This is a genomic window from Parasedimentitalea denitrificans (genome assembly GCF_011813015.1).
Taxonomy (GTDB): Bacteria; Pseudomonadota; Alphaproteobacteria; order Rhodobacterales; family Rhodobacteraceae; genus Parasedimentitalea; species Parasedimentitalea denitrificans.
Map to the genome: position 1 here is coordinate 1 of NZ_QHLQ01000005.1, position 113043 is coordinate 113043.

General features: G+C 55.2%; 110 protein-coding genes, 1 tRNA gene and 1 pseudogene (1 of these 112 only partly in view). 54 read left to right on the plus strand and 58 right to left on the minus strand.

Annotation, left to right across the window (positions count from 1 at the left end; translation table 11 throughout):
• Window positions 1-77 precede the first annotated feature (77 nt).
• Window positions 78-392, minus strand: coding sequence for a hypothetical protein (locus DL239_RS06860; RefSeq protein WP_167683270.1), 315 nt, complete (start codon window positions 390-392; stop codon window positions 78-80).
• A gap of 162 nt (window positions 393-554) precedes the next feature.
• Between DL239_RS06860 and dusA the strand changes: the two genes are divergently transcribed.
• Together dusA and DL239_RS06870 are read left to right on the plus strand one after the other, a co-directional pair.
• Window positions 555-1544: a tRNA dihydrouridine(20/20a) synthase DusA gene (dusA, locus tag DL239_RS06865; RefSeq protein WP_167683272.1), complete on the plus strand. Its 990-nt coding sequence runs from the start codon at window positions 555-557 to the stop codon at window positions 1542-1544.
• An 81-nt stretch (window positions 1545-1625) separates the two neighbouring features.
• Window positions 1626-2450: a sulfite exporter TauE/SafE family protein gene (locus DL239_RS06870; protein ID WP_369410548.1), complete on the plus strand. Its 825-nt coding sequence runs from the start codon at window positions 1626-1628 to the stop codon at window positions 2448-2450.
• 138 nt (window positions 2451-2588) lie between these two features.
• Here the strand turns inward: DL239_RS06870 and DL239_RS06875 are convergent, their stop codons facing one another.
• Genes DL239_RS06875 through ccmI form a run of 3 tightly spaced genes read right to left on the minus strand, consistent with a single transcriptional unit; the run spans window position 2589 to window position 4531 of the window.
• Window positions 2589-2819, minus strand: coding sequence for a DUF1289 domain-containing protein (locus DL239_RS06875; RefSeq protein ID WP_167683274.1), 231 nt, complete (start codon window positions 2817-2819; stop codon window positions 2589-2591).
• Between the two features lie 3 nt (window positions 2820-2822).
• Window positions 2823-3296 carry a Holliday junction resolvase RuvX gene (gene ruvX, locus DL239_RS06880; RefSeq protein WP_167683276.1) on the minus strand — a complete coding sequence of 158 codons (474 nt, stop codon included), beginning with the start codon at window positions 3294-3296 and terminating at the stop codon, window positions 2823-2825.
• Window positions 3293-4531 (minus strand): c-type cytochrome biogenesis protein CcmI, encoded by a 1239-nt coding sequence (ccmI, locus tag DL239_RS06885; RefSeq protein WP_167683277.1) that lies wholly within the window; start codon window positions 4529-4531, stop codon window positions 3293-3295. Before ccmI ends, ruvX begins: the two co-directional genes overlap by 4 nt.
• 186 nt (window positions 4532-4717) lie before the next feature.
• On the opposite strand from ccmI, the gene DL239_RS06890 reads away from it, so the two are divergent.
• A complete protein-coding gene (locus tag DL239_RS06890) occupies window positions 4718-5962 on the plus strand; it encodes a sarcosine oxidase subunit beta family protein (protein WP_167683278.1) in 1245 nt (414 codons plus the stop codon).
• 2 nt (window positions 5963-5964) lie between these two features.
• Here the strand turns inward: DL239_RS06890 and DL239_RS06895 are convergent, their stop codons facing one another.
• Window positions 5965-6165 carry a hypothetical protein gene (locus DL239_RS06895; protein ID WP_167683279.1) on the minus strand — a complete coding sequence of 67 codons (201 nt, stop codon included), beginning with the start codon at window positions 6163-6165 and terminating at the stop codon, window positions 5965-5967.
• A 29-nt stretch (window positions 6166-6194) separates the two neighbouring features.
• On the opposite strand from DL239_RS06895, the gene DL239_RS06900 reads away from it, so the two are divergent.
• The 4 genes from DL239_RS06900 to DL239_RS06915 all read left to right on the plus strand — a co-directional run bounded on the left by DL239_RS06900 (window position 6195) and on the right by DL239_RS06915 (window position 11054).
• Window positions 6195-6524, plus strand: coding sequence for a sarcosine oxidase subunit delta (locus DL239_RS06900; RefSeq protein WP_167683280.1), 330 nt, complete (start codon window positions 6195-6197; stop codon window positions 6522-6524).
• A 61-nt stretch (window positions 6525-6585) separates the two neighbouring features.
• Window positions 6586-9618 carry a sarcosine oxidase subunit alpha family protein gene (locus DL239_RS06905; protein WP_167683281.1) on the plus strand — a complete coding sequence of 1011 codons (3033 nt, stop codon included), beginning with the start codon at window positions 6586-6588 and terminating at the stop codon, window positions 9616-9618.
• Window positions 9611-10177 carry a sarcosine oxidase subunit gamma gene (locus DL239_RS06910; protein WP_167683283.1) on the plus strand — a complete coding sequence of 189 codons (567 nt, stop codon included), beginning with the start codon at window positions 9611-9613 and terminating at the stop codon, window positions 10175-10177. The genes DL239_RS06905 and DL239_RS06910 overlap by 8 nt, the downstream gene beginning before the upstream one ends.
• 274 nt (window positions 10178-10451) lie before the next feature.
• Window positions 10452-11054 (plus strand): superoxide dismutase, encoded by a 603-nt coding sequence (locus tag DL239_RS06915; RefSeq protein WP_167683284.1) that lies wholly within the window; start codon window positions 10452-10454, stop codon window positions 11052-11054.
• A 110-nt stretch (window positions 11055-11164) separates the two neighbouring features.
• On the opposite strand, the gene DL239_RS06920 is transcribed toward DL239_RS06915, so the two are convergent.
• The 8 genes from DL239_RS06920 to DL239_RS06955 form a co-directional block, all read right to left on the minus strand.
• Complete coding sequence (locus tag DL239_RS06920) at window positions 11165-12238, minus strand: 2'-deoxycytidine 5'-triphosphate deaminase (protein WP_167683285.1); 1074 nt, start codon at window positions 12236-12238, stop codon at window positions 11165-11167.
• A 146-nt stretch (window positions 12239-12384) separates the two neighbouring features.
• Window positions 12385-12461: transfer RNA gene (locus DL239_RS06925), tRNA-Pro, on the minus strand.
• Between the two features lie 59 nt (window positions 12462-12520).
• Entirely contained in the window at window positions 12521-13420 is a 900-nt protein-coding gene (locus tag DL239_RS21650) for a MerR family transcriptional regulator (RefSeq protein WP_240931783.1), read from the minus strand.
• Window positions 13421-13434: 14 nt separating this feature from the next.
• The gene (gene ihfA / locus DL239_RS06935; protein WP_167683286.1) at window positions 13435-13737 is read right to left on the minus strand and encodes an integration host factor subunit alpha; all 303 of its coding nucleotides are present in this window, start codon (window positions 13735-13737) and stop codon (window positions 13435-13437) included.
• Window positions 13738-13827: 90 nt separating this feature from the next.
• Window positions 13828-14799, minus strand: a complete 972-nt coding sequence (locus tag DL239_RS06940) for a beta-ketoacyl-ACP synthase III (RefSeq protein WP_167683287.1) — start codon at window positions 14797-14799, stop codon at window positions 13828-13830.
• A 20-nt stretch (window positions 14800-14819) separates the two neighbouring features.
• Complete coding sequence (gene plsX, locus DL239_RS06945) at window positions 14820-15926, minus strand: phosphate acyltransferase PlsX (RefSeq protein ID WP_167683288.1); 1107 nt, start codon at window positions 15924-15926, stop codon at window positions 14820-14822.
• Window positions 15927-15961: 35 nt separating this feature from the next.
• A complete protein-coding gene (gene rpmF, locus DL239_RS06950; RefSeq protein ID WP_167683289.1) occupies window positions 15962-16162 on the minus strand; it encodes a 50S ribosomal protein L32 in 201 nt (66 codons plus the stop codon).
• A 225-nt stretch (window positions 16163-16387) separates the two neighbouring features.
• Window positions 16388-16924 carry a YceD family protein gene (locus tag DL239_RS06955; protein ID WP_167683290.1) on the minus strand — a complete coding sequence of 179 codons (537 nt, stop codon included), beginning with the start codon at window positions 16922-16924 and terminating at the stop codon, window positions 16388-16390.
• Between the two features lie 124 nt (window positions 16925-17048).
• Between DL239_RS06955 and DL239_RS06960 the strand changes: the two genes are divergently transcribed.
• The 3 genes from DL239_RS06960 (at window position 17049) to DL239_RS06970 (ending at window position 20156) form a co-directional block, all read left to right on the plus strand.
• Complete coding sequence (locus DL239_RS06960) at window positions 17049-17477, plus strand: outer membrane protein assembly factor BamE (RefSeq protein WP_240931786.1); 429 nt, start codon at window positions 17049-17051, stop codon at window positions 17475-17477.
• A gap of 47 nt (window positions 17478-17524) precedes the next feature.
• A complete protein-coding gene (locus DL239_RS06965; protein ID WP_167683292.1) occupies window positions 17525-18265 on the plus strand; it encodes a GNAT family N-acetyltransferase in 741 nt (246 codons plus the stop codon).
• Between the two features lie 85 nt (window positions 18266-18350).
• On the plus strand, window positions 18351-20156 hold the full coding sequence (locus DL239_RS06970; protein WP_167683293.1) for an ABC-F family ATP-binding cassette domain-containing protein: 1806 nt from the start codon (window positions 18351-18353) through the stop codon (window positions 20154-20156).
• 215 nt (window positions 20157-20371) lie between these two features.
• Here the strand turns inward: DL239_RS06970 and DL239_RS06975 are convergent, their stop codons facing one another.
• Both DL239_RS06975 and DL239_RS06980 read right to left on the minus strand, forming a co-directional pair.
• Window positions 20372-21127, minus strand: coding sequence for an SDR family NAD(P)-dependent oxidoreductase (locus tag DL239_RS06975; protein ID WP_167683294.1), 756 nt, complete (start codon window positions 21125-21127; stop codon window positions 20372-20374).
• A gap of 51 nt (window positions 21128-21178) precedes the next feature.
• Complete coding sequence (locus tag DL239_RS06980; RefSeq protein ID WP_167683295.1) at window positions 21179-22123, minus strand: GNAT family N-acetyltransferase; 945 nt, start codon at window positions 22121-22123, stop codon at window positions 21179-21181.
• A gap of 27 nt (window positions 22124-22150) precedes the next feature.
• On the opposite strand from DL239_RS06980, the gene DL239_RS06985 reads away from it, so the two are divergent.
• Both DL239_RS06985 and DL239_RS06990 read left to right on the plus strand, forming a co-directional pair.
• Window positions 22151-22306: a hypothetical protein gene (locus DL239_RS06985; protein WP_167683269.1), complete on the plus strand. Its 156-nt coding sequence runs from the start codon at window positions 22151-22153 to the stop codon at window positions 22304-22306.
• An 80-nt stretch (window positions 22307-22386) separates the two neighbouring features.
• Window positions 22387-23349, plus strand: a complete 963-nt coding sequence (locus DL239_RS06990) for a phytanoyl-CoA dioxygenase family protein (RefSeq protein WP_167683296.1) — start codon at window positions 22387-22389, stop codon at window positions 23347-23349.
• Between the two features lie 47 nt (window positions 23350-23396).
• On the opposite strand, the gene tyrS is transcribed toward DL239_RS06990, so the two are convergent.
• A complete protein-coding gene (tyrS, locus tag DL239_RS06995; protein ID WP_167683297.1) occupies window positions 23397-24650 on the minus strand; it encodes a tyrosine--tRNA ligase in 1254 nt (417 codons plus the stop codon).
• 140 nt (window positions 24651-24790) lie between these two features.
• Between tyrS and DL239_RS07000 the strand changes: the two genes are divergently transcribed.
• Window positions 24791-25906 carry an anhydro-N-acetylmuramic acid kinase gene (locus DL239_RS07000; RefSeq protein ID WP_167683298.1) on the plus strand — a complete coding sequence of 372 codons (1116 nt, stop codon included), beginning with the start codon at window positions 24791-24793 and terminating at the stop codon, window positions 25904-25906.
• Between the two features lie 3 nt (window positions 25907-25909).
• Window positions 25910-26368, plus strand: a complete 459-nt coding sequence (locus DL239_RS07005; protein WP_167683299.1) for an NUDIX hydrolase — start codon at window positions 25910-25912, stop codon at window positions 26366-26368.
• A 135-nt stretch (window positions 26369-26503) separates the two neighbouring features.
• Here the strand turns inward: DL239_RS07005 and DL239_RS07010 are convergent, their stop codons facing one another.
• A complete protein-coding gene (locus DL239_RS07010; RefSeq protein WP_167683300.1) occupies window positions 26504-26923 on the minus strand; it encodes a cupin domain-containing protein in 420 nt (139 codons plus the stop codon).
• Between the two features lie 56 nt (window positions 26924-26979).
• On the opposite strand from DL239_RS07010, the gene DL239_RS07015 reads away from it, so the two are divergent.
• Together DL239_RS07015 and DL239_RS07020 are read left to right on the plus strand one after the other, a co-directional pair.
• Window positions 26980-28398: a protein adenylyltransferase SelO gene (locus DL239_RS07015; RefSeq protein ID WP_167683301.1), complete on the plus strand. Its 1419-nt coding sequence runs from the start codon at window positions 26980-26982 to the stop codon at window positions 28396-28398.
• A gap of 156 nt (window positions 28399-28554) precedes the next feature.
• The gene (locus DL239_RS07020; protein ID WP_167683302.1) at window positions 28555-29253 is read left to right on the plus strand and encodes an endonuclease/exonuclease/phosphatase family protein; all 699 of its coding nucleotides are present in this window, start codon (window positions 28555-28557) and stop codon (window positions 29251-29253) included.
• Between the two features lie 59 nt (window positions 29254-29312).
• Here the strand turns inward: DL239_RS07020 and DL239_RS07025 are convergent, their stop codons facing one another.
• On the minus strand, window positions 29313-30647 hold the full coding sequence (locus DL239_RS07025) for a DEAD/DEAH box helicase (RefSeq protein WP_240931787.1): 1335 nt from the start codon (window positions 30645-30647) through the stop codon (window positions 29313-29315).
• A 343-nt stretch (window positions 30648-30990) separates the two neighbouring features.
• Between DL239_RS07025 and DL239_RS07030 the strand changes: the two genes are divergently transcribed.
• The 5 genes from DL239_RS07030 to DL239_RS07050 all read left to right on the plus strand — a co-directional run bounded on the left by DL239_RS07030 (window position 30991) and on the right by DL239_RS07050 (window position 35100).
• Window positions 30991-31404 carry a Fur family transcriptional regulator gene (locus DL239_RS07030; protein ID WP_167683303.1) on the plus strand — a complete coding sequence of 138 codons (414 nt, stop codon included), beginning with the start codon at window positions 30991-30993 and terminating at the stop codon, window positions 31402-31404.
• 477 nt (window positions 31405-31881) lie between these two features.
• Window positions 31882-32766 (plus strand): DMT family transporter, encoded by an 885-nt coding sequence (locus DL239_RS07035; RefSeq protein WP_167683304.1) that lies wholly within the window; start codon window positions 31882-31884, stop codon window positions 32764-32766.
• Between the two features lie 152 nt (window positions 32767-32918).
• Complete coding sequence (eno, locus tag DL239_RS07040) at window positions 32919-34193, plus strand: phosphopyruvate hydratase (RefSeq protein WP_167683305.1); 1275 nt, start codon at window positions 32919-32921, stop codon at window positions 34191-34193.
• A 202-nt stretch (window positions 34194-34395) separates the two neighbouring features.
• Entirely contained in the window at window positions 34396-34563 is a 168-nt protein-coding gene (locus DL239_RS07045) for a hypothetical protein (RefSeq protein WP_167683306.1), read from the plus strand.
• Between the two features lie 87 nt (window positions 34564-34650).
• Window positions 34651-35100: a GNAT family N-acetyltransferase gene (locus tag DL239_RS07050; RefSeq protein ID WP_167683307.1), complete on the plus strand. Its 450-nt coding sequence runs from the start codon at window positions 34651-34653 to the stop codon at window positions 35098-35100.
• 9 nt (window positions 35101-35109) lie between these two features.
• Here DL239_RS07050 and DL239_RS07055 read toward each other — a convergent pair whose 3' ends face one another.
• The 3 genes from DL239_RS07055 to mazG all read right to left on the minus strand — a co-directional run bounded on the left by DL239_RS07055 (window position 35110) and on the right by mazG (window position 37451).
• Entirely contained in the window at window positions 35110-35559 is a 450-nt protein-coding gene (locus tag DL239_RS07055; RefSeq protein ID WP_167683308.1) for a GNAT family N-acetyltransferase, read from the minus strand.
• Window positions 35556-36497, minus strand: a complete 942-nt coding sequence (locus DL239_RS07060; RefSeq protein ID WP_167683309.1) for a nucleoside hydrolase — start codon at window positions 36495-36497, stop codon at window positions 35556-35558. Before DL239_RS07060 ends, DL239_RS07055 begins: the two co-directional genes overlap by 4 nt.
• A 120-nt stretch (window positions 36498-36617) precedes the next feature.
• A complete protein-coding gene (gene mazG, locus DL239_RS07065; RefSeq protein WP_167683310.1) occupies window positions 36618-37451 on the minus strand; it encodes a nucleoside triphosphate pyrophosphohydrolase in 834 nt (277 codons plus the stop codon).
• Window positions 37452-37514: 63 nt separating this feature from the next.
• Here mazG and DL239_RS07070 point away from each other — a divergent pair, with 63 nt between their 5' ends.
• From DL239_RS07070 to DL239_RS07085, 4 genes are all read left to right on the plus strand, one after another.
• On the plus strand, window positions 37515-38678 hold the full coding sequence (locus DL239_RS07070) for a M20 aminoacylase family protein (RefSeq protein WP_167683311.1): 1164 nt from the start codon (window positions 37515-37517) through the stop codon (window positions 38676-38678).
• Between the two features lie 82 nt (window positions 38679-38760).
• The gene (gene speB, locus DL239_RS07075) at window positions 38761-39729 is read left to right on the plus strand and encodes an agmatinase (protein WP_167683312.1); all 969 of its coding nucleotides are present in this window, start codon (window positions 38761-38763) and stop codon (window positions 39727-39729) included.
• On the plus strand, window positions 39722-40669 hold the full coding sequence (speB, locus tag DL239_RS07080) for an agmatinase (protein WP_167683313.1): 948 nt from the start codon (window positions 39722-39724) through the stop codon (window positions 40667-40669). Before speB (DL239_RS07075) ends, speB (DL239_RS07080) begins: the two co-directional genes overlap by 8 nt.
• A gap of 54 nt (window positions 40670-40723) precedes the next feature.
• A complete protein-coding gene (locus DL239_RS07085) occupies window positions 40724-41167 on the plus strand; it encodes a DUF1499 domain-containing protein (RefSeq protein WP_167683314.1) in 444 nt (147 codons plus the stop codon).
• Window positions 41168-41177: 10 nt separating this feature from the next.
• Here DL239_RS07085 and DL239_RS07090 read toward each other — a convergent pair whose 3' ends face one another.
• A complete protein-coding gene (locus DL239_RS07090) occupies window positions 41178-41477 on the minus strand; it encodes a hypothetical protein (RefSeq protein WP_167683315.1) in 300 nt (99 codons plus the stop codon).
• A gap of 62 nt (window positions 41478-41539) precedes the next feature.
• Here DL239_RS07090 and prfA point away from each other — a divergent pair, with 62 nt between their 5' ends.
• From prfA to DL239_RS07105, 3 genes are all read left to right on the plus strand, one after another.
• Complete coding sequence (gene prfA / locus DL239_RS07095; RefSeq protein ID WP_167683316.1) at window positions 41540-42595, plus strand: peptide chain release factor 1; 1056 nt, start codon at window positions 41540-41542, stop codon at window positions 42593-42595.
• Window positions 42592-43434 carry a peptide chain release factor N(5)-glutamine methyltransferase gene (prmC, locus tag DL239_RS07100; RefSeq protein ID WP_167683317.1) on the plus strand — a complete coding sequence of 281 codons (843 nt, stop codon included), beginning with the start codon at window positions 42592-42594 and terminating at the stop codon, window positions 43432-43434. Before prfA ends, prmC begins: the two co-directional genes overlap by 4 nt.
• A 228-nt stretch (window positions 43435-43662) precedes the next feature.
• On the plus strand, window positions 43663-44340 hold the full coding sequence (locus DL239_RS07105; RefSeq protein WP_167683318.1) for a DUF4167 domain-containing protein: 678 nt from the start codon (window positions 43663-43665) through the stop codon (window positions 44338-44340).
• 134 nt (window positions 44341-44474) lie between these two features.
• Here the strand turns inward: DL239_RS07105 and rsmA are convergent, their stop codons facing one another.
• The 6 genes from rsmA to lptF all read right to left on the minus strand — a co-directional run bounded on the left by rsmA (window position 44475) and on the right by lptF (window position 52008).
• The gene (gene rsmA, locus DL239_RS07110; RefSeq protein ID WP_167683319.1) at window positions 44475-45320 is read right to left on the minus strand and encodes a 16S rRNA (adenine(1518)-N(6)/adenine(1519)-N(6))-dimethyltransferase RsmA; all 846 of its coding nucleotides are present in this window, start codon (window positions 45318-45320) and stop codon (window positions 44475-44477) included.
• Between the two features lie 81 nt (window positions 45321-45401).
• Window positions 45402-46373 (minus strand): 4-hydroxythreonine-4-phosphate dehydrogenase PdxA, encoded by a 972-nt coding sequence (gene pdxA / locus DL239_RS07115; RefSeq protein ID WP_167683320.1) that lies wholly within the window; start codon window positions 46371-46373, stop codon window positions 45402-45404.
• A complete protein-coding gene (locus DL239_RS07120) occupies window positions 46370-47491 on the minus strand; it encodes a peptidylprolyl isomerase (RefSeq protein WP_369410549.1) in 1122 nt (373 codons plus the stop codon). The genes pdxA and DL239_RS07120 overlap by 4 nt, the downstream gene beginning before the upstream one ends.
• 125 nt (window positions 47492-47616) lie before the next feature.
• Window positions 47617-49764, minus strand: coding sequence for an LPS-assembly protein LptD (locus DL239_RS07125; RefSeq protein ID WP_167683322.1), 2148 nt, complete (start codon window positions 49762-49764; stop codon window positions 47617-47619).
• Between the two features lies 1 nt (window position 49765).
• The gene (lptG, locus tag DL239_RS07130; protein WP_167683323.1) at window positions 49766-50869 is read right to left on the minus strand and encodes an LPS export ABC transporter permease LptG; all 1104 of its coding nucleotides are present in this window, start codon (window positions 50867-50869) and stop codon (window positions 49766-49768) included.
• Entirely contained in the window at window positions 50866-52008 is a 1143-nt protein-coding gene (lptF, locus tag DL239_RS07135) for an LPS export ABC transporter permease LptF (RefSeq protein ID WP_167683324.1), read from the minus strand. Before lptF ends, lptG begins: the two co-directional genes overlap by 4 nt.
• A 177-nt stretch (window positions 52009-52185) precedes the next feature.
• On the opposite strand from lptF, the gene DL239_RS07140 reads away from it, so the two are divergent.
• Complete coding sequence (locus DL239_RS07140) at window positions 52186-53673, plus strand: leucyl aminopeptidase (protein ID WP_167683325.1); 1488 nt, start codon at window positions 52186-52188, stop codon at window positions 53671-53673.
• Between the two features lie 7 nt (window positions 53674-53680).
• Window positions 53681-54136 carry a DNA polymerase III subunit chi gene (locus DL239_RS07145; protein WP_167683326.1) on the plus strand — a complete coding sequence of 152 codons (456 nt, stop codon included), beginning with the start codon at window positions 53681-53683 and terminating at the stop codon, window positions 54134-54136.
• Window positions 54137-54233: 97 nt separating this feature from the next.
• Here the strand turns inward: DL239_RS07145 and DL239_RS07150 are convergent, their stop codons facing one another.
• The 4 genes from DL239_RS07150 to DL239_RS07165 are packed head-to-tail and all read right to left on the minus strand — an operon-like array spanning window position 54234 to window position 58350.
• A complete protein-coding gene (locus DL239_RS07150) occupies window positions 54234-54815 on the minus strand; it encodes a retropepsin-like aspartic protease family protein (protein ID WP_167683327.1) in 582 nt (193 codons plus the stop codon).
• 45 nt (window positions 54816-54860) lie between these two features.
• Window positions 54861-55481, minus strand: coding sequence for a MarC family protein (locus tag DL239_RS07155; RefSeq protein WP_167683328.1), 621 nt, complete (start codon window positions 55479-55481; stop codon window positions 54861-54863).
• Window positions 55478-57331 carry an ABC-F family ATP-binding cassette domain-containing protein gene (locus tag DL239_RS07160; RefSeq protein ID WP_167683329.1) on the minus strand — a complete coding sequence of 618 codons (1854 nt, stop codon included), beginning with the start codon at window positions 57329-57331 and terminating at the stop codon, window positions 55478-55480. Before DL239_RS07160 ends, DL239_RS07155 begins: the two co-directional genes overlap by 4 nt.
• A 41-nt stretch (window positions 57332-57372) precedes the next feature.
• Window positions 57373-58350 carry a DUF1906 domain-containing protein gene (locus tag DL239_RS07165; protein ID WP_206188380.1) on the minus strand — a complete coding sequence of 326 codons (978 nt, stop codon included), beginning with the start codon at window positions 58348-58350 and terminating at the stop codon, window positions 57373-57375.
• 276 nt (window positions 58351-58626) lie between these two features.
• On the opposite strand from DL239_RS07165, the gene ndk reads away from it, so the two are divergent.
• Entirely contained in the window at window positions 58627-59049 is a 423-nt protein-coding gene (gene ndk / locus DL239_RS07170; protein WP_167683331.1) for a nucleoside-diphosphate kinase, read from the plus strand.
• A 65-nt stretch (window positions 59050-59114) separates the two neighbouring features.
• On the opposite strand, the gene DL239_RS07175 is transcribed toward ndk, so the two are convergent.
• Window positions 59115-59447, minus strand: a complete 333-nt coding sequence (locus DL239_RS07175) for a TfoX/Sxy family protein (RefSeq protein WP_167683332.1) — start codon at window positions 59445-59447, stop codon at window positions 59115-59117.
• 126 nt (window positions 59448-59573) lie between these two features.
• Here DL239_RS07175 and DL239_RS07180 point away from each other — a divergent pair, with 126 nt between their 5' ends.
• The gene (locus DL239_RS07180) at window positions 59574-60806 is read left to right on the plus strand and encodes a cytochrome P450 (protein ID WP_167683333.1); all 1233 of its coding nucleotides are present in this window, start codon (window positions 59574-59576) and stop codon (window positions 60804-60806) included.
• Between the two features lie 30 nt (window positions 60807-60836).
• Here DL239_RS07180 and DL239_RS07185 read toward each other — a convergent pair whose 3' ends face one another.
• Window positions 60837-61451, minus strand: a complete 615-nt coding sequence (locus tag DL239_RS07185) for a response regulator (protein WP_167683334.1) — start codon at window positions 61449-61451, stop codon at window positions 60837-60839.
• A 345-nt stretch (window positions 61452-61796) separates the two neighbouring features.
• Between DL239_RS07185 and DL239_RS07190 the strand changes: the two genes are divergently transcribed.
• Window positions 61797-62153 carry a hypothetical protein gene (locus DL239_RS07190; protein WP_206188381.1) on the plus strand — a complete coding sequence of 119 codons (357 nt, stop codon included), beginning with the start codon at window positions 61797-61799 and terminating at the stop codon, window positions 62151-62153.
• Window positions 62154-62581: 428 nt separating this feature from the next.
• On the plus strand, window positions 62582-64810 hold the full coding sequence (locus DL239_RS07195) for a PAS domain-containing hybrid sensor histidine kinase/response regulator (RefSeq protein ID WP_439650857.1): 2229 nt from the start codon (window positions 62582-62584) through the stop codon (window positions 64808-64810).
• A 29-nt stretch (window positions 64811-64839) separates the two neighbouring features.
• Here the strand turns inward: DL239_RS07195 and DL239_RS07200 are convergent, their stop codons facing one another.
• Window positions 64840-64983, minus strand: coding sequence for a hypothetical protein (locus DL239_RS07200; RefSeq protein ID WP_167683337.1), 144 nt, complete (start codon window positions 64981-64983; stop codon window positions 64840-64842).
• A gap of 60 nt (window positions 64984-65043) precedes the next feature.
• On the minus strand, window positions 65044-66063 hold the full coding sequence (gene gap / locus DL239_RS07205; protein ID WP_167683338.1) for a type I glyceraldehyde-3-phosphate dehydrogenase: 1020 nt from the start codon (window positions 66061-66063) through the stop codon (window positions 65044-65046).
• Between the two features lie 229 nt (window positions 66064-66292).
• Between gap and DL239_RS07210 the strand changes: the two genes are divergently transcribed.
• Together DL239_RS07210 and DL239_RS07215 are read left to right on the plus strand one after the other, a co-directional pair.
• Window positions 66293-67264, plus strand: a complete 972-nt coding sequence (locus DL239_RS07210) for a DUF808 domain-containing protein (protein ID WP_167683339.1) — start codon at window positions 66293-66295, stop codon at window positions 67262-67264.
• Window positions 67261-68019: a Stf0 family sulfotransferase gene (locus DL239_RS07215; RefSeq protein WP_167683340.1), complete on the plus strand. Its 759-nt coding sequence runs from the start codon at window positions 67261-67263 to the stop codon at window positions 68017-68019. The genes DL239_RS07210 and DL239_RS07215 overlap by 4 nt, the downstream gene beginning before the upstream one ends.
• 100 nt (window positions 68020-68119) lie before the next feature.
• On the opposite strand, the gene tkt is transcribed toward DL239_RS07215, so the two are convergent.
• On the minus strand, window positions 68120-70141 hold the full coding sequence (tkt, locus tag DL239_RS07220) for a transketolase (protein ID WP_167683449.1): 2022 nt from the start codon (window positions 70139-70141) through the stop codon (window positions 68120-68122).
• Between the two features lie 238 nt (window positions 70142-70379).
• Here tkt and DL239_RS07225 point away from each other — a divergent pair, with 238 nt between their 5' ends.
• The 3 genes from DL239_RS07225 to DL239_RS07235 are packed head-to-tail and all read left to right on the plus strand — an operon-like array spanning window position 70380 to window position 71979.
• Window positions 70380-71252 (plus strand): colicin transporter, encoded by an 873-nt coding sequence (locus DL239_RS07225; protein ID WP_167683341.1) that lies wholly within the window; start codon window positions 70380-70382, stop codon window positions 71250-71252.
• Window positions 71252-71647, plus strand: coding sequence for a cell division protein ZapA (locus DL239_RS07230; protein ID WP_167683342.1), 396 nt, complete (start codon window positions 71252-71254; stop codon window positions 71645-71647). The genes DL239_RS07225 and DL239_RS07230 overlap by 1 nt, the downstream gene beginning before the upstream one ends.
• Window positions 71647-71979, plus strand: a complete 333-nt coding sequence (locus DL239_RS07235; protein ID WP_167683343.1) for an MliC family protein — start codon at window positions 71647-71649, stop codon at window positions 71977-71979. The genes DL239_RS07230 and DL239_RS07235 overlap by 1 nt, the downstream gene beginning before the upstream one ends.
• A 98-nt stretch (window positions 71980-72077) precedes the next feature.
• Here the strand turns inward: DL239_RS07235 and grxD are convergent, their stop codons facing one another.
• The 6 genes from grxD to DL239_RS07265 all read right to left on the minus strand — a co-directional run bounded on the left by grxD (window position 72078) and on the right by DL239_RS07265 (window position 80248).
• Entirely contained in the window at window positions 72078-72440 is a 363-nt protein-coding gene (gene grxD, locus DL239_RS07240; RefSeq protein WP_167683344.1) for a Grx4 family monothiol glutaredoxin, read from the minus strand.
• A gap of 284 nt (window positions 72441-72724) precedes the next feature.
• On the minus strand, window positions 72725-72961 hold the full coding sequence (locus DL239_RS07245) for a BolA/IbaG family iron-sulfur metabolism protein (protein ID WP_167683345.1): 237 nt from the start codon (window positions 72959-72961) through the stop codon (window positions 72725-72727).
• 118 nt (window positions 72962-73079) lie between these two features.
• Complete coding sequence (gene purL, locus DL239_RS07250) at window positions 73080-75239, minus strand: phosphoribosylformylglycinamidine synthase subunit PurL (RefSeq protein ID WP_167683346.1); 2160 nt, start codon at window positions 75237-75239, stop codon at window positions 73080-73082.
• A 297-nt stretch (window positions 75240-75536) separates the two neighbouring features.
• A complete protein-coding gene (locus DL239_RS07255) occupies window positions 75537-76721 on the minus strand; it encodes a BamA/TamA family outer membrane protein (protein ID WP_240931791.1) in 1185 nt (394 codons plus the stop codon).
• Window positions 76722-76744: 23 nt separating this feature from the next.
• On the minus strand, window positions 76745-79057 hold the full coding sequence (locus tag DL239_RS07260) for a mechanosensitive ion channel family protein (RefSeq protein WP_167683347.1): 2313 nt from the start codon (window positions 79055-79057) through the stop codon (window positions 76745-76747).
• Between the two features lie 285 nt (window positions 79058-79342).
• Window positions 79343-80248 (minus strand): LysR family transcriptional regulator, encoded by a 906-nt coding sequence (locus tag DL239_RS07265; RefSeq protein WP_167683348.1) that lies wholly within the window; start codon window positions 80246-80248, stop codon window positions 79343-79345.
• A gap of 167 nt (window positions 80249-80415) precedes the next feature.
• Here DL239_RS07265 and DL239_RS07270 point away from each other — a divergent pair, with 167 nt between their 5' ends.
• The 11 genes and pseudogenes from DL239_RS07270 (at window position 80416) to DL239_RS07320 (ending at window position 91906) form a co-directional block, all read left to right on the plus strand.
• Window positions 80416-83838, plus strand: a complete 3423-nt coding sequence (locus DL239_RS07270) for an indolepyruvate ferredoxin oxidoreductase family protein (RefSeq protein ID WP_167683349.1) — start codon at window positions 80416-80418, stop codon at window positions 83836-83838.
• A 161-nt stretch (window positions 83839-83999) separates the two neighbouring features.
• Complete coding sequence (locus DL239_RS21655; protein ID WP_439650853.1) at window positions 84000-84122, plus strand: hypothetical protein; 123 nt, start codon at window positions 84000-84002, stop codon at window positions 84120-84122.
• Between the two features lie 8 nt (window positions 84123-84130).
• Window positions 84131-84940, plus strand: a complete 810-nt coding sequence (locus DL239_RS07280) for a glutamate racemase (protein ID WP_167683350.1) — start codon at window positions 84131-84133, stop codon at window positions 84938-84940.
• Window positions 84941-85039: 99 nt separating this feature from the next.
• Window positions 85040-86068, plus strand: coding sequence for an N-acetyl-gamma-glutamyl-phosphate reductase (gene argC / locus DL239_RS07285; RefSeq protein WP_167683351.1), 1029 nt, complete (start codon window positions 85040-85042; stop codon window positions 86066-86068).
• A gap of 7 nt (window positions 86069-86075) precedes the next feature.
• Window positions 86076-86519: a cytochrome c maturation protein CcmE gene (gene ccmE, locus DL239_RS07290; protein WP_167683352.1), complete on the plus strand. Its 444-nt coding sequence runs from the start codon at window positions 86076-86078 to the stop codon at window positions 86517-86519.
• Between the two features lie 142 nt (window positions 86520-86661).
• Window positions 86662-87273 (plus strand): annotated as a pseudogene (locus DL239_RS07295) (holin-associated N-acetylmuramidase).
• Window positions 87264-87725, plus strand: a complete 462-nt coding sequence (locus tag DL239_RS07300; protein WP_167683353.1) for a holin family protein — start codon at window positions 87264-87266, stop codon at window positions 87723-87725. The pseudogene DL239_RS07295 and the gene DL239_RS07300 overlap by 10 nt, the downstream one beginning before the upstream one ends.
• A gap of 198 nt (window positions 87726-87923) precedes the next feature.
• Complete coding sequence (locus DL239_RS07305) at window positions 87924-89897, plus strand: heme lyase CcmF/NrfE family subunit (RefSeq protein WP_167683354.1); 1974 nt, start codon at window positions 87924-87926, stop codon at window positions 89895-89897.
• Window positions 89894-90367 (plus strand): cytochrome c-type biogenesis protein, encoded by a 474-nt coding sequence (locus DL239_RS07310; protein WP_167683355.1) that lies wholly within the window; start codon window positions 89894-89896, stop codon window positions 90365-90367. Before DL239_RS07305 ends, DL239_RS07310 begins: the two co-directional genes overlap by 4 nt.
• Window positions 90368-90540: 173 nt before the next feature.
• Window positions 90541-91089, plus strand: a complete 549-nt coding sequence (locus DL239_RS07315) for a DUF2087 domain-containing protein (RefSeq protein ID WP_167683356.1) — start codon at window positions 90541-90543, stop codon at window positions 91087-91089.
• A gap of 40 nt (window positions 91090-91129) precedes the next feature.
• Window positions 91130-91906: an enoyl-CoA hydratase-related protein gene (locus DL239_RS07320; RefSeq protein WP_167683357.1), complete on the plus strand. Its 777-nt coding sequence runs from the start codon at window positions 91130-91132 to the stop codon at window positions 91904-91906.
• 82 nt (window positions 91907-91988) lie between these two features.
• Here the strand turns inward: DL239_RS07320 and DL239_RS07325 are convergent, their stop codons facing one another.
• The 3 genes from DL239_RS07325 to gltX form a co-directional block, all read right to left on the minus strand.
• The gene (locus DL239_RS07325; RefSeq protein ID WP_206188382.1) at window positions 91989-92948 is read right to left on the minus strand and encodes a calcium-binding protein; all 960 of its coding nucleotides are present in this window, start codon (window positions 92946-92948) and stop codon (window positions 91989-91991) included.
• 214 nt (window positions 92949-93162) lie between these two features.
• Window positions 93163-94458 carry a citrate synthase gene (gltA, locus tag DL239_RS07330; RefSeq protein ID WP_167683359.1) on the minus strand — a complete coding sequence of 432 codons (1296 nt, stop codon included), beginning with the start codon at window positions 94456-94458 and terminating at the stop codon, window positions 93163-93165.
• A gap of 119 nt (window positions 94459-94577) precedes the next feature.
• Window positions 94578-95978 carry a glutamate--tRNA ligase gene (gltX, locus tag DL239_RS07335; protein ID WP_167683360.1) on the minus strand — a complete coding sequence of 467 codons (1401 nt, stop codon included), beginning with the start codon at window positions 95976-95978 and terminating at the stop codon, window positions 94578-94580.
• Window positions 95979-96056: 78 nt separating this feature from the next.
• Here gltX and DL239_RS07340 point away from each other — a divergent pair, with 78 nt between their 5' ends.
• On the plus strand, window positions 96057-98084 hold the full coding sequence (locus DL239_RS07340; RefSeq protein ID WP_167683361.1) for a ComEC/Rec2 family competence protein: 2028 nt from the start codon (window positions 96057-96059) through the stop codon (window positions 98082-98084).
• An 8-nt stretch (window positions 98085-98092) separates the two neighbouring features.
• On the opposite strand, the gene lexA is transcribed toward DL239_RS07340, so the two are convergent.
• The 7 genes from lexA to DL239_RS07375 form a co-directional block, all read right to left on the minus strand.
• Window positions 98093-98800, minus strand: coding sequence for a transcriptional repressor LexA (gene lexA, locus DL239_RS07345; RefSeq protein WP_167683362.1), 708 nt, complete (start codon window positions 98798-98800; stop codon window positions 98093-98095).
• A 147-nt stretch (window positions 98801-98947) separates the two neighbouring features.
• The gene (locus DL239_RS07350) at window positions 98948-100120 is read right to left on the minus strand and encodes a molybdopterin molybdotransferase MoeA (RefSeq protein ID WP_167683363.1); all 1173 of its coding nucleotides are present in this window, start codon (window positions 100118-100120) and stop codon (window positions 98948-98950) included.
• Entirely contained in the window at window positions 100121-100591 is a 471-nt protein-coding gene (gene moaC / locus DL239_RS07355; RefSeq protein ID WP_167683364.1) for a cyclic pyranopterin monophosphate synthase MoaC, read from the minus strand.
• Entirely contained in the window at window positions 100591-101403 is an 813-nt protein-coding gene (gene trpC, locus DL239_RS07360) for an indole-3-glycerol phosphate synthase TrpC (RefSeq protein ID WP_167683365.1), read from the minus strand. Before trpC ends, moaC begins: the two co-directional genes overlap by 1 nt.
• A complete protein-coding gene (locus DL239_RS07365; RefSeq protein WP_167683366.1) occupies window positions 101400-102068 on the minus strand; it encodes a uracil-DNA glycosylase in 669 nt (222 codons plus the stop codon). Before DL239_RS07365 ends, trpC begins: the two co-directional genes overlap by 4 nt.
• A gap of 7 nt (window positions 102069-102075) precedes the next feature.
• A complete protein-coding gene (gene trpD, locus DL239_RS07370) occupies window positions 102076-103098 on the minus strand; it encodes an anthranilate phosphoribosyltransferase (protein WP_167683367.1) in 1023 nt (340 codons plus the stop codon).
• The gene (locus DL239_RS07375; protein WP_167683368.1) at window positions 103095-103676 is read right to left on the minus strand and encodes an anthranilate synthase component II; all 582 of its coding nucleotides are present in this window, start codon (window positions 103674-103676) and stop codon (window positions 103095-103097) included. Before DL239_RS07375 ends, trpD begins: the two co-directional genes overlap by 4 nt.
• A gap of 249 nt (window positions 103677-103925) precedes the next feature.
• Between DL239_RS07375 and DL239_RS07380 the strand changes: the two genes are divergently transcribed.
• Both DL239_RS07380 and DL239_RS07385 read left to right on the plus strand, forming a co-directional pair.
• Entirely contained in the window at window positions 103926-105497 is a 1572-nt protein-coding gene (locus DL239_RS07380) for a divergent polysaccharide deacetylase family protein (RefSeq protein WP_240931793.1), read from the plus strand.
• Between the two features lie 72 nt (window positions 105498-105569).
• Window positions 105570-106316 carry a sulfite exporter TauE/SafE family protein gene (locus tag DL239_RS07385; protein WP_167683370.1) on the plus strand — a complete coding sequence of 249 codons (747 nt, stop codon included), beginning with the start codon at window positions 105570-105572 and terminating at the stop codon, window positions 106314-106316.
• Window positions 106317-106678: 362 nt separating this feature from the next.
• On the opposite strand, the gene trpE is transcribed toward DL239_RS07385, so the two are convergent.
• The 3 genes from trpE to DL239_RS07400 form a co-directional block, all read right to left on the minus strand.
• Entirely contained in the window at window positions 106679-108190 is a 1512-nt protein-coding gene (gene trpE, locus DL239_RS07390; protein ID WP_167683371.1) for an anthranilate synthase component I, read from the minus strand.
• Between the two features lie 15 nt (window positions 108191-108205).
• Window positions 108206-110047: a peptidylprolyl isomerase gene (locus tag DL239_RS07395; RefSeq protein WP_167683372.1), complete on the minus strand. Its 1842-nt coding sequence runs from the start codon at window positions 110045-110047 to the stop codon at window positions 108206-108208.
• 150 nt (window positions 110048-110197) lie between these two features.
• Window positions 110198-111373 carry an aminotransferase gene (locus DL239_RS07400; RefSeq protein ID WP_167683373.1) on the minus strand — a complete coding sequence of 392 codons (1176 nt, stop codon included), beginning with the start codon at window positions 111371-111373 and terminating at the stop codon, window positions 110198-110200.
• Window positions 111374-111581: 208 nt separating this feature from the next.
• Between DL239_RS07400 and bla the strand changes: the two genes are divergently transcribed.
• Window positions 111582-112334 (plus strand): subclass B1 metallo-beta-lactamase, encoded by a 753-nt coding sequence (gene bla, locus DL239_RS07405; RefSeq protein WP_167683374.1) that lies wholly within the window; start codon window positions 111582-111584, stop codon window positions 112332-112334.
• Between the two features lie 59 nt (window positions 112335-112393).
• Here the strand turns inward: bla and gpt are convergent, their stop codons facing one another.
• Both gpt and DL239_RS07415 read right to left on the minus strand, forming a co-directional pair.
• Window positions 112394-112900, minus strand: coding sequence for a xanthine phosphoribosyltransferase (gene gpt / locus DL239_RS07410; protein WP_167683375.1), 507 nt, complete (start codon window positions 112898-112900; stop codon window positions 112394-112396).
• A gap of 23 nt (window positions 112901-112923) precedes the next feature.
• Window positions 112924-113043, minus strand: partial view of a LysE family translocator gene (locus tag DL239_RS07415; protein ID WP_167683376.1) — the 3' end only. It continues 495 nt past the right edge of the window; only the last 120 of its 615 coding nucleotides appear in the window; its start codon lies off the right edge, out of view — the gene reads right to left on this strand; the stop codon is at window positions 112924-112926.

The following is a 113043-nucleotide window of genomic DNA, read 5'->3' on the forward strand; positions in this document are numbered from 1 at the left end:
ATAGTGGTCGACGAAGGCTTCGATCTGGGCTTCGAGATCACCGGGTAGGAAGTAGTTTTCCAGCAGGATGCGGTTCTTCAAGGTTTGATGCCAACGTCCGCGACGTCAAAGAGCTTGATAGTCTTTAGAACTTGCGACTTGGTCTTCCCCATCTGTTTTCGCTGCGTGTCGATAACTTTGTCGATCAGTTCACTTACAGTGGTTTGGATTTGGCGATTGGTTAGTTTTCCAGCGTCAAAGTCCTTTTCGACTTTCTTGATCCATGCGTTGGCAGCGGTTTTCCTTGAAAAAGTAGCTGACTTGGAGAAGACGACTTCACCTTCCTTCTTCTTGATAACCTGTGCCCGATGTTTGGTTCCGGATTTGCTCTTGCGCTCTACGATTGTGCCCATTATTTCCCGTGCTTTGTTATTGGCATACTACGGATATAGGGTTCCGGTATGCCAAGCTCCAAGTGGGTATGCCAAAAAGTATGCCAAAAACACAAAACGTCGTAAAACCCAGCAAAATAAGCTCCAAACAAACCATTGTTTCGGTCAGCGGAGAGTGCCTAAATGACAGATAAGTCCTTAATAACAAAGGCCGCACGCCTATCCGTAGCACCGATGATGGACTGGACTGATAGGCATTGCCGCTACATGCATCGCCTACTTAGCCGCGAGACCTTGCTGTACACCGAGATGGTAACCGCACCTGCGTTGGTGCGCGGCGGGGCGCTGCATCTGTTGGCCTATAGCCCAGAAGAACATCCCATTGCGTTGCAATTAGGCGGGGCTGACCCGGTTGAGCTCGCGCAGGCAGCCACACTGGGGGCAGAGGCTGGGTATGATGAGATTAATCTCAACTGTGGCTGCCCGTCAGACAGGGTGCAGTCCGGTGCCTTTGGTGCGATTTTGATGCAAAGCCCGGATTTGGTTGCGGATTGTGTCGCTGCCATGCGTGATGCGGTAGATGTCGAGGTCACAGTCAAATGCCGCATTGGTGTGGATGAGCAAGAACCGCAGCAGGTGCTGCCAGATTTCTTGGACAAGATCCGCGCCGTCGGGTGTAACCGGGTAACGATCCACGCGCGCAAGGCTTGGTTGCAGGGATTAAGCCCCAAGGAAAACCGGGATATTCCGCCGCTGGACTACGAGATCGTGCATCAGATGAAAGCCGATTTTCCTGATCTTCATATCTCGATTAACGGTGGCATCACATCACTGGACGAGGCCAAAACACATTTGGACCGTGGCTTGGATGGGGCGATGATCGGGCGGTCTGCCTATCACCAGCCGGGCGATATTCTGAGGGCTGCGGATCCAGAGATTTATGGGACAGGGGTAGAGACTGATCCGATAGAAGTCGCACGACAAATGTTACCCTATATCGAGCGGCACCTCAGTGGAGGAGGGCGCTTGCATCAGGTGACACGTCATATGCTGGGTCTGTTCGCAGGCCGACCGGGGGCGCGGCAGTGGCGGCGCACCTTGTCAGAAGAATCCCATTACGACGGTGCAGGCCCGGCGCTGGTCGAAAAAGCGCTGCTCGCGATTGCCGGCTGACCTTTGCCATCATGTTTGTAACTGGACTCTTGCCTCCGGGCACAGTTTTGTCCTGTGGACGCAATACCTAAGGAGAATCCGGTGCCTGATACCTTACTCTTGATCCAAATGCTGGTGATGCTAGCCGTGATCGGCGCTGTAGCCGGGGTACTGGCTGGGTTACTGGGTGTCGGAGGTGGCATCGTACTAGTCCCGGCCTTCTTCTATGCGTTTCAGACACTTGAATATGGCGGCGACCAGTTGATGCAGCTGTGCCTTGCGACCTCTTTGGCAACGATCATCGTGACCTCACTGCGGTCGGTACACAGCCACCACAAAAAAGGCGCGGTGGATATGGAGATCCTGCGCAAATGGGGGGCTGGCATTGCGATTGGCGCCATTGCCGGTGTTCTGGCGGCCTCGTCGCTGCGGTCTACGACATTGCAGGGGCTGTTTGGGGTTCTGGCGCTGGTGATCGGGCTCTACCTTGGATTTGGGCGCAGTGAATGGCGTCTGGGCGAGAGCATGCCCAAAGGCCTGCGCCGGATGATTATCTCTCCAATGGTTGGTTTTTTGTCGGTGCTGATGGGTATCGGTGGCGGCAGCTTTGGGGTGCCACTGATGAGCCTGTATAACACGCCAATCCACCGTGCTGTTGCGACTGCAGCTGGTTTTGGCGTGATCATTGCGGTGCCTTCGGTCATCGGCTTTCTGTTTCTACCCATTGACCCCGCAGCCCGACCACCGCTGACGGTCGGCGCAGTAAATCTTGTGGCCTTTGGTATCGTGATTGCTATGACTATGATCACCGCCCCCTGGGGGGTGAAGCTGGCCCACGCCATGGACCCAAAGCCGCTAAAGCGTGTGTTCGCGGTGTTCCTCGTGCTGGTGGCGTTAAACATGCTGCGCAAGGCGCTGGGGTATTAGGCCCCGTAGATTAGCGCGGAATGGGATGCCAATGGTACCAAAATATGAAGGCTTTCCCTAATATTTGGATAGATACGGCCGCCAGCTTCTTCTTGTTAAAAATACCTCCGCCGGAGGCCGCGCGCCGATAGGCCCGGTTTAACGTAGACTTCGGCCACCCCGACCACCCCGACGTTTTTTCGGAACAGCGGTTCGGTTGGGAAGATCCGCAGTGATTTCCCGCCGCTCGGTTGCAGACATCTGTGACCAACGGCTGATTTCATCCATCGACCGGGCACAGCCCGCACAGAGTTGCGTCGCTGGATGTACGACGCAGACCTGCGTGCAAGGCGAGTCTACCTCTTCACGTTTCCAAACGTCGCGATCCATTCTCTATCCGTTCCTAAGATGCGCCATGCGATCCAACACACCCTGAAGAATATAGGACGCGGCAACGTGATCGATAACCTCGGAGCGACGTTTCCGGGATGTATCCGCCTCTAGCAGGGCTCTTTCGGCGGCAACCGTGCTCAACCGCTCATCCCAGAACCCAATGGGCAATTCGGTCAACCGGCTTAGGTTACGGGCAAAGGCACGGGTTTTCTGGCAGCGAGGACCTTCTGTCCCATCCATATTGCGCGGCAATCCCAGCACAATTCCCCCGATGTCGCGGTCTTTGATAATTTCCAGCAACCGTGCGGCATCAACAGTGAATTTTTTACGCCGTACGGTCTCTAGCGGGGTGGCAACGGTTCCCATCAGATCTGATACTGCAACACCCACCGTTTTATCGCCCAGATCCAGCCCCATAAGGGCGCGATGTGTGGGCAAGCTGGTTGCAAAATCTTCGATCTCATCATGGATCATTGCATAATTCCTGCCTGCTGCGCCGCACTGCTGATCAAAGCCACAGCGGATGCATCATTTGCAAAATTCTCCAGGGCTTCGGCATAGACGGTTTTGGCGCGTTCATCGTCTTTCAGAACGCTCAGGGCCACAATCAAACGGGCCCATTCCTGCGCTGATCCCCCCTCGGTCGCCAAACGCTCTGCGAGGTTCGACACCATGCCACGGATCATTTCCTGGCGGTCTTCGGGGTTCATCTCTTGGGCGCTGCTCATCTCTTCTGCCGTTGGGCCAGTCAGGGCCTCTTCAGGTGCCGCCTCGGGCGTGATTGGTGTGTAGTCTACACCAGCCCGATAGGCCATTTCTTCAATCTGCGCCTGAATTCCAGTGATCCATGGGGCATCGGCCGGACCTGCTTGCAAAGTCTCTGACCAGATCTGAAAGGCCATATCTGGACGGCCAATTTGCCCCAGCATCATGCCCCAATAGTAGCGGGCCGGGCCGTGGTTTTTGTCCCGCTGCAGCGCGTTGCGCAGTTCTTCCTCCGCCTCAAGCGATATGTACCCTCCGGCAGCCATAATCATCAGCTCCGCGGCCTCTGCATGGTCCTCGGCTTCGATATCGCCTGACATAATCCGGATGTAGTTCAGCTTGGCTTGGTAAGCGGCGACAAAATTTCCCAGATTGGCTTCATGCTGCACCAGCAGGGCTTGGCCCTGTGCATCATCGACACGCTCGTCGGCAGTTTGGCGTAGTTTTTCCACCAATTCCAAATAACTGGCTTCAACCTGTTGTTCTGGCAGCGGCGGAGCTTCTGCTTCGGCCTGCGCTTGGGAAGGTCGATCTGTGGAACGCTCTTGTGCCTGACTGATCCGTTCGGACAGCGGCATGTCACCGTAGCCATGCACACCCAGCTGATAGTACAATCCCATTGATCCACCAATGATCAGCACGGAAACCAGGGCCGCAACAATTACAGTCACTTTCTGTGGCTGTGTTTGACCCTTTTGATGGTCCTGCAGCTGAGAATCTGCTGCCAGAATGCGCCGGGAAATCTCTGTCCGCGCTCGGTCTGCATCACCTTGGTTGATGACACCACGGGCCAGTTCCTTGTCTAATTCCCGCAATTGCTGGCGATAGACTTTCAGGTCATAGGCTGCAGCTGGCTCATCCAGTTTTCGAGCGCGCAAAAGAACCATGGCAATTAGCAGACATACGGCCAGCGCCATGAACGAAGTGACAATCCAGAAGGTCATAGTGGCTCCTATTTTGACCTCATCTATAGGGCCAGCGCGGCGGGAAAAAGCGAAAACTGACTGAACTGGGTGCGCCTTCACGCCACAGTGATGTCGTAAACCTACGCAATCACGACGATTAACGGCGCGGCTTGCAACCTTTGCTCAGGCATACCTTTGTTAAATCTCGTCTCAATTGGATTCGCCATGAAACGCTACTCAGTATTTGCTGTCGCACGCGAGGCCCTGCGCTATCACTCCGGATGGGAGCGGGCCTGGCGTTCGCCCACCCCTAAACGTCATTATGACGTCATTATTGTCGGCGCTGGTGGCCACGGGCTGGCTACCGCCTATTATCTTGGGAAGAACTACGGCATCACCAATGTCGCTGTGATTGAAAAAGGTTGGCTCGGTGGCGGAAACACTGGCCGCAACACCACCATCATCCGCTCTAACTATCTGCAGGACCCATCTGCCGCGATCTATGAAAAAGCCCGCAGCCTGTATGAAGATATGAGCCAGGACCTGAACTATAACGTCATGTTCAGCCCGCGCGGTGTTCTAATGCTGGCACAAACCCAGCACGAAATCCGCGGTTACCAACGCACCGCCCACGCCAATGCGTTGCAGGGGGTCGAAACCGAGTTTGTATCGCCACAGCGGGTCAAGGAAATCGTGCCAATCATCAACTTGGATGGTCCACGTTACCCGGTTTTGGGTGCGCTATGGCAGGAACGCGGCGGCACTGCGCGTCACGATGCGGTGGCCTGGGGATATGCACGCGCTTGTTCCGCCATGGGCATGGATATCATTCAACAGTGCGAAGTCACCGGAGTGCGGGTCGAAAACGGCCGTGTGGCTGGCGTTGATACCTCTAAGGGTCCGATTGATTGCGACAAGCTGGGTATGCTGGTTGCAGGCAACGCCTCGGTGCTGTCGGAAATGGCCGGTTTCCGCCTGCCAATGGAAAGTGTCGCCCTGCAGGCGCTGGTGTCTGAACCGATCAAACCCTGCATGGATGTGGTGGTGATGGCTAACACCGTGCACGGCTATATGAGCCAGTCTGACAAGGGCGAAATGGTTATCGGCGGCGGCACCGACGGGTTCAACAACTACACCCAGCGCGGATCCTTCCACCATATCGAAGAAACCGTGCGCGCCCTGAATGAAACCTTCCCAATGGTCTCGCGCTTGAAAATGCTGCGCCAGTGGGGCGGCATTGTGGACGTCACCGGCGACCGCTCACCTATCATCTCGAAAACCCCGGTCGACAATATCTTTGTCAACTGCGGCTGGGGCACCGGTGGTTTCAAATCCATCCCCGGTTCCGGTTGGGGCATGGCCGAGCTGATGGCGACAGGTCATTCATCGCTGACCGAAGCCTTTACGATCGACCGCTTCAAAGAAGGCCAGTTCATCGACGAAAGCGTCGCCGCTGGGGTGGCGCACTGATGTCAGTAGTCCTCGTATGCAACGATATTTTTACTTCTGATGACCGCACCCTTGTCGTACCCAGTTGGAACGGTGTGGGGCTGATGCTCTTGCGGACGCTTGCGCCGTCGTGCGCGACGCACTTTGATAAGAGCTACCAGAATAACCAAGAACAGGCTGACTGCGGCCAAAAGCGCTATAATCGGTCCAATCTCCATGCGCATAGATATAACAGTCGACAGGCGGTGAAACAATGCTGATCCTTGAATGCCCGTATTGTGGTGTCAAAGCCGAAGAAACCGAATTACATGCCGGTGGCGAAGCACATCTGAAACGCTTTGGCCCAGGCTCATCCGACAGTGAGTTCCACGATTACCTGTTTATGCGCGAAAACCCCAAGGGGGTGCATTTTGATCGCTGGCGCCACATCAACGGCTGTGGCAAGTGGTTCCACGCGGCCCGCTGTACCATGACGCTCGAGGTGTTCGGCACCTACAGTGCGCAGACATTTGAACCGCCACAGGACATCCGTGACGCCATCAGCGCCAAGCGCCCCGATTGGACCTGGAGAGAGTTCAAATGAGCCTTCTTTTTGCTGAAAATACTCAAATTCCCTCCGCAGATCTGCGTGAAAGGTCCGAAATATGAGCACCCGTCTTGCCAATCAGGGCCGGTTGATCGACCGCTCCAAACCGATTGAATTCACTTTTAACGGCAACCGTATGACCGGTTACGAGGGCGACACGCTGGCCTCGGCGCTGCTGGCCAACGACCAGATGATGGTCGGCCGTTCGTTCAAATACCACCGCCCGCGCGGGTTGGTGGCCTCTGGTGCCGAAGAACCCAATGCGCTCGTCGGACTGGGCAATGGCGACCGGTTCGAACCCAACCAGCGTGTCACCACAACCGAGCTGTTTGCCGGTCTGTCGGCGCAGTCGCAGAACCACTGGCCCAGCCTGGAATTTGACGTGGGCGCGATCAACACGCACCTGTCGCGTTTCCTGCCGGCAGGTTTCTACTACAAAATGTTCATGTATCCCAAAGCGTTCTGGAAACATGTTTATGAACCCATCATCCGCCATTCTGCAGGTTTGGGTAAGGCCCCGGACAAAGAACTGAAAGACGCCGACCAGTACGAGCACTTCTACTTCTTTGCTGATGTGGTTGTTGTCGGCGGCGGTGTTGCCGGTCTTCAGGCCGCCAAGGCCGCTGCTGCCACTGGCGCCAAGGTCCTGCTGATGGAGCAGACTAACACTTGGGGTGGTCGTGCCCCGGTGGATGGCGGCACCATCGACGGTGATACACCTGAAGCTTGGGTTGAGAAGACACTGGCCGAACTTGAGGCCATGGATAACGTCACCCTGCGTAGCCGCTGCATGGGGTCGGGCGTTTATGACCACGGCTATGTATTGGGCTATGAACGTCTGACGGATCACACTCCGGGCGCGGCAGGCCCACGTCATCGCCTGTGGCGGATTCGGGCCAAGCAGATTGTCACCGCAACCGGCGCGATCGAACGCCCGCTGTCCTTTGCTGGTAACGATGTGCCGGGCGTCATGCTGGCCGGAGCCATGCGTGACTATGTCGCCAACTGGGGGGTCACTCCGGGTAAGCGTGTTGTCATCGCGACAAACAACGATGATGCCTACCGCACCGCCATCACCCTGCATAACGCTGGTGTCGAGGTGGTTCGAGTGCTGGATGCGCGCGCATCTGGCGGCGGCGCATTGATGGAGGAAGTCCGTCAGCTAGGCATCCGCGTCGATCCCGGTCGCGCCATTGCCAAGGTCACTGGCGGCAAGCGCGTCGCCAAGGTTGCGGTCTGCGCCCAAAACGGCGAGGGCGGGGCACAAGAAGATGTTGTCGCTGATGCCGTTGCCATGTCCGGCGGCTGGTCGCCCGTAGTACACCTGTGGTCCCACTGCGGCGGCAAGCTGATCTGGGATGACGCTCAGGCCCACTTCCGCCCCGATGCATCTCGTCCACCACTGGGCGATGATGGCGCTGGGTTTGTGGTTGCTGCTGGCTCTGCTAATGGTACGCTGGATCTGGAAAACACACTGACAGATGCCACTGCAGCGGGCGCTGCGGCAGCTAAGGCAGCTGGTTTTGCCAAGAAAGCTGTGAAAGCTCCGGTTGGTTCTGTGCAAGCTGAACAACCAATGGCCCCAGTCTGGCTGATGCCAGCCAAGGCCGACATTAAGTTGCGGATGAAAACTTGGTTGGACTACCAGAATGACGTCAAGGTTTCAGACGTCCAGCTGGCGGCCCGTGAAGGCTATGAAAGTGTTGAACACACCAAGCGTTACACCACGCTGGGTATGGCGACGGATCAGGGGAAACTCTCCAACATCAACGGCTTGGCAGTTCTTGCTGACACGCTTGGGTCTGAAATTCCCCAGGTCGGCACCACCACCTTCCGCCCGCCATACACTCCCATTTCCATGGGCGCGATTGGCGGCGAGGCACGCGGAGAGATCTTCCAGCCGATCCGCAAGACGCCAATGCACGACTGGCATGACGCGAATGGAGCCGATTGGGAGCCGGTAGGCCAGTGGCGCCGTGCTTATGCCTTTGTCCGCTCAAGCGAGAGTGTTGAGGATGCCGTGGCGCGCGAGGTCAAGAACACCCGCGAAAACCTTGGCCTGCTGGATGCATCCACTCTGGGTAAACTGGTGGTCAAAGGGCCGGACGCAGGCAAGTTCCTGGACATGATGTACACCAACATGATGTCCAACCTGAAGGTTGGCAAATGCCGCTATGGGCTGATGTGCTCTGAAAACGGCTTTTTGATCGACGACGGTGTAGTTGCCCGCATCGATGACGATACATGGCTGTGTCACACCACCACCGGCGGCGCCGAGCGGATCCATGGTCACATGGAAGAATGGCTGCAGACCGAATGGTGGGACTGGAAAGTCTATGTCGCCAATGTGACCGAACAACTGGCTCAGGTTGCCGTGGTTGGCCCCAACGCCCGCAAGGTGCTCGAAAAGCTGAACGCGCAAGCGGGCGGTGGCATGGATGTCTCCAAAGAGGCGCTGGCTTTCATGGAATGGAAGGACGGCAAAATCGGTGAATTTGACGCGCGTGCTTACCGGATCTCTTTCTCGGGTGAGCTGTCTTACGAGATCGCGGTGCCCGCCAGCCAAGGCATGGCCTTCTGGCAGGCGCTGCTTGAGGCTGGCAAAGAATTCGGCGTGATGCCTTATGGCACTGAATGTCTCCACATCATGAGGGCCGAGAAGGGCTTTATCATGATCGGGGACGAGACCGACGGCACCGTGATCCCGCAGGATCTGGGGCTGCACTGGGCGCTGTCCAAGAAGAAAGAAGACTATCTGGGCAAACGTGCGCACCTGCGGTCGCATATGGCAGATCCAGATCGTTGGCAGTTGGTTGGTCTGGAAACGGTTGATGGATCGGTCATCCCAGACGGTGCCTATGCCGTGGGCGAGGGGCTGAATGCCAATGGTCAGCGCAATGTGGTTGGGCGCGTGACCTCGACCTATCACTCGCCAACCCTGAACAAGGGTATTGCCATGGGATTGGTCCATAACGGGCAGAAACGCATGGGCGAAGTGATCGAGTTCCCTGGGACGGATGACAAAACCTACAAGGCCAAGATTGTCGATCAGGTCTTTTACGACAAAGAAGGGGAGAAGCAGAATGTCTGATCCTGTCAGCGCACTGCAAGGTGCTCAATTCAGTGGTATTGCATCGGTCGAAGAAGGCGGATTGGCAGGTATGATTACCCTGCGTGGCGATCTTGGCTCTAAGGTGATGCAGGCCGCTGTCAAAGAGGCAACCGGTGCAGATATTCCTGCCACCAATCAAGTTTCGCTGTCCGCAGATGGCGGCACGGCCTGGATGTCGCCGGACGAACTGCTGCTGATGGTGTCTTACACTGAAGTAGAGGAAATTCTGGCGGCACTGAACAAGTCGCTGGCAGGCGAACATGCCTTGGCAGTGAATGTGTCTGACGCGCGGGCTGTTTTCCGGGTGTCCGGCGACGGTGCACGCGAGACACTGGCCAAAATTTGCCCCGTGGATCTGTCTGCCGAGGCCTTTGTGCCTGGACAATTCCGTCGCACACGGATGGCACAGGTCGCGGCTGCATTTTGGTTGGATGAAAGTGGTGCCTTTACGATTGTCTGCTTCCGCTCGGTGGCCGACTATGTGTTCAATCTGTTAAGCAATGCGGCCCATCCCCAGTCTGCGGTGGGCGTGTACTAACTAGATACTGTGCACGTCACGCTGTTCCTATGACGAATGGCGTGACGAGCATCCTATTGCTGCCCCTGCTATTTCGTGCTCTTTGAGAACACTGAAAGGTGGGGGCAATTTATTTCCCTTCTACGAATGGCGATTTCCAATCACAGTGCTTGTTCATTTGTGCTTGAATGCACATAGCGTGGTCACTTTGGAGAGGCCTTCACACTTGACCTGACTGCTCACGCAACGCATGTATCGCCCTAGGAAACGCAACTTAATTTGACAGGTGTCCAAAATGGCTTTTGAACTTCCCGATCTTCCATATGCTCACGATGCGCTGGCTGCCAAAGGCATGTCCGCTGAAACCATGGAATACCACCACGACCTGCACCACAACGCCTATGTGACCAACGGCAACAAGCTGATCGAAGGCACCGAATGGGCTGGCAAGTCGTTGGAAGAGATCATTGTTGGAACCTATGACGCTTCTTCGGTTGCGCAGAACGGTATCTTCAACAACATCTCGCAGCTGTGGAACCACAATGAATTCTGGAAGATGATGGGCCCTAACGGCGACGTCATGCCAGGTGAGCTGGAAAAAGCTCTGGTTGAGAACTTTGGTTCGGTTGACGAGTTCAAGTCGCAGTTCTCGGCTGCTGGTGCTGGTCAGTTTGGCTCAGGCTGGGCTTGGTTGGTCAAAAACGCTGACGGTTCGCTGGCTGTGACCAAGACTGAGAACGGCGTGAACCCGCTGTGCTTTGGTCAGACTGCACTGCTAGGCTGTGATGTTTGGGAGCACTCCTACTACATCGATTTCCGCAACAAGCGCCCTGCGTATCTGTCGAACTTCCTCGACAACTTGGTCGACTGGGAAAACGTCGCTTCGCGTCTGGGTTAATCCCAGGAGCGACAAGGTCGTTTAGAATTGAAAACGCCCGGCCAAAATGCCGGGCGTTTTTTTATGCCTCCGGCGGAGGTGTTTTTAACAAGAAGAAGACAGGGGGGTGGTCAAACTTTGAAGTGTTTTGAAAGCTTTAGACCCTGACCCTGGTAGTTTGAAGCGATACCCGAGCCGTAGAGTTGATCTGGCACTTCGGCCATTTTTTCATAGACCAAACGGCCAACGACCTGTCCGTGTTCCAGCACAAATGGCGCCTCGTGGCAGCGGACCTCAAGTACGCCGCGAGAGCCAGCACCACCGGCGGCGTCATGGCCGAAACCGGGGTCGAAAAAGCCAGCATAGTGAACCCGGAACTCCCCGACCATTGCCAGGTAGGGCGCCATTTCTGCGGCGTATTCTGGCGGGATCTGAACGGCTTCTCGGCTGACCAGGATGTAAAAGGCGCCAGGGTCCAGAATGATGCGGCCGTCGCTGCTGCGGACCTCTTCCCAGTAGTCGCGGGGATCATATTCGCCAATACGATCCAGATCGATGACACCTGTGTGCGGTTTGGCGCGGTAGCCGACCAGATCACTGCCGGGCAGTTGCAGATCAACAGAGAAGCCCAGGCCATCCTGAATGACCGCAGGGCCATCCACCAGAGGTGAGCTTTCGTGAAGAGCCGTCAGTTGTTTATCGGTAAGCACGGCCTGACCGGTGCGGAAACGAATTTGGTTCAGGCGCATGCCTGGGCGGACCAAGACGGAAAATGAACGGGGGCAGATTTCAGCATAGAGGAGACCGTGGTAGCCCGGTTTGATCCGGTCGAACTCAGCTCCGCCATCGGTGATCGTACGGGTCAGAAGATCCAGTCGGCCGGTTGAGCTTTTGGCGTTTGCCACCGCGGTAATGTCGCCGGGTAGGGCGAGGTGTTCCATCAACGGAACTACATAAACGCAGCCTTTTTCCAGCACGGCACCGTCGCTCAGGTCGATCTGGTGCATCTCAAATTCACGCAGGCGGTCGGCGACGCTTTGGCCTTCGCCCGCCAGGAATGAGGCCCGTACCCGGTAGGCGACTTTGCCCAGCCGAAGGTCAAGACTCGCGGGTTGGATTTGTCCGGAAACTGTGGGTTCTGTCACGGTGATCTCACCGTTTTCAAGCATTTTTTCAATAGCTTGGCTGGGCAATACACCGGTCATAATTGGTTCCTTCAGTTGCCGCCCCAGGACTTGGACGCCCGAAGATGCTGGCCTATTTTTTGGCTGCATGCAATTCACCCAGCATGCAATTTGGGTGGGTAGATATACAAAACGCCCGGGTGATCGCTCACCCGGGCGTTTTTGTATGGTCGGGCTAGCAGGACTCGAACCTGCGACCTTCCGTCCCCCAGACGGACGCGCTACCAGGCTGCGCCATAGCCCGTTATTGAGAGCGTTCTACTGTATCTGCGAGCAGGGGCAAGAGGTAATGTTGGTCTTTTTTCAATTGGCTGATGGATTGTTCTGGTTGGTTGCCATGGAACGTAGTTGCTCGGCGCAAATCAACACCTCGGCGAGGTTGGATTCGGGTAGTGAGGTGATACCGGCCAGTTTGGCGAGAATGCCTGTGTGGGAAATGTTCAACGCATCGTCTGCTGTGTCGTCCACCTCGATGACATTCGGGCGGGGGACAGCGACCTCGGTCTCCGTTACCGGTGAAGCTTCGACTTGGGCAGCTATTTCGGGGGCATCAACTGTTGGCTCTGGCGTCTCAACAGGGGCCGGATCAAGCGTGTCAAACCCGAGTTGTTGCTCCTCTGGTTCTGGTGGAAATCCCACGTCAGTCGGGAGTTCACCAGTCGGCTCTGACAGTTCAACAGCAGGCTCTGGCTGAAGCTCTGGAACATCAGGCAGTTGAGCGGCCACTTCTGGTTGGGACACTGGGACATCAGCCACTTCAATGGCCGGTTCCAGTTGGAAATCCGGGATGTCCTGCGTTTGATCAGCGTCTGAATTGGGCTGCGAATCAAGGTCCATCTGCATTTGCGATGTGGCATGCGGTGGCGGGGCAGGGAATTCGGTTACAGTTCCCGCTGCCTCGATCACTGGCATCGGATCGGAGGTATCTTCGAGCGAAGCAGACTGGTCAGCCACATGGGCGATACCCTGATCACGTAGCAGGGCCTGAACCTCTTTGATCGACTTGCCCTCGTCGTGCAGCAAGCGTTTGATACCACCCAAAAGAAGCATGTCGGCGGGGCGGTAATACCGCCGCCCACCTGCGCGTTTTACGGGTTTGATCTGGGTGAATTTGCTTTCCCAGAAACGCAGCACATGTGCTGGAATCCCCAGCCATTCCGCAACTTCACTGATGGTGCGAAAGGCATCCGGTGACTTAGACATGTGCTCTGGCCTTGTTATGATCGGTTGCCGTCAGCGACACGGTTCTTCATCAGGTGGGATGGTCGAAAGGTCAAAACGCGGCGTGGTTGAATTGGAACCTCTTCGCCGGTCTTTGGGTTGCGGCCGATGCGTGCGGATTTATCTCGTACGCTAAAGGTGCCAAAAGACGAGATTTTTACCTGTTCGCCGCGGACCAATGCGTCAGACATATGGCCAAGCATGCTCTCAACAAGCTGCGCACTTTCGTTACGCGATAGGCCAACTTCGCGGAAAACCGCTTCGCTTAAATCCATGCGCGTCAGAGTCGTGTCACTCATAACCAAATCCTCTTGTTTTATAAATAATAGGGCGTAGAGAATTTCCCTGTCAATATCAATGATTTGCAGAAGTCAGATTAGCGTAATTGCTTACCAGCGTAGAACGACTGCTCCCCAGGCCAGTCCGCCACCAATTGCTTCGGCTACAATCAGGTCGCCTTGCTTGATCTGGCCGCGCTGTTTCCCAACGGAAAGCGCCAGTGGAATGGACGCAGCAGAGGTGTTGCCGTGGTCCTGAACTGTCACCACAACATTATCCATGCTGAGGCCCATTTTCTTGGCAGTACCCTGAATAATTCGGATATTGGCCTGATGTGGTACGATCCAGTCGACGTCGGTCGCAGCCAGATTTGCCTTGTCCAGCGCGGTATTAGCTGTCGATGCCAGCTTTTCTACGGCGTGGCGGAACACTTGGTTGCCTTGCATCCGCAGAAACCCTGTATTCTGTGTCGAGACGCCGCCATCGACGTGCAACAGGTCTTTATAGCGTCCGTCCGAGTTCAGGTCGGTAGACAGGATGCCGCGATCATCTTTTGTGCCTGCACCTTCCTGAGCTTCCAGCACCAGTGCACCTGCGCCGTCACCAAACAACACGCAGGTTGAACGGTCTGTCCAATCCATGATGCGACTAAAGGTTTCGGCCCCAATAACCAGAACACGATTGGCCTGACCGGATAGAATCAGCGCATTGGCGTTGCTTAGGGCGTAGACGAAACCAGCGCATACGGCTTGAACATCAAAGGCAAACCCTTTGGTCATGCCCAAAGCAGCCTGAACCATGGTCGCCGCAGATGGAAATGTGAAATCGGCAGTCGATGTCGCCAGAACGATGGCGTCGATGTCGTCGGCTTCGCAGCCTGCATCGGCCAGTGCAGCCTTGGCCGCATGGGTGGCCAGTGCAGACGTGGTTTCACCCTCAGCAGCGAAGTGGCGGCGCTCAATACCTGAACGGGACCGAATCCACTCGTCAGAGGTATCAAGCGTGGCTTCGAATTCTGCGTTTTCGACCACCCGCTCTGGAAGGTAATGCCCAACACCGGTAATCACTGCACGTCGCGTCATTCTATAGTCTGCCTTCAGTCTTAGTTGTCAGTGACGAGTGTAGTTTCACTGTCAGTATTACTTTGGGTAAGCTCAGCAGAGGATGCAACCCGTGCGGCCAGTTTTTCTGCAAAGCCTTGTTGAGCAAGTAGGAAAGCCAGCTTTACAGCGGCTGACACTCCGGTCGCGTCTGCACCACCATGGGATTTTACAATTGTGCCGTTCAAACCAAGAAAAACCCCGCCGTTGACACGACGCGGATCAATTTTCTTGGACAGTCGGTTCAGGGATGGCATCGCGAACAGAGCGGCCAATCGTGAAAGAAGCGAATAGGTGAAGGACTCGCGCAGTGTCGTTCGAATCAGACTGGCAGTGCCTTCACCGGTTTTGATTGCGACATTTCCAGTAAAGCCATCAGTGACGATCACGTCAGCTGTGTTGCCAGGAATATCGCTGCCTTCAACGAAACCGACAAATTCGAAGCTACCACGCTCTGCATGATCTGAGATCAGCGTATAGGCTTCTTTCAACTCGGCGTGGCCTTTGTGCTCTTCAGTTCCGACGTTCAATAGACCGACCCGCGGGCGGGTGATGCCCATTGAATTGCGGGTGTATGAGGTGCCCATCAAGGCGTATTGCAGCAAGTCCTTGGCGTCCGCGCGCACGTCTGCGCCGACATCAAGCATCACGTTGAACCCCTGCGGGTTTCCTGATGGCCAGAGGATCGCAATGGCAGGCCGGTTCACGCCGGGCAGTTTACGCAGGCGGATCATGCTGACCGCCATCAACGCGCCGGTGTTGCCACAAGAAACCGCGCCAGCGGCTTCACCCTTTTTGACCGACTCAACAGCAGACCACATCGAGGTCTTCTTGCCGTTGCGCATCACTTGGCTGGGTTTGTCCTCCATCGATACCACTTCGGGGGCATCATGGAATTCAACACGATCAGTTAGGATTCGTTTTTTGGCGACGAGTGGCTTTAGCTGTTCGGTTGGGCCGTGCAGGATAAACCCAATGTCAGGATTCTTCTCTGCTGAAATAGCAATACCGGCCACCACTGTCGCGGGGCCGGCATCTCCGCCCATGGCGTCGACCGAAATGGTAATTCGGCTGGCAGATACCGTTGATGGTTCAGTTTGAGCCGTCATATGTACCTGCCTGCAAAATGAGCGTTGGACGCAGCTTAAGCAGCGTCTTCGTCGATTTCGTCAACCATAGCGACGATTTCTTTTTCACCGTAGTTGCCGCAGGAGGGGCAAACGTGGTGAGGGCGCTTCAGTTCGCCACAGCTCGAACATTCGTTCGGGTTTGCAGCAACCAGAGAATCGTGCGCACGGCGATTGTTGCGGCGCGACTTGGATACTTTGTTCTGTTGGACAGCCATGGTCTCAACCTTTGTCTATTAGGGCCATGGGGCAGATCCCGAGGCTGATTTCGTTGTTCGTTTCAAACGGTGTGACGTGCGTTTAGGCTGTGGCCTGTCCGATGTCCAACCATAATTCCGATGAGCGCGCGAAAATACTGCGATTCTTGCGTGATGCAAGAGCTTTTAGGCGAGCTGGGCTGCTAGAACCAGAGTTGATCTGGTCTTGGCCCATAAAAAAGCAACCTATTGGTCTTTTTTGAGCTGTTCTTTCAAGTCAGCCAGCCCGGCAAAAGGCCGAGTGTCTTCATCCCGCATCGGTTCCTGACCTGGTGCGGTATAAATTGCTTCACCCAACTCAGCGTTTTCCTTCCTAGGGTACTGCGGCAATGCCAGGGCCAGCGCCTCGATCATGATGACCTGTGGGTCGATGTGGCTTTCAAGTTGATCAATGTTCTCATCGTCAGGCATTTCCACCTCGGGTTCCTCCGAGACTTCAATGTTAGTAAGAAAATGCCGGGTTACTGGAATGTCGATACGTGTACTGACAGGATCTAATGTGACGACACAGTTCTGGAGAATCGTTGCACCAAGTGTTGCAGTCAGCAGCCAATCTTGACGACCTTGGGCTTCGATCTTGCCGACGAACTTCACCTTGCGCAGGCCTCGGATATCCAGTTCCTCGGCCAAGGCTTTCAACATGGCTGTATCCGGCTGGATTTCAAAGGTGGTTGGGCGATTTTGGGGCAGATCGGCAACGCGCAAAGCGGGGCTATCAGTCATTGCATCAACTTTCGTTTCTTGAACCGGAGGCCGGGTTTAGGTAATCGGGATCAAAGGCGTTATCAAGCCGCGACGGGAGAGCAACATGTTTGCAATGGCAGAATGGTTGAAATCAGCGACCAGAATGGTGGTACTGATTGGGGCGGGAGCCTCCATTGCGGGTTGCGCAACACAGTATCGTAACCACGGATATGTTCCGTCAGAGGAAGATCTTGCTGAAGTGGTTGTCGGTGTCGATACACGGGACTCGGTGGCTGAAACCATTGGCGCGCCGTCATCGTCAGGGGTTTTGGACGAAAGTGGCTACTACTATGTCGCCACCCGGCTGAAGCACATCGGACCCAGTCAGCCGAAACCAGTTTCGCGTGAATTGGTGGCTATCAGTTTTGACACAGCGGGGGTCGTCAGCGGTGTTGAACGTTACAGTCTCGAAGATGGCAAAGTGATTCCCTTGGAACGCCGTGTGACCAGTTCGGGTATTCAGGATAAGACATTCTTGCGTCAGTTGACGGGTAGCATTGGTAATTTCTCACCTGGGAGCTTTTTTGAGTAAGCTGCTTCAGCGACGCGATAGGCCGCATCAATTTAATGGGGTTCGCCATGTCACAGCGCGCGGAGATCCTGCGAAAAGGGAACTATCGGGTCCGGTTTGCCCATGGGCAAATAGATCTGGCCGCGACACAGGCCTTGCGAACCCGGTGCTTTGGCACTGCTGAGATGGATCTGGACCCGTTTGATGCCCTGTGTGACCATGTCTTGATTGAGGACCTGCGGTCGCGGGAAGTGGTTTGCTCTTTCAGGGTATTGGAACTGGGGGATGGTGGACAGATCTCCGCCAGCTATTCGGGGCAGTTCTATGACCTGTCGCGGCTTGCTGAATATCCCCACCCGATGATCGAAGTTGGACGCTTTTGCAGTCACCCAGAGTGGAGCGATCCGGACATCTTGCGTCTTGCCTGGCTAGCGCTAACCCGCATTGTCGAAGACCGCAGTGTGCAAATGCTATTTGGGTGCTCGTCATTTGCCGGAACTGAAGTGGAACGCCATCTGGATGCTTTTGCGGTTCTGCAGCAGCGCTACCTTGCACCTGAACATTGGCGACCGCAGGCTAAGGCCGCGGATCTATTTTGGTTTGATGACTTGCAATGTCGCAAGACAGATGGCGCGAAGGGCATGCTGAATGTTCCACCCTTGCTGCGTAGCTATCTTATGATGGGTGGTTGGGTAAGCGATCATGCGGTGATTGATGTAGAATTGAACACGTTGCATGTTTTTACCGGGTTGGAAGTTGCAGCGATTCCGGCGTCTCGCCAACGTCTGCTTCGGGGGCTGGCTGGGTGATTTTAGGTATTTAAGACAAGAAGAAATCAGGGAGTGACGGGTGGTTGTCGTTGACCTGCCTTAGGTCGCGCGGTAGCAGGCTGCCATGGCACGTATTCCTCTTATGCAGATGTCCGGTATTGCGCTGACCTTTGGTGGCGATCCGGTGTTTTCCGATCTTGATCTGGTGGTTCAACCCAGCGACCGTGTGGCGCTGGTTGGCCGAAATGGATCGGGTAAATCCACACTGATGAAGGTGATGGCGGGGTTGGTTGAGGCTGACACTGGCACCATCGTCATCCCTCCGGGCCGATCCGTTGGCTATATGGAACAGGATCCGAGCATGGCGGGGTTTGCCACGTTGGGGGATTTTGCCTGTAGCGAATTGGACCCGGGCGAGCTGTATAAGGTTGAGCGGGCCGGGGAAGGGTTGAAATTTGACCCCGCGCGATCGGTTGAAACGGCATCTGGAGGTGAACGTCGCCGGGCGGCATTGGCCAAGCTGATGGCCGAAGCCCCTGATCTGATGCTGCTGGACGAGCCGACCAACCATTTGGATATCGAGGCGATTGGCTGGCTAGAGGGCGAGTTGAAGTCGACCCGTGCCGCTTATGTTCTGATTTCGCATGACCGCGCGTTTTTGCGTGCGCTGACCCGTGCCACACTGTGGATTGATCGCGGAAAGGTCCGACGGCAGGAAAAGGGTTTTGACGCCTTTGAAGCTTGGCGTGATACAATCTGGGAAGAAGAGGACATGCAGCGCCACAAGCTGAACCGGCTGATCAAGTCGGAAGCTCGCTGGGCGGTGGAAGGCATCAGTGCGCGCCGCAAGCGGAACATGGGCCGAGTGCGCGCCCTGCGTGACTTGCGCGCTGAGCGGTCTTCTCAGATCAAACGTCAAGGAACCGCTGATTTTGCGCTGGATAGCTCTCCGAAATCGGGGCGCAAGGTCATTGAGGCCGAGGGCGTGAGCAAGGGGTTTGGCGACAAGCAGATCGTCAAAGACTTTTCGATCAAGGTGCAGCGCGGCGATCGTGTTGCCTTTGTCGGGCCTAACGGAGTGGGGAAAACCACGCTGTTGAAAATGTTGCTGGGGCTGGAGGAACCGGATTCTGGAACGGTCAAACAGGGCACCAAACTGGAAATCGCATTATTTGATCAGGCAAGGGATCAGCTGAACCCGGACCTGAGCCTGTGGGACAATCTGACCACCGACCCGGAAATGGGTGTATCGGGCAAGGCGGATCAGGTGATGGTGCGTGGCAACCCCAAGCATGTCGTTGGTTACCTGAAGGATTTCCTTTTTGACGAACGTCAGGCGCGGGCGCCGGTGCGGTCCTTGTCGGGCGGTGAGAAGGCGCGTTTGCTGCTGGCAAAGCTGATGGCGCGGCAAAGCAACCTGCTCGTCTTGGATGAACCGACCAACGATCTGGACATCGAAACGCTGGATCTGTTGCAGGAGCTGTTGGATAGCTACGACGGAACCGTGCTGCTGGTCAGTCACGACCGGGATTTTCTGGATCGGGTCGCCACGACCACCATTGCGATGGAAGGGGATGGCCGGGCGACTGCCTATGCTGGCGGCTGGACCGACTATCTGGCGCAGCGCGCGCCTATTGAGGCAGAGAAAACCGAAAAGGCAAAAAGCGCTAAGACCAAGGCCAAGCAAGAGGCCAAGGTGGTTTCTGGGCTTTCGTTCACTGAAAAGCACCGGCTGGAAGCCCTGCCGGCTGAGATCGAGCGGCTGGAGCAGGAAATCGCCAAGCTGGAAGAGCTGATGATGGATCCGGAGCTGTTCACGCGGGAGCCTGTGAAGTTCAAGAAGGCCACAGAAGCGTTGCAGCAGAGGCAGCAGAAACTGTCTGCGTCAGAGGAAGAATGGATGGAGTTGGAGGAAAAAGCCGGGGGCTGAAATGTTTCGCGCGCGAAACATTGGCTAAAACTGTCGGCATTTTCTTAAGGGGTTGGTTGGTTTTCCTACCAATCACTTAGGTGTGGTGTGGTTAAGTTGCGCGAGATAGCGCAGTGAAAACGATCAATTATTTTTTTGCAGAAGCGTTCGGCCAAATAATCTGGCCGATTTAGGCAACGGTCGGGGTGCTGCGCCGGGCGCAACACCCTGTTCGCTCAGCGCATACGTAGCGCGCCGTCTAGGCGAATAACTTCGCCGTTCAAATACCCCATTTCAACAATGAAACCGGCGGTGCGGCCATATTCGGATGCATCGCCCAAACGGGGCGGGTTGGGCACATCTGCAGCCAGTTGTGCCTGAACTTCTTCGGGAAGGCCCGCCAGCATTGGTGTCATGAAGATGCCTGGCGCAATTGTCATGACGCGGATACCAGTCGAGGCGAGATCACGGGCCATGGGCAGGCACATGCCGATCACGCCGCCCTTGGAGGCAGAGTAGGCAACCTGGCCTTTTTGGCCCTCGATTGCGGCAACTGATGCGGTGTTGATAATCACGCCACGCGCGCCATCAGGCTCTGGGTCGTTCTTGGCGATCTCAACTGCGGCCAGGCGTGCGACATTGAAGGTGCCGACCAGATTGATGTCGATGGTTTTCTTGTATGCGTCCAGCGGGTGAGGGCCATCACGGCCGACGGTTTTGATGCCGTAGGCAATGCCTGCACAGTTCACACAGACTGAAATACGGCCCATTTTTTCGACGGCGTAGCTGATGGCGGCGGCGACCGAGTCTTCGTCGGTAACGTCGGTCTGAATGAAGTGTCCACCGATTTCGGCGGCGATGGCCGGGCCGCGCTCAGCGTCGCGGTCCAGTATTGTTACTTTGGCCCCGTTTTCGGCGAAGTGCCGTGCTGTGGCTTCACCAAGTCCCGAAGCGCCGCCAGTGATAACGGCAGCTGTGGTCGACAAATTCATGTAGGCAATTCCTTGTGATTTCTGAACACATGTTCAGATAGTCACATGTGCCTAGACCTGTCCAGTTTTCCGGGGCGTCATTAATCCGCGATCAAGCGCCGCAAGGGGCCTCAGAAGGCGCCCCATTGGCGGCCAGTAGCCCCAAGTGCCGCCCAGTTCGTGCAGTTTGGCACCGGTTCCAAGTTTGAAACGGGCCAAGCCTGCGGCATCCTCGGTGTTGATTAGGCCCAGGTCCAGTTCGACATAGTCCTTGGCTGCAAGCCAGGACATGGCGTTCCACATGAGCAGATTGTGCGCAGACAGGGCGCGACCCCGATCTGTTGTGTGGCTGATGTGGTAGCTGGCGCAGGTGCCGTGGCACAGGATCAAGACGGCAGCGACGACCTCTTTACCTTCAAAGGCCTGGAACAGTTTTGCCTTACCAGGGTTTTCGCGAACAAAGGCTAGGGTGAGATCCTGTGGCCAATTGCGGTAACCACGCTGCCCCTGTTGAATGGCTTCGGCCTGCAGTAGCCAGTGGGCTGGGTCCAGCGGCATGTTCTGCCGGGTGACGCGCAATGCCTGCGATTCGGCGTGTTTCAGGCGGTTGCGCCATTTCTGATGCAGCGCGGCGCGGCGCTCTTCCTTGGGGGCGGTCAGGTCAAGGCGTGCAATCTGAGCTGGGCTCATCAATGGCACCGCGCCTGTCTTGAACAGCTCTGGTGTTGGGTTTTCTGGTGACAGAATGACCGGGGTACGGCGCAGGCCCTGTTCTTGGAGCAGCTCAACTAGGCGCAGTGGCTTGTCGATGCGCGCGCGATTGACCATCGCCACGTCAACGCAGCCCATAATACGACGTCGCATGACCACAGTGTCGTTTAGTTGGTTCAAAACCAAAGGCTCTTGCCCGTGCGACCGTAAAGCACGCGCAAATTCTTGCGACTGGGCGAGGGAGCGGATTGGCGTGGATCGTTGTATGGGGCGGGGCATGACATCAGCAGGCATAAAATCAAACATGCGCCCATTAACGCTGTGGAAACCTAAATGATGGTTAATGAAACCATGAAAAATCAATATAAAATCTTGGGGCATCATGCGCCTGGTCCACGGATGACCAAAGCCGCTGCATTTTTGCTGGCGACGGCCCTGTCGGTACCCGTTTTTGTGCTGCTGAATTGCATTGCCTGGCTTGTGGGGTAACACTGGGCTCTTGTTTGCAATGTTGCAAACAAATCAGAGCGGCCTTAGCCTGACCCCACACAGAAATGTGAGGGTCCAAGATGTTCTTTCGAAAGAAGTCGGGCAATCTGGTTAAGGGAAAGTCGCCCTGGTACTGCGCGCCCATTGAAAAACAACGTGATTTTGTCAAAAACAAAGCGCCGAAGGATCTGCGGACCTGGGCCGAACTATTTGTTGAGGAGGGCGTTGTTGTCGTAGAACAGTCGGTCTCTCAGGCGATGATCGATGAGGCGCTGGCCGGGTTTTCCAAATTGGTTGCCGACAACAAAGAGGCATTTTCGTCGGCCGCGGATGCGCAGGGCAATTATGCGCGGTTGATCAATCTGCACTTGGTGCTGCCTCAGATGCAGAAACTGTATTTTGAGAACAAGGCACTGCGTCTGCTGGAGTTTCTGTTTCAGGCGCGTCCTGCGCTGTACACGTCGTTGTACTTCCAGCGCGGATCAACGCAGCCGCTGCATAGGGATACGCCGTTTTTCACCACCAACCCACGTCAGTACTATGTTGGGTTCTGGGTGGCGCTAGAGGACGCGACGACCCGGAACGGAACGTTGCAGGTTGTGCGCGGCGGTCATCTGTTGCCTGAACTGGATTTGAAGGCATTGGCCCGATCCAAATACGAAGACGGGCAGGGGGTTGAGGCCTTTGATATGGATATGTGGAAATCCTATCAGGCAGGTATGATGGAGTCTGTCGAGGCGGCAGGACTGAAACCTGAACCGTTGGACATCAAGGCCGGGTCAACGGTGCTGTGGCATCCGCACTTACCGCATGGGGGAACACCGATTGCCGATAAGGGATCAACGCGGAACTCTCTAGTGGTCCACACGACGCCCAAAGGGGTGCCGGTCGGGCATCAGGATGCGTTTTATGGGCGGGATGAAGACAGACCGATCGAGGCTAGCTGGAGCTATCGCAACATGGGGCCCGCCGATATGGTCGAACACGGACAGATTGATATCGGCCACAATACAACGATCCTGCTTGAGAATGTTGTGGTCTGACAGGTTGTTACCGGCCCACATGGGATGCAGGCCGGTCTCATTAGGGCTTAGCCGTCTAGCTGTACCAGTGCGTGGCGCTTTTTGCCGGCGCTTAGCTTGATCGGAGAGGACAACGCAGCGGCGTCAATCATCAACCCTGCGTTGGTCAGCGGTTCGTCGTCCAGCTTGGCACCATTTTCCTTGATCAGGCGCTTGGCGTCTTTGCCCGACTTGGCGAGACCGGATTTCACGATCAGCTGCACAATGGAAATGCCATCGCCCAGATCGGACGCGGACAGGGTCACTGTTGGCAAATCATCACCAACGCCACCTTTTTCAAACACTTCGCGTGCAGTGGCTTCGGCGGCTTTGGCAGCTTCGGCACCGTGCAACAGTGCGGTGACTTCGTTTGCCAGGCGGATCTTGGCTTCGTTGATCTCGGACCCTTCGAGCGCGCCTAGACGGTCGCATTCTTCGATAGGCAGTTCTGTATAGAGCTTCAGGAACCGACCAACATCAGCATCGGTGGTATTGCGCCAGAACTGCCAGAACTCATACGACGACAACATGTCGGGGTTCAGCCAGACCGCGCCGGACTGCGATTTACCCATCTTCTTGCCGTCAGACGTGGTCAGTAGTGGCGAAGTCAGGCCGTAGACTTCTCCGTCGATGGTGCGGCGGGTCAGGTCGATACCGTTGACGATATTGCCCCACTGATCGGAACCACCCATCTGAAGGATACATTTGTACCGGCTGTGAAGCTCCATGAAATCATAGGCTTGCAGGATCATGTAGTTGAACTCAAGAAAGCTGAGCGACTGCTCGCGGTCCAGACGGGATTTGACCGATTCAAATGCCAGCATCCGGTTGACCGAGAAGTGACGGCCAATGTCACGTAGGAATTCCAGGTAGTTCAACCCATCCAGCCATTCGGCGTTATTGATCATCACAGCGCCGTTTTCGCTGTCGTTGTAATCGACATAGGCCGAGAACACTTTCTTGATGCCGGCGATATTGGCGTCGATCTGTTCTTCGGTCAGCAGCGGGCGTTCATCCGCACGGAACGACGGATCGCCCACCTTGGTGGTGCCGCCGCCCATCAGGGTGATTGGTTTGTGGCCGGTTTTCTGGAACCAGCGCAGCATCATGATCTGGATCAGCGATCCAACGTGCAGTGACTTGGCAGTAGCATCAAAACCAATGTAGGCTGGTTGGCCCGGTGTCATCAGAGCTTCGTCCAATCCCTGATAGTCGGTGCAATCGGCTAGATAGCCGCGCTCTATCATTACGCGCATAAATTCCGATTTGGGATGGTAGGTCATGATGTGCCTCGGCTATGGATTGCGTCGGACTGTATAAAACGCAATTGCGGCAGTGGGAACAGGTTTTCGAGAGAAAAACACTATCCTATAAGGATGGTTAACAGGCAGAAGAGATCCGGCAGGACCAAAAGGGGCTGAGAATGAACAAGGCCATTTCGAAAACGGGTGTGGTGAAGGCACTTGGCGCGATGAGCGGTACGTCACTGGATGGTGTTGATGCCGCAATTGTTGAGACCGACGGTGCGCATATCTACGGTTTCGGAGAGACCGCTTATCGCCAGTACTCTCAGTCAGAACGAGAGGTGTTGCGCGCTGGCCTAGGGTCGTGGGGCGGCGACGTAGCCGAGGCCGCCGCGAAAGTGGTGGATACGGCCCATGCCGAGTTGATGTCTGAGTTCTCGGACTATGATATCGCTGGTTTCCATGGTCAGACGCTTGCCCATGCACCGCGTCATCAGGGCACCTATCAGGTTGGTGACGGTGCCGGCCTGTCCCAGAAACTAGGCAAACCTGTGGTGTGGGATTTCCGCTCAGACGATGTGGCAATGGGTGGAGAGGGCGCTCCGCTGGCGCCGTTCTTTCATTTTGCCTGTGCCAAATTCCTGAAACTGGATCAGCCTGTTTGCTTTCTGAACCTTGGTGGGGTTGGCAACCTGACCTACGTTGATCCACGGTTTGACACCGCAGAAGAGCCCGGAGCGCTGCTTGCCTTTGATACCGGGCCGGCCAATGCCCCGGTGAACGATCTTATGCAGGCTCGGCTTGGGTTGGAAATGGACACCGGTGGTAAAGTTGCAATGGGCGGCACAGTTGAAACTGGTGCGCTCGAGTTGTTTTTGGCGGAGCCTTACTTCTCAAGACTTCCGCCTAAGTCGCTTGACCGAAATGACTTTTCGGAAATGATTGATCTGGTCGGCGAGTTGAACAACGCGGATGCGGCGGCGACTTTGACCGCTATGTGTGCCGCCGGAGTGGCACAAGGTATGCAGCATTGTCCTGAACAGCCCGCGATGGTTCTGGCCACGGGCGGGGGGCGCCATAACCCGGTTCTTATGCAAATGCTGGCAGTCTCTTTGGACTGTCCCGTCAAATCGGTCGAAGAGGTCGGACTGGATGGCGACATGCTAGAGGCTCAGGCTTTTGGCTACCTCGCCGTGCGGGTTGCCCGTGGGCTGGTCACCTCAGCGCCCGGCACTACAGGGGTTAGTGCATGCGTCGGTGGCGGGATCGTTAGCCTGCCGACGGGCAAGCGGTAACAAATGACCATTTGGCATCCGGCGCAGCATATCCGTGTAAAGGCCATCGGATTGCCTTGGCGTGGCGGCCGTTTTCTAGTCGCCGAAGTCGAAGATGATGCGGGGAAAGTGAAAGGCTTGCGCCCTTTGGGTGGATCGGTCGAGTTTAGCGAGACGTGGCAGGACACGTTAAAGCGTGAGTTCCGTGAGGAACTGCATGTCGACATTGAGATCTCCGGGCCACATCATGTGTTGGAGAATATCTATCACCACGAGGGTGAGATCGGCCACGAAGTTCTGTTCCTTGCTCCAGTTACCTTTTCGTCGGATGCCTTTGGAGATCAGGAGGTGATCACATTTTCCGAAGATAATGGCCAGATCTGCCGAGCCCGCTGGGTCACGACTGATCCGAGTGAGCGTGAGGAGATTGAGCTGTTCCCGAACGGTCTGCAAGCGCTGCTGGATCAAGGGCTGCTGCGCTGACACTGGACTTTTGACTAATACACTTCGAGCCCCGTAGTTTATCTACGCGCGCTATAGCATAAGATTTGGACTGGGCAGCTCTACTTTGACAATCGCTAATGAGCATCGTGCCCGCAAGGACCAAATGCCAAAGCGTTATCCGCGAGAAATATCGAAGCCTGGGTCGGCCAGTTCAAAGCCATCAAACTGAAATCCCGGTGAAACTGTACAGCTAACCAGCGTGTAGTCGCCGGTCGTTCGCGCGGCCTGCCAGTGACCTTTTGGCACAATGAGTTGTGGCTCGCCCTCGCGTAGATCGGGGCTTAACAGATGATCCTGCGCGGGTCCCTGATCCGTCTCCGAAAGTGACAAAACTAGGGGGGCTCCGGCATGAAATAACCAGATCTCGGCTGCATCCACCCGGTGCCAATGACTGCTTTCACCTTCGGCCAATAGGAAATAGATGCAGGTGCCACTGGCGCGGCCTTCGTTGTTCGCCTGCCAGGTTTGCCGATACCAGCCACCCTCTGGGTGGGGTTTCAGGTCTAGCCTAGCGATAATCTCTTGTGCGGTCATAGCCCTGTGCCCCGGTTATTGCTGGAAATCCGACATCCAATGCATATGTTGTGCGCATGAAACTGCATATCCCCTTTGATAATTCCTACGCGCGGCTGCCGTCTGTATTCTATAGCAAACAGACACCCGAGCCGGTGAAATCCCCGAACCTAATCGGCTTTAATCAAAACTTGGCGCAACTGTTGGGCATTTCTCCGGGCGAGATCAACGAAATGGCGCAAGTGTTTGCTGGCAACCAAGTACCTGATGGGGGGGAACCGCTGGCTCAGCTCTATGCCGGTCACCAGTTTGGTAGTTATAACCCGCAGCTTGGCGATGGCCGCGCGGTGTTGCTTGGGGAAACTGTTGGAACCGACGGACAGCGGCGTGACATTCAGCTAAAGGGTTCCGGACGTACACCATATTCGCGTCGCGGCGACGGGCGGGCTTGGTTGGGGCCAGTGCTGCGGGAATATGTGGTGTCCGAGGCCATGCATGCTCTTGGCATTCCCACCACCCGTGCGCTGGCGGCTGTGGAAACCGGAGAAACTGTTCAACGCGAGCGCGGCCTGCCCGGTGCGGTCTTGACCCGCGTCGCCTCTAGCCACCTGCGGGTGGGTAGTTTTGAGGTGTTTGCTCGTCGCGGCGACATCCGCAGTCTGAAACAGCTGACAGATTACGCAATTCAACGCCATTACCCGCAAGCCGAAGGGCCAATGGGGCTATTGCGCGCAGTCAGAGATGCGCAAAGCAAGCTGATCGCAGCCTGGATGGGGGTTGGGTTTATCCATGGCGTAATGAATACCGACAACTCGTCGATTTCTGGCGAAACCATCGATTATGGTCCCTGTGCCTTCATGGACAGCTACCACCCGCAGAGGGTGTTCAGTTCTATCGATCATCAGGGGCGTTATTCCTATGACAACCAACCGGGCATCGCAGTGTGGAACTTGGCGCAATTGGCCACAGCCTTGATCCAACAGTTTGACGATCCGCAGCAAGGGGTAGAAGAGGCGACTGAAATCGTGCACGCCATGCCTGGAATGATGCAAGACCTCTGGGAACAGACGTTTCGCGCCAAACTGGGACTTGCAAGCGCACAGGACAGTGACCTTCAGCTGACCTCTGAACTGCTTGACCTGATGGCTCAGGGGGGATGTGATTTCACCAATACATTCCGTGCCTTGGCAACGGGCGACGCCCGTGACCAATTCTCTGATCCTACTGGTTTTGACAACTGGCAGGAAAGCTGGAAGGCGCGAATGGAGAGTGAACCCGACCCTCAGGCGCTGATGCTTCGATCAAACCCTGCCTTTATCCCGCGAAATCATCAGATTGAAAACATGATAGCCGCTGGCGTTGCTGGCGATTACACCCTGTTTCACACTTTAAATCAGGTACTGGCTCAGCCGTTTGAGGATCAGCCAGAACACACCGATCTACGGCAACCGCCAACCCCGGATCAGGTGGTGCCTGCAACCTTTTGCGGAACCTGATCCCTTTCATCTGGCCTGAAATATCCTCGGGGGTGAATTGGCCGCAGGCCAAGAGGGGGCAGACAGCCCCTTTTCGCCGACGGCTACAGTAAGGGTGAAAACGCATTGTACCTGTAACGCAGAAGCGCCAATAAATAACCAGCAAAAGGAAAACTGATGACTGCTCCAACCCTGCGTCTGGCCAGCTATAATATCCAGAAATGTATTGGCCTGGATCTGCGCCGTCTGCCACGACGGACGCTTCAGGTGATCGAGGGCACCGGGGCTCAAATCGTTTTGTTGCAAGAGGCTGATAAACGTTTGCCGCCGCGACCTGCCGCCTTGCCGCATTTCGTGCTGGACGAGGCCGGTTGGCAAATTGTGAATCTCGGCGGGGCGGGGTCGCTGGGGTGGCATGGAAATGCCATTCTGTGGCGCTGTCAGTCGGTCAAAATGCGCGATCAGGGGCACATCAGTTTGCCTGGGTTAGAGCCCCGTGGGGCGGTTTGGGCTAAGTTTGACACGGCCATCGGCCCTTTGCGCGTGATCGGTGCTCATCTTGGTTTGACTGGTAAGGCGCGCCATGAACAGGTGACTCATCTAGCCCGTGAAAGCGCAAATTTCGATGATACGCCTTTGGTCTGGGGGGGGGACTTCAACGAATGGTCCCGTACCCCTGTGCTGGACCACTTGGCGCCGGACATGACCTTTTTGGCCCCCAAGCCCAGCTTTCCAGCCCTGCGCCCAATCGGGGCGTTGGATCGGATGGCAGTTGGGCCGAACCTACAGGTCACCGCGCATGGGGTGTACCGCGAGCGCCCGGCACATATCGCGTCGGATCATTTACCCGTTTGGGCCGACTTGCGACGGGCATAAATAAACCCCGCTCAGGACAGCTCCTAAGCGGGGTTCAAGTTGTTTAGTATAAGACTGGTTTAGGCCGCGGTACGGTTGCCACCACCGCCGCCGCCGCCGCGGCGCCGACGACGCTGACCACCACCGGGCTTGCCGCCTTCGCTTGCACCACCACCGGACGATCTGCGCTGGCCTCCGCCACCACCGCCGCCGCCACGGCGACGGTTGCCACCGCCGTTGGATTTCTTAGCGCCGGGTTGGACTTCCCATGGGGTGCCCGAGGCGACCGGGATAGTGGTTCCCAGAGTCTTTTGAATGTCCTTCAGCTCGCCCATCTCATCAGGTGAACAGAAGGCAACAGCCGCACCGTCTTTGCCAGCACGCGCAGTCCGGCCGATGCGGTGGACATAGGCGTCTGGCACATTGGGCAGGTCATAGTTGTAGACGTGTTTGACGTCTGGAATGTCCAGTCCACGTGCTGCCACGTCGGTGGCTACCAGAACTTTGATCTGGCCGGATTTAAACGCAGCAATGGCCCGGTCACGTTGGCCCTGGCTTTTGTTGCCGTGGATCGACGCGGTTGAGAAACCAGCCTTTTCCAGCGTTTTCATCAGCTTCTCAGAGCCGTGTTTTGTGCGACCAAAGACCAGCGAGCGCTCGTCCGTGTGCTTGGCCAGCAATTCCTTCAGCAAAGCTGTCTTTTCCGCTTTGGCGATAAAGTGAATTTCCTGTGTCACTTTGTCTGCGGCCTTGCCCGGAGGCGAAACTTCGACGCGAACAGGGCTTTTCAGGTAGCTGCCGGCAATCTCGTTCATCTGCTTTGGCATGGTGGCCGAAAACAGCATAGTTTGGCGATCTTCTGGCAGAAGCGCTGCAATTTTGCGTAGGGCGTGGATGAAACCCATGTCCAGCATCTGGTCAGCTTCGTCCAGAACCAGGAAGTCACAAGCGCCAAGGTCCAGCGCGCGACGATCAAGGATGTCGAGCAGACGGCCAGGGGTGGCGACCAGAATATCGGTGCCTTTGGCAATGCGCTGGATCTGTGGATTGATGGATACACCACCAACTACCAAGCCAACTTTCATCGGCGTGCCTTCCAGCAGACCCTTGAGCTGTTGGCTGATCTGGTTTGCTAATTCGCGGGTTGGAGCCAAAACTAGGCCGCGAGCCGTTCTGCCGGCAGGCTTACGGTCGTACTGCATCATCTGAGCAATCAGTGGCACACCAAAGGCAGCGGTTTTACCAGTGCCGGTCTGGGCCAGGCCGAGAACGTCGCGGCCCTGCAACGCATAGGGAATCGCGTGTGATTGAATTGGGGTTGGATCCTTGAAGCCCATTGCCTCGATCCGAGTCAGAAGCTTCTCAGGAAGCCCCATTGTTGAGAATTCACTCAAGTCATATCCTTTCGCAGCCATGCGGGTGCACGGCCGGTGTTTGCCGCATCCTGTGCGACGAGTTGGGGGCAGGGACCTCAGGTTCTACTGGCCGTATGCCAGAGCGCCGGTCGTCTGCTCGTGCCCCACGCGTGATCTTGGGAACGCAGGTATGTCACTGTAGGCGTTAAAGGCCGGAGCCTCGGAAGGGGACAAATTGCCCGAACGCCTCTGCTCACGCGGCAGAGAGGGATACCTGATGTGGCAAATGGCTGTGGATAAGGCGTTTGTCAACCGGCATTCTATTTTATTACCCGGTTTTCGAGCGCTGGTTCTTTCGTTACACAGGGTACCCAAGCGTAAAGTGTGCGCACAGAGGATGCCAATGCCTGACACAATAATTTCCCGCTGCGAGGCCAAGGGCCTGCGCATGACTGGTCAACGCCGGATCATTGCCCGTGTTTTGCAGGACAGTGACGACCACCCGGATGTTGAGGAACTGTATACGCGCGCCAGTGGGCTGGATGCAGGAATTTCGATTGCGACGGTTTATCGAACCGTAAAGCTGTTTGAGGAAGCCGGTATACTAGAGCGGTTGGAATTCGGCGATGGTCGGGCCCGTTATGAAGACGCTGAGCGCGATCATCACGACCATCTGATTGATATGAATACAGGTGAAGTAATCGAGTTTGTTGATCCTGAGATCGAGGCGTTGCAAGAAAAGATCGCCCAGAAACTCGGGTATACGCTGAAGGGCCACAAGCTGGAGCTTTATGGCGTGCCTGTTCGCAAGAAGTGAGTAGGTCTAAGGTCTTGGTCGATTGATAAGACGATTGATGTCGAGATCTTGGATTGAGTATTTCTGGCAAAAAGAAACGCTGAGCCATTTAGCCATTGGCTATTGGGTGTTCCTTGGCAGAAGGAGGGGGCTGGCGTCGACATGGCTGAGTTCCTGACTGGCATAGTAGAATACTCCCTGTTCCAAAAAATCATCGCGGTGCCCGCATGTCATGGGTTGGGTATGGCTAATGAGCCGGGACGGGTGTGTGGTTCGCAGAAGTCTCAAATATTTGACTGGGAAATGGCAGTGAGTTTTTCCTATTGGAAACAGCGATCGTGGGAAAACAATGTGGGTACATCAAGGTTTGTGATGGGATGTTACACGTCTTGTTGTGCTGCGTTGTCGCGATTGGGCTAGAAAGACGATGTGAAATGCGGTTCTTCTGCGCGGATGATGTCAGAATCTGCTGATGACACTGCCGATGGAAATGCGCGAATGAACAATCTGAATGGTATTTTGCTGGTGGTCGCCTCGATGGCGGCTTTTACGCTGGAAGACATGTTTATCAAGCACCTGTCGGCGGATATGCCGGTGGGGCAAATCCTGATTTTGTTGGGGGTCGGTAGCAGTAGCGTTTTTGCGGTGCTGGCCTGGTCAAAAGGGCACAGCTTGGTGGCGCGAGCGGCCTGGAAGCCTGCGGCGGTGCTGCGGACCCTGGCCGAGGCTGTGGGGGCGATGTGTTTTGCCACGGCGCTGGCGCTGGTTGATATTTCTACCGTTGCGGCAGTGTTTCAGGCCTTGCCCCTGGTGATTACCATGGCCGCCGCCGTGTTCTTGAAAGAGCAGGTTGGCTGGCGCCGATGGAGCGCCATTCTGGTTGGCTTTATTGGTGTATTGTTGATCATTCGTCCGGGGCTGGAGGGGTTTGAGCCTGCGTCTATTCTGGTGCTTCTGTCCGTATTTGCCATTGCCGCACGTGATCTGCTGACCCGGTTTGTCGATGCCTCTGTCTCTTCTACTGTTGTTAGTTTTCAGGGTTTTGCGTCGCTTATTGTTGCAGGCATGTTGCTGTTGTTGATAGTCCCGGGTGAGGTGACGCCGGTTAGCAGCTCTCAGGCTTTGATGATGCTTGGCGGCGTGGTGTTTGGTGTTATGGGGTACTATGGCATTGTTGTTGCGATGCGGGTGGGGGATGCCTCGACGGTGACACCATTCCGGTACTCGCGTTTGCTGTTCTCGATTCTGGTCGGCATGGTGATGTTCAATGAACGCCCAGATCTGATGACGATGACCGGGGCCTCGCTGATTATTGGGTCTGGATTGTACACCTTTCTGCGGGAGCGCAAATTGGCTCGGGCTAGCGGGTTGGTTGCTGCCTAGCGGCAGAAAACGCGCTGAATGTCGAAATAATTGTGCCGATGTTGGCGCTAAAGCTTGAAATATAAGCTGTTAGCGATAACGCGTGAGGTTTACATTTCCGCGCTGTCTACCTATGACGCTGGCGAACAATGGCTATAGTCAGGGACCTTCCGATGAGCACAATTATCGACATTCACGCCCGCGAAATTCTGGACAGCCGGGGCAACCCGACCGTTGAGGTTGATGTGATCCTGGAGGATGGCACCATGGGGCGCGCCGCTGTTCCGTCGGGTGCATCAACTGGTGCCCATGAAGCCGTTGAAAAACGCGATGGCGATAAAGACCGCTATATGGGCAAAGGCGTGCTGGAAGCCGTGGCTGCGGTCAACGGTGAGATCGCCGAAGAGCTGGTTGGATTTGACGCCACCGAACAGGTGTCGATCGACATGGCGATGATCGAGCTGGACGGGACCGACAACAAAAGCCGTCTGGGCGCCAACGCCATTCTGGGTGTTTCGCTGGCTGTGGCCAAAGCTGCTGCTGATTTCACCACGCAGCCTCTGTACCGCTATGTCGGTGGTACTTCGGCGCGGGTTCTGCCGGTTCCAATGATGAACATCATCAACGGCGGTGAGCACGCAGATAACCCAATCGACATTCAGGAATTCATGATCATGCCAGTGGCTGCGGATAACATCCGTGAAGCTGTTCGCATGGGTTCGGAAGTGTTCCACACCCTGAAGAAAGAGCTGACAGCTGCTGGCCTTTCGACAGGTATCGGTGATGAAGGTGGCTTTGCGCCGAACATCGGATCGACCCGTGAAGCGCTGGACTTCATCCTCAGCTCGATCGAAAAGGCCGGTTACAAAGCCGGTGAAGAAATCTATCTGGCATTGGACTGTGCCGCGACTGAGTACTACAAAGACGGCAAGTACGTTCTGTCGGGTGAGGGTAAGAGCCTGACATCAGAGGAAAACGCAGCCTATCTGGCCGCTTTGGTCGAAGACTATCCAATCATTTCAATCGAAGACGGCATGTCCGAGGATGACTGGGACGGCTGGAAAGCACTGACTGATGCGATCGGTGACAAAGTGCAGCTGGTGGGTGACGATCTGTTCGTGACTAACCCATCGCGTCTGTCTGACGGTATTGCCAAAGGCTCTGCCAACTCGATGCTGGTCAAAGTGAACCAGATCGGAACTCTGACTGAAACGCTGCAAGCTGTTGATATGGCCCATCGCGCTGGGTTCACCAATGTGATGTCGCACCGTTCGGGCGAGACCGAGGATGCCACCATCGCCGATCTGGCTGTGGCGACTAACTGTGGTCAGATCAAAACCGGCTCGCTGGCGCGGTCTGACCGGTTGGCCAAGTACAACCAACTGATCCGCATCGAAGAAACGCTGGGTGAAGTTGCTGAATACGCAGGTCGTTCGATCCTGAAATAATATAAGTTCCTGTGAACTTGAAATTGCCCCCGTCAACGTCGTTGGCGGGGGTATTTGTTTGCATTTTCCCCAATTGACCTAGTTGCATAGAGTATGATGGGCCGCGCTTGGCGAGAGCCTGTGTGTGCACCGGCGATGTGTACCGGCCAAGCGCACATGCGACTTTCAATGCCCTGCTGCGGATGTGTGGAAGGGGTTCACGATGAAAACGCTTGTTATGCGCGCAATTGTACTTTGTGTGCCGATTATCTTGTTGTCAGGGTGCAGTGGCGACGGGCGGTATCCGATAACCAACATTATTGCAGAGTCTGATGACCCGGTGTTGCAAATGCAGGCACATCATTTTCAGGTGCCAGTCTTTATCTACTAGTCAGTGCTGGCCAGCTGGTTGCTCTTGTATCTGCTGTGGTGAGAAGTAACGTGCCCTTGGAATTTGATCAAATTACAGGAGCGCGTTATGAGACTACAGGTTGCCACATCTGATGAGAGTGAGTTGGTTGCTCGTTTCGTCGCAGCCTTATTAACCGAGCTGACAGGCGGAGAATTGGTTGATCCCGCTGAATTGGAGCCCACAACTTCACGCCTGTTGGGACGTGATGATGTAATTGGCATTCTCGCATACGACCAAGGGGAACCCGTTGGGATTATTATGCTAAACGAGTGCGCGGCGATCTATGCGGGTGGTATCTTTGGCGAAATCACCGAATTATATGTCTTGCCAGAAATGCGATCAAAAGGTGTGGCCACACGGCTAGTGAAAGAAGCCTGTGCCACGGGGAAGAGGCGCAGGTGGAAGAGGCTTGAAGTTGGCGCCCCCGATCAACCTGCCTGGAAAAGGACTATGGAATTCTACCAAGGCAATGGGTTTGCCGAGGTCGGCCCCAGGCTGAGAAAGCTGATTGCGTAGCTTGAGCAGTCACAGGTCTTTGGTCATGCGCATATAGCGGTCGTGCGCCTGAAAGCGGGTGCGGGCATATAGCCGCTGGGTGTCTTTATCTTCGCGGTCGACCTCTAGGTGCAGCGCGGTGATACCTGCCTCGGACAGTGTTTTCGGAAGGGCAATCAGAACCTCGGTAGCGATGCCGCGTTTTCGAACAGGTGGGCGTATATAAAGCTCGTCTATCGAGGCATCCATACCGCCGAATTCAACCGACCAGCTAAACGTCACGACAATGTACCCAATAGGCGCGCGTGTGGGGCCAGCCAGATACACGGCGCCATAGGGGATACCGTTCAACAGCGGCTCAATAGCGGCGCGGCGGCTGTCTTCGCTGCTGGTGATCTGCATTTCCTCGTGAAAGGCGGCGACCAATGTCAGCACTTTGTCCAGATCATCGGGCTTGGCGAGATGTAGTGCAGCGCTCATAGCAGGGCCAATCGTTCGGTCAGCATATCAAAGAAGCCATCGGCGTCGACGTCGCCGATGAAGGTTGCATTGGCAGGCCGGTCTGTGACCCCCCACCAATCGGCTACGGTCATCCCCAATGTCAGTTCAGACTGGGTTTCGATTTCCACGTTGATGTGGCGGCCAGTGAACAGATCAGGGCGGATCAGGTAGGCGGTGACGCATGGGTCATGCAAGGGCGCACCGGCAGAGCCGTATTTGGCGACATCAAAACGTTCGAAGAATTCAGTCATTTCGGCAACGAAGACACCGACCTTGGTGTCGAGCGCGCGAAAGGCGTCACAACGGGGTTTGGTGACCAGAACCTTGTGGGTCACATCCAGCGGCATAACCACGATGGGGCGGCCAGATTTAAAGACGATTTCGGCGGCTTCAGGGTCAACATAGATATTGAACTCGGCAGCTGGAGTGATGTTGCCAACTTCAAAATACGCTCCGCCCATCAGGACGATTTCCTGTACCTTTTCAACGATATCCGGGGCTTTTTGGAAAGCTGTGGCAATGTTGGTAAGCGGGCCGAGGGGGCATAAGGTGACTGTTCCTGCGGGATGGTTGCGCAGGGTATCGATGATGAAATCCACCGCGTGACCATCGGCTAGGGGCATTGTCGGATCAGTGAGTTCGGGGCCGTCTAGCCCTGTCTTGCCGTGCACATGTTCAGCGGTGACCAGCGGGCGTTTCAACGGGGCGTCACAGCCTGCAAAAACCGGAACATCCTGTTTGCCTGCGATCTCACAGACAATACGGGCGTTTTTTTGCGTTAGCGGCAGCGGGACGTTGCCAGCAACAGCCGTAATGCCAAGCACTTCGATCTCTTTGGGGCTGGCGAGCGCCAATAGAATAGCGACGGCGTCGTCTTGGCCGGGATCGGTATCAATGATGATTTTGCGTGCTGTCATGAAGGCCTCTAAGTATTTCAGAGATTGAAGTTGGCAAGGCAGTTCTGATTTGTCCAGCGATAGTGGGAGCTGTGAACTGGGAATTGAGTATTTTTAGCAAAAAGATGCCCTGAAGGAGCCTTAGCCTTTTGGATGGGGCTTGGTGCGTTCGTCGGATTTAACAGCGTCCCACAGTGCGTCCATTTCTTCGAGGTTGCTGTCGGAAGGGGACTTTCCTGTCGCAGCAAGACGGGATTCGACGCCTTCGAACCGGCGGGTGAATTTGGCGTTGGCGCGGCGAAGTGCGGCTTCGGGTTCCACGCCGAGGTGGCGGCCGAGGTTGGCCATGACAAACATCAGATCACCGAACTCTTCTTCGACTGCCTCCTGTGTCAACTCATCGCGGGCTTCGACAAGTTCAGCGCTTTCTTCGGCGATCTTTTCCAGCACATTGGTGGTTGAGGGCCAGTCAAAGCCAACACGGGCGGCACGTTTTTGCAATTTGTAGGCGCGCAGCAGTGCAGGCAAGCCAACGGCGACACCGTCCAGTGTGCCTTTTTGCTCTTTTCCTGCGCGCTCGGCGGCTTTGATGGTTTCCCAGTCCTGGGTCTGTTGTTCGGCGGATTTGTTGCGGTTTTCGTCGCCGAAAACATGCGGGTGGCGGCTCACCATCTTGTCAGACATGGTGGTGACCACGTCCTGAAAGGTGAAGTGCCCGGCCTCGTCCGCCATTTGGGCATGGAACACTGATTGGAACAACAGGTCGCCCAGTTCACCCTTTAGCTCTTGCCATTGTTGGCGCTCGATGGCGTCGGCGACCTCATAGGCTTCCTCTATTGTGTAGGGCGCGACACTGGCGAAATCCTGTTCAATATCCCATGGGCAGCCGGTTTTTGGATCACGCAGGCGGCGCATGATTTCAAGCAGTCGTTCGATGCCGGCGGTCCGGTCGTTGATCAGTGTGTTTTCGGGCATTGCGGAGGCCTTCGTTCCAGTGTCAGATGCATCAATCCCGAGTCTGACCTAGGAGTCCAGCCCATGCCCGTCGTTAACCGTATCGCCGATTTTTCTGAAGACATGAAGACCTGGCGGCGGCACCTGCATACGATTCCTGAGTTGGGGTTTGATCTGCCGGAAACTTCTGCCTTTGTTGCAGAGCGTTTGCGTGAGTTCGGTGTAGATGAACTGCATGAAGGTATTGCGCAGACCGGCATGATTGCGATCATCAACGGGCAGGGAGAAGGGCCGACCATTGGGTTGCGTGCAGACATGGACGCCTTGCCGATTCCCGAAGAAACCGGGGTAGAGTACGCGTCGACCAAAGCTGGGAATATGCATGCCTGTGGTCATGACGGCCATACGACGATGCTGCTGGGGGCTGCCAAGTACCTGGCTGAAACGCGGAATTTTCGGGGTCGCGTTGCTTTGATTTTTCAACCCGCTGAGGAAGATGGCGGCGGGGCTGGTGTCATGGTCGACGAGGGGATCATGGACCGGTTCGGCATTGGTGAGGTCTATGGTGTTCACAATGCGCCAGGGATGCCGGTGGGGGGATTTGTGACATCGCCCGGAGCGTTGATGGCTGCAGTGGATGAGTTTCACGTTCATATTCAGGGTGTTGGTGGCCATGGTGCGATGCCACAAGATACTCGTGACCCCGTAATGGCGGCCTGTGGGATTGCGCAGGCGATCCAGACTATTGTCAGCCGTAACCACTATGCGCTGGAGGAACTGGTGATTTCAGTGACACAGATTCACACGGGCACCACGGACAACGTGATCCCGGATACTGCCTATATCAATGGAACTGTGCGTACATTTGACCCTAAGGTGCAGGCCATGGTGATCCGACGGATGCAAGAAATTGTTGACGGGCAAGCGGCGAGCTATGGGGTCGAGGCCAAGCTGGAGTATGAGAAGGGCTATCCTGCAACCATAAACCATGCTGATAAAGCGGAGTTTGCGGTGGAAGTGGCCAAGGAAATCTCGGGCGAAGCCAATGTGAGTGCAGAGTGCAATCGCAAAATGGGCGCCGAGGATTTTTCTTATATGTTACAGGCGCGACCCGGGGCATATCTTTTCCTAGGGCAGGGGGAGAGTGCCGGGCTGCATCACCCCAAGTATGACTTTAATGATGAGGTCGCACCGGTTGGAGCGTCGTTCTTTGTGCGGTTGGTTGAACGGGCTCAGCCATTAACCTGACAAGGTGAGCAACTGGTGAGGTGACAGGCGGCAAGTGGTCGTCTATGCCGGATCTCAACAGCAGACTGAAGGGTATGCAGACATGGCGTTGGAAGATGCAAAACATCTGGTCGATGAGGCTTTTACGCGCGAAGACCTCAAGGGGCTTAGCTTTGAGAATACCTTTGGGGGGGCCACATCATTCTTGCGACGTAAGTATAGCAAGGATCTAAGTGGTGTTGATATCGCTGTCACAGGTGTGCCGTTTGATCAGGCGGTGACCAACCGTCCGGGAACACGTTTGGGGCCACGGGCCATTCGTGAGGCAAGTGCCTTGCAAAGCCCGGATGCGCCTTATGGCTGGGGCTATGACCCGCTTAGCGAGTTTGCGATTGTTGATTATGGCGATCTGGCCTTTGACTACGCCAATATTTCCGGTTTTCCCGATGCATTGCGTGCACATCTGCGTGGAATTCTTGCGGCGGATGTGGCCTCGGTTGCGTTGGGCGGGGATCACTACATCACCTTTCCAATCCTAAAAGCCTATGCCGAGAAATACGGTCCGATGGCGCTGTTGCAGTTTGATGCACATAGCGACAGTTGGGCGGATGATGATATGGACCGGGTGGATCACGGAACCTTTGTCTACAAAGCAATTAAGATGGGGTTGATCGACCCTGCACGCTCGGTTCAGGTCGGGATCCGTACCAGCAACGAAGATACAATGGGTGTGAATATCATCGATGCGGCCGAAGTGCATGAGATAGGGCCAGCAGCGACTGCACTGCGGATCAAAGAGATCTTGGGTGATCATCCGACGTATCTGAGCTTTGATATCGATGGGTTGGATCCGGCCTATGCTCCGGGTACTGGGACGCCGGTCTGGGGGGGGCTGACCTCGGCGCAGGCAGCGCGTATTTTACGAGACATCGCTGGGATCAATATTAAGGGCGGCGATGTGGTTGAAGTGTCGCCACCATTTGATACCACGGGCGCCACGGCCATCGCTGCTGCCCATGCGGCCACTGAAATTATCTGCCTGTTGGGCTGGAATATGAGAAAAAATGACTGACTTAAATCAACCGATCAGCGGCAACGACCTGGCTAGGTTCTCAGGACCTGGAACATTTATGCGACTGCCACAGGCGACGTCTCTGGATGGTTTGGATGTGGCTGTCCTAGGGATTCCGATGGACATCGGCACCTCATGGCGGTCAGGCACGCGGTTCGGTCCGAAACAAATACGGGCCGAGAGCGCGATGTTGCGGCCTTATAATATGGCCACCAAGGCGGCCCCCTTTGAGTTTCTTCAGGTCGCGGATATTGGTGATCTTGCGATCAACACCTTTTCGTTGCCGGATAGCTTGCGCATCATAGAAGCCAGCTATGACGCGATTGTCGGCACAAGTGTTGTGCCTATTGCCATGGGTGGTGATCACTCGATCACGCTGCCGATCCTGCGAGCTGTAGCCAAGAAATACGGCCCGGTCGCGGTGGTGCATGTGGATGCCCATGCGGACGTCAATGAAGACATGTTTGGTGAAAAAGAAAACCACGGAACAGTGTTTCGTCGTGCCTATGAAGAGGGCCTGATTCAAGCAGACAAGACCTATCAGATTGGACTGCGTGGTACAGGTTATGCGGCCACTGATTTCACCGAGGCACAGGGGTGGGGTTTTCAGCAATTCCCGGCATCAGAGTTATGGCATCGGTCATTGAACAATCTGGGGGCTGAAATTCGTCGAGATATTGGCAATCGGCCGACCTATATAACATATGACATTGATAGTCTTGATCCCGCTTATGCACCGGGAACCGGCACGCCTGAAATCGGCGGATTGACGACGCCTCAGGCTCTGGAGCTGATCCGGGCCTTGCGCGGTGTGAATATTGTGGGGTGCGACTTGGTAGAGGTTTCTCCGCCCTATGACACGTCAGGCAATACCGCATTAACGGGCGCGAACTTGTTGTATGAAATGCTGTGCGTGCTGCCGGGTGTTTCAACAAAGTAAGTCAACGGGGTCAGTCGCGGCGTCGGGGTCGCAAGTTAAAAGGTCGACCGAGGTATGGGACGGATAATGCTGTTTGCGTGGATATGTGTGGCCGTGGTGATCGTGGTGCTTGGCCTGATCCGGTTGGCTCCGGTTGATCCGTTGGACTGGAACACTCAGCCAGAATTCACTGAGGACAAGACCTTCCGTGGCGGAGTGTTCCGTGTTGTGCGCACTGGTCCGGATGGGTTGGCCCGGTTTGATCAGGTCGCCAGTTCAGCCCCGCGAACGAACCTACTGGCTGGCTCGGTTGAGGATGGTTTGGCGACTTATGTGACCCGAACCAAATTCCTGGGGTTTCCTGATTATACCACTGCGCGGCAGGACGGTGATTTGCTGAAAGTCTATGCTCGGTTGCGTTTCGGCCGGTCTGATCTGGGGGTGAACGAGGCCAGAATTGCAGACTGGCTGGCCGAGATGGAGAGCATACCCACACTTGAGGTTGCCCCCTCCAACTAGTCAGTTCGGATTATAGCTTTGGGAATGAGGTCACAGTGCTGTAGTCGCTTGGGATCTTTTCCAGCGAAGAGGATAGGCAGCCTTGGCTTACCTCGCGCCACATTGGAACATTCAGTGACATCTGGCATTGTGCCATGAACATTCGACCGTCGACTTGCAGACAGATCGTTTCCCCCAGCTCTACACGTGACCCTGACTTGTCAGTGCAGTAACAATCGATGGTTTTGCCACCGGGCGCTTTGACATCAGACAGCGCAGGTTGGGCAAACAGGGCAAGTGTAGTGATAATAACGGCTCTGGCATGTTGCATGACGCTAGCATATCACAGGGGGCAGGTCAGACCAAATATCATCAGAAACGGACGATCCACCTATGGTTCCCGAAGAACGCCTTGAACAGATCATCCAACGGTTTCAGTATCTTGAGGCCTTGATGTCCGATGGATCCAGTGCAGGTGATATCGCCAAACTGGCCAAGGAATACTCGGACCTGCGCCCGGTGGTTGAGCAAATCGAATCCTATCGACGGCTTTTATCTGATCTGGATGAGGCGCAAGAGATGCTGTCGGACCCGGATATGAAGGACTTGGCGGAAGAGGAAATTCCGGCCCTGAAGGCAGCGATCCCAGATGCTGAGACTGCGTTGCAGGTGGCACTGTTGCCCAAAGACGCAGCCGACACCAAACCAGCGATGCTCGAAATCCGTCCCGGAACCGGAGGCGACGAGGCGGCGCTATTTGCCGGCGATTTGTTGCGGATGTATCAACGGTACGCTGAAACGAATGGCTGGAAGTTCGACATTCTAGAAGAGCAGTTGACCGAACTTGGCGGCATCAAAGAGGTTGTCGCACATATCAAGGGTGAGAACGTGTTTGCCCGGATGAAGTTCGAATCTGGAGTGCATCGGGTTCAGCGTGTGCCGACCACAGAAAGCGGTGGGCGTATTCACACCTCGGCCGCTACCGTCGCGGTTTTGCCGGAAGCCGAAGATGTGGACATTGAGATTAACGCAAATGATCTGCGGATAGACACTATGCGCTCATCCGGGGCAGGGGGGCAGCACGTCAACACCACCGACTCGGCTGTGCGTATCACTCACTTGCCCAGCGGCGTTGTTGTTACCAGCTCGGAGAAATCCCAGCACCGAAATCGTGAAATTGCGATGCAGGTGTTGAAAACACGCCTGTATGATATGGAACGCCAGCGAGTGGACAGCGAACGCTCGGCGGATCGCGCGGCGCAAGTGGGGTCGGGGGATCGTTCCGAGCGTATTCGGACCTATAACTTTCCGCAGGGTCGGATGACTGACCACCGTATTAATCTGACATTGTATAAGTTGGATCAGGTGATGGCAGGCGATCTGGACGAGGTTATCGACGCATTGTCGGCAGACAACCAGGCACGGCTTCTGGCCGAAATGGGGCAATGAGCGGCGTGCAAACAGCGGCGCAGGCGATGGTCGCCGCGACTGCGCGGCTGCGTGCGGCAGGGGTTCCAGATCCAGCCCGTGATGCCCGTGTTTTGTTGGCACATGCTGCGAGGATTGAGGCAAGCCGTGTGACGTTGATCGCCCCCGAGGACTTGGCGTCTGACATTGCCGAACGCTATGAGCAGTTGATTGCACTGCGGGCGATTCGGGTCCCGGTTTCGCATCTGTTGGGCGAGAGAGAGTTTTATGGTCGCCGGTTTAAGGTGTCGGGCGACGTGCTGGACCCGCGTCCAGAGACGGAATGTCTGATTGAGGCGGCCCTTTCAGTGCCGTTTCATCGCGTTTTAGATCTTGGTATCGGGTCAGGGTGTATTTTGGTGACGCTGCTGGCTGAACAGCAGGATGCCACCGGTCTGGGTGTAGATCTGAGCGAGGCGGCCTGCTTGCAAGCCAGCGCTAATGCTGTTTTGCACCGGGTTGAGGCACGGGCTGATATTCGCCAGTCCGACTGGTTTAAGGCTGTGGATGGGAAATTCGATCTTATCGTGTCCAACCCACCGTATATTGCATTGACTGAAATGCCAGATCTGTCGGTTGAAGTGCGGGAGCACGAACCGGAAATGGCATTGACGGATGGCGGTGATGGTTTGGGGGCCTATCGCCAAATCGCAAGGGATGTTGGGAAATTTCTCACGCCGGGTGGTCGCGTTTTGGTTGAAATTGGACCAACCCAAGCTGCGGCGGTTGCCGCTATGTTTGAGCAGGCCGAACTGCGCATGATCCGTGTGGTTCAGGATCTGGATGGTCGTGATAGGGTTGTTTGTGCGCAAGCTGCGTGAATTGGCTGACATTTTGCACATAAATCGGCCAATTTGATGGAAAAAAGTGGAAAAACCCCATCCTGCCTCTTGTCTGGCGATGGTGGACAGGGTTACATATAGGCGTCGCAGGAGTGTTCGGCTCTATATCCAAACCGGCGACACCAAGCCCAAAATGGTCGATGGTCCCGCGCTAATATGCGCATTACGGGATCTGCGACCCAACGAATCAAGGCTGACGTTAAGCAAATGAGATCGTCTAAATCACGTTCGCGGTCGAAATCGAACCGCAATCGCCCCGCTGGTGGTGGTAATGTTGTAAACCGGGTGTTTGATAGCTCGGGCCCAGAGGGCAAGGTGCGTGGCACCCCGCAACAAATCATCGATAAATATAACCAACTGGCACGCGATGCTCAGTTGAGTGGTGACCGTGTCGCTGTTGAGAACTTTCAACAGCACGCAGAGCACTATATGCGGATGCTGGGGGAAGCTCAGCGTGAGCAGGATACTCGCCGCGAAGAGCAAGAGCGCCAGAACAGAGAGCGTCAAGCTGAACGGGACCGTGAGCGGACCGAGCGTCAGGAACGCGATGCTGCTGCGCGCCAAGAGGCTGCGGCCCGTAACGAGCAACCTGCACCTGCATCCGCTCCTAGCGTTGATCCGGCAGGGGCGCCACAGCCTGATGTTCTGGACATGAGCGGCAATGGCGCTGCATCTGGCGATTCCGGTCTGGTTGAGACGCCTGAAAGCAAGCCAAAGAAAACAAGCACACGCCGTCCGCGTACGCGCAAGCCCGCGCCGAAGCCTCAGGAAACAGCTGCAGACGAAGCTGCTGCACCCAATGCCGAGACGGTAGCAGCGCCTAAGGTTGAGAAACCGGCGGAGCCAAGCACAAAAGCAGGTGATGCGCCTGAAGCTGCTGAGTAAATTCAGTTTGATGTATGCATAGAAAAGCCCCGGTTCATACGAACCGGGGCTTTTTGAGTCTGCGGTATCAATTCGAACAAGGTGAAGAGTACAAGCGCTCAAGTAGGCTTTAAATTTCCAGTGTTGGCTTGCTGTCAGTCATCTGGGTACAAGCTGCGTGCGAGTGCACAAAAGGCCTCGAGACTGACTTGTTCGGCCCGTTCAGTTGGGGGAATACCAGCGGCCTTCAGGTGGTCTTCGATGTCGGGTGATACGCTTTTTAGTGCAGATCTAAGCATCTTACGGCGTTGATTGAACGCCGCAGCCACCACCCGGTTCAAGGTGCCTGCATCTGCCGGGAAGCGTGGTTCCGGTAGCGCGGTCAGGTGAACAACTGCGCTGGATACTTTTGGCGGCGGGGTAAATGCGCCGGGGGGAAGTGACAACACGATATGCGGCTCGGCACGCCACTGCGCCAAGAGGGCTAGTCGGCCGTATTTTTTGGTACCCGGTAGGGCGACGATACGCTCGGCAACTTCGCGTTGGAACATCAGGGTCAGGCTCTGCCAGAAAGGCGGCCACTGTTTTGGGGTCAGCCAACGCACCAGCAATTCAGTGCCAATGTTATAGGGCAGGTTGGCTGCAACACGGATCGGTGGGGTCAAGTGTTCCAGTGGGTTTACTTCGAGTGCGTCGCCTTCGATGACCTGTAGACGATTGGGATAGGCATCCGAGATTTGGGCCAGTGCGGGCAGGCAGCGCGCGTCTTTTTCAACAGCCAGCACACGGCGAGCGCCTTCGGCCAATAGGCCACGGGTCAAACCGCCGGGGCCAGGACCAATTTCCAAAACGTCGCACCCCGTCAGGTCGCCTGCCTGTCGCGCGATTTTGGCCGTCAGGTTCAGGTCCAGCAAAAAGTTCTGACCCAGAGACTTGCGGGCAGAAAGCTGGTGGTCTGCAATGACCTCACGCAGGGGAGGTAGGGTGTCGATTGCGGTCATGTTGTTTCTAACTTGGGTCTGGGTGTTGGGATTGGCATGATTTTATGCCTCCGGCGGGGATATTTAAGGCCAGATGAAGGATCAAGAGGATTTGGCCATTGTCTGTGCCATTTTGAGCGCCTCGATCAAGCTGGTGGGGTTGGCGAGGTTCTGGTCGGCGATATCGCAGGCGGTGCCGTGATCGGGTGAAGTGCGAATAAAGGGAAGGCCAAGGGTGACATTGACGCCGCGATCAAAATCAAGCGTCTTTATCGGGATCAAGGCCTGATCGTGGTACATGCAGATGGCTGCGTCATAGCGGGCGCGGGCAGCGGCATGGAACAGGGTATCGGCGGGGTGTGGGCCAGTCAGATCGTAGGCCTCTGATTGCAGGTCATGCAGCGTTGTGTTGATCCAGGTAAGCTCTTCCTGTCCCATCGCCCCACCTTCACCGGCGTGGGGGTTCAGGCCGGCAACGGCGATACGCGGGTGAGGTATTCCGAATTGCTTTTGTAAACCTTCGACCGTGATAGCGATTGTTTCACTCAGCAGCGCCGGGGTTAGCTGTTGTGGCACATCAGCAAGGGCGATGTGAATTGTCGCGGGCACGACGCGCAACTGGTCTGAGGCCAGCATCATCACCACGCGGTCGCGTCCCGCCAATGCCGCCAGGAACTCTGTATGACCTGGATAGGCAAAGTCTGCCCCGTCGATCAGTGCCTTTTTATGGATAGGCGCGGTACACACAGCCGATGCCTGTCCGGTCTGAACTAGGCTGACGGCAGTTTCGATAGACTGAATGACACCGGCAGCATGTTGAGCCAGGGGGTGACCTGCGATGGCGGGACCGTCGAATGGCAACGCCAAGACTGGTAGAGCGGATGCGCAGATGGCCTGAGCCTGTTCGGGTTTTGAAATCTCAACAAAAGTGGTGCCTTCTGGAAGGTGGCGGGGATCGCCAATCCAGAAGAATGGGCAGGTGTCGCGTAGCTCGTTCCACGCTTTGACCGCCAATTCAGGGCCCACACCGGCGGGCTCCCCACAGCTGAGCGCAATGGGGGGCTTGCGTGTCATTTAATAACGATCTCGGCGTCGGCACGTAGCTGTTCAACAAAGCTGGCAGAGAATGCTTCTAGTCGTTGTTGGGTCAGCGCATTTGCTACACCCTGACGTGCGTCGTCTTCTCCGGTGCCTAGATCAGCGCTGCGACCGCACATCATCAGCAGAACAAGTGTCTGGCCATTGTTACGGGTCAGCATCGCCGAGGTTTCGCCGGTATCTAGTTTTGCCAGCTCTAGCGCGACATCCTGTGGGATTTCTGCTGGAGCCAGACTCTGAACGTCTAGAACTGCTGGATCCTGGTCTTTGGCGATACCGTAGAGATCGTCACAGGTGTCGATTTGGGACGCAACATGGCGTGCCGTGGCTTGCGCAGCTGGGCTGTGGCCACCAGGAATGTAGTAGCTGGCGTATTCGATAGCAGCAAACCGCGGGGCAGCGCCGGCAACTTCACGTACGCCGCGCATCTGAAACAGCGCCACGGCTCCTTGTAGTGGGAGAGGTGGCGTGATTTCGCCCGGTTTCAAAGCCAAAACCAGCCCTTGAAGCTGTGGCGGCAGCTTAGTCAGGGGGAGCCAGGGAAGGTGGCCCTGGTTGGTCCGGCTGTCAGCAGCAGAATATTGTGTCGCTGCCGATGAGAAGGCTGCGTAACTATCGAGATTGCTGATTTGTTCCGCGAGTTCTTCAACTTGTCGAACGTTTTGCTGGTTGATTGGAATAATGACTTCCGACAGAAGCACTTGAACCCCACCCGTGCCAGCACGGCCCATGGCCCGATCGATTTCACCTTCGCTTGGGCGGGCGCGAGATAAGAATCGGGATCCGACGTAGTCCCGCCAGGTCAGACCTGCAATTGTGTAATCGCGCAGTGTTTCAGGCGACACTCCATTTTCACCAAGCGCCTTGAGGAATTCCTCTAACGTCAAATTTGCACGCCCGGCGAATTCTGTCATGCCTTCGGTAATAGCTTCTTCGGACAGACTAATTCCAGCTTGAGAGGTTGCTTCTTCCTTGAGGCGGTCCTTGATCAGGTCCTCAAGTGCAATTTCCGCAGGGTCGCCTGGTGAACCAAGGATCCGCATGAAATTGGTGCGTTGTTCCAGTTCAAAATTCGTGATTACTGAATTATTCACAGTAACAGCAGGGGAGAATAAACCCTGTGCCAATACCGAATGTGGAGCCGCTGCTCCGAGAAGTAGGGCTGTTGTGGTTACGCGGACTGCGCCACGGACAAAACCCGGGGCAGTGAACCAAGACTTTAGGAATTGCTGCATGATCGCCTGTAATTTTGTGTGCCGCTATCAACGGAGAAACCGTTCAATGCGATGGTAAAGCCGAAATCGGTCGAAGGCTCAACACTTGATGTGGTAGTATAGCGCCTGTTAACCGAAAGATCGACCTTGACGCATTCGTTGCTGTAGACAAATCCGATACCCGCACGCGAAGCACGCGAGTCGGAAATATCGTATCGCAGATTGGCGGTGGCAGACCAGTTCGGGTGAATTTTATAGCTGCCGTCAAACCAGAATTCAGACGTTTCTTCGGGTCGACCTTCTTCTGCATCTGTTCCAAGCCATAGATAGCTGCCTGAAACCTGAGCAAGTTGGTTGAACCAATCGCCACGAATTTCGGCTTTGGAGAAGTTCACATTGCCGTTTAGCAAACCTCGTGTTGAGATCGCGAGGCCGTCGTCCAGTTTGAGTTGCCCAGCCAGCAAAATGTCTGATGATGTCCCGCCAAGGCCGGAGGATTTTGTGAAGCCACTGTTTGCCGAACTGCGAAAGATCTGTCCGACCACTGCTGAAGCCTGCCAGCCTTTGGTGGAGTATCGAGCCCAGTTGGCGCCGTAGACAAAAGACAGTCCTTCCTCTCGGGCATCAACGGACGGAAAACGCGACAGTTCCAGTAAGTTACCCTGATCGAATTCAACAAAATTGCTTTCATCATTTGGGACGGGATCACCAGATGACTCGCTCCAGCCAAGCTGTACGATAGGTTCTAGAAACTCTGAATCCCCATTGGGGGTAATGCGAGTCATGGGAAGGCGAAAAGTTATAGCGCCTCGCGGTGTCAGGCGGGATGCGCTGGATGGATAGGCGCTGTCATCCTGAATATTAAAGGCATCAGCGGAAAAGCCTAGCTGGGTCTGCGTGACAATCCCGTTTTGTAAGCGCCACTCCCTTTGCCAGTTTGCGTCAAAAGTCATGCGGGTGATGTCGCGGCCGACAATGTCATCGCTTGAATCGCGGCTGTGTGCATGCGTCAGCAAAGTCATTTGCACCTCGCCGCCCAGCTGAGCGGGATGATACCGTCGCTGATAAAAGATATCACCGATTGCGGAGGGGAACTCCCCGCTAACATCCGAGTCTCGGAGGGATTTGTAGTAAATAGCACTGGCGCGAAACAGGCTGTCCCGGTTGACTTTGGTTAGTGTCAAACGAGAGCGTAGGCGGTCTAGATCTGGTAGCCCATAATCCGCGAGATAGGCATCGTCCGACGCGGCCTTAATATCGAATTCAAGTTTAAAGTCTTTGCGCAGATTAAAATGGCCGTCAGCAAACAGGTAACCGCGTGTATCACCCGGCTGCAAGTCATCGCGGGTCACGGCCCCTTGCAGGTCTATTCTTCCGTTTATAAAAGCCTGACGGTAGCGTGCATCCAGAGTGCGTGTTTTTGAGGACAAGTAAGGGGACAAGGTTAGGTCCCTAGAGTCTCCGAAGGTGAAGAAATAGGGGACTTTGATTCCGGTGCCCAAAGTTGACGTAGTACGAACCGATGGCACCAGAAATCCCGAGGCTCTCTCTAGTGTTGGGTCAGGCAGGCGCAAGCCCGGGAAATAGAACACTGGTACATCGAGGATGCGGAACTGAGCATTCTCAAAATAGAGTTGTCTTTCCAACTGGTCATGCGTCACCCTCTCGGCACGGATTTGCCATAGCGGAGGTGAGCCGTCGTCACAAACTTGGCAAGACGTTGCAGATGTCTTGTAAAGTTGAGTATAGCGCCCACTAACGCGGGACATCTGCACCGAAGCCAGCTGAAGCTGCTGCTGAAACACCATGCGGGCACCGTTCAGGATGCCATTACGAAGGTCTTTGTCCATTTCAGCTGCACTCGCCAGAATGGTAATCTCCCCCCCCTGATCTATCCGAATGGGCCCCTCGATTTGAAGGGTCCCATTGTCCCGGTCAAAGGTGACCTTCTGCGCCCGTAGGCGGATGTCGCCTTGAAAAGCCTCGACATTGCCCTGCGCAATCAAGGTTCTTTCTGGAGTGATATAGACCTGATCGGCAACCAACATGGCGGGTTGGGTGTCAGCCACAAAGGGTGTCGCTTGTTGGGCCTGTACAGCGGTAGCCAAGGCCATCCAGGAGATAGCGGTGGTTAGGCAAAGTGCGCGTCGCATGTCAGCCATCCTCCGCATGAAGAAGCAACCCGAGTGGTAGCAAAAAAGCGGCTACAGGAGGGGCCCAAGCCGCCAGGCTGACTGGAATCTGCCCGTTCTCACCCAGGATTTGGGCAAAGTTACGTACAAAGTAAAGACCGAACCCCAACAAAACTGCCAATAGAACAGCCAGGCCCGTTCCTCCGGAACGTACGTGTCGCATGGTAAAGGCCGCGCCAACCAAAACCATTGCCATTAGAAATAGGGGGCGCGCTAGTTCCACCTGCAGCAAAACTTCAAATCGTTTGGTCGAAAAGCCTGCCTGTCCAAGCGACCGGATTGTCTCTGGCAGGTCATAAATTGAAATACCCTCGGCTGTTCCGATACTGTCGCGGATGCGCTCCTGGGTCATTGTTGTTGGTAGCCTTAGTTCGTCATGAATGGTTGAGTTGGTTTCAGGATTCAAGTCGGGCGTTAGCGGCCAGAACTTTACGTTGCGCAGCAGCCAATAGTCCCCCACAATTTTCGCGCTTTCAGCTACAATTTGGCGCGTTGGGCCGCCGTCGGTCGCGTAAGAGAGGATCGTGACATCATATAAACTGATATTGTCAGCGTTACCTCCGTAGCCAGCAGCATGAATGACCGACTGGCCTTGAGGGCCACCTTGGCGAAGCCAGAGGCCGTCATCAGTGAGGGATAAGGTGGCCGGACCAATTGAGCGGTATGTGTCTGTCAGCTCTTGGGATCTGTTGGAAGTTGCCGCTGCAATAGGGTTCAAAGTCGAGACGGCCAGAAAGCCGATGATCGCCGCCATAGCTAACGGGGCAACTAGTGCGCGAAGCCCGGAGCGGCCAATGGCACGCGTAACCACCAGTTCGCTACTGCGAGCGAGGCCGACGAACAAAACAATAGTAGACAGGATCATGATCAGGGGAAGAAATTGATTCAACGCAGCTGGTGTATTCATGAGGGTCAGAGTGGTGAGTTGAGCAAAACTTAGATCTATTTCTCCAAAGCGCCTAACCTGATCATTCAGATCGATTAACATAACCAAAGTGAGTAGAATTAAACTTATAATACCAAACCACTGCAGAAACCGGCGGGCATAATAAAGATCTAGCTTCATTGTGCAGCCTTTCTGACCGTTGCGTGCGGACGCTTCTTGAATAGCATGATTGGTCGCGCTGCAAGTTGCAGGAAGATACCTGCTACTGCCAGCCCCAAAAATGATGGCAGGTAGACTAGGGGCCAAAGGTTGGCATTTTCTATGACCGGTTCAGCAACAACCCCACGTAGACCCTCAACAAAGATCAATAGAACAAAAGCGAGCAGGGTTTGACGCCAAAAACCAAATCGGGAAAATGTGCCAAGCATCAGTGATGAAAAACCGATTAAAACGACCGCTATACAAACAAGAGCTCGGGCAAAGCGTAGGTGCAGCTCTTCGGCCAACTGGCCACGGCTAAACGCCTCTTGACCAGCAATTTGGTCCGCTTGGGTTAGGAGCTCATAACTGGGAATTACGCGAATGCCGCGAGCTTTGTTCACAACTTTACTTGTCAGGGTGCTGATATCGTAAGAGAAGTCAGAAAATGTAGTGGAGGACAGTGTGCGGCCCTTTCGATCTGTTCGAAGGGCCATTCCGTCGATCATCACAAGGTGAGAGCGGTTCTGGTCACGAACTAGAAACGCACGCTCGCCTGTATACAGAACGCTTTCGTCTGGGGTTCTCTGATCAGAAAGGAACACGTCGTTCAACGTTCCGTCCGGATCAATTTTACGGATGAAAAAAGTTACGCCTTTGGTTGGGTGCAGAAAATTTCCTTCACTCAAAAGTTTGGCCGTAATGTTTCTAGAGGCTTCGGTTTCGCGTTTCTTTAGTTGGTCAATCGAGGCGGGCAGTAAAAAATGCGTCAGCACAGACATCATCAGTGCGGTGATAAGACCAAAGGCAAGTGCAGGTTTGGCCATTTGCCAGGGGCTGGTTCCGGTGGCACGTAGTACTGTCAGCTCACTTTCGCTATTCAGCCGGTTGGTCACCCATACTGCCGAGGTAAACGCGGCAACAGGTAAAACCATCCGGACAAGGTTGGGAAGGGCCAGCGCGGTAAATTCGAATAAAATCAAGGCAGACTGTCCGTCGCCGATCAGCCGATCGAACAGCACAACAGCCCGGTTGATCCAAAACACGGCAACCAGGATCAGCGCGAAGAAGCCGAAAAACAGTAGATATTGAGACAGCACGTATCTGTCGAATCGTGACACTCGATCCCCCCAGACCTTGCCATGTTTATTGTTTTCGTTCTTAGCGTAAATTGACGACGGGTAAAACTGCATTTTCCATATGAATGCAGATCCTTGGTTCGACTGGGCCTAGCCAATTGTTGTGCCGCAGGCTAGCTGTTGGGGCAAATCGTATTAATCTAAGCTGGAGCCCACCTCATGAGCCGCCTGACACCCATCCGTTTCGCCGAGTATGATCCCAAGTCACTATCGGAGCAGGTCGGGCGGTTGGTTATCCTGATAACACCAGAGGGGGTCATGGATCAGGCTGCACGTAGCGCAAACCGGCTGAGCAAGGGTGCAGTGGCTCGGTTGATTGACAGTGATGGGTTCAAGAAAGCGAAAACTGGTCAGGTGATTTCTTTGGGTTGGCCTGCAGGACTGCAGGTTGAGGCGCTGGATGTGCTGGTCTTGCCGCGTCGGGTCACCCCGATCGAGGCCCGCAAGGCTGGAGCGACACTGGCAAAAGTGGCTGCCGGTAAACCCATGACCGTGATGGCTGGATCGATGCCAAAGGCGGCTGATTTGGCCCTTGGTATTGCTTTGCGCGCCTACTCATTTGATCTGCATAAGACTTCCGATGACAGTAAACCCTCGGAGGAAGTGGTCATTGCGCATAAAGCGCACGAGGACATCGCCGCGAAATACGCGCCAATGCAGGCAGTCGCCGAAGGTGTCCACATGACCCGCGATCTGGTCAACGAACCGGCCAATGTCTTGACCACAACGGATTTCGCGAACCGCTTGGTTGAGATGGAAGCGATTGGTTTGAAGGTCGAGGTTCTGGATGAGCCTCAACTGGAAGAACTGGGAATGCGCTCTTTGCTTTGTGTTGGTCAGGGATCTGATAGCCCATCCAAGGTGGTGGTCATGCAGTGGAACGGTGGAGCAGAGGGAGAAGCGCCGCTCGCACTGGTCGGCAAGGGCGTGGTTTTTGATACGGGTGGTATTTCCCTGAAACCCGCCGGCGGCATGGAAGACATGACCATGGATATGGGCGGCGCTGGCGTGGTGGCCGGCACAATGCGGGCATTGGCGCTACGTGGAGCCAAGGCAAATGTGGTTGGTCTGGTTGGCCTGGTTGAAAACATGCCGTCTGGCAATGCCACGCGCCCCGGTGATGTCGTGAAGTCGATGAAGGGCGATACGATTGAGGTGATCAATACAGACGCTGAGGGGCGATTGGTTCTGTGTGACGTGATGTGGTACACGCAGGAACGGTTCAACCCAGTTGGCATGATTGATCTGGCGACGTTGACCGGAGCCATAATTGTTGGTCTGGGGCATGAAAATGCAGGCGTGTTTTCTAACGACGACGCGCTATGCAATGCATTTCTCAAAGCGGCTGCTGCTGAAGATGAAGGCGCATGGCGGATGCCGTTGGGAAAAGGCTATGATGATCTGATCAAGTCTCGTATCGCCGATATCAAAAACACCGGTGGTCGCGCGGCGGGTTCGGTGACCGCAGCTCAGTTCCTGAAACGGTTTGTAAAAGAAGAAACCCCATGGATTCACCTCGATATTGCTGGGGTTGCTTCGGTTAAATCAGATACAACCTATGCGCCTAAAGGTGCCACCGGTTGGGGGGTATCTGCATTGAACAGACTGGTGCTCAATGGGTTTGAAACACAGTCCGAGGCAGAGTGAGCCAAGAATGGGCGCGGTTTACTTTTATCACCTGACACGCAAACCGTTGGAACAGACCCTTCCCGTGTTGCTGGAAAAGGCACGCGGGGCAGGGTGGCGTATCGAAGTTCGTGGATGTGATCCCGACCGAATGGGGTGGTTGGATGAACGTCTTTGGCTGGGTGCCAAGGATAGCTTTCTGCCGCATGGTGTTCAGGGCGGACCTAACGATGCGCTGCAGCCTGTGTTGCTGACGTCCGGGGGAACGGGTAATTCGCCCGATTGCGTGATGATCATCGATGGCGCATCGGTGAGTTCGGACGAAGTTGAAGCGATGCAGCGGGTTTGTGTGTTGTTTGACGGAACCGACGCCGAAGCGGTGCAGCAAGCGCGCGTTCAGTGGAAAAACCTGACGGACGCAGGATGTTCTGCGCAGTATTGGTCAGAGGAAGCTGGAAAGTGGGAAAAGAAGGCCGAAAAATAAAGGCCGAAAAATAAAAGTAAGGGGCGCAGCCTCTTTTCTTTTCGTTCGAAGTTATTCCGTCAGAGGAACGCGCCGTTGGGCGCACCGAGTTCCAGAATTATCGGGTCAGCACCAGTGATCCGCGGCGAATTTCAATGCTGGACCAACGTTGTAAATAACTCATACCGAGCAGGGATTGGTCCAGTTCACCTTGATTAACCCAGGCGCGAAAATTGGTGTCGGTTGCGGATCCAAGTGAAACACTGTCAAGCCAGACCTGTGCAGTGCGCACCTCTCCGTTGGCGGTGTTCGCGCGGCCTAGGTACGCTAGGTCATCGGGATCTATACCGGCGCGGCGCGCATCTTTGGCGTTCAGTACAACGGCGGTAGCGCCGGTATCTACTAGAAAGGTAATTGGTACAGTATTGACGTCCAGGGTCAGGTAATAATGACCATCGGATGATCGGGGAACCTCAATCTGGCCGGTGCCACTGACCACAGATTGTCGTGGCTGAACCGTGCTTCGGATGTCATCCCATAGACCGTATCCTGCAATGACTCCCAGAAATATAAAGGCCCAGATCGCAAGTTGTTGCACGGTTTTTCCCAGGCCTTGACGGTTTTGAACAAACACCCACGACCCGACTACCGCCAATAGCAGCACGAGGTAGATTACCCGGCCATAGTCGACATCTGCCATCACACATTCTCCTAGGGGGATATTTAAGCGCTGTTTTTGTACTTGCTAGCCCGCAAATCCAAAGTCCTTTAGCCCATCGAGAATGAACTGTACCGACAAGGCAGCCAGTAGCATTCCCAGCAGGCGGGTGATGACATTAATGCCGGTCTTTCCAAGCAGCTTTTCAAACACGCCAGAGGCAAGGAACATGACAACCAACACGGCCAGCACCGCGAGCATCACGGTTATCACCATGGCAAATCCTTCGAGGCCCGGCCTTTGACCGGCCAGCAGGATCATCGTCGCGATTGACCCTGGGCCCGCAATCAGCGGCATCGCCATCGGGAAAACTGACGGGTCATCACTGTCGTCATCACTACCCTGATCTTGCCGGCGTTTTGTGCGCCGTTCAAACAGCATGTCCAGCGCCGTTAGGAACAGCAATGCGCCACCGGCCACGCGGAAGGCGGCCATTGAGATGCCGACAAATCCCAGGACTGCCTCGCCAAGGGCAGCAAAGAGGGCCAGCAAGATTGCTGCGGTGAAACAGGACCGTAACCCGACCGAGCGACGCTTGGCCGGGCTCATTCCCTGAGTTAGAGCCAGGAAAACCGGAGTCAGGCCAATCGGATCAACAATGACAAACAAAGTCACAAATGAGGTGATCAAAAAGGCCGTGTCGATCATGGGTTTTCAGCTTTTTCCAGTTTCTCTAGCGCCTTCATCCACATAGTCTCGGCGCGCCCCAAGGCTACCATAACCTCAGCATGTTTACCTTGCCAAACCTTGGCCTGGTCTTTGTTTTCCGGCTCATACATCTCTGGATCGCCCAGTTTGGCGTCCAGTTTTTCCTTCATTTCGGTCAGTTTTTCAACCCGTTGCTCGCTTTTGCGTGCTTCCGAACGCAGCGCAAGAATTGCATCGCGTGTCGGGCGCTTTGGCTTGGTTTTGGGTGCGGCTGGTTTGGCGATTGGTTTGTCTTTGGCCAGTAGAAGGTCCCGATAAGAGGCCAAGTCACCATCGTATGGGTTTACGCTTCCGTTTGAGACCAGCCACAGGTGATCGGCCACCAAGCTCAGCAAGTGCATGTCGTGGCTAACCAGGATAACCGCGCCGCTATAGGCGGTCAAAGCTTCGACGAGCGCCTCGCGGCTTTCGATGTCCAAGTGGTTGGTAGGTTCATCGAGAATCAGCATGTGCGGCGCTTCAATGGTTGCCAGCAGCAGTGAAAGACGGGCTTTCTGTCCGCCGGACAGGCGACCGACCTCTGTGTCAGCCTGATCCGCGCCTAGGCCAAATCCGGCAAGACGGGCACGCAATTTGGACTGGCCTTCACCGGGGCGCTCCCGCTGCAGGTGCATCAGTGGCGTTTCGTCGATGAACAGCTCGTCAACCTGGTGCTGGGCAAAGAAACCTATGCGCAGCTTGTTCGACTGCGTCATCTTGCCTGACATGACGTCCAAACGCGCAGACAGCATTTTGGCTAGGGTGGATTTACCCTGACCGTTTTTGCCAAGCAGGGCGATGCGGTCGTCCTGGTCAATACGCAGGTCTAATTTGCTCAGGATGACATTGCCATCATACCCAACCGAGGCCCCCTCGGTGGCGATGATAGGGGGGGACATCTCTTCGGGTTCAGGGAACGTGAAAACCGTTCGCGCCGCATCTTCGGGCGCGCGGATAGTTTCCATTTTTTCCAGCATCTTGACGCGGGATTGGGCCTGTTTAGCCTTACTGGCCTTGGCCTTGAAACGATCAACAAAGCTTTGCAAATGGGCGCGGCGCAGATCCTGTTTCTTGGCAGCAGCCGCCTGCACGGCGCGATTGGCGGCGCGCTGGCGGGCAAACTGATCGTAGTTGCCCGAATAAAAGGTCAGCCCGCGGTCTTCGAGGTGCAGGATGCCGTTGACCGAGCGGTTCAGCAGTTCGCGGTCGTGGCTGATGATGATAACGGTGTGTGGATATTTCACCAAATAGGCTTCCAGCCACAGCGCGCCTTCGAGGTCGAGGTAGTTGGTCGGTTCGTCCAACAGCAACAGATCAGGTTCCGAGAACAGCACTGCCGCGAGGGCAACACGCATCCGCCAGCCACCGGAAAAATCGGAACAGGGACGTTGTTGGGCTTCGACGTCGAATCCCAAACCCTTGAGGATTGAGGCTGCGCGCGCTTCGGCGGACCAGGCGTCGATATCTGCCAAACGGGTCTGAACTTCGGCAATCCGATGGGGGTCTGTGGCAGTCTCGGCCTCTGCCATTAGGCTGGCGCGTTCGACGTCTGCGGCCAGCACAGTGTCGATCAACGAGACGTTCGATGATGGGGCCTCTTGCGAGATGCCACCGATGCGGGCCTTGTTGGGCAGCGAAATATCGCCAGACTCCAACACCAGCTCGCCATAGATCAGGCGGAACAGAGTGGTTTTACCGGTACCATTGCGGCCAACCAGGCCAACCTTGTGCCCATTGGGAATGGTGGCGCTGGCGCCTTCGAACAGCGGACGGCCTTCGACGGCGTAATTGATATCTTGGATGCGTAACATGACGCGGGACGTAGCAGACCCAGAACGATAGCGCCAGCGGCTTAAATATCCATCAACTTACAGCTGGTTCGGCGCCATTTTGGCATTTGCTTCAGCGGCAGCAATCCACCTTGCTGGCAGTATCCGTTTGGCAGTCCGTCTTCGTTGATATCAACCTCGGCCCAGCCGTCATTCGAGCTGATTACATGAACCGTTCGGGCGATGCACAGATGCGCCACCTCAGATCCTCCGGGATAGTCATAGACAGGCAGACGATCTTGATTGACCCAGTAATGGGCCTTGGCCACCGCGTTCAGATGAGATGGATCATAAGTCCGTTCGCTACCATCGCGGGTGAAAGCGCCAATAGACCGCGTTTGGTCCGGGTTCACGATGTTTGTATCGATGTGAATTTTCTGCCCGTGCCCATCAGTAACAGCGCTCAGGTCAATATTGGTTTTGTTCTGGAACAGGTGCCAGCGGTTTGAGTTCATGTAGGCATGGGTGCCAAGCCATGCCGGGGCTTCGGGAACCCAGAACCGGCTGGCTAGCCCGGCGCTTTGAATCAATTGGCAGCGTGCGCCAGCCGCATAAATACCTATGTCATACCGGCCCCCGAATACCCGGCGAACTGCGCGAAAGTAATCGGTCACACCTTGATCAGAATTGAGCCCCGCATCGGAATCAACACCGAAGTAGATGGTGCTGCCAGTTGGCTGATTAATGATCCGGGCCCGTTCAAGGCAAAATTCGGCATCTTGTGCGCCGCGCGATCCGGTAAAGCGATTCTTGCTGCGACCTTCGAATTGATAAACGATGGCCAGAGCCAATCCATGCTCGTGGAGCAGATCACGCTCACGTCGTGTGACGTTCTTGCAATTTAGATTGGCGTTGTTCTGATCGGAGTAGTAGCGGATTACCGTGTTCACGCCAGCCTGCGCCAGCGCATCGTAAAAATCGTGATTGGGACGAGTGCAGCCATCAACAGCGTCCAGATCCGGGCGGTTTTGCTTGCGATCAAGGTACGCTGCATTACCCATGTCGATAATATGGGCATTACTGGTCTGTATGAATGCAGCCGCGACCTGGGGCAGGGCGGCCAACGCGGCACTTTGCGCCAAAAAAACGGCGGCGAGTGGGGGCTATCATGGCTAGGTCCAAGCTGGGGGCCGGAAGTTTTTGCTATTCGACATCATATCATGCCCTGAGAAAAACACTGCACTCTTTCCAAAGCCGATCTGCCGTGTTACCCGAGCGCAAATTTGGATCACTGGTGGTGGGGCGTTTTGCCCAGCCCCAATAACAGGAGAAGCCCGATGGCTCTGGAACGTACTTTTTCGATCGTTAAACCCGATGCAACACGCCGTAACCTGACTGGCAAAATCAACGCCAAGTTTGAAGACGCTGGCCTGCGCATCGTTGCGCAAAAGCGTATTCACCTGACCAAAGCGCAGGCTGGTGAGTTCTACAAAGTGCACGCTGAGCGTCCGTTCTACGACGAACTGTGTGAATTCATGGCGTCGGCTCCGATCGTTGCTCAGGTTCTGGAAGGCGAAGGCGCCATTGCAAAGAACCGTGAAGTCATGGGCGCAACAAACCCAGCAGACGCAGCACCGGGCACCGTTCGTGCCGATTTTGCTGAATCAGTTGGCGAAAACTCGGTTCACGGTTCCGACGCACCAGAAACAGCTGCAGAAGAAATCGCTTACTTCTTCTCCGGTCTTGAACTGGTTGGCTAAACCTTAGCTGGTTTGAAAATTGATTGGGCCGTCTGTATATTCAGGCGGCCTTTTCATTTCGGGTCTCAACGGCGTTTTTCGATAACGCCGATTTGGTTCAGCGTTGTTTCCAGCTCTGACAGTCCCTTGTCAAATGCGCTTGCCTTGATGGCATCAAAACGAATGCGAAGCGCCTTTTTCTCATCCCCCTTACAGTCATTCCACGGACGCCCCTGTAGACCCATAACCAACACATAGTAGCCTATGAAATGTGGCTTGGTTCCGGTTTTCAGTATGCGAGCGTAGGTTTCATCGGCGCCCAATTCACGTAGCTCTTCAGCTGTATTGATGCCTGCACGAGCACAGGCCTCTTCATATGCAGGACCGAGATTGCGGATGGATGAGATAGGTGTGTTCATGTTTTGTCACTATCCGGGACAGTGGTCGTTGTCATCCCCACAATGGCCGGGTGAGGTGGATGATCATATGAATTGACAGTGAGGCAGAGTGACATCACCGTGTGCTGAGCAAATGAGGGGAAATTGATGTCAGCACAAGAACCGCTGCAAGCGAATGTGAACGTTGAAGGTTTCGATCTGGCAAACCCACCGCAAGGGTTTGTTGTGGATCCATTTCCCTACTATGATGCGCTTTTGGAAACCGCCCCGGTTTTGCGACAGCCAGATGGGTCCGTGATGCTGTGCCGTCACAGTGACTTGAACCGGATATACCGGGATACGACTTTGTACTCGTCGGATAAAAAGGCTGCGTTTGGGCCTAAGTTCGGGGTTGGCTCGCCGTTGTTTGAGCATCACACTACATCATTGGTGTTTTCTGATCCGCCATTGCATACGCGGGTGCGAAAGATCATGACCTCAGCGCTGGCGCCTCGTGCTCTTGCCCGGATGGAGCCGGGGTTGATCAAGACAGTCGATTATTTGCTCGATGAAATGGCGCAACTGGACCAAGTTGACCTGATCGAAGATTTCGCCTCGTCGATTCCAATCCAGATTATCGGCAACCTGCTGGATGTGCCCATGGAAGAACGAGGCCCGCTGCGGGATTGGTCCTTGGCCATCCTTGGCGCGTTGGAACCCTCGCTGACGGGCGAACAGCTGACCGCTGGACAAACTGCGGTTACAGAGTTCAAGGCCTATCTGACGGATCTAATAGCGCGCCGACGCGCGCAGCCGGGCGATTTGGAAAGTGATGTTCTGACTCGTTTGATCATGGGCGAGGGGGCCGATGGGTCGCTAAGCGAGATAGAATTGATCCAGAACTGTATCTTCATCCTGAACGCTGGCCATGAGACGACGACCAACCTGATCGGTAACGGATTGGCTTTATTGCAGGATCATCCTGATCAAAGAGAGCTATTGCTGAATTCACCTGAGTTGATCAAACCGGCCATAGAAGAGATGTTACGGTTCCGGTCCCCAAACCAGCTGGGAAACCGTGAAACTACGTCTGAGATAGAGATTGGCGGTCTGATCATTCCAAAGGGAACAAACCTCCACCTTGTTATCGGTGCTGCGAACCGCGACCCGGCTGTTTTTGACTCGCCACAAAGGTTTGATATCTCAAGGACCCCGAACCGACATCTGGCATTTGCCGGCGGGCCACATATATGCGTTGGTTTGACACTGGCCCGGATGGAAGGGTGGGTTGCGATTGGACGTTTTCTAGCGCGTTTCCCTGATTTCCAGATTTTACCGGGACGCATTGGCGGCGGTCGTATGCGGTTTCGCGGCTACGCAAAACTTCCCGCCGTTTTGTGATTGGTTGGGCAACAGCTGCTTAGAGGTGAGTTAGAACAAGCCAGCTTCTTTTGCAGTGATCGCAGCCTGTGTCCGGTTCTTTGCATCCATTTTGCGGCATAGCGTCCGCACATGCAGCTTAATGGTCACTTCCTGCAGCTCCAGATCGCGGGCGATTTCCTTGTTTGATTGACCGCGACAAAGACCACTTAGTACTTCCACTTCGCGCTGGCTCAGCTTTTCAATAAGAGGATGCACTTCCTCTGCCGGTTGCTCTCTGAGGAGCTCAACAGGAACGTAAACCTCTCCTGCGCTCATGAAGCGGACGGCGTTCAACAGTGACTTTGCGCCCATTGTCTTGGGGAGGTAACCGATGGCACCGGCGTCCAGTGCATCCTGAGCCGTGTGGGTGGGCGCGCTGCCGGACAGAATGGCTACGCCACCACCGCCGTTACTCTTAAGTGCGCGGGCTAGACCTTCGAGGCCAAACATGCCCGGCATGTTGTAATCCAGCAGGACAAGATCAAAGGGACCAACCTTGTCGATCTGATCAAGTGCATCTTTTAAGTTTACGGTTGATGTGACTTCTGCCCCACCTACAGAGTGCAGATAGGCGGATATGGTCTCGCGTACCATGTCGTGGTCGTCTGCAAGTAGTATACGCATGAAACTCACTTACTGGTTAAAGTTCTTCCTTTATTTATATAGCGGTAGACAGATCAATACCATCCAATTTTGCGAGAGCGAGAGCGATTTTTACTGCTAGCATGGCTTGCATCCTGCGAGTTTGGCATCCGGGCTTAGGTGAAGGATTGCCATTTAAGACCTGAAAACATTGGGTGTTTCATGAGTCGCTTTAGGTTGGTTGGGCTAACCTAAAGGTTAGTCAGCTATACTTTGGCTTTCGTGCGTTTTTTTTGGTTTTATGGCAAACTATCGGCGGGCGCCTACTCTTGGGCGACTTGCAAACTTCTTTTATCTCCAAAAAGATGTGCACAAATGACATGCTTAATGTTTCTTCTGCGCATACTGGTTGTTGCCTTGATACCAGCGAATGTTTTCGGCGAAAGTGGCGATCGTGATGCGGCTGTGATGTTGGAAGTTGACGTACTGAACTTTGATGGTCAGGCGAATAATTCTGTTCAGTTTAGGTTAGACGAATTGCGCGCAATGCCCGCGGCGCGTTTTGAGAGAGGAGCAATCCGGAACTTTGGTCCAAAGCACCTTAAGGGCGTTTCGTTCATAGAGTTGATGGGACAAGTGGGTGTTACAGATGGAACTCTGGTGGCCCAAAGAAGTGATAGATCCTCTGACGCAATTAACATGTTATTTGTGGCCGAAACTGAGGCCATAAGTTCCTATGAGTGAAATGGTGCAACGATGTCAGTACGAAATAACGGCCCGCTTGAAGTTGTGTATCCATTCGACGAATTTCAGATTCTCAAAAGAGATGTGCATTTTTCTAATGCTTTGTCACAGTCGGTAAGGACCGTAGTGGATCCCGAGAGATAAGAAAGGAATGTCATTTGAAGTCCAGGTCAACCACATTGGGCACAAGACGGGTGCTGACGTTGACGATTGCATTTCTTGCTGCTCTTGGGGTCTTGTCACTGGGACTTGGACGGATTGTCTTAAGCGAACTGGACAACATCGGCACCAAAGCCACCGATAGACTGACCTGGAACCTTGCTCTGGTTCAGATTTCGCACCTTCAAGTAAGGGAAATGGCCTACCGAGCTCAAGGAGGAGAAAACCTACATGTTTTTCGCCTCGAGTTTGGTATCTATTCCAGTCGCGTGGCTGCGTTGCGTGACAGTCCAAAGTTTGAAAAATTGCGAACAAATCAGCTTGTCGGTGAGAAGCTCATCCGTATTCAACGTCAGTTAGACTTTTTTACACCTTTAGTGGATGGACCGGATAAAGATCTGGTCCAATCACTGCCGGCGTTCATTGATGGATTGCAAAGAAATAACCGAGATGTACGTGATCTGGTGCGAATTGGATTGCAACTAGAGGCACAGTCCAGTGCCGACCACAAACACCAGGTGACCCTTACACTTAAGAGCCTTGGTTGGGTATTGGTGGCGCTGGTCATGGCGCTGGCATTTACGGCCCTCCTGATCCAGCGACTATTTTTTCGTACTTATGAATTATTGTCTGCACATCGGGCCACTGCAGAACGATTGCGCGTAATGGTATCCTCCTCCTTGGATGCCATTGTAATGGTGGATGTTAGGGGGGAAATTCTGAGTTTTAACGGTGCAGCTGAGGATATATTTGGCTTTACCAAAGAGGAAGTCGTTGGCAAGCGACTGAAAGACACGCTTATCCCGATCCATCACCATAAATTCACTGTGGATAACACGGTGAGCTTTTTGAAGTCAGGAGAAGGGAACCTCATAAACAAAGGGCCGGTTCTAAAAGAAGCCAAGCGAAAATCTGGGGAGGTTTTCCCAATTGAGCTTAATGTCTCATCGAGTCAGGATGGCGATAACATTGTTTTCGTTTGCTTCATGCGGGATGTAACTGACCGAATCAAAGGCGAGGAAGAACTGCGGCGTGCACGGGATGATGCGTTAGCAGGCGAACGGGTCAAAGAGAAACTTCTGACGGTTCTCAGCCATGAAATCAGAACGCCGTTGAATGGGATTCTTGGCTCGATTGAGTTGCTGGAGAATGCCGAGATGTTGTCTCAAGAGCAGAAGTACTTGCGAACAATGCGCGCATCAGGTGAGCTGTTGCTGCACCATGTGAACGAAGTGCTTGAAATGTCCCGGCTTGAAACGGGAACTGAATTCGAGAACTACGAGCCATTCGATTTGGATGAATTGCTGCAAGAGATCGTTGATTGTCATTTCTTCCCAGCAAAAGCTCGCGGCAACAAAATCCGTCTTCGGTGCCGGTTGCCCGGGGAAACCCACTGCGTCGGCAATCCTGAACGTATTCATCAGGTATTGATGCGGCTGCTTGCCAATGCTTTGAAGTTTACCGAAAACGGCGAGATCATGATTGATGTTGAACATCAGGCTGGCAAAGACGAGGTGGAGTTTCGTGTTTGTGATACTGGCGAGGGAATTGCGGACGAAGATCTTGAACGGATTTTCGAGGATTTTGTTACTCTCGACACAAGCTATAGCCGCAAGCGTGAGGGGACCGGACTTGGTCTCGCTATTACCCGCCGTGTTGTTGAACAGATGGGTGGTGAACTGAACGTTGAGAGTGAACTGGGCGAGGGCAGTATCTTCTGGTTCACCTTGTCTCTGCCTCTGGTGACACAGCCCCAGACTACGAAAGCAATAGCATCAGCCGACGTTCCTAGGCCCATTCATATATTAATCGTCGAGGATAACGACATCAATCGGATGCTTTTGGAAAAACTGCTTCAGCGGCAAGGGCACCGTGTAACTTGCGCCGTCGGCGGAGCTGAGGGCGTTGAGGCGGTTGAGAAAGAGCGCTTTGATCTGGTTATAATGGATATCAGTATGCCGGGTATGGATGGCATCGAAGCCCTGCGCCAGATCCGAACTAGACGACTGGCCGAAGGTGTTGAAATCGTTGCCCTTACTGCCCATGCAGCTGGCGATGATCAGAAACGAATTCTGGAGGCTGGATTTACGGAAATCCTGATCAAACCTGCGACTCAGGCAGAGCTGGCGCGGGTAATTGCGGCCTATACTGGTCAGAATAAGACGATCAACATACCCCAGGAAAACTCTGATATCCAACAGTTTATTGAAGCCTTGGGGGATGAGAAAGCACGCGGTTACTTAGGGAATTTCTGTACTGAAGTTATTCAGTTAAAGCAGGACCTAAGCAGTCATGGACAGGTTAGCAAAGAACATCAAAGTGAGGCTCATCGTCTTGCCGGTTCGGCTGCGGTTTTAGGGCTGGCGACCCTTCGGACCTGTATGCAAGACATCGAATCTGCCGAGCTTGAAAGTGATCCACCGTTGATTGCTTTGGCAGAGGCCTGGACTGAAGCTAGCGAAATCTTGGCGCCGCATCTGGATAGCAGCCAGCAATAGCTCAGTTTGGTGTCAGCATGCGCTTTGCGCTAGCGCCAGAAGGCGATCCAGTCGATCAACTCAAACAGTTTCTTACCTAGAAAGACCAGATGGTTCGTTCCAAATAGGGCGACATCAACGGCCAGTAACGCAATAATTAGCAGACCAAGCCCAATTGCAATTTTGGTAGTCATATCGCCTCATCAAGAAATACACCCGGTCAGATATGCCTGACCGGGCGAAGTATCTCAAGCTTAAGCAGCTTTTGACATGGCCGAGAGGCGTCCCATGGCGACAGATACGTCTGCCATACGGACAGAGAAGCCCCATTCATTGTCATACCAGGCTAGTACACGAACCAAACGGTTGCCAACAACACGGGTCTGTTCTGGCGCAAAGATCGAGCTTTCTGGCGACTGATTGAAGTCAGTGGAAACCAGCGGCGCAGCTTCATAGCCAACGACACGCGCCATCGAACCTTCGGATGCTTCACGCATGACCGCATTGACCTGTTCAACGGTAACATCGCGCGAGGCGATGAAAGTCAGGTCAACGGCAGATACGTTCGGCGTAGGAACCCGCATGGCAGATCCGTCCAGACGGCCCTTCAGGTTTGGCAAAACCTCACCCAGTGCTTTGGCGGCACCAGTTGACGTTGGGATGATCGACATCGCGGCTGCGCGGGCGCGGTACAGGTCATTGTGGCGGCGGTCCAGGGTTGGCTGGTCACCAGTATAGGCGTGAATGGTGGTCATCTGACCATGTTCAATGCCGATGCCATCGTCCAGTGCCTTGGCCAGTGGAGCCAGACAGTTGGTGGTGCACGATCCGTTCGAGATCATGGTGTCTGTAGCGCGCAGTTCGTTGTCGTTGACACCATACACAATCGTACGGTCGATGTTTTTACCGGGGGCTGACAACAGAACCTTTTTGGCACCACGCTCAAGATGCGCCTTGGCTTTGTTACCGTCGTTGAACTGGCCCGTGCATTCCAGAACAACATCACAGCCGTCCCAGTCCAGCTCGTTCATGTTGTAGGTCGAGAACATCTGCATGTCGCCGCGACCCAGGTTCATGGTGCCATCGCCAAGTTTAACTTCGCCGGGGAAACGACCATGAACAGAATCATACTTCAGCAGATGGGCTGCGGTTTCCAGTGGTCCAGTGGCGTTCACCTTAACCACTTCGATGTCGTCTCGACCCGAGGCCGCGATATGTGACAGGGTGCAGCGGCCAATACGGCCAAATCCATTGATCCCGACTTTGATGGTCATGTGTGTCTCTCCAATCGCGCAGTTCTTAACGAGGATATAAAGCGGAGAGGGTGAGTTCGAAAGGGAGAAAACGGATATAATTCCATACTGTTAGCGCAAAAAGATCGTGTTAGCGATAACGAGTAATGGTTAAAAGGTTAACGAGAGAAGGCGGTTGCGCTAACGCTTGTTCACCACGTGATATCGGTTAAGTTAGTCGCCAATTAGATTGCGTACGAAGGATTTTGGAATGAGCGGATTGCTGGCACTGTTGGATGATGTGGCTGGGATTGCCAAGGTCGCGGCGGCTTCGGTTGATGATGTGGCGGCGCAGGCTCTCAAAGCCGGATCCAAGGCTGCTGGTGCATTGATCGACGATGCCGCCGTGACGCCCAAATATCTGCATGGGTTCGCCGCTAGCCGCGAATTGCCGGTGATCTGGAAGATCACCAAGGGCTCGCTCAAGAACAAATTGCTGTTCCTTCTGCCCATCGGCCTGTTGCTGGCCAACTTTGCCCCTTGGATGATTCCGCCGCTGTTGATGCTGGGTGGGGCCTATCTGTGTTTTGAGGGTGCCGAGAAGATCTATCATCTGTTGGTGCCTCATGACACCAGCCACGTATTCAAAGAGGATGAACCGGGTGATCCGGCACATCTGGAAGAGAAGAAAGCGTCCGGGGCCATCAAGACCGACTTTATCTTGTCGGCTGAAATCATGACTATCGCGCTAGCCGAAATTCCGGATAGCAACATCTGGATGGAGGCAGCAACGTTGGCAATGGTCGCTGTAGGTATTACAGTTGCCGTCTATGGTTCAGTCGCGTTGATCGTTAAAGCGGACGATGTGGGCCTGTATATGACCCAGAACGGCAAGTTTGGCGTAACCCGCAATCTAGGCCGTGGGCTGGTACGGATGATGCCGAAGTTCATGCAGCTGTTGATGATTGTCGGAACAGCCGCAATGCTGTGGGTTGGCGGATCTATCGTCATCCACGGGGCTGAGCAGATGGGCTTTGGCTGGCTGGGCCATCATATCCATGATTGGGCCTATGCGGTGGGGCACATGGTGCCCGAAGCATGGCTGGGTATCACCGAGTGGTTTGCCAAGGCAGCAATGGACGGCGTGTTTGGACTGGCGCTGGGGTTTGCTTTGATCCCGGTGGCGACCAAGGTGATTGCGCCGGTTGTTGGGATGTTCGGTGGCGAGAAAGCAGGCCATTGAGCCTGTTTCAGTCCTACGTGATTTGCACCAGTCCTCGTAGTGGCAGTACGCTTTTATGTCGGCTTTTGCGCGAGTCTGGTGTGGTTGGACGCCCGGGTTCTCATTTTCATGAACCTTCCATCGAAAAATGGCTTGGCTATTACGGATTTCGAAAAAGCCAGTTCTGCACTCGCAAGCAAGCTCTGACAGCTGTATTTCAATCGGCATTCGAACACGGGAAAGGTGAGAGTAACACCTTTGGACTGCGTTTGCAGCGCCATAGCTTTAGCTATTTCACGGAGCAACTGGGTATCCTTCACCCATCGCTTCCCGACGATAAATCTCGCATTGAAGCGGTCTTTGGCAACACGCTCTTTGTCCATCTCACTCGTGAAGATAAGTTGGATCAGGCCATTTCCTACGTCAAAGCTAAACAGACAGGTCTGTGGCACATGGCACCCGATGGGACAGAGATAGAGCGCTTGTCGGAACCAAATGAGCCGATTTACGATAGTGTGGCGATTTCTGCACAGCTTGATCTGTTTGAGAAAATGGAAGCAGAGTGGAAGGAGTGGTTTAACAGGGAATGCATAGACTCGCTTACAATCACTTATGACGAGTTGTCTGCCGCCCCGTATGAGATCCTCGCAAGGGTTCTGAAGGCGCTTGGTTCGGAATACGAGCCAAGCGGAGAGATCACACCTCCTACAGCAAAGCTAGCAGATGTGATCAACCAGGAGTGGGCAGAAAAATTTCGATCAGAAGCACGACGTTGACACCTTAATGCATTGGCAGGTTAGTCCGCACAGGAGTCTTTGAAGAAAGAAAAGGGCACCCTATTGGGTGCCCCTCATAGTTCGTAGATAAAGGTGGGTCTTAGCCCAATAGATCTTTGACCTTAGCCACAGTTGCATCCGCAGTGATGCCGAACTTCTCGTACAGCTCACCAGCTGGGGCCGAGGCACCAAAGCTGTCCATGCCAACAAACGCAGCTTTCTTGTCCTGGCCACGCTCGCCCATCAACCAGCGATCCCAGCCGCCAGCGCGAACTGCGGCTTCGATGCCAACACGGACCGGACCAGCAGGCAGAACCTTGCGGCGATAGGCTTCGTCTTGCTCAGCAAACAGTTCCATACAGGGCATAGACACAACGCGGGTGCCGATACCTTCGGCTTCCAGCTTGGCCTTGGCCTCCATCGCGATGGCGACTTCGGAACCAGTGGCGATTAAGATCACCTGACGCTTGGCCTCGGCGTCAGCCAGAACATAGGCACCTTTGGCGGTCAGGTTGTTCAGCTTATGCTCTGTCCGAACGGTTGGCAGGCCCTGACGGGTCAATGACAGTACCGAAGGGGTTTCCTTGGCGGACAGGGCAATTTCCCAGGACTCGGCCGTTTCAACCGCATCGGCAGGACGGAACACATAGGTGTTCGGGGTCGCGCGGCAGATTGCCAAGTGTTCAACCGGCTGGTGAGTTGGGCCATCTTCGCCAACACCAATCGAGTCGTGGGTCATAACGAACACCGATGGCATCTTCATCAGCGCAGCCAGACGCATGGACGGGCGTGCATAGTCGGTGAAACAGAAGAAAGTGCCCGAGTAGGGGCGAATGCCGCCGTGCAGAGCCATACCGTTCATCGCAGCGGCCATACCGTGCTCGCGGATACCCCAATAGACAAAACGACCCTTACGGTTGTCGGTGTCAAACACACCCATGTCGCCAGTCTTGGTCAGGTTCGATCCAGTCAGGTCAGCAGAGCCACCAACGGTTTCCGGCATGATCGGGTTGATCACGGCCAGAGCCATTTCCGACGCCTTACGTGTGGCAACCTTTGGCTGGTCTTCGCTAACCTGCTTTTTCAGGGCTTTGACAACAGCCGACAGTTTCTTTGGAGCGTCCAGTGCGTAGGCACGGTTGAACCGATCCTGCTTCTGCTTGGAAACCTCGGCAAAGCGGCCTTCCCATTCGGCGCGATCTGCAGCGCCACGGCTACCGATGGCTTCCCACTGGGATTTGATGTCGGCAGGGACTTCGAATGGACCACCGGTCCAGCCATAGGCCTCTTTGGCGGCCTTCATCTGGTCGGCGTCGGTCAGTGCGCCGTGACCCTTGGAAGTGTCCTGCGCCGCGTGACCCAGCGCGATGTGTGTCGCGCAGGCAATCATCGAAGGCTTCTTGGATTTCTTGGCGGCAGTGATAGCTTCGTCGATGGCCTGTGGATCGTGGCCGTCGATTTCGATGACCTGCCAGCCAGACGCCCGGAAACGCTTTACCTGATCGGTGCGGTCGGACAATTCAACAGTACCGTCGATTGTGATGTTGTTGTTGTCCCAGAACAGGATCAGTTTGCCTAGCGAGTGACGCCCGGCCAAACCGATGGCTTCTTGGCTGATACCTTCCATCAGGCAACCGTCGCCGGCCATGACATAGGTGTGGTGGTCAACAATCTTGCGTCCGTACTGGGCGCGCTGCATTTCTTCGGCCATGGCGAAACCCACGGCATTGGCCAGACCCTGTCCCAGCGGGCCAGTGGTGGTTTCCACGGCGTCCAGCAGGAAGTTTTCGGGGTGACCAGCGGTCAAGGCGCCCATCTGGCGGAAGTTTTTGATCTGATCCAGCGTGACCTGCGCATCGCCACACAAGTGCAACAGCGAATAGATCAGCATCGAGCCATGACCCGCAGACAGGATGAACCGGTCGCGGTCAGGCCACTGAGGGGCAGCTGCATCAAATTTTAGATGCTTTTCAAACAAGACGGTAGCGACATCAGCCATGCCCATCGGCATGCCAGAGTGGCCCGAATTGGCAGCGGCAACAGCGTCTAGGGTCAGGGCGCGGATCGCGGCGGCCTTGGACCAATGTTCAGGGTTTGCAGTACGCAGGGCAGTCAGGTCCACAGGGTCATTCCTTTGGGTTTTCACGCAGATACTGGGCTGAATAGCAGCGATTTGGCAAAGATCAAGTATTGCTGGGCGTTACATCGCTGGTTGAGGTCAAGATTGGCTTGCAAGTGGTTGAAAGCAAACATGGGGTAATTTACTCCTGCTTTGAGTATGCTGGCACGAACCGAGACACAGGTGCGATTCGTTTGTAGTGTCGGGTTTGGATAGAAGATGCGGATGGTGAGGAACGGGCATGAGTCAAATCGAGGAATTGCAAAGCCGTATAACGGCCGCGATGGACAGGATCGGGACCGGGTTAAGCGCTCTTGAGGCGGCAAAGGATACGGCTTCACAAGGCGATCTGGCACAGGAACTCGACGACGAGAAAACTGCGAATGCCCAGCTTGAGGAACGCTTGAAAACGCTCAAGGCCCAACTGGCGGCTGTCCCAGAGCCTGTGGATAATTCTCAAGAAATGGCTGCGTTGCAATCCGAAGTCGAAATGCTGCGCAATGAAGTTGGCAACACCGAAGAGAAAGATGCTCTGAAAGCCGAAGTCGCACGTCTGACCTCTGAACTGGAAGCAGCGGGTAACACCGCTGCAATGCAGGTAGAAGGCAAGGCAGCTCTAGAGGCCGAAGTTGCCGAGCTGAAATCGGACATCACCGCACTGGAAACGAAAGTTGCCGAGACCGCGGAAACGCCGGTTGATACAGGCGCGATAGACGCGTTGACCGCTGAAGTCGATGGCTTGAAGGCGCAATTGCAAACGACGCAGGGGGAACTGGACCAGGCGAAAGCCGAAGCAGCCCAAACGGCGGCGGAGCCTGTCGCGGACAATAGCGAGGAGCTGGAGCGCCAGAATGAGATGTTGGTTCGGTTGGATACAGAGCTACAGCAATTGCGTCATGCAAATGAAAGCCTTCGGAGCGCCAATACCGCACTGCGAGATGCCAATGCCGCCGGCGTTGGCGATGCCGAATTGATCAACTCTGCGATGCAGGCTGAAATCGAAGGTCTTCGTGCCGCGCAGGCAAGTGATCAGGCTCAGGTCAATGCTGTCTTGGCCAAGCTGGAGCCTCTGTTAGCCAATGCGCGTAATCTACCAGAAGGGGAGGAAGTCTGATGCCCGAACTTACAATTCATATCGGTGGTCGCGCTTTTGAGGTCTCCTGTCAGGATGGCGAGCAGAGTTATTTGCAATCTGCGGCCAAAATGCTGGATGACGAGGCACAGGTGCTATCGGATCAAATCGGACGTATGCCAGAGGCACGGATGTTGCTGATGGCTGGCCTGTTGCTGGCGGATAAAACCGCAGCTGTTGAGGATCGAATTAAAGTCGTCGAGGCTGATCTGGCTGCGCGTGAAGCAGAACTGGCCGATCTGCGGGCTGCTCCGGCGCCCGAGCCTGAGCGCATCGAGGTTCCAGTTGTGCCGCCACAAGTGACCGAAACGCTGGCTGAATTGGCTGCGCGGGCCGAAGCAATGGCGGCTCAAGTTGAAGAGAAGGCGTCCGAGTAATGAGACGATGTGTCACCGGTGGAGCGCTCATGGCGATTGCCTGTGCAAATCCTCTGCTGGCTGACACGCGTTTTCAGGAATTCTCTTACGGCTGTGAACGCGGCGCCACTGTTGTGGCGACTTATGTCAATTCTGAAAGCCTCTCTGCAGTGGTCTTGCTGGTGGAGGGACAGACCGTCGCCCTGACGGCGGGGCCAACTGGTTCAGGAGTTCGGTATTCTGCCGGGCCGAATGACGGCTATGTCTGGCATACAAAAGGGGACGAGGCAGTCCTGTTTTGGCAGGATGCAGGTGAACAGGATACCATCTACCAATCCTGTCTAACACGCTGATTTTTAATGTGGGCTGACATCTAAAACACCGACGCCAATGCGAAAAGGGCTGCCCGGCAGAAAACTGAGCAGCCCTTTTCTTGTGTACTTATATCAGTTTAGCCGTTGGCTTCGCGGATCTTGTTAGATGCGTCTTTGTCATACGCGATGCCGTTTTCGTCAAACATGCCGTCCAACTCGCCGGACAGGGTCATTTCAACAATGATGTCGCAACCGCCGACAAACTCACCTTTGACATACAGCTGAGGAATAGTCGGCCAGTCAGAGTAGTCTTTGATGCCCTGCCGGATGTCTTCATCGGCCAATACATTGACGTCAGTGTAGTCGATGCCGATGTAGTTCAGCACGCCTGCAACCTTGGACGAGAAGCCACACTGCGGCATGTCCTTGGTGCCCTTCATGTAAAGCACCACGTCGTTGGCTTTGACGGTTTCATCGATGCGGGTCTTTGCGTCAGTCATGTCGCGTTTCCTTAATTCGGTGCGCCGACAGTGGCGCGTTATTTCATCATACAGCGGTTTTTGCCCCAGTAGGTTTTTGCCAACCGCTCATATTTTCTCGTGGGTCCTATTGACCACTTTCGTATCGGTGCCTTCTTGTCCTAGCTCAACCTTTTCCGTCATTACGCGCGGTTTGGGTTAAAACTTGGACAGTGGCTGCCGACGATTGCGCTTTAGATAGGCTTCGATGGCAATCGCTGCAACCACTAGCGCGATAACACCGCTAAGGATCCAGGACGCTACTGTCATTCAGGCGCTTTGGTGGTCAGTCCCAATGCGTGGATTTCGCCGTTGGAGCCGTCCATTTTGCCCTTCAGTGCTGCCATTACAGCACGTTGCTGTTGAACGCGGTTCTTGCCACGAAAGCTCTCGTCGATCACTTCGGCAGAGAAATGAACACCATCATCTCCCATTACAGTGATCTTGGCATTGGGGAAGCTCTCGCGGATCAGCGCTTCGATGTCTGAGGCTAGCATGGCCATTGGGGTCGTCTCCTGTCTCTTTGCCTATGATGTAGATGCACAGGGGCAGGGCTGCAAGGGGAAGAACCGACCGTCACAAAGTGAGGGTCGGTTCAAAGTTATTTAGGATGATTGTCTATTAGGCGATCGAAGCGGCAAAGCTACTGCGATAGATAGAGGCCAGCTCTTCCAAAGACGCCTCTGAAGCGCCGAATCTGACCGCGTCACCGGTAAAGCGACCGACTGTGGCAATTGCTACGCCAGCCTGACCGGCCTCTAGCAGCAGGGCCTCGGCCTGGTCAAAGTTACAAGCCACTAGGTAGCGCGCCTGATCTTCGCCAAACAGTTCAGCGGTGCTGCTGGCGTCAATCTGTACGCCAACACCACCTTCTTCGGCCATTTCAAAGGCTGCCAGTGCTAGGCCACCATCGCTAAGGTCTGTACAGGCCTTGATCAGTTCCCGATTGGCACGGATGAATTCACCGTTGAGTTTTTCGGTTGCCAGATCCACCTGAGGCGCGTCGCCATCTTCACGGTTAAACTGCTCTGCCAGCAGGGCAGACTGACCAAGGTGGCCAGCAGTTTCACCAACCAACAGGGCAATGTGGCCATCACGTGCTTCACCAATGATGGGCTCCTCACCAGCCTCAACCAGTCCAACAGCGCCGATTGTTGGTGTCGGCAGGATGCCCTGGCCGTCAGTTTCATTGTATAGCGATACGTTGCCCGACACGATCGGCATGTCCAGAGCGGCAACCGCTGCGCCAATACCTTCGAGGGCGCCAACGAACTGGCCCATGATTTCGGGCTTTTCTGGGTTGCCGAAGTTCAGGTTGTCGGTTGTTGCCAATGGCTTGGCGCCAACAGCCGTCAGATTGCGATAAGCCTCGGCAACGGCCTGTTTGCCACCTTCAACTGGGTTGGCCTTAACGTAACGCGGGGTCACGTCCGAGGTGAACGCCAGTTTCTTGTCTGTGCCATGCACGCGGATCAAGCCTGATCCAGCACCGGGGCGGCGGGTGGTGTCGCCCATTACTGTGGTGTCATACTGCTCGTAGACCCACTGCTTAGCGGCATAGTTCGGCGACGAAATCAGTGCTTTCAGACCTTCAATCGGATCTACCTCAGGAGCGTCAGTCAGCGGCGCAGCTGCCGGGGTAGGGACCCAAGGGCGGTCATATTCAGGGGCTGAACCAGCCAGTGTTGCCAGCGGCAGGTCTGCTTTGACCTCGCCGTTGTGCAGGATCAGGAACCGGTCTTCGGCGATGGTTTCACCCACGATGGCAAAATCCAGATCCCATTTCACAAATACAGCGCGGGCTTCGGCTTCCAGCTCAGGGTTAAGAACCATCAGCATGCGTTCCTGAGATTCCGACAGCATCATCTCATAGGCTGTCATGTTCTCTTCGCGCTGTGGTACGTCTTCGAGGTTCAGTTTAACGCCCAGCTTGCCCTTGTCGCCCATTTCCACTGCGGAACAGGTCAGACCAGCAGCGCCCATATCTTGGATCGAGATCACGGCACCGGTGCCCATCAGCTCTAGCGTGGCTTCCATCAGGCGTTTTTCGGTGAAGGGGTCACCAACCTGAACAGTTGGGCGCTTTTCTTCGATAGTGTCGTCAAATTCAGCCGAGGCCATGGTTGCACCACCAACACCGTCGCGGCCAGTTTTGGCGCCTAGGTAGACAACCGGCATGCCGATGCCAGACGCAGCTGAATAGAAGATCTTGTCGCTGTCAGCCAGGCCCGCCGCAAAGGCATTGACCAGGCAGTTGCCGTTATATGCCGGGTGGAACCGTACTTCGCCACCAACGCAGGGCACGCCAAAGCAGTTGCCGTATCCGCCAACACCTTCAACGACACCGTTAACCAGCTGAGTGGTCTTGTGATGCGCAGGCTCGCCGAACGACAGCGAGTTCATCGAAGCAATGGGGCGTGCGCCCATAGTGAATACGTCGCGCAGAATGCCGCCAACCCCGGTTGCCGCGCCCTGATAGGGCTCGATGTAGCTAGGGTGGTTGTGGCTTTCCATTTTGAACACCACACACTGACCATCGCCGATGTCCACGATGCCGGCGTTTTCACCAGGGCCGCAGATGACTTGGGGGCCTTCGGTTGGCAAAGTGCGCAGCCATTTCTTGGATGATTTGTAAGAACAGTGCTCGTTCCACATAGCCGAGAAAATGCCAAGCTCGGTATAGGTGGGCTCACGGCCCATGATTTCCAGGATGCGCTCGTATTCGTCTGGGCTCAATCCGTGGCTTTCAATCAGTTCGGATGTGATAGCTGGTTCCTGCATCGATCATTTGTCCCCGGATGGCTGGATTTGGCGCCTTTTAGGCCAAGCTGGCCGCAGTGGGAAGGGAAAAGCGGAAATTCCCGTTTCAGCACCTGCCATTTCTAGAGCTCAGTGCATGAAATATCCGGAAATTGGCAACTCCCGCCCGTCTCTGGGTATCATAGATACCCGTTCCCGTTGGGCGTAGCGCCGCGCAAAGCGCGGCGCTACGCCCAAGTCGGCAAGGAGGATTGGCTTTGCCAATGCTGTGCGCAGGCGCGGGAGTTTTTCGAGAAGGGTTTTAGTGGCAGTGCGCCGTCAGAAACGTTGTCCGACATAGATATAGATTTGGTCATCGCCCAAATTGTTGTGGCTTATGTCTACGGAAAAATCGACCGGGAACTTTTTGGATACACGGTACCTAACACCAATTCCGACTGCGCTATGGCTGCCGTCGTTACCTAGCGAACCAAGATCTTCACCGGTCCATCCGATGCCGCCAAAAGCAACGCCCCCCCAACGGGCTCCAAATCTTTGCCGGTATTCCGCCTGTAGCGATGTGGATCGAAGGTCAAGGAATTGAGTAGAGTTGAACCCCCGCATATTGTCTGTAGCCCCGATTGAACACTGGTCGAAGAACGGGGTCTCGTCTGTTGCCGCGCAGGCGACGCCGCGAAAGGCCACGGTCTTGTCCGTCCCGAGGGGGTGGTAGAGGTCGTAGATGACATGAGCTTTATCATAGCTGGCTCTGTCCCTGCCTAAGAAAAAGCCTCGGGTTGCCTCGGCGGTCAGGCGGGATCCGTCTGTGGGATAATCACTGTTATCGCGGCGATCCCAGTCGGCGCTAAAGCCCGCAGTGATGATTTCTAGTTTCAAGTCCGGAGAATACTCTGGAGGTATAATGGACCCACCGGAGCCATCCAGGGAAACGGAAGTATTCACATATCGAAAGACACCACCAAACGACAGATCCTCGGTGGCACCGTAGGCCAGATTGAAACGTGCCAGGTCGCCATCCTGATGTACGGGAACAGCAATGTTATCAGTGTACAGATCATATCGAACATCAGCCTTGCCAGCAAAAAAGTTTGCCAGCCATCGGTTGTTGTTAAAGGCTAGGTTGGTCATCAGCCCGACGGCCTGACTTCCGTTGTCAGAACGCATGGCGCCAATCCCAATGACTGAAGTTTTTGAGTCGGGATCATTTTTGAACAGGTAGCCTGCGCCAAGGGCCAGCCCCGAGCCAATTGTTGGGTTGGAAAACGGAACCGGTGCGACAATCACTGAACCGTTGCTAAAACCAAAGCTGGTCTCTTTTCCAGCGGTTTCAACGTGACCCATTTGCCGGTGAACGTCGTCTGCGCCAACGGCCAGCGCTGCCTGAGGCGTAAGACCGCACGAAAATGCCAAAGTGACAGCGCGAAAGAGGCCACTTTGCATGTGTGTCAGGCGCGAATATCCAAACGCGCCTGACAGGAATGACGAGGAAATATGATCAGTCATGTTCCACTCAGTGTTGGTCAAGTTTATTTTGCTTTCTTAGCTGCGTCAGCTTCAGCTTGTTTGGCTTCAACTTGCTGCTGAACGGCTGCACCTGCGGCAGCAGCAATCGCGGTCTTGTCTGCTTCGTTCAGGTTCTCAACCTCTTCTCCACCGGGAAGAGCAACGCGGACTTCGCGACGGGCAAATTCGATACCATTGGCGTCGAATTCTTTGCGAACCCGGTTGTAGATTTCCTTGCGGATTGTGAACTGCGTGCCAGGCTTGGCCATAAACTTACCGCGCATGACGATACCAACATCGTCAAACTGGAACACACCTTGGCTTTTGAACGGTTCAAGGAAGTCGTCCTTGAACAACGGTTCTTGCATCATCTCGGCACCGATCTTCTTAAAGATCTTTTTGACCTTGTTAGGGTCAGTGTCAAAGGGAACAGTGAACATCAGCTTCATGATCACCCAGTCACGGCTAAAGTTTGTCAGCTTGGGGATTTCGCCATAGGGAATGGTGTGCACCAAGCCTCGGTGGTGACGCAGTTGCATAGAGCGGATTGAGATTTTCTCGACTGTTCCCATGGTTCCGCTAACCTCGACATATTCGCCAACGCGGAAGGCGTCGTCGATCAGGAAGAACACGCCTGACACCACATCAGTCACCAATTTCTGTGCACCAAAGCCGATAGCTAAGCCCAAGATACCAGCACCAGCGAGAAGCGGTGTGATGTCGATGCCAAGACTGCCAACGGCCAGTAGGCCAAAGATCACGATAATCCCAGTTTGAGCACTGACCAGCGCCAGCGGCAGAACTGTGGTTAATCGAGACCCACCTGCGCCACCACCTTCGCCACCGCCAAGATCACCTTCGACTGCGGTGACGGATGTTTGCTCCTTGGCGAGCTTGCGGTTCACATAAAGCGAGACCAATTCGTAGATCACGTAGCCGGTGGCAATGGTCATGGTGAACTCAACAAAATTGGTGGCGAACCGCTCACCAACACCAGCAGCCGCCAGGTTGCGAAGGTCAAACTGCCAAGCATCGGCAACGCGCAGGATCACAAATAGGCCAGCAACGACGCGGCCAATTTTGATATAGCTGCGCTTGGTTGCCTTATAGGCGGCCTCGGCCACGGGGCCTTCGCCGATCATTGGAGGCAACAGGTGACGGACCAGACCACGGATCGCAGTGTCAATTGCTGGGGCAAGCAGCAGCCAGAACATGGTCGTGTAGTGTGGTGCGGTTAGCAGCAACTTGAATTGCTGATGACCGGCAAGGATCTGGACAATTATCCAGGTCACAGCCGCAACGCCAACGGCGAAAAACGGGTAGGCCCAGGCGACCCATTCGTCAAATCGGCTGCGGTCGGGATCTGTTCCCAACATCATATCGGATAGGCCCTGTCGTGCGGTCCAGAAAACCAGCGCCACATAAATGTGCACGGCAGTGTTCAGCCAGAATGAAACGCGTGTTTCGAAGATGGTGACACCATTGCGGGCATCAAATCCTACTAGGAAAAGAGTAAAGCCACCTAGCAGCACCAGACCAATCAGGTTGCGGTGCAGAAAACCTGCCCAGTGGTCGTCGACATTGACCAGCCGTAAGTCAGACCGGTGCGGTGCAAGTACAAAGCGGGACAGGGCGGCGCCAAGGCGCGGGAACCAAATCAGATAGGTGACAAAAGGTGCGGCAAACGCCAATTGGGCTGGGTTAAGTAGCGCAAGGCCAACGGTGCGCAGTGCAAAGTAAAATGCGACAAGCCCTAAAATATCTCGGCCAAATCGGCGCGTTAGGAAGCTAAGCGCAGTCCAAAGGTTGGCGTCTTCGGCTGCCGTTTCAGCGCCCTGCCAGCGACGGGTCAACAGGTTGGTGACCATTTCTGCTGCTATGCCCGCTGCAATGGCAATGCCCATGAACGCAAACAGTTTTAGCAGACCTTGGTTGCCAAACGATGCACGGAAGTTTGAAAGTGCTTCGCCATGTTTTGAAAAAAGAACTGGAAGCTTGCTAACAGCGTCTACTGTTGGTGAGTAGAAGGCCACCCAGGTTTCCTGCAGGGTTGTGAGCAAGCCCTTGCCGTTTTCTGCTTTCGTCTGAGCCGCGGCGACAGCGTCTAATCGGTCAAGCAATAGGCCGCGAACCTGATCGTCTGACATGCGGGCGACCATCTCATGGATCGCTTCTGGAGTTAACGTATCGGGTAACGCGACAGCTTCAGATGTGTCCCCGGTAGAGGGAACCATTGGGTTTTGAGCGGCAAGGGGCGTCGACAAGCCCAGCGCCATCAAAGTGACAATTCCAATGATTTTAATTATCCGAGCAAAAGGCCTTGATACAGTTTTCATTCTGTCCTCTTGGAATACAGCACTCAGGTCAAAATAGGTGAACGATTGAGCCTGTGGGCTGTGTAAAAAACAATTATTGAGTGTTGCCGCCACTTTGCTGGAAATTACTTGATAGGAAAAGCAAAAAAAAAGGCCGAGCACTAGGCTCGGCCGAAGTCCAACAGGGAGGTATGAAGGTGAAGCAAATGTCGTCACCTTCGAGATGTGATTTAGGCGCGCTAAATTGCCCCTTCAAGCCAAGAAATGTCAGAAGACTGACAAACCCGCTATGCGATTTTTGCATAGCTAAATTTTGCCGAGTTCTTTCAGGTGCTTGCGGTGGGCGATGATCTCGTTTTGGACAAAGTCACGAAACGCTGAAATACGCCGTGAATGGCGTAATTCTTCCGGATAGGCCAAGTATACAGGGACCTCACCTGCCTGATCGCTGTGCAAAATCTGTACCAGATCGGGGGAGTCTTCGGTGACATAATCTGGCAAAACACCAATTCCCAGATCGTGGGACACCCCTTGCAGAACGCCATAGTAGTTATTCACTGTGAGCAATGATTGAGGATTATGGGTCATGAGTTTCTGTACGAGAACAGCAGCAGAGCCAACCTGTGCGGATTTGGGGTTCTGGCAAATCAACCGGTGTTGGGAAATGTCCGATAATTGCTCGGGGGTGCCATTTCGGTCCAGATAGGCACGGGATGCATAAAGCCGCATTTTGACAGTCATCAATCGTTTGCGGATCAAATCGGCCTGACTCGGCTCTTTCATCCGAATCGCAACATCGGCTTCGCGCATCGGAAGGTCGAGAACGCGTTCTTCCAGCATAAGATCGATTTTCAGATCGGGGTATTGCTCGTACAGTTTGGTTAGGCGCGGCGCCAGCCAGAGGGTGCCAAAGCCAAAGGTGGTGGTGACCCGCAGCTCTCCAAATACCTCTTCATCGCTATCGCGGATCCGGGCCGAAGCTGTCTCAAGCCGCTTTGACATTGCCGCTGTAGCGTCGAACAAAAGTTCGCCCTGTTCGGTAAGGATCAGACCGCGCGCATGTCGGTGAAACAGTGTCGCACTCAGGCTTTCTTCAAGCGCGCGAATCTGTCTGCTTACAGCGGATTGCGACAGATTCAACTTGTCGCCGGCATGGGTTAGGCTGCCCGCATCAGCAACCGCGTGGAATATTCTCAGCTTGTCCCAGTCCATAGCCATCTCTTTTGATCTGTTAGGCGTAGACTATATGAATTGTATTGGTTTTTTCAATTTGATCCGAGGTCAAATCGTAAAATTTCAGAAAAATGGCTATACAGGTCAGTATTTGTGACCTAATAATGAGGGCAAATAAGGCACGCTGTCACGGTTGGGAGGCCCAGATGAGCAAGCAAGAGTTTTCACTTAACGATAAGTATGACCTAGAGAAACACTCGGTCATGCTGAACGGCACACAGGCGCTGGTGCGCTTAATGCTGATGCAGAAAATGCGTGACACAACAGCTGGCCTGAATACAGCGGGACTGGTCACAGGTTACCGGGGTTCTCCTCTGGGTGCTGTCGATACAATGATGGCGCGGGCAGAAAAGCAGCTAAAGGCTGCGGATGTAACGTTCCAATACGGATTGAACGAAGACCTCGCCGCGACAGCTCTGTGGGGCAGTCAGCAGGCCGAGGTTCGCGGCGAAGGCAAATACGACGGCGTGTTTGGTCTATGGTACGGCAAGGGGCCGGGTGTTGACCGTTCAGGCGACGTCATTCGCCACGCCAATATGGCAGGCAGTTCCAAACATGGCGGCGTGCTGATGGCCATGGGCGACGACCACACCGGCGAGAGCTCGACTGTTCTACACCAGTCAGAATGGTCCTTGATGGATTCCTACCTGCCGATCGTTAGTCCGGCGGGTGTACAGGAGATTCTGGATTACGGGATCTACGGCCTTGCGCTTAGCCGGTTCTCAGGGCTGTGGGTCGGCTTGAAAACCATGAAAGACACGATTGAGGTGACTTCGGTTGTGGATGGCGATCCAAACCGGATGAAACTTGTCACGCCTGAGTTTGATATGCCCTCTGACGGGCTAAACATCCGGCTTGTCGATGATCGGTTTAAACAAGAAGACCGCATCATTGACCACAAACGCTTTGCTGCCGAGGCATTCTCCCATGCCAACAAAATGGACAAGCGTATCTGGGGGCAGCGCGGTGCCAAGATCGGTTTTGTCGCGGCTGGCAAGAACTGGCTGGACCTGACCCACGCGCTATCGCTGCTGAACATTGATGAAAACACAGCCGAACGATTGGGGATCACAACCTATAAAGTTGGCCAGACCTTCCCACTGGATATGAAAGGCTTCCATGACTGGGCCGAAGGTCTGGACCTGATTGTCGTGGTCGAAGAAAAACGCAAACTGATTGAAATTCAGATCAAAGAGGCAATCTTTGATGACCGCCGCGGCCGCCGTGTCTACGGCTGGCACAAGGGCGGCGGTGCGGGTTCGATGCATGGCGAAGAGCTGTTCCAGACACGTTACGCTCTGGATCCGATCATGATTGCCGAGAAACTGGGACAGATCCTGATCGAAGAGGGCCGCGAGACCGAGGCCATTCATGCCGGGTTACAGGCACTGGACGAGGCCCGGCGCGCTGATAACGCCGAAGAAATCACGACACGTCTGCCGTATTTCTGCTCTGGTTGTCCGCACAACTCCTCTACCAAACTGCCCGAAGGCTCACGCGCCTATGCCGGTATCGGCTGCCACTTCATGGTGCAGTGGATGGACCGCGAAACCACCGGCTTTACGCATATGGGCGGCGAGGGCGCCAACTGGATCGGCGAAGCCCCGTTCTCCAAACGCCCGCATGTGTTCCAGAACCTTGGCGATGGCACATACAATCACTCAGGCGTGCAGGCGATCCGCGCGGCATTGGCTGAGGGAACCAACATCACCTACAAGATCCTGTACAATGATGCGGTTGCCATGACTGGCGGGCAGGGCAACGAAGGCGGTCTGGATGCAAGCCGCATTGCCCACGAGCTGGTGGCGATGGGCGTCAAAACCATGGCCGTGGTCTATGACGAAAAAGAGGATGTAAAGGCCAGCGAATTCCCCAGCGGCATGCGAATGCATGAGCGCAGTGAACTGATGACGGTTCAGCGCGAGTTCGAAAAAGTCGAGGGCGTCTCGGCCATCCTGTATATCCAGACCTGCGCTGCCGAAAAGCGTCGTCGCCGCAAGCGCGGGTTGTTCCCGGATCCGGATCAGCGGGTATTTATCAATACCGACGTTTGCGAAGGCTGCGGCGATTGCGGTATTCAGTCAAACTGCGTGTCGATTGTGCCGGTGGAAACCGATTTGGGCCGCAAGCGCGCCATTGATCAATCCTCTTGCAACAAGGATTTCTCGTGCCTGAACGGCTTCTGTCCGTCGTTCCTGACCATCGAGGGCGGTAAGCCACGTAAGAACGCCACCGCTGAACTGGACCTGCCCAATCTGCCTCAACCAGAGCTGCCTGCCATTAATGGCACCTTCAACGTGGTGATCACCGGTGTTGGGGGGACTGGCGTGGTGACACTGGGTGCAGTGCTGGCGCAGGCCGCACAGATTGACGGCAAAGGTGCCGGCATGATGGAAATGGCTGGTCTGGCGCAAAAAGGCGGTGCAGTGCATATCCACTGTCGTCTGGCCAACCGCCCTGAAGACATCAGCGCCATTCGGGTTGCCACAGGTGAGGCCCATGCGCTGATCGGCGGCGATCTTGTTGTCAGTGCCGGGTCCAAAACACTGGGACTAACCGCGACAGGCCAAACCGGTGCCGTGGTCAACAGCCACGAAATCATTACGGGTGATTTTACGCGTAACACCGACTTTAGCATTCCGACTGATCGGCTGGAATTGGCGCTAGAGGCACGCCTGCGGGATCAGCTGGATCTGTTTGATGCGACTGATCTGGCCAAAGCAACTCTGGGGGATTCGATCTTCTCCAACATGATGGTCTTTGGTGGCGCCTGGCAGCGCGGTTTGATCCCGCTCAGTCACGATGCACTGACCCAGGCCATCACACTGAACGGCGCCGCTGTTGAACGTAATCTGCGTGCCTTCGAAATCGGCCGCTGGGCCGTGTTGTTCCCGTCTGAGGCCGCGCAACTTAGCGCCCCAAAGGTGGCAAAACTTCCTCTATCATTGGACGAAAAGATTGCTCTGCGCAGCAAAAAATTGGTCGATTATCAGGGGCCTCGTTTGGCAAAGCGCTATGAGAAGTTGCTGAATGGGATCAGTGATCCAGCTCTGAAAGAGGGTGTTGCCAAGGGCTATTACAAGCTGCTGGCCTACAAGGACGAGTATGAAGTTGCGCGCTTGCTGTTGGACAGCCGCGACAAGGCAGAGGTCGAGTTCGAGGGCGATTTCAAACTCTCCTACAACCTTGCACCGCCCATTCTGGGCGGCAAGGATGCCAATGGCCGCCCCAAGAAACGCAAGTTCGGCCCCGGCATGTTGCGCCTGCTGCGCCTCTTGGCAAAGATGAAATCCCTGCGCGGCACTCTTATGGACATATTCGGCTACACGGCTGATCGGAAAATGGAACGCGCGCTGATCAAGGAATACGAGCGGGACATGAAGGCCTGGCTGCCAAAAGCCAGCCCTGAAATTCTGGAACCACTCATCGCCTTGTCCGAAGTGCCGTTGCAGATCAAGGGGTTCGGCCCCGTCAAACATGAGACGGCCTTGAAAGCAGCCAAACGCCGCGAGGAATTGTTGGCTGTACTGGCTCAGGGCGGTACTCAGGTCGATAAGGCTGCCGAGTAAGCCAAACACACTCATGTGTTAGAGCGCCGGGCGGCGCTCTAACACGACCGGATGGATCTTCATCTGGCCAAAAATATCCCGGGGTTCGGGGCTGGCCCCGGTCCAAGGCCACCCAAAAGTGTTAATGCTGTTTGCGGGCCAAGTTTTGCCCAAAATGACCCATGACGGCCACAGATGCCAAGGGAGCCATGGATTTCCTGTGCAAAGCCAAGTATGAGCTGTCTGGAACGCCGCTAAAAACGTACAGTTACGGCTATGACTTCGAGGACAGGCACCAGGCCTGACAGGGACTATGGCAGTTGGTATTTTTGATTCCGGATTGGGCGGTCTGACCGTTCTGAACACAGCGCAGCAACGGCTGCCTGATGTTGATTTCCTTTATTATGGTGACAATGCACATGCGCCTTATGGGGTGCGCGACGCCGAAGATGTGTTTCAGCTGACCAGACGGGCGGTTGAAACCATGTGGGCGCATGGCTGCGATCTGGTGATTCTGGCCTGTAACACTGCCAGCGCCGCCGCGCTGCGTCGCATGCAGGAAGGTGGCCTGCCGCCGGGCAAACGTGTGCTGGGTGTTTTTGTTCCTCTGATCGAGGCGCTGACCGAGCGAGAGTGGGGCGATAACTCGCCGCCACGTGAAGTTGCGGTCAAACATGTGGCCCTCTTTGCCACTCCGGCAACGGTGGCCAGCCGGGCGTTCCAGCGCGAGCTGGCCTTTCGCGCCATCGGTGTAGACGTCGAAGCGCAAAGCTGCGGTGGCGTGGTGGATGCCATTGAAGATGGCGATGAGATCTTGGCCGAGGCCCTGGTGCGTAGCCATGTGGACGCGTTGATGCGCAAGATGCCCAAGCCGCAAGCGGCCATTCTTGGCTGCACGCATTATCCGCTGATGGAAGATTGCTTTCAAAAGGCGCTTGGTCCGGATGTGAAAGTGTTCAGCCAGGGTGAACTGGTAGCAGAAAGCCTGGCCCATTATCTGGAACGTCATCCCGATATGTTGGGGACCGGACCGGGTGGTTTCCTGACCAGCGGTGACGCGGCCCGTGTGAGCGATCGCGCGACCCAGTTTTTGCGACGAGAAATCACTTTTTCTGCCGCTTGAAGAATACGCCTGATCTAAGTCAAGGCGCCCATCCTTTCCAATTCTATTTTCATCGTCAGTCACGGCGATGACATGTGACATCCAAGAAAGAGGTCTGACATGACCCATAAAATCGCTATTCTGGGTGCCAGTGGTTACACTGGCGCTGAACTGGTCCGGTTGATTTCGCAACACCCGGCCATCGAAATTGCTGCGCTATCCGCTGACCGTAAGGCAGGCATGGAAATGGCGCAGGTTTTCCCTCATCTACGTCACCTTGTACTGCCAACCCTATGTAAGATCGGAGAAATTGATTTCTCTCAGGTTGACCTGTGCTTTTGTGCCTTGCCGCATAAAACCAGCCAAGAGGTGATCTCGGCACTGCCTGATACGCTGAAAATCGTCGATCTGTCGGCAGACTTCCGTCTGCGGGATCCAGCTGAATATGAAAAATGGTACGGCAACCCGCACTCTGCAGTAGAGATGCAGAAAGAGGCGGTTTATGGCCTGACTGAGTTCTACCGTCAGGACATCGCAGCCGCACGTCTGGTGGCAGGGACGGGGTGTAATGCGGCGACGGGGCAGTTTGCTTTACGGCCTTTGATCTCGGCTGGTGTCATTGATCTGGATGATATCATCCTAGATTTGAAATGCGCGGTGTCCGGTGCCGGTCGCTCGTTAAAAGAGGGTCTGCTGCACGCCGAGCTGAGCGAGGGCTACAATGCCTATGCCGTTGGCGGCACTCATCGGCATCTGGGCGAATTCGATCAGGAATTCTCGGCAGTCGCTGGCCGTCCAGTTCAGATCCAGTTCACACCACACCTGATGCCTGCCAATCGGGGCATCTTGGCGACAGCCTATGTCAAAGGTGATGCGCAAGAGATCCATCAGACCTTTGCGACGGCCTATGCGGACGAACCGTTTATAAGCTTGCTGCCATTTGGCGAGGCCCCTAGCACCCACCATGTTCGTGGCTCCAACTTCTGCCATATCGGAGTTGCTGCCGACCGGATTGAGGGGCGGGTGATTATTATTGCGGCGCTGGATAACCTGACAAAAGGTAGCAGCGGCCAGGCCTTGCAGAACGCAAATCTGATGTTAGGTGAGCCTGAAACAACGGGGCTGATGATGGCCCCAATATTCCCGTGAGGATGAAATGAAGACACTGAAAAAACGGCGGCGCGTACAGATTATTATGGTGTCAATCGTGACGCTGGTGCTGGCCACCGGGCTGATTGGTTGGGCATTGCAAGATGGGATCAACTACTTCCGCTCCCCCAGCGCCGTGATCGCCGAGCCGCCGTTGGCCAGTGAAGTCTTTCGGATTGGTGGCCTAGTCGAAGAGGGCTCGTTGGTGAAGGGCCAAGGCATGGCCATTACCTTTTCAGTGACTGATGGTGGCGCAACCGTTCCGGTAACTTATTCCGGGGTTTTGCCTGATCTGTTCGAAGAAAACCAAGGCATGATTGGCACCGGAAGCTATGTAGATGGCGTGTTCGTAGCCACTGAAATTCTGGCCAAGCACGATGAGACTTACATGCCGAAGGAAGTTGTGGACGCGCTGAAAGAGCAGGGCGTTTACGTAGAGCCAGAAAGCTAAAGCACCCTATCGGGTGTTGTCTCCGGCAGAGGCATTTAAGACAAGAAGAAGCGCGCGGTCTGGATAACAGGGCGCGCGCTCTGCTTTTGGGTGGTTAAGATTTCGGGCCCAGAATGCTGAGCGGTTCCAATAGGAGTGCGTGATGCAGACAGTGCAACAGATTGCCGAGGATATTGTTGCCCGTGAAGGCGGCTATGTGAATGATCCTGATGATCCGGGCGGCGCGACCAAGTACGGTGTGACCTTGGCGACTTTGCAGCGTTTGGGGGTGGATGTGACCCATGACGGGCGGGTCGACGTTGATGATGTGAAGGGGCTTAGTCAGGCACAGGCGGCGGAGATATTTGTCGAACACTATTTTTATGCGCCGCAGATTTCTAACCTTCCGGCGGAACTGCAGGCCTCTGTGTTTGATATGTATGTAAATGCTGGCAGCAATGCGGTTAAAATCCTGCAGAGGCTTCTCGGGGATATGGGGTATGAAGTTGCGGCAGATGGGGTGATCGGGCCGCAGACCGCAACCGCGGCATAGGCGGCCAGTGCGGTGGATGAGACAGCGCTAAAAGACGCCTATGGAATCGCCCGGCGAAACTATTATTTTCGGCTCGCGGATCATCGGGTGGCGAGCCGCAAATATGTGCGGTCCCGATCAGGCGGCAAGGGCGGGTGGATTCGCCGCGCCGAGGAGTTCCTGTCGCCTTGCTATCACCTGTCTGAACAAGCCTTTCGTGCGCGGGTGGCCGCATGGGGGTGATCTTTGATATTTTGAATGCAGTTTTTGGCAACAACCGCAATGTGTTACGGGAAACGGCAGAGGTGTTTCGTGAAAATGCAGAAGCAGGAGCGCTGCGCGGGCACGACATGCAGATCGCGGCGCTAAAGCAAATGCAGGGAGAATTTGTTACGGCTCAAAGAGGTTGGTTTGATCGGCTGATGGATGGGGTGAATCGGCTGCCACGACCCGCTTTGGCGTTGGGAACCCTGGGCTTGATGATCTCGGCAATGGCAGATCCGGTTTGGTTTGCGCAGCGCATGCAGGGCATCGCCTTAGTACCAGAGCCCCTGTGGTGGTTATTGGGCGTTGTTGTGTCGTTCTATTTTGGTGCGCGGCAACAGGTGAAACATCAGGAATTACAAAGGGATATGGTGCAGAGCATGATGCGTGTCCCACAGGTTGTCCAAAACATTTCGACCCTGCGTGCATAAGAGATTGATCAGCCCGGAAGAGCGGCAACGCATGATGTGGCAGAGGATGAGTTGGAGGTCGTCAGACCAGGTGAAAACCCGGCCTTGGAGCAGTGGAACCAAACGCGTCTTGGGGGTGCGACATGATGCACAGTTCTGTGACGTCTTGGCGAGGCGATTGCCATTGGCCCCCCGTTTAGTTCGGCCTATACAGATAGTATGATTACAGAACTCGGACACTTCGCCCTCATCCTCGCGTTTTTGATTGCCATCGTGCAGATGGTGGTGCCCTTGATTGGGGCCTATAATCGATGGCCGGGATGGATGGCCGTTGCAGAGCCGGCAGCACAGGCGCAGTTCCTGTTCACGGCTTTCTCATTTGGGGCCCTGACCTGGGCTTTTGTGACTTCAGATTTCTCGCTGCGGCTTGTGGTTGAGAACAGCCATTCGGCCAAGCCGATGCTGTACAAGATCAGTGGAACATGGGGTAACCACGAGGGCTCGATGTTGCTCTGGGTGCTGATTGTTACGCTATTTGGCGCAGTGGCTTCGGTGTTTGGCGGAGGCTTGCCGCCAACCCTGCGGGCGCGGGTACTGGCTGTTCAGGCATCAATTGGGGTCGCGTTCTTTGCCTTTCTTTTGTTCACGTCGAACCCGTTCTTGCGCATGGTAGTACCACCGTTTGACGGTCAGGATTTGAACCCATTGCTGCAGGATCCTGGCTTGGCGTTTCACCCGCCGTTTTTGTACCTTGGCTACGTAGGTCTGAGCATGGCGTTTTCCTTTGCCATCGCTGCCCTAATCGAAGGTCGCATTGATGCGGCATGGGGGCGCTGGGTCCGGCCATGGACGCTGGCTGCTTGGGTGTTTTTGACCATCGGCATCGCTCTGGGTAGCTGGTGGGCCTACTATGAACTTGGCTGGGGTGGCTTCTGGTTCTGGGATCCTGTTGAAAACGCTTCGTTCATGCCGTGGATTTTGGCAACTGCGCTGCTGCACAGTGCGATTGTGGTCGAAAAACGCGAGGCGTTGAAAAGCTGGACAATTCTGCTGGCAATTCTGGCGTTCAGCTTTTCGCTGATCGGGACGTTTATCGTGCGCTCAGGCTTGCTGACTTCGGTGCATGCATTCGCCAACGATCCGGTGCGCGGGGTATTCATCCTGTATATCCTTGCGATCTTTACCGGTGGTGCGCTGACCCTGTTTGCGACCCGTGCGCAGGCGATGGAAGCCAAAGGTGTGTTTGGTGGGGTGAGCCGTGAGAGCATGCTGGTGGTCAATAACGTTCTGTTGGCTGTAAGCTGTTTCGTGGTGTTCTTTGGCACCATGTGGCCCATCATTGCCGAGATGTTCTTTGACCGTAAGCTGAGTGTTGGACCACCGTTCTTCAATGCTGCCTTTACGCCGTTCATGGTGTTGTTGGGTATTGTCCTGCCTGTTGGGTCGATGTTGCCGTGGAAACGGGGCAAGCTGGGCCGTGCTATTTGGACCCTGCGCTATGTGTTTGTTCTGGCTGTAGCCCTTGGCTTGGCCGCATGGACCATGCAAACAGGGCGATCCCTGTTGGGACCAGTTGGATTGTTCCTTGGGTCCTGGATGGTGTTTGGCGCGATTGTTGATCTATGGTCGCGTACAGGTCGTTCGGGCTTGCCAGGGCGTCTTGCGCGCCTCATCCGGCTGCCACGGGCGGATTGGGGCAAGGCATGTGCTCACGCGGGTCTTGGCATCACGATGTTTGCGATTGCCGGGCTGACCGCCTGGGAAGAAGAAGACATTCGGGTTGTTGCTGTCGGTCAACCGTTCGAGGTTGGTGCCTACACATTGACGTTGGAAGGTGTCGACCGCAGTCGTGGACCGAACTATTACGCAACAACTGCGAATGTACGGGTAACCAAAGCAGGGCAGCTGGTGACTATGATGAAGCCAGAAAAACGCGATTATCCGGTGACGCGGATGCCAACAACCGAAGCCGCGATTGATTACCGGTTCCTGCGCGATTTGTATGTCGTTATTGGCGATCAACAAGCTGATGGTGGCTGGATTGTCCGGACCTATATTAAACCGCTGGCCAACTGGATCTGGGGCGGTTGCTTGCTGATGTCGCTGGGTGGTTTGCTGTCACTGACAGATCGCAGGTACCGGGTTGCTGCTGGTGCTCGCAAAACTCGAATTGAAGGGGTTGCGGCGGAATGATCAGAGCCTGGAAAAACTGGGTCGCGACTTGTGCCGTCATGCTGAGCCTGATTGGCTCAGCATGGGCGGTTGAACCGGACGAAGTTTTGGATGATCCCGCGCTAGAGGCACGAGCTCGCGAGTTGTCCAAAGATTTGCGCTGTCTGGTTTGTCGCAACGAAAGCATCGACGAAAGCAATGCTGAGCTGGCCCGTGATCTTCGGATATTGCTTCGTGAACGTCTGGTGAGCGGTGACAGCGATACAGAAGCCATGGACTTTATCGTTGATCGCTATGGTGAGTATGTGCTGCTGCGGCCCACAACAAGCGGCGCCAACTGGCTGCTGTGGGCGGCTGGGCCGGGGATGTTCATTCTGGCATTGATCATGTCTGGCCTTTACGTGCGCGGGCGTTCTAACGCCCCGAAACGGAATGACACAGGGCTGACCGATGAAGAGCAGGCCCGGCTAAAGGAACTGCTCGACGAGTGATTGCGCATCTCGTTACGGGTTGCTAGGGTGAACTCGGTCAGCAGTTCACCCAGGCTCCGCCATGCGCTAAACCTGCATATCATTGATCCGGATCCTTTTTACTCAGGATACCATCTGGATAAGGGCGGGCATCCACATCCCTGAATGGGCTGCGGTATCCATGGGAGAAGACTATGACCCGGGATGTTATTCGGTTGACCATTGCCGACCTTTCCAGCTTTACCAAATCGCTGCGCAGCGTATTGCCTGATGCCCCCAGCCACGTTGAAATGCTGAACGTCGTGGCCAAAGCGGCCGGCTATAAGAACTTTCAACACCTGAGAGCCGAGAACACACCTGAACCCGAGGTCGACCGGCGTAAAGTTGATCGCGCCCTGCGAAACTTTGACGACAAGGGCCAGTTTGCCAATTGGCCGGGTAAGACCAGTGTACAACACCTGTGCCTCTGGGCTGTCTGGGCTCTGTTGCCGCCTCGGACCATCCTGAACGAGCGGGAGATCAGCGATGTCATCGACCAGAAAACGGCCGTTGGCGATGCCGCCCAGATCCGCCGCTCGCTGGTTGAAATGAAACTGCTGACCCGAACCAAGGACGGATCGCAATATCAACGGGTAGAACAACCGGTCCCAACCGACGCTCGGGCACTGATTTCTGAGCTGCGCGAGGCACAAAAACCGGTTTTGCCTGACGTCGCGTTTGCCTTTCACCGTCCGGCTACCTAAGTCAGCATGCAGACAACGTATAATGATGTGAGGCCGAGTGATGGACTATAAGGAAATTACCTATTTGTTGGCGGATGGGTTGGCGATTGTGACGCTGAACCGCCCGGAAAAGATGAATGCGCTGACAAGCCAGATGCGGGCCGAGATCACCCATGCCATGCGCCGGGCCGGCGAAGAGGCCCGAGCCGTTGTCATGACCGGTGCTGGCACGGCATTTTGCTCGGGGCAGGATCTGAGCGACGCCAGCAACGCCAATGATCTGGATCTGGAGCGGACCCTGCGGGATGAGTACACCCCGATGCTAGAGGCGGTCTATGATTGTCCAGTGCCGACCATTTCTGCAGTGAATGGTCCGGTGGCTGGGGCAGGGGCCAATCTGGCGCTGGCGGCTGACGTGGTGATCGCCACGGAAAGCGCCTATTTCATGCAGGCCTTTGCCCGTATTGGCCTGATGCCCGATGCCGGTGGTACCTGGTTCTTGCCACGTCAGATGGGCATGGCCAAAGCTATGGGTGCAGCGCTGTTTGCCGACAAGATCTCGGCCAAGCAAGCCAGTGACTGGGGCATGATCTGGGAAGCGGTTCCAGATGAGAATTTCGCTGACCAGTGGCGCGAACGTGCGACCTATCTTGCCAAGGGCCCAACCAAGGCGTTTGGCGCAATCAAACAGTCAATCCGGGCCAGCTCTGGCAACAGCCTGCCGGAACAGCTGTCGGTCGAGGCGCACCTACAGGGCGAATGCGGCAAGTCACGTGACTTCCTGGAAGGTGTCACTGCATTTCAGGAAAAGCGTCCGGCTAAATTCGAAGGCCGGTAAAAAAATATGCCGCCGCTTGTGACCAAGCGGCGGCTTAACATTTGCAGCAGTTCGTTCCCGCGTGGTCTTTACTAAAGTGAGATCAGTTGACCCATACAGATTTTGTCACAAAGGTTGAGTGTGACGCCGGGTCAAACGTTGGGCCTGCGCCAACCAAGCGAACAACCTCTTGCCCGTCGGCAAGTACAAAGGCGTCGACGCCTCCTTCCGAATTTGTTTTGAGGGTCGAGGTTATGACAGGAGGCGTCTCACCGTCATCAAAAAGATAAACCAGAGTGTCCTCTTCACTGTCAAAGTCTGTAACGGTTGCTGATCCGTCTCCCGCAAGCCAATCACCTACAATAAAGTAATCTTCCCCAGCGCCGCCAGTTACAGTGTCATCAATGCCAAAGGTAATATCATCGTTGCCATATCCCCCTTCAACCACATCTCCCTCTAGATCAGTGTCCTTTGAAAAATCCCACTCGGGCGTTTCTTCAGTTTCATCCCAAAAACCGCTACTTATGATGGCATCATTTCCAGAGCTACCTTTAAGGGTGTCTGTACCTTCTTGATCAAAAATGAAGTCATTTCCGGTGCCACCGTTCAACGAGTCATCTCCGGCTTCACCGAGAATTACATCATGGCCCGGGCCACCTTGAATTGTATCGGAGCCGGTAGAGTTTTTACCATCGACAAGTATGTCGTTTCCATCGCCACCTAGAATACTGTCGTCCCCCAGACCACCATGGATAAAGTCGTTTCCTGAGCCACCAAACAGACTGTCATCGCCACCATCACCATAAAGGCGGTCGTTACCACTATTGCCGAACTCTCGGTCATTCCCGTCTTCACCGTAAATCAGGTCATCGCCGCCCGCTCCAAGAAGGGTATCAGCACCGTTGGTTCCCTGAAGGAAATCGTTGTCATTGGTTGGCACGTCGGTTTCCTGATAAACTGGTGGCTGATCGTTGTCATCGGAAGACGTATCGAGCTCTTCGTCGTCACTGTGAATAGCAATGCCTGCAACCAGACCTAATCCAATTAAAGTCATCCAAATCATTTTAAAATCCGTTCTGAGAAATGTGTTCAAATTATGAAGTATTTACGGAAAATTAAGACTTCACACTGGAGAGGGTCAAGGAAAAAGCTCTGTATTTTCAATCGTTAGAACAATAACCACTTATTAGTGGGGATTGTTTCAAAAAAGAGCCCCAAACCGTAAGGTTTGGGGCTTCTGCAATATAAGTTCAGCTGAACAACCCCGCAGGGTTGAGTTACCGATTCTCAATATCGGTATAGTTGCGAGTGGTTTCACCCAGGTACAGCTGACGCGGACGGCCAATTTTGTTCTGTGGATCGGCGATCATTTCCTTCCACTGCGATACCCAACCGACGGTCCGTGCAACGGTAAAGATCGGTGTGAACATCGACGTCGGGAAGCCCATCGCCTCTAGGATGATGCCCGAATAGAAGTCGACGTTGGGGAACAACTTCTTGTCGATGAAATAGGGGTCATGCAGGGCTGTCTGTTCCAGCTCTTTGGCAACCTGCAGAAGTGGGTTGTCTTCGATACCCAACAGCTCCAGCACTTCGTCAGCCGATTGTTTCAGCACTGTGGCGCGTGGATCGGTGTTTTTGTAAACACGGTGACCAAAGCCCATCAGGCGGAACGGGTCGTTCTTGTCCTTGGCGCGGGCAATGAACTCAGGGATGCGGTCAACGGTTCCGATTTCCTTGAGCATTTCCAGACAGGCCTGGTTCGCACCACCATGGGCAGGGCCCCACAGGCAGGCGATGCCAGCAGCAACACAGGCAAACGGGTTGGCACCCGAAGACGAGGCCAGACGGACTGTCGATGTCGACGCGTTCTGCTCGTGGTCAGCGTGCAGGGTAAAGATACGGTCCATGGCGCGGGCCAGGATCGGGTTCACATTGTAGTCTTCGGCAGGAACCGAGAAACACATGTGCAGGAAGTTCGCAGCGTAATCCAGGTCGTTACGTGGATACACAAATGGCTGCCCGATCGAATACTTATAGGCCATCGCAGCGATGGTTGGCAGTTTGGCGATCAGACGGATCGACGCAACTTCGCGCTGCCACGGGTCCGAAATATCCGTTGAATCGTGGTAGAACGCAGACATCGCGCCAACAACACCAACCAAAGTGGCCATTGGGTGGGCGTCGCGACGGAAACCGCGGAAGAAGTTGTGCATCTGTTCGTGCACCATCGTGTGGCGAGTGACCCGGCCTTCGAAGTCTTCCAGCTGTGTGGCTGTTGGCAGTTCACCGTACAACAGCAGATAGCAGACCTCTAGGTAGTGCGATTTGCCTGCCAGCTGGTCGATTGGGTAACCGCGGTGCAGCAGCTCGCCCTTGTTGCCATCAATAAATGTGATGGTGCTGTCGCAGCTTGCTGTCGATGTGAAACCCGGATCATAGGTGAACACACCCGCTTGGGCATAAAGCTTGCGGATATCAAGAACATCAGGGCCGGCTGTCGGCGAAAAGATCGGCAGTTCATAGGATTCGCCATTGAGGCTAAGCGTGGCGGACTTCTTGGTGTCGGTCATGGATATCCCTTCCTGTTACAGGCATGGAGCGGCAGCGGGCCACTCCATGCAGGTATGTCCTGCGCAAGTGGAGAGCAGGCGTTATGTCGTGGAACAGGTCAGAACAGCGGTAAGCCAGTTCAACCTGCAGTGTCAGCGAGACGGGCCATGGTTTCTTCGCGGCCCAGTATCAGCATCATGTCAAAAACTGAAGGTGTCACCGCGCGGCCGGCAAGCGCTGCCCTTAGGGGTCCAGCCAGCTTTCCGAACTTGGTGTCATGGGCTTCTGCTAAACTATTCAGAAGCCTCTCCAGATCATCTCGTGTCCAGCTAACATTTTGCAACTGCGGCGTCAATTCACTCAGTATACGTATGAATACTGAACTCAGAGCCTTGGCTGCCTTCTGATCCGGCTGAATAGGGCGAGATGCCAGTGCAAATTCAGCCTTTTCAAGGAGATCGGGGAATTTCTTGGCCCGTTCTTTAAGGCAGTACATCGCTTTTTCAAGATTAGCTGACTGCACGTCATTTAGGGCTGGTTGACCGGCCGAGGCCAAATATGCCTGAATTTCGTGCTGCAATGCGGCATCTTCGCTAACGGCGATGTGCTGGCCAGACAGGTTTTCTAACTTTTTGGTGTCAAAACGGGCCGGGCTTTTGCCGATCCCGTCAAAGTCAAACCAGTCGAGCGCCTGCGCGTCGGTAAAGAATTCATCGTCACCGTGGCTCCAACCCAGTCGCGCCAGATAGTTGCGCATACCGGCAGCGGGGTAGCCCATGGATTGATATTCTTGGGCACCCAATGCGCCGTGGCGCTTTGATAGTTTTTTGCCATTTGGCCCGTGAATCAATGGGATATGAGCCCATACCGGAACATCCCAGCCCATTGCTTCGTAGATAGTCATCTGACGGGCGGCATTGTTCAGGTGGTCATCACCCCGGATCACATGGGTCACGCCCATGTCGTGATCGTCGACCACAACTGCCAGCATATAGACTGGGGTGCCGTCCGAGCGCAGCAGGATCATGTCGTCCAGCTGGTCGTTGCGGATGGTCACATCGCCCTGAACCTGATCCTTGATGGTGGTAATGCCGCTCTGCGGCGCTTTGATGCGGACCACATAGGGGGCATCCGGGTGATCTGCGCTATCAACATCACGCCAGGGCGAACGATACAGGGTGGACTTGCCGTCCGCCTTGGCCTGCTCGCGGAACTCGGCGATTTCTTCTTGCGTGGCAAAACATTTGTAGGCTTTGCCTTCCGCTAGCAGTTGATTGGCGACTTCGGCATGACGCGCAGCACCGTCGAACTGGCTGATAACGTCGCCATCATGGTCCAGTCCCAGCCATTCCATTCCCTGCAAGATTGCAGCTGTGGCCTCGGGGGTAGAGCGTTCGCGGTCGGTGTCTTCGATGCGCAGTAGGAATTTACCGCCGCGACCACGGGCATACAGCCAGTTGAACAGCGCCGTGCGGGCGCCACCGATATGGAGGAAGCCAGTAGGGGAAGGTGCGAAGCGGGTGACGACCGGTTTGGACATAGGGGTCATTTACCTTTTGGTAACTTTGAAGGAGGAAGCTTTGACGCCTGTCTACCGAGCCAAACGGTGAGGAGCAAGATGCGTGCAACTGCAGCCCTCGACTCCCTGTTGCTGTCGCAGCGGGGGCATTTGTTCCCCTGGGCCCCAGTTTTTCTGGGCACAGGGGTTAGGGCGTACTTTGCGCTGATGACCGAACCTGACATTAAAGTATACGCGGCCTTAGTCTGCGTTGGGTCTATTGGCGGCCTGGTTGGTCTACGAGCGCACGAGAATACAGCTGTCCTAGGATGGGCGGTTATGCTGGTTGCAGCCGGGTTCTGCCTAAGTGGCTATCGCGCCAATCATGTCGCGGCCGCGGTGTTACCCTATCGGTATTACGGCCCAATCGAAGGCCGCATTGTTGCCATTGATCGATCCGCCAGTGATGCAGTGCGTTTGACACTGGACCGGGTGCGGTTGCGTGACATGCCGCGAGAGCAGACACCTGAACGCCTGCGCGTTTCCTTGCATGGGCCAACCGACGTACCTGTTCCGGGTAGTCAGATTCTGACCACGGGATATCTGATGCCGCCGCAAGGGCCGGCCGAGCCAGGCGGCTTTGACTTTCGCCGTCATGCCTGGTTTCAACGCATTGGTGCCGTTGGATATACCCGTATGCCTGTGCTGCTTGCTGACCCTAGCGGGGGTGATCTTTGGTTGCAGCGCCTTCGGCTACAGGCCTCGGCCTATATTCAGGCGCGTCTGCCGGGCGAAACCGGAGGCTTTGCTGCTGCCCTGACAACAGGCGATCGTAGCGGCATTAGTCAGGACAGCCTAGCAGCACTGCGCGGCAGCAATTTGGCGCATTTGTTGGCGATCTCCGGTCTGCACATGGGGTTACTCAGCGGATTTGTGTTTGCATGCTTGCGGTTCATTTTGTGTCTATGGCCCAGAATTGCGCTGCGGGTGGTTGTAAAAAAAGTTGCGGCTGTAGGGGCGTTGATCGTCGCAGCGGGTTATTTGGCGCTGTCGGGCGGCAATGTCGCAACAGAGCGGGCCTTTATCATGGTTGCGGTTGTGTTGGGGGCGGTGTTGCTGGACCGGCGGGCGTTTTCACTGCGGGCCGTGGGTTTGGCGGCGATGATTGTGCTGATACATCGACCAGAAAGCCTGTTAAGTCCCGGGTTCCAAATGAGCTTCGCTGCCACAACAGCCTTGGTCGCAGTCTTTTCTTGGACCAGGGATTCCGGAATTTCATTGGGGCCGAGCTGGTTGCGGGGGGCCACCGCTGTGGTGATTTCCTCAGCAGTTGCGGGGGCTGCAACCGCCCCATTTGGGGCCGCACATTTCAACACCCTGTCGCACTACGGACTAATCGCCAATCTGGCCTCGGTACCATTGATGGGCGTGTTGGTCATACCTGCGGCGGTATTAGCGTTATGTTTGGCTCCGCTAGGCGCCGAGATGATCGGGCTAAGCCTGATGAGCTGGGGATTGGATTGGATCCTTATGGTGGCGCATTGGGTCACCAGTCTGGACGGTGCGCAGGGCAGGGTGGCTGCACCCGAACCTGTCGTTCTACCCCTTATTTCACTTGGTGCGTTGTTTGTGATCCTATGGCAGGGATGGCTTCGCACGCTTGGTGTTGTGCCAGTCATTCTTGCGTTTGTCCTGTGGGCCCAGGTTGAACGCCCAGCTGTATTGATTTCAGCAGATGGCGCCTTGGTCGGCAAGATGACCGATGAAGGCCGGGCGCTATCAAAGCCAAAAGGCGCTGGCTTTGCAGCACGGATCTGGCTGGAGAATGACGGTGACGGAACGGATCAGGCTGCTGCCGCTGGACGCTGGTTGGGACGGGCAAAGATTGCAAGGATTGGAACCCATGAGGTGATCCATGTCATCGGCAAACGAGCCGTCGAGGCCTATGATAGCTGCAGGGATGGGGAAATTATCATTACTACAGTGAACAAGGATCTAACCGGCGGGTGTTTGGTGTTTGATCCAGCCCGACTGCGCGACCTGGGCAGCTTGATGATAACGTCAGAGGGAGTGTTGGTCAGTGCCCGCGATTTGTCGGGGCAGCGGTTGTGGACTGGCAATGGTGCAAGAGACCGGCGCCAGCCCTGAATGTTGCTTCAGTATGTGCGGATCAATCCAACCAGACGGCCCTGCACTTTGACACTGCTGTCTGGGTAAACGCGGGTCTCATAGGCCGGGTTTGCGGCCTCAAGGGCAATGGACCCGCCTTGGCGGTGGAAGCGTTTCAATGTTGCCTCTTGGCCCTCAACCAGCGCGACCACGATATCGCCATTGTCGGCCACTGCAGTTTCGCGAATGACCACCACATCTCCGTTATTGATACCAGCGTCGATCATGGAATCGCCACGCACCTCTAGTGCGTAGTGTTGGCCTCCGGTCGACAGCATAGAGCTGGGGACTGAGACCTGATGAGATACTTGGCTGATCGCCTCGATCGGTACACCGGCCGCGATGCGCCCCATAACGGGTAGTTCCATAGCAGTTGCACGGGTGGGTTCAATGTTGGCAGGTGCAGATGGCGAGGGCGGAGTTTGTCCACCTTGGATAACCCGTGGCGAGAATCCGATTGGGGTGTTGCTGCCACCTAGGGACTCTGGCAGGCGAATGATTTCAATCGCACGGGCACGGTGGGCCAAGCGACGAATAAAGCCGCGCTCCTCGAGTGCGGTAATCAATCTGTGGATGCCAGATTTGGAACGAAGGTTCAGGGCGATCTTCATCTCGTCAAAACTGGGCGGCACACCGTCCTTTTGCAGGCGATCGTGAATGAATTCCAGCAGATCTAACTGTTTCTTGGTCAGCATAATAACATCCTCGGCACCGTCATGTTTTGATTTGTTCTAGTCCCGTTCTTGTTTTGTGTCAACTGTGTTGCGGCTTTGCCCCTGCTGGGGGAACCGTGCCGCAGGCACAGGCCTCTGGCAGAGGTATTTAAGACAAGAAGAAAGTAGTCAGATCGAAACGTAGGTGACTTGTTCGCCAATGGCGCGTGCCGGATCATTTGAAGGGCGGATCAGCAGGGCGTTGGCATCAGAGAGAACTGTTAACAGAGCGCTGTCTTGGCGGGTAAAGGCTTGGATTTGACCTTGGTCCAGTTTAGCCCGCATATAATGTTGGCGCGGCCCATTGGCCGGCAGCGGTTGTGATAGTGTAGCGGTTTTGGTGGGCGTTGGGATTGCGCCTAGGCCAAGCATGGAGCGGATCATTGGGGCAATGAAGACCTGACCGCATACCATTGCAGACACCGGGTTGCCGGGAAGGCCGACCATGGCGGCGTCATGCATTCGACCGGCCATCAGGGGTTTGCCGGGGCGCATGGCAACTTTGTAGAACGACCGTTCCAGCCCCATATCGCCTGCAACCTTGCCGACCAAGTCATGGTCACCGACCGACGCACCGCCGATGGTGATGATAAGATCTGCGCCGCGTGCAAGATCAAAGGCCATCTTGAGTGAGGTTTCGTTGTCGCGGGCAATGGGCAGGATACGCGCATGGGCGCCGAGCTGATCCAGCATGGCCTTTAGACCAAAAGTGTTTGAGGCGATGATCTGATCGGGGCCTGGGGTATCACCTGGCATCACCAGCTCGTCACCGGTTGAAATCAGCGCGACTTGGGGGCGGCGGGTCACCTGGACTGTAGCGATATTCATCGAGGCAAGCAGCGCAATGTCACTGGGTGACAACAGGCGTGGTGCACTTACTGTGTCGCCGATTGTGAAATCACCGCCCATTGGCCGTATGTTAGAGTTGTCACTGGGAACATTTGCAATGGTGATCAGGTCACCGGATCGCGTGATGTCTTCTTGGATGACAACAAAATCAGCGCCTACTGGAACCGGAGCACCGGTAAAGATGCGCACCGCCTGACCGGGTTTGAGTGTGCCGTCAAAGCGGTGACCGGCAGCAGCTTCGCCGATCACCTTTAGGATGGAGTGCTGTTCAACCTCGTCGGCCCGCATGGCGTAGCCATCCATGGCCGAGGCGGCAAAGGGTGGTTGATCACGCTTGGCTGTTGCATCCTGCGCCAGCACCCGGCCGGCTGCATCGATCAGGGGGACCTCTTCGCTGTCCAGCGGAGCGGTCAGGGCCATCAAATGCGCAAGCGCGTCATCAACTGTGATCATTTAAACCTCGTAACGTCCTGATTTTCCGCCGTCTTTCAAAATGACGCGCAAGCCACCGATCTCCATCGCTTTGTCCACGGCCTTGGACATGTCATAGACAGTCAGCGCGGCAGTACTGGCGGCGGTCAGGGCCTCCATTTCCACGCCTGTTTGACCGGTGGTCTTGACCGTGGCCTCGATCTGCACACCGGGCAGATCCGGGTCGAGTGTGAGTTCAACCGCGACTTTGGTCACGGGCAGCGGATGGCACAGCGGGATCAAGTCGGGGGTTTTCTTGGCCCCCATGATGCCGGCAAGACGTGCGACCCCCAGAACGTCACCCTTCTTGGCTTTGCCTTCGGCGATGATGTCATAGGTGGCCTGCGCCATTCGGATATGCGCCTCGGCGGTGGCGATGCGAGACGTCACCGCCTTGTCCGAGACATCAACCATATGGGCGTCGCCCTTGCTATCGAAATGGGTCAGCGGCATCACATTGCTCCGGGGGTTAGAGGCGAAGCCAGCAAGTTGCGTGTAGCGGCGGCAACGTCGTCCTGACGCATCAGGCTTTCACCGATCAGGAAGGTACGGGCCCCGTATTTTGCCATTTCAGCCAATTCACTTGGGCCAGACAGGCCGCTTTCGCAGACAATTGTGCGGTCGGCAGGCACCTGTTTTGACAGGATGCGAGTGGTGTCCAGAGTAGTCTCAAAGGTTTTGAGGTTGCGGTTGTTGATCCCCATCAGCGGCGATTTCAACGCGCAGGCGCGCTCTAGCTCTTCGGCGTCGTGGACCTCTAGCAGAACATCCATACCCCATTCAAAGGCCGCGGCCTCTAGTTCGGCGGCCTGAGTATCGGATACCGAGGCGAGAATGATCAGGATGCAATCGGCCCCCAGCGCACGGGCTTCGGCGACCTGATAAGTGTCATACATGAAATCCTTGCGCAGGGCTGGCAGGCTACAGGCAGCACGAGCCTGCACCAGAAATTCCTTGGCGCCCTGAAAACTTGGTGTATCCGTCAGTACAGACAAGCATGTTGCGCCGCCTTCCTCATAGGCCTTCGCTAGGGCTGCCGGTTCAAAATCAGCGCGGATCAAGCCTTTGGAAGGGCTGGCCTTTTTGATCTCGGCGATTAGGCCATAGCCTTCGCGGTTTGCGGTAAACAGGGCCTGTGCAAACCCACGTGTGGGGCTTGCTTCGCGTGCTTCGGCTTCGACTTCGCTTAGGGGTTTGGCGGCCTTGTCGGCAGCCACTTCTTCCAGCTTGTAGGCCTTGATTTTGTCCAGCACATTTGTTGTCATTTCAACGCCTCCGGTTGTACGGTCCAGTCGATAGTAGTCTCATCCCGTGACGCCAGCCAGCGGTTCACCGCAGAAAACGGACGCGAGCCAAAAAAGCCGCGTCGCGCTGATAGGGGCGAGGGATGGGCAGATTTCAGGATCAGGTGATCGCCCGGATTGATAAAAGATTCAAGCTTTTGCGCCGCGTTACCCCACAGAATATATGCAGTGGGCCGTTGCGAGGTATGTTCCAGCACTTGATGGGCCAATTTGGGCCAACCAAGATGCTTGTGACCGTTCGCTTCTCCGGCCGGGACTGACAGTGCTGTGTTCAGTAACAAGACACCCTGCGCAGCCCAATGGCGTAGGTCGCCGTTCAAAGCGGCTTGGCCCGTGTCGTCGATCAGCTCTTTGAAGATATTGTTCAGCGACCGGGGCAGGGGCGACACATCCGGTTCAACCGAAAAGGCCAGCCCATGGGCGTGTCCCGGTGTCGGGTAGGGATCTTGGCCTATTATAACCACGCGGGTCTGTTCGGGTGTGGTTTGGTCCAGCGCTGCAAACCGCTGATGATCTGGCGGCAGGATTTGACGCGTGTCAGCTGCGATAGAATTTGCGATGGCTGGCCAATCTTCGGTGAAAAAAGGAAGATCGGACCAGCCAGAAGGCATGTAGGGTGTCGTCATACAGATATCAGGCTGCCCCGGATGTGATCCGTGCTAGGGCTTCCAGTTTCATCTTTGCAGCGCCAGAATCAATGCTTTCACGTGCCATTTCAACACCTTCCGGCAGGCTATTTGTCTTGCCAGCAACCACCAAGGCCGAAGCGGAATTAAGAAGAACTGCGTCGCGGTAGGCGGATTGTTCACCATTCAACAATGCCCGGAACGCTTTGGCGTTGTCCTCTGGCGTGCCACCAATGATGGCTTCGAACGGGTGCACTGGCAGGTTTGCTTCTTCCGGGTGGAGTTCGAAATCCCTTACGCTGCCGTCTTCCTCAAGTGCGGAGACCCAGCTGATGCCGGTAATGGTCAGCTCATCCGTGCCGTCTGACCCGTGGACGAGCCAAGCCTTTTCTGACCCAAGTTGTCCCAATGTTTCAGCCATGGGCCGGATCAAATCGCGGGAAAATGCACCGGTCAGCTGACGTTTAACACCAGCTGGGTTGGTCAAAGGACCAAGAATATTGAATATTGTTCGGGTTCCCAGCTCTTGGCGGGTTGGCATCACATGCGCCACGGCGGGGTGGTGCATCGGGGCCATCATGAATGCGATGCCACATTCTGCCAGTGCCTTTTCAACCACATCCGGGGTCACCATTACGTTGATACCCATCTGGGTCTGAACGTCGGCGGTGCCGGATTTTGACGACAGATTGCGATTACCATGCTTGGCGACAACAACACCTGCGCCTGCGGTAACAAACGCGGTGGCAGTGGAAATGTTCAACGTGTGTTTGCCATCGCCACCGGTGCCCACGATATCTATCGCGCCTTCGGCTGCTTTCACAGGATTACACTTGGCCCGCATGACTGCCGCCGCCGCGGCATATTCGTCTACTGTTTCACCGCGTGTGCGCAATGCCATCAGCAAACCGCCCATCTGGCTCGGCGTGGCTTCGCCCTCAAACAGCAGGGTAAAGGCCCGCTCAGCCTCGTCGCGTGTCAGCGGGCGCTCGGCCGATGCACCGATAAGTGGCTTCAGTCGATCACTCATGCGGGCACCTTCATTTCGTTCAGGAAGTTCTGCAACAGCGCATGGCCGTGTTCAGAGGCAATAGATTCAGGGTGAAATTGAACGCCGTGGATCGGCAATTCTTTGTGTTGCAACCCCATGATGGTGCCATCGTCCAGCTCGGCTGTGATCTCCAAACAATCAGGCAGAGTCTCGCGGCCCACAACCAACGAATGATATCTCGTGGCCTCAAACGGCGAAGGTAGCCCAGCGAACAAGCCTTTGCCGGTGTGTTTCATCGTGCCCATCTTGCCGTGAACGATTTCATGGCAGCGCACAACATTGCCGCCAAAATTCTGGCCGATGGTCTGATGGCCCAGACATACACCCATCAATGGCGTGCGGGTTTCAGCAGCGGCCTGTGTCAGCGCCAGACAAATGCCGGCCTGATCAGGGTCGCAGGGGCCAGGGGATAGCAAAATACCGGCGGGGTTCATCGCCATGGCCTCTTGCACATCCAGCGCGTCATTACGTCGAATTTCTACCTGTGCGCCTAGTTCCCCAAGGTAATGCACTAGGTTGTAGGTAAAGGAATCATAGTTGTCTATTAGCAGCAACATGTTGACAGGCTCGTTTAAGGGCTGGCGGGGCGGGGCCACGCCGCATTATAGTGGTCACAACATACATGTTCAGGGTTGCGCGGCAGCGTCAAGGGTGCAGGGTGGCTCGGCAAGAATTCCACCGGCGCTGATTGGTGCAGGTTCCGCAGGTCAAATGGGCAGGCGAATAAGATGAAAGGCGAGACAGGCATGCGAGGACTCCTGGCTGGGATGAGTTTTGGGGCGGTGGTCTCTGTAGGGGGGGCTGCAATGCTTTCTCTGTCGGCACCTTTGCCTAAAGTTGTGAATGTCACTGTCCAAACCCCATCGGAAACCAGCGAACCAACAGGTGAATCAGCCTTGCCCACAGAAACTCCTGGACCGGATGCAGATCTGGTTGAGGCTGCACCTGTCGCACCAGATGAAGCTCCCGGAGTCGAACCCAGTGGTATGCAGGCTGCTGATACGCAATCCGCATCCCGCCCAGTTGTCGGTGCTGAAGAAACCAGCTTGGCCGAAACTGCTGACCTACAGGCCGCCCAAAGTTCTACACCGGATGTTACCACGCAAACCGATACACCCGTTATTGTGGTCGATTCCCTTCCTGCTCCGTCAGTGCCACTGCAAGAGGCTGATGTTGTTGTGTCTAGTGAGCCCGCTCAGCCGCCGCAGCCCGGAATTGTTTCACCGCTACCTGAAATGCCCCCAGCAACCCAAGCACCTGATGTGACCGTAGTACCCACAATTGCGACTGCGACAGGCCCCACTGCTGATCGAGGGGCTGATCTTGAAACCGGCATGACCAAAGGTGCTGCCCCCGAATCCCCTGAAAACCCAGAGTCTGCTCCGGTGATGGTCCCAAGTGTTGAGGTCGAGATCGCGACACTTCAGCCACCGGCGTCAGGAAATATGCCGGTCGGTCAATTGCCAACAGTTGTCACTGCGCCTGCAGAACAGATCGTGCCGGGCGAGCGCCAGGAAATAGGCGGTAATTTTACCGAGGCTCAGGAAGAAACCGCTGATCAACAGGGCGAGCAAGTCGATGCGCTGTCAACTACAGAGCAAGGGCAGGAAACGTCTGATGGTCCGACCATTGGCACGCCAGTTGTGCCGCTACCCGATCGAGATAACGAAACTTCTGAGGTTTCTTCTGATATTCAAGGTATTTCACCATTCAAGGAATTCTCGGTTCCTTTCTCCAATTCCGAAGACCGGCCCCTGATGTCGATTGTTCTAATCGACGATGAACAGTCGATTGGTGCCGAGGCCCTGATCGGGTTTCCCTATCCTCTTAGCTTTGCCATCGATCCCCAAGATCCCAAGGCCGCCGAGAAAATGGAAGCGCGTCGTGCCGCGGGGTTTGAGGTGCTAGTGCTGACAAATCTACCGCGCGAAGCTGCGCCGCAGGATGCCGAAACCGCGCTGGCGGTTTGGTTTGATACACTGCCCGAAACAATTGGTGTGCTAGAGGGAACAGGCACTGGATTTCAAGGCAACCGGCCACTGGCAGATCAGGTCTCGGCTGTGGTCGCAGCATCGGGTCGGGGTATGGTGACACAGAATCATGGTTTGAACACTGTGCAGAAACTGGCTGCCCGTGATGGTGTCCCGGCTTCGGTTGTCTTCCGAGATTTTGATGGCGCCGGTCAAAACCCCAAGGCAATCCGCCGTTTCCTGGACCAAGCCGCGTTTCGTGCAGGGCAGGAGGGGGCTGTAATTATGCTGGGTCGCGTTCGACCTGATACGATTTCGGCACTGCTGCTGTGGGGACTACAAGATCGCGCTTCGCGGGTGGCGCTGGCACCCGTGTCTGCCGCGCTTTCCAATTCGATTGACGAGTAATCGACGGTGTCCCAACGACGTACATGAAGTGACGCCGTTGGTTCCTTCGCCTAACGAAAGAACAAATTCCTTATGATTGACTTGGTTATTCTGTGCACCGCCGCGTTTTTGGCGGGGGGACTGAACGCGATTGCTGGTGGCGGCAGTTTTCTGACCTTTCCGGCACTGGTGTTTCTCAACGTGCCAATTATCGCCGCCAACGCAACCAGTGCAGTGGCGGTTTTCCCTGGGTATGCCAGCAGTGCATTGGGGTTTCTGAGTGAGCTGCGCTCATTTGACCGTCGTCTGTTGATCCGTCTTGTGGGTCTGTCAGTGGTTGGTGGCGTATCCGGATCGCTGCTATTGTTGGTAACGCCTGCCAGTGTTTTCAACTGGATCGTGCCATGGCTTTTATTGTTTGCCACTATACTATTTTTGTTAGGTGGGCGCATCAATTCCTGGATTGTGAAACAAGGCAAGGCACAGTCTAACGGTTGGATCAGTACTCTAATTGTGTCCATCTACGGTGGCTACTTTAACGGCGGGCTGGGCATTGTTCTGCTGGCCTTGTTTTCTGTGCAGGGGATGCGTGACCTTAACCTGATGAACGGGTTGAAAAATATCCTGTCTTTTGTTCTGTCCGCAGCATCTGTCGTGACCTTTACCCTGGCTGGAATCGTCTACTGGTACGAAGCAGGGGTCATGATGGTCGCAGCCACTGTTGGTGGATTCGTTGGGGCCCGTCTGGCGCGGCGGATGCCTGTGTCGATGGTCAAAGCGATAGTGGTTGTTGTTGGTTTGGTCATGACTGCCGTGTTCTTTGTGCGCAGTATCGCATAACTAATATCGCCTAACTAATATTGCCTAACCAATACTGACTTCACAATTGTCTTGCAGATCGTTTTTCTCGCAGATCGTAGCTGCACGTCAGTGACCCTGTAACTGTATCGACGTTGGTCGTGCTCGTTTTGGTGTTGCACCTCTGGCGCACTGCCAGCTGCTTGGAGACAAGGACCGTTCAGCACTGAAGCAATATAGGATGGCGTTAAAGCATGCTGCCTGCGCGGTCGTATCGATCTGAACAAAGTTAGAGACATCAGAACTCATTCAGCAATAAACCAAAATACTTTGACACTAAATAAAAAGGCGCCCCGATTGCGGGACGCCTCTTACCACCTAGGTGGATGAATTCTCACTAAGGATTAGCTGTTGCCATTACCGGTAAAGCGTCCAGCGTCAGCGGCTGCGCGGCGGATGGCGTTAGATTTGTGGACGGTCTCCATGTACTCGGATTCCGGGTCGCTGTCATAGACCACACCACCACCAGCCTGAATGTACAGCTTTTGATCCTGAACCACAGCCGTGCGCAGCGCGATGCACATGTCCATATCTCCGCCAGCCGAGAAATAGCCAACACCACCACCATAGACACCGCGCTTTTCCGGCTCCAGCTCGTCGATGATCTCCATAGCCCGTACCTTGGGGGCACCAGAAACTGTCCCGGCAGGCATCCCGGCAAAGAAAGCGTCCAGCGCATCTTTGTCCTCTGCCATTTCACCCACAACATTGGACACGATGTGCATCACGTGGCTGTAACGCTCGATGATGAATTTTTCGGTCGGTCGCACTGTGCCGATCTTGGCAACCCGTCCGGTATCATTGCGGCCTAGGTCTAGCAGCATCAGATGCTCTGCCAGTTCTTTCTTGTCGGCCAGCAGGTCGGCTTCTAGGGCGCGATCTTCTTCGGGGGTGGCTCCACGGGGGCGGGTGCCTGCAATGGGGCGAATGGTGACTTCATCGCCAAACACGCGCACCAGAATTTCCGGGCTGGCACCGATCACCTGAAAGCCGCCAAAGTTGAAGTAGAACATGAACGGCGACGGGTTGGTTCGGCGCAGCGACCGGTACAGCGCAAATGGAGGCGGGCGAAAATCCTGGGTCCAACGCTGCGCAGGTACCACCTGAAAGATGTCACCGGCCCGGATGTAGTCCTTGGCCTTTTCCACCGCCTGCATGTAGCCTTCTTTGGTGAAGTTGCTAACTGGGGCCGCAATCTCGTCCGCTTCGCCCAGATCGCGGGTTTCGGCAGGCATGGCGCGTTCCAGATCCCGCACCGCGTCCATCACCCGTTCTGCGGCCTGCGCATATGCGGCGCGGGCGCTTTGACCGTCAGATGCCCAGCAGGGCGACACCACAGTGACCTCGCCCTTTACGCCATCCAGCACAGCCACCACCGACGGGCGCATCATCAGCGCATCGGGCAGACCCAGCGGGTCGGGGTTCACATTTGGCAAATGCTCAACCAACCGCACCATGTCATAACCCAGATAGCCGAACAGTCCGGCGGCGGCCTGTGGCAGATCTTCGGGCAGGTCGATCTTGCTCTCGGCGATCAGTGCGCGCAGATTGTCCATCGGGTCACCGGTCTGATCGGTGAAATCATCGGCATCAAACCGGGCTGACCGGTTCAGGGCCGATGTTGTGCCATGGCAGCGCCAGACCAGATCTGGCTTCATTCCGATAATTGAGTACCGACCGCGGACCTCTCCGCCAGTCACTGATTCCAGCATAAAGGCGTCCTTTTGGGCGCCTGTCAGCTTTAGCATCAGGGAAACCGGAGTATCCAGATCCGCAGCCAAGCGGGTATAGACAACCTGATTTTCGCCGGCCTCATAGGCCTTGGCGAAGGTATCAAAATCGGGGGTCAAAGCCATGTTCTGGTGCCTTGGTTACTGAAAGTTGGCCTGAACGGCGTTGATGGCCTGCTGGTCGATCGTAGGCCGTGCACGAGACTGAGCATCTTGCGCAAATGCTTGGAACAGTGCCTGCGACAGCGCTTGGTTCAGCTGAGCCTGCAAAGCGTCGGACAGTTCAGTCAGGTCACTGTTTTCTTCCGCTGGAAGGATTTCCTTCAGGCTTAGCACCACGGTCGAGTTTTCGTCAGATACCAAACGCAGCTCACCCGGTTCCATTTCGAACAGTTGGTTCATCATGTCCGCAGGTGTATTGTCGATATAGGCAGTCCGGGTCAGGCCTACTTCATCATTTACGTCCAGGTTCTCGTCAAAGCTGCCATTAGCTTCGGCGCGGGCAAGAATTGCGTTGGCTTGCGTGGTGATGGCGTTCTGACGCTGCTCGTCGTTCCATCCCTGCAAAGCTTTGGTCATAGCATCTTTCAGTGGCTCAGGCCGGGCTGGCAGCACATTTTCAAGACGGATGGCAAACAGGCTGCCGTCTTCCAGGAATTCCACAGCGGGGAAGTCTTCGACTGTGACGGCTGCGGCGACTTCGCGAAAACCGTTATAGGCGGCAATGCTGTCGCTGCTTTCGGCTGTCCAGTTGATCTGGCCCAGCTCCATGTCTGTTTCGTCAGCGATTTCTTCCAGTGTAGCTCCGCCTGCCAACAGGTCGTCAATCTCTTCGGCTTGCTGTTCAATCAAGCGACGGGCACGGCCAGTCGCCAGTTCGTCACGAAGTTCAGCCTCAACGTCGGCCAGCAGGGTAACGCGGGCCTCAAGACGGCCGTTGATCCGGAATAAGGCAGGGCCAAGATCCGAGGGCAGGGGGCCAACAACGTCTCCGACCTGAGCGGCGAATACGTCCTGACCAGCGGCACCCAGAGCACCGATTGTCATGTCGCCCATGTCCACATCAGCCAGTGCCAATTTGCGGTCTTCAACCAGGGTCTCAAATGTAGTGCCCCCGGCTTCCAGTTGTGCCTTAGCGGTTGCGGCGGCTTCTTCATCGGAAAACACCAGACGCTCCACCAGGCGACGCTCTGGGGCCTGAAGCTCATCTGCGCGTTCGTCGAACAGGGCCTGCAGGGTGTCTTGGTCGACCTCTACCTGATCAATCAGCATGTCAGGCGACATCAGCACATAAGCGATTTCTTTGGTTTCGGGCAGGACGAACTGATCGGGGTTGGCATCGTAATAGGCCTGCAATTCGGCGTCTGTTGGAGCCAGCGCGATCATTGCTGTTTCATCATTGGTTAGCTGAACCCAAGAAAAGCTGCGGCGTGCGCCGATAAAGCTGGTGATGGTGTCGCGCATGGTTGTGGGCATCTCTGCACCAACCATCATGGCACCCTGTACCAGTGTGCGGGCAGATTCACGGCGAAGGTCGTCCTCAAAGTCCCGCTCGGACAGGCCTGCATTGCTTAGGGCATAGGCATATGACTCACGGTCGAATTCACCGTTGATACCTTGGAAGCTGGGGATCTCGACGATCTCTTTCAGTAGGTTTTCGTCGCCAATCGAAATGCCCAGCTGTTCAACTTCGTTGTCGATGGCAGCAATGGATACCAGACGGCTCAACACCTGACGGTCCATGCCCAGTGCCGCAAGCTGCGACATCGGGATCAACTGACCAGTCTGTGCCTGCAATGCCCGCTGTTCGCGCTGCATCTCACGGTAGTAATCTTCGATGGAGATTTCCTGATCGCCAACCGTGGCGACGGATGAATTGGAGCCAGTAAAACTAATGGCTCCAAAGCCAACAAGGCTAAGCATGATCAACCCCATCAGGATCCACACGAAGGTTTTCGAAAGATGTTTCATGCCTGCGGCCATGATGCCCTCTTATTTGTCGATGCCTCTGCATATCGCGCCTTTGAATCGGTCGCAGCAGGGGGTTTAAAATTTTCTGATGCCTTGAATACGCTGCCACCCGGTAAGGAGCAAGCCGTGTTGCGGGACCTCACGGATTAATCAAGTCTGGCCTTATGGTTGAAAGGCGGCCAGACGGCGGAACAGTTCGGAAATGCCAGCCCGGTCAACATTAGCAAAGGCGATGCGAAACTGCCGTTCGCCTGCCGGGTCGTCATCTGGCATGAACATCGAACCGGGCAACATCAGGATTGATGCCTCGTCGACCAGTTTGCGTGCGATCTCGGTTGCGTCTTGCTGAAATGGGTGTTCGACATAAGCAAAATAAGCGCCGCAGCCAAGTAGTTTCCATCCTTGCTCGCCTATTGTTGCAAAGCCTTCCTGAATGGCTGCTCGTCGATCTAGGATTTCATCGCGTTCACCGGCAACCCAATCTGACAGGTTTTCAATGCCCCACAGCGCGCCAATCTGGCCCAATTGGTTGGGGCAAATGGTGACCGTGTCGAGAAACTTTTCCATCTCAGTTAGCCGCGCCGCTGACGTTGCAATCGCCCCAACCCGGTGGCCGGTTAGCCGGTAGGCCTTGGAAAACGAATACAGGTGGATCAGCGTTTGGTCCCAGTCGGGCAACTGCAACAACTGATGCGGCGGGCCAGAGCGACTGTCGAAGTCGCGATAGGTTTCGTCAAGGATCAGCGCCAGCCCGTGTGATTTTGCCAGATCATAAAACGCGCGCAGCAAGTCTGCAGGATACTCTGCACCACAAGGGTTGTTAGGTGACACCAGCGCAATGGCGCGGGTACGGGGGCTGATCAGGTCGGCTGCGCGGTCCACATCTGGCAACATATCGGCACCCACGTTTAGCGGGACAGCACTGACGCCGGACATATCAAGCCACATTTTGTGGTTGAAATACCAAGGGGCCGGAATGATGACCTCGTCACCATCTGTACACAGTGCAGCAATTGTCGCCGCAAAGGCCTGATTGCAGCCCGAGGTGATAGCGACCTGTTGTGCCGTAACCGGGGCTTGATAGTGCTCGGAAATTTGTACCGCAAGGCCGGTGCGCAGTTCTGGGCGTCCTAAAACCGGGCCATATAAATGCGCGCTGTCATCTTCTATCGCTGCCTGTGCCATGGCTTGGCGCAGCCCAGTGGGGGGCGGATCAATGGGGGCCGCTTGGCTGACATTCAGCAGTGGCCGATCCGCAGGAAAGCTGACGCCGTCAATCCAGCGGCGGGATTCAACAATCGGCGAGGTGAATGTGTCCGTAGTGCGAGGTGATGACATTCGGTCGTCCAGTCTAAACGAGTAGGGCCTTAGCAGGGTTGCTGAACCATGCGATGCACAGGCGTTTGTCTCAACCCTAAAACGGTTTCCGTGTTCCTGTAATAGTTTGGCAAGAACATAAAGTTGGCAGGTACCTGCCGGTGGAGATCAAACCTCTTGCTTTGGGATCTACGTCCTCCCAAATTGACAGGAAAAATGGATCAGGCTTATGAAATTTCCCCCCATTCGATTTCTCTTTACGGCAGCCTTTTGTGTAACCACCGCCTCGCAAGCCCCAGCCAGTGATAGCGCGGACATGATACCGGTAGAGTTCAAACAGCTCTCAGAGTCGGTTTGGATGCACACCAGCTACAAGCACTATGAAAAGTTTGGGCCCGTTCCTGCAAACGGGTTGATTGTAGCTGAGGGAACGCAGTCCATTCTGATCGACAGTGGCTGGACCGACGCCCAGACAGATGCGATTTTGGACTGGGCCCGTGATGACCTGAAACAACCAGTCACCCGCGCCTATTTCACCCATGCGCATCTCGATAAAATGGGCGGGGTAGGCGCGGTAAAATCTCGGGACATTGAAACCTATGCGCTAGAGCTGAGTAATGAGCTGGCGCTAGCAAATGGACTGCAGCCCGCTGAGAACGACATTCACCTATCCGTTGGTCAGGACGTGTTATCGGTTGGACTTGTTGATTTGTTCTTTCCGGGGGGGGCCCATTCTCATGACAATCTGGTTGCCTATGTTGCCAAGGATTCATTGCTGTATGGCGGATGCATGGTCCGCTCAGCTGCATCCAAACGCTTGGGGAACACCCAAGACGCCGATGTACTTCATTGGGACACAGCAATCGGTCTTGTGAAGCAGAGGTTTCCGCAGGTCGACATCGTGGTACCGGGTCATGGGGCGCCCGCAGGGCCAGAGCTGCTAGAGCGAACACAGGTTTTGGTAAAAAGACATGTGGACTAACCGCCAAAGACAAAAACGCGCCCCGATAGGACGCGTTTCTGTTGAATTATGCTGTGTTATCAGTCGGTACCGCGATATGGCTCAACATACTGTAGCGCCATATCCCAAGGGAAGAAGATCCAGGTATCTTGGCTGACCTCGGTGATAAAGGTATGCACCATGGGGCGACCTTTGGGTTTGGCATAAACGGTAGCAAAATGCGCTTTGGGGTACAGACTGCGCACCAGATCAAGTGTTTTGCCGCTGTCGACCAGGTCGTCGATGATCAGGATACCTTCACCTTGGTCGCCCATGATGTCAGCATCCGGTGCTTTCAGCACCTCAGCCTCACCCTGCTCCTGGTGGTGGTAAGAGCGAACCGAGATGGTGTCGACGGTGCGGATGTCCAGCTCGCGTGCGACAATCATCGCTGGGGCCATGCCGCCACGGGTAATTGCGACCACGGCGCGCCAGGCACCATCGTTTGGACCCTGACCGTCCAGGCGCCAGGCAAGGGCCCGGCTGTCCCGGTGGATCTGATCCCAGGAAATGTGAAAGCCTTTTTCATGTGGCAGACGATCGGTCATTGTGTGGCTCTCCGGTGAGTGCGTCAGGTTGCTGCGATTTTAACCCCTAGCAGGGCTAACAGCCCGCCAAAGGTTCGATCAATCAGGTGTTTCAAGTTGATATAGACGCGCCGGGTCTTTTCCAAAGAAAAAAGCCGGGCGAC

Coding starts and splice junctions, on each gene's coding strand:
- DL239_RS07300 (WP_167683353.1), top strand. CDS start 87,264: ATGGGGGTGATCTTTGATATTTTGAATGCAGTTTTTGGCAACAACCGC.
- DL239_RS07185 (WP_167683334.1), bottom strand. CDS start 61,451: ATGCGTATACTACTTGCAGACGACCACGACATGGTACGCGAGACCATA.
- DL239_RS07400 (WP_167683373.1), bottom strand. CDS start 111,373: ATGTCATCACCTCGCACTACGGACACATTCACCTCGCCGATTGTTGAA.
- rsmA (WP_167683319.1), bottom strand. CDS start 45,320: ATGACCGCAATCGACACCCTACCTCCCCTGCGTGAGGTCATTGCAGAC.
- DL239_RS07225 (WP_167683341.1), top strand. CDS start 70,380: ATGAGTCAAATCGAGGAATTGCAAAGCCGTATAACGGCCGCGATGGAC.
- DL239_RS07050 (WP_167683307.1), top strand. CDS start 34,651: ATGAGACTACAGGTTGCCACATCTGATGAGAGTGAGTTGGTTGCTCGT.
- dusA (WP_167683272.1), top strand. CDS start 555: ATGACAGATAAGTCCTTAATAACAAAGGCCGCACGCCTATCCGTAGCA.
- DL239_RS07340 (WP_167683361.1), top strand. CDS start 96,057: ATGCGTGCAACTGCAGCCCTCGACTCCCTGTTGCTGTCGCAGCGGGGG.
- DL239_RS07150 (WP_167683327.1), bottom strand. CDS start 54,815: ATGGCAGATGTCGACTATGGCCGGGTAATCTACCTCGTGCTGCTATTG.
- DL239_RS07200 (WP_167683337.1), bottom strand. CDS start 64,983: ATGACTACCAAAATTGCAATTGGGCTTGGTCTGCTAATTATTGCGTTA.
- DL239_RS07060 (WP_167683309.1), bottom strand. CDS start 36,497: ATGACAGCACGCAAAATCATCATTGATACCGATCCCGGCCAAGACGAC.
- DL239_RS07005 (WP_167683299.1), top strand. CDS start 25,910: ATGACCATTTGGCATCCGGCGCAGCATATCCGTGTAAAGGCCATCGGA.
- bla (WP_167683374.1), top strand. CDS start 111,582: ATGAAATTTCCCCCCATTCGATTTCTCTTTACGGCAGCCTTTTGTGTA.
- DL239_RS07165 (WP_206188380.1), bottom strand. CDS start 58,350: ATGGGTAATGCAGCGTACCTTGATCGCAAGCAAAACCGCCCGGATCTG.
- DL239_RS07245 (WP_167683345.1), bottom strand. CDS start 72,961: ATGGCCATGCTAGCCTCAGACATCGAAGCGCTGATCCGCGAGAGCTTC.
- moaC (WP_167683364.1), bottom strand. CDS start 100,591: ATGCCGCTGACCCATTTCGATAGCAAGGGCGACGCCCATATGGTTGAT.
- ccmE (WP_167683352.1), top strand. CDS start 86,076: ATGAAGACACTGAAAAAACGGCGGCGCGTACAGATTATTATGGTGTCA.
- lexA (WP_167683362.1), bottom strand. CDS start 98,800: ATGCTGACCAAGAAACAGTTAGATCTGCTGGAATTCATTCACGATCGC.
- DL239_RS07025 (WP_240931787.1), bottom strand. CDS start 30,647: ATGGCTGCGAAAGGATATGACTTGAGTGAATTCTCAACAATGGGGCTT.
- DL239_RS07010 (WP_167683300.1), bottom strand. CDS start 26,923: ATGACCGCACAAGAGATTATCGCTAGGCTAGACCTGAAACCCCACCCA.
- DL239_RS07350 (WP_167683363.1), bottom strand. CDS start 100,120: ATGATCACAGTTGATGACGCGCTTGCGCATTTGATGGCCCTGACCGCT.
- DL239_RS06970 (WP_167683293.1), top strand. CDS start 18,351: ATGGCACGTATTCCTCTTATGCAGATGTCCGGTATTGCGCTGACCTTT.
- DL239_RS07055 (WP_167683308.1), bottom strand. CDS start 35,559: ATGAGCGCTGCACTACATCTCGCCAAGCCCGATGATCTGGACAAAGTG.
- DL239_RS06955 (WP_167683290.1), bottom strand. CDS start 16,924: ATGACTGATAGCCCCGCTTTGCGCGTTGCCGATCTGCCCCAAAATCGC.
- DL239_RS06875 (WP_167683274.1), bottom strand. CDS start 2,819: ATGGATCGCGACGTTTGGAAACGTGAAGAGGTAGACTCGCCTTGCACG.
- DL239_RS07070 (WP_167683311.1), top strand. CDS start 37,515: ATGCCCGTCGTTAACCGTATCGCCGATTTTTCTGAAGACATGAAGACC.
- trpD (WP_167683367.1), bottom strand. CDS start 103,098: ATGAGTGATCGACTGAAGCCACTTATCGGTGCATCGGCCGAGCGCCCG.
- DL239_RS06980 (WP_167683295.1), bottom strand. CDS start 22,123: ATGTTTGATTTTATGCCTGCTGATGTCATGCCCCGCCCCATACAACGA.
- gltX (WP_167683360.1), bottom strand. CDS start 95,978: ATGTCCAAACCGGTCGTCACCCGCTTCGCACCTTCCCCTACTGGCTTC.
- DL239_RS07175 (WP_167683332.1), bottom strand. CDS start 59,447: ATGAACACACCTATCTCATCCATCCGCAATCTCGGTCCTGCATATGAA.
- DL239_RS07260 (WP_167683347.1), bottom strand. CDS start 79,057: ATGAAAACTGTATCAAGGCCTTTTGCTCGGATAATTAAAATCATTGGA.
- purL (WP_167683346.1), bottom strand. CDS start 75,239: ATGCAGGAACCAGCTATCACATCCGAACTGATTGAAAGCCACGGATTG.
- DL239_RS06915 (WP_167683284.1), top strand. CDS start 10,452: ATGGCTTTTGAACTTCCCGATCTTCCATATGCTCACGATGCGCTGGCT.
- eno (WP_167683305.1), top strand. CDS start 32,919: ATGAGCACAATTATCGACATTCACGCCCGCGAAATTCTGGACAGCCGG.
- ruvX (WP_167683276.1), bottom strand. CDS start 3,296: ATGATCCATGATGAGATCGAAGATTTTGCAACCAGCTTGCCCACACAT.
- tyrS (WP_167683297.1), bottom strand. CDS start 24,650: ATGACCTACCATCCCAAATCGGAATTTATGCGCGTAATGATAGAGCGC.
- DL239_RS07140 (WP_167683325.1), top strand. CDS start 52,186: ATGAGCCGCCTGACACCCATCCGTTTCGCCGAGTATGATCCCAAGTCA.
- DL239_RS07365 (WP_167683366.1), bottom strand. CDS start 102,068: ATGACGACACCCTACATGCCTTCTGGCTGGTCCGATCTTCCTTTTTTC.
- DL239_RS07020 (WP_167683302.1), top strand. CDS start 28,555: ATGACTGCTCCAACCCTGCGTCTGGCCAGCTATAATATCCAGAAATGT.
- DL239_RS07235 (WP_167683343.1), top strand. CDS start 71,647: ATGAGACGATGTGTCACCGGTGGAGCGCTCATGGCGATTGCCTGTGCA.
- prmC (WP_167683317.1), top strand. CDS start 42,592: ATGAGCGGCGTGCAAACAGCGGCGCAGGCGATGGTCGCCGCGACTGCG.
- speB (WP_167683313.1), top strand. CDS start 39,722: ATGACTGACTTAAATCAACCGATCAGCGGCAACGACCTGGCTAGGTTC.
- ccmI (WP_167683277.1), bottom strand. CDS start 4,531: ATGACCTTCTGGATTGTCACTTCGTTCATGGCGCTGGCCGTATGTCTG.
- DL239_RS07310 (WP_167683355.1), top strand. CDS start 89,894: ATGATCAGAGCCTGGAAAAACTGGGTCGCGACTTGTGCCGTCATGCTG.
- DL239_RS06910 (WP_167683283.1), top strand. CDS start 9,611: ATGTCTGATCCTGTCAGCGCACTGCAAGGTGCTCAATTCAGTGGTATT.
- prfA (WP_167683316.1), top strand. CDS start 41,540: ATGGTTCCCGAAGAACGCCTTGAACAGATCATCCAACGGTTTCAGTAT.
- ndk (WP_167683331.1), top strand. CDS start 58,627: ATGGCTCTGGAACGTACTTTTTCGATCGTTAAACCCGATGCAACACGC.
- DL239_RS07305 (WP_167683354.1), top strand. CDS start 87,924: ATGATTACAGAACTCGGACACTTCGCCCTCATCCTCGCGTTTTTGATT.
- DL239_RS07395 (WP_167683372.1), bottom strand. CDS start 110,047: ATGGCCGCAGGCATGAAACATCTTTCGAAAACCTTCGTGTGGATCCTG.
- DL239_RS07180 (WP_167683333.1), top strand. CDS start 59,574: ATGTCAGCACAAGAACCGCTGCAAGCGAATGTGAACGTTGAAGGTTTC.
- DL239_RS21655 (WP_439650853.1), top strand. CDS start 84,000: ATGACGGCCACAGATGCCAAGGGAGCCATGGATTTCCTGTGCAAAGCC.
- DL239_RS06960 (WP_240931786.1), top strand. CDS start 17,049: ATGGTGGTACTGATTGGGGCGGGAGCCTCCATTGCGGGTTGCGCAACA.
- lptG (WP_167683323.1), bottom strand. CDS start 50,869: ATGAAGCTAGATCTTTATTATGCCCGCCGGTTTCTGCAGTGGTTTGGT.
- DL239_RS07090 (WP_167683315.1), bottom strand. CDS start 41,477: ATGCAACATGCCAGAGCCGTTATTATCACTACACTTGCCCTGTTTGCC.
- DL239_RS07105 (WP_167683318.1), top strand. CDS start 43,663: ATGAGATCGTCTAAATCACGTTCGCGGTCGAAATCGAACCGCAATCGC.
- trpC (WP_167683365.1), bottom strand. CDS start 101,403: ATGACAACAAATGTGCTGGACAAAATCAAGGCCTACAAGCTGGAAGAA.
- trpE (WP_167683371.1), bottom strand. CDS start 108,190: ATGGCTTTGACCCCCGATTTTGATACCTTCGCCAAGGCCTATGAGGCC.
- DL239_RS07035 (WP_167683304.1), top strand. CDS start 31,882: ATGAACAATCTGAATGGTATTTTGCTGGTGGTCGCCTCGATGGCGGCT.
- DL239_RS06920 (WP_167683285.1), bottom strand. CDS start 12,238: ATGACCGGTGTATTGCCCAGCCAAGCTATTGAAAAAATGCTTGAAAAC.
- gpt (WP_167683375.1), bottom strand. CDS start 112,900: ATGACCGATCGTCTGCCACATGAAAAAGGCTTTCACATTTCCTGGGAT.
- DL239_RS07255 (WP_240931791.1), bottom strand. CDS start 76,721: ATGACTGATCATATTTCCTCGTCATTCCTGTCAGGCGCGTTTGGATAT.
- DL239_RS06975 (WP_167683294.1), bottom strand. CDS start 21,127: ATGAATTTGTCGACCACAGCTGCCGTTATCACTGGCGGCGCTTCGGGA.
- gap (WP_167683338.1), bottom strand. CDS start 66,063: ATGACCATCAAAGTCGGGATCAATGGATTTGGCCGTATTGGCCGCTGC.
- DL239_RS07030 (WP_167683303.1), top strand. CDS start 30,991: ATGCCTGACACAATAATTTCCCGCTGCGAGGCCAAGGGCCTGCGCATG.
- DL239_RS06890 (WP_167683278.1), top strand. CDS start 4,718: ATGAAACGCTACTCAGTATTTGCTGTCGCACGCGAGGCCCTGCGCTAT.
- DL239_RS07265 (WP_167683348.1), bottom strand. CDS start 80,248: ATGGACTGGGACAAGCTGAGAATATTCCACGCGGTTGCTGATGCGGGC.
- pdxA (WP_167683320.1), bottom strand. CDS start 46,373: ATGACACGCAAGCCCCCCATTGCGCTCAGCTGTGGGGAGCCCGCCGGT.
- DL239_RS07015 (WP_167683301.1), top strand. CDS start 26,980: ATGAAACTGCATATCCCCTTTGATAATTCCTACGCGCGGCTGCCGTCT.
- DL239_RS06860 (WP_167683270.1), bottom strand. CDS start 392: ATGGGCACAATCGTAGAGCGCAAGAGCAAATCCGGAACCAAACATCGG.
- rpmF (WP_167683289.1), bottom strand. CDS start 16,162: ATGGCTGTCCAACAGAACAAAGTATCCAAGTCGCGCCGCAACAATCGC.
- speB (WP_167683312.1), top strand. CDS start 38,761: ATGGCGTTGGAAGATGCAAAACATCTGGTCGATGAGGCTTTTACGCGC.
- DL239_RS07375 (WP_167683368.1), bottom strand. CDS start 103,676: ATGTTGCTGCTAATAGACAACTATGATTCCTTTACCTACAACCTAGTG.
- DL239_RS07160 (WP_167683329.1), bottom strand. CDS start 57,331: ATGTTACGCATCCAAGATATCAATTACGCCGTCGAAGGCCGTCCGCTG.
- gltA (WP_167683359.1), bottom strand. CDS start 94,458: ATGACCGACACCAAGAAGTCCGCCACGCTTAGCCTCAATGGCGAATCC.
- DL239_RS07380 (WP_240931793.1), top strand. CDS start 103,926: ATGCTTTCTCTGTCGGCACCTTTGCCTAAAGTTGTGAATGTCACTGTC.
- DL239_RS07315 (WP_167683356.1), top strand. CDS start 90,541: ATGACCCGGGATGTTATTCGGTTGACCATTGCCGACCTTTCCAGCTTT.
- DL239_RS07325 (WP_206188382.1), bottom strand. CDS start 92,948: ATGATTTGGATGACTTTAATTGGATTAGGTCTGGTTGCAGGCATTGCT.
- DL239_RS06940 (WP_167683287.1), bottom strand. CDS start 14,799: ATGACGCGACGTGCAGTGATTACCGGTGTTGGGCATTACCTTCCAGAG.
- DL239_RS07155 (WP_167683328.1), bottom strand. CDS start 55,481: ATGATCGACACGGCCTTTTTGATCACCTCATTTGTGACTTTGTTTGTC.
- DL239_RS21650 (WP_240931783.1), bottom strand. CDS start 13,420: ATGTCTAAGTCACCGGATGCCTTTCGCACCATCAGTGAAGTTGCGGAA.
- DL239_RS07000 (WP_167683298.1), top strand. CDS start 24,791: ATGAACAAGGCCATTTCGAAAACGGGTGTGGTGAAGGCACTTGGCGCG.
- DL239_RS06905 (WP_167683281.1), top strand. CDS start 6,586: ATGAGCACCCGTCTTGCCAATCAGGGCCGGTTGATCGACCGCTCCAAA.
- DL239_RS07320 (WP_167683357.1), top strand. CDS start 91,130: ATGGACTATAAGGAAATTACCTATTTGTTGGCGGATGGGTTGGCGATT.
- DL239_RS07145 (WP_167683326.1), top strand. CDS start 53,681: ATGGGCGCGGTTTACTTTTATCACCTGACACGCAAACCGTTGGAACAG.
- grxD (WP_167683344.1), bottom strand. CDS start 72,440: ATGACTGACGCAAAGACCCGCATCGATGAAACCGTCAAAGCCAACGAC.
- plsX (WP_167683288.1), bottom strand. CDS start 15,926: ATGACGGCTCAAACTGAACCATCAACGGTATCTGCCAGCCGAATTACC.
- DL239_RS07045 (WP_167683306.1), top strand. CDS start 34,396: ATGAAAACGCTTGTTATGCGCGCAATTGTACTTTGTGTGCCGATTATC.
- mazG (WP_167683310.1), bottom strand. CDS start 37,451: ATGCCCGAAAACACACTGATCAACGACCGGACCGCCGGCATCGAACGA.
- DL239_RS06895 (WP_167683279.1), bottom strand. CDS start 6,165: ATGCGCATGGAGATTGGACCGATTATAGCGCTTTTGGCCGCAGTCAGC.
- DL239_RS07230 (WP_167683342.1), top strand. CDS start 71,252: ATGCCCGAACTTACAATTCATATCGGTGGTCGCGCTTTTGAGGTCTCC.
- DL239_RS06965 (WP_167683292.1), top strand. CDS start 17,525: ATGTCACAGCGCGCGGAGATCCTGCGAAAAGGGAACTATCGGGTCCGG.
- DL239_RS07085 (WP_167683314.1), top strand. CDS start 40,724: ATGGGACGGATAATGCTGTTTGCGTGGATATGTGTGGCCGTGGTGATC.
- DL239_RS07125 (WP_167683322.1), bottom strand. CDS start 49,764: ATGCGACGCGCACTTTGCCTAACCACCGCTATCTCCTGGATGGCCTTG.
- ihfA (WP_167683286.1), bottom strand. CDS start 13,737: ATGAGTGACACGACTCTGACGCGCATGGATTTAAGCGAAGCGGTTTTC.
- DL239_RS06900 (WP_167683280.1), top strand. CDS start 6,195: ATGCTGATCCTTGAATGCCCGTATTGTGGTGTCAAAGCCGAAGAAACC.
- argC (WP_167683351.1), top strand. CDS start 85,040: ATGACCCATAAAATCGCTATTCTGGGTGCCAGTGGTTACACTGGCGCT.
- DL239_RS07190 (WP_206188381.1), top strand. CDS start 61,797: ATGTTTCTTCTGCGCATACTGGTTGTTGCCTTGATACCAGCGAATGTT.
- DL239_RS07270 (WP_167683349.1), top strand. CDS start 80,416: ATGAGCAAGCAAGAGTTTTCACTTAACGATAAGTATGACCTAGAGAAA.
- DL239_RS07210 (WP_167683339.1), top strand. CDS start 66,293: ATGAGCGGATTGCTGGCACTGTTGGATGATGTGGCTGGGATTGCCAAG.
- DL239_RS07385 (WP_167683370.1), top strand. CDS start 105,570: ATGATTGACTTGGTTATTCTGTGCACCGCCGCGTTTTTGGCGGGGGGA.
- DL239_RS06990 (WP_167683296.1), top strand. CDS start 22,387: ATGTTCTTTCGAAAGAAGTCGGGCAATCTGGTTAAGGGAAAGTCGCCC.
- DL239_RS06985 (WP_167683269.1), top strand. CDS start 22,151: ATGATGGTTAATGAAACCATGAAAAATCAATATAAAATCTTGGGGCAT.
- DL239_RS07280 (WP_167683350.1), top strand. CDS start 84,131: ATGGCAGTTGGTATTTTTGATTCCGGATTGGGCGGTCTGACCGTTCTG.